Source organism: Streptomyces plumbidurans, assembly GCF_019857225.1.
In the GTDB taxonomy this organism is placed as follows: domain Bacteria; phylum Actinomycetota; class Actinomycetes; order Streptomycetales; family Streptomycetaceae; genus Streptomyces; species Streptomyces plumbidurans.
This window is the reverse complement of record NZ_JAFJSY010000009.1, coordinates 166,201-273,071: the sequence shown is the minus strand read 5'-3', so window position 1 is coordinate 273,071 and position 106,871 is coordinate 166,201. Positions and strand designations below refer to the sequence as shown.

The following is a 106,871-nucleotide window of genomic DNA, read 5'->3' as shown; positions in this document are numbered from 1 at the left end:
GAGAGTAGGACGCCGCCGAACAATCATTGAGAAAACCCCCGTATCGTAAATCGATACGGGGGTTTTCTGCGTTCGGCTACCGTAACTGGTATGACCTACAAGATCCGTCCCGTACGTGCCGACGAATGGCTGGCCGCGAAGGCGCTGCGGCTCGTCGCACTGCAGGATCCCATCGCGCATCTCGCCTACCTGGAGACCTACGCGGAGGCGCTGGAGCACCCGGACTCGTTCTGGCAGGAGCGTACGGCCGGCGCTGCCGAAGGGGCTCTGGGGGCGCAGCAGTTCATCGCCGAGGGGCCGGACGGGGAGTGGGTGGCGACCCTGACCGTGCTGATGGAGGAGCCAGGGACGACGGACTGGGCCGGTTATCCGATCGAGCGGATGCAGGGGCATGTCGTCGGGGTGTTCGTACGGCCCGAGCTGCGTGGGATCGGGCTGACCGAGGTGCTCTTCGACGCCGGACTTGAGTGGGCCTGGGGGCGTGGGGCCGAGCGGGTGCGGCTCATCGTGCATGAGGACAACGGTCGGGCCCAGGCCTTCTACCGCAGGGCGGGGTTCGTGCCCACCGGGCGGATCGTGCCGCTGTCCGACAAGCTCGACGAGAAGGAGCTGGAGTTCGCCCTGGAGCGCGACTGAGCGTTGGTCAGACCGGGATTCAGACCGGGAGTTCGTCGTGCGGCCAGCGTGAGCGGCCCTGTTCCCGGGAGCGGAGCAGGGCCAGGGTCGGCAGGCCCCGCTCCGCTCCGGTGGCCAGCAGCTCCGGTAGTTGGGGAAGCGGAGCCACTGCGGCGACGTCGTCGAGGACGAGGGTCAGTGGTGGGTCGAGGCGACCGGAGGATGACCGTTCGGCCATGTGCCGGCCGCGCTCGACCACGCTTGCGACGAGGGCCGTCAGGAGGGGCATGGCGCCCGGGTTCGTCCTGGGGTCCTCGATGGATTCCCCCACCACATAAAGCGTGCCCCCTTCATGGACGAAGGAATCCAAGGCGAGGGCATCGGTTCGGTTTGGAGTGCACGCCTCGCGGATGTTGACCGTGAAGAGAGCGGCGAGTGCTCTGCTGGTCAACTCCTGTGCCATGTCGCGGCGTTCGGGGTGCGCGGTGAGTGCCGCCTCGAGTTCGCCGGCGCAGCCGGGGGCCGCCTTGGGGCTGGTGCGGAGAATGCGGACCGCGTCCTGGATCTGGGCGCCCTGGGCCCAGCGGTGGACGTGGCGGGTGGTGCGGCCGTCGACGGCGGCGGCGTGCAGATAGCACCGCAGGAGCGTTTCGGCTGTGGCGGCCAGCGCCTGGTCGAGCTTGGCCGTGGGGCGGATCGGGGCCAGCAGCGCGGCGGCTCGGGCTGTCGCGGTCTGCTTGTCCTCGCATCCGGCGGTGGGGGCCCAGTGCAGACGGGCCGGGGTGTCGCAGATGTGGGCGGGGTCGTAGAGGAGGACGGGGCCCAGTTTCGCGCGGGCGTCCTTGGTGTCCGACCAGACGGCCGGGTTCGAGGTGATGACGACGGCCGGACCCTCGGCGTCCCGTACGGCCTGCGTCGCGGTCGCCTGGCGGCTGTCCCGCGGGCCCACGACGATCCTTTCCTGGCCGCCCGCGAAGGGCTCGCCGACGAGGGGGGTGGCCGGTTCGGCCGGCGGCGCGGCTTCCCGGTCGAAGGCCGTCGGCTCCGGTGGTGCCGTCCTGGGTGTCGGTACCTCGTGGTGCGTCGGCAGCGGCTCGGGCGTGGGCTCCGGGGCCGGCGTGGGCTTCTCCGGCGACGTGGGCTTCTCGTACGACGTGGGGGCCGTGCGTCGCTTGAGTCGGACCGCGCGCCAGCGGGCGAGGGTGCCCATCACGAAGATCGTCAGGACGACCAGCACCATCAGCTGGCCGATGAACAGGCCCCAGAACAGGCCGTATCCGGAGAGCTGTGTCTTCGGTGTGGCGGGCCAGGCGCCGGGGATGTCGTGCGGTTCGCCGATGAGGTGGCGCATCGCGACGGGCGTACGGGCGAAGGTGACGTCGTCCGGCCAGCCGCCCTGCGCGAACCAGCCGGCGAGGCCGGTGGCCGACCAGACCAGCAGGGTCATGCCGAGCAGGAAGGCGAGTATGCCGATCAGCAGGCCGTCCGGGATGCCGCCCTGGCCGTCCCGTCCGCGGTCGTCCGGTCTCACCACGTCCTGCCTCCCCCTACGCCACCGTCGACTCGGACGGGCCTTCGAAGTCGCTCAGCTGCTGTTCCACGAAGGCGGCCGCGCGCTCCTCGGCCTCCAGCTCGGCGGCGCGCAGGACGTCGTCGTTCAGCTCGCGATCGGCGGACGACTCCGTCATCGCGCGGTCGGTGAAGACCAGGGGGCGTTCCGTCTCCGTGATCAGGTGTTTGACGACCTGGACGTTGCCGTTGACGTCCCACACCGCGATACCCGGAGTGAGCGTGGGGATGATCTCCACCGCCCACCGGGGCAGGCCCAGCACGCGGCCCGTGGCCCGGGCTTCGTCGGCTTTCTGGGCGTAGATGGTGCGAGTGGAGGCCATCTTCAGGATGGCCGCGGCCTCTTTCGCCGCCGCGCCGTCGACGACGTCGGACAGGTGGTGGACGACCGCGACGAAGGACAGGCCGAGGCGGCGGCCGAACTTCAGCAGGCGCTGGAACAGCTGGGCCACGAAGGGGCTGTTGATGATGTGCCAGGCCTCCTCGACGAGGAAGATGCGCTTCTTCCGGTCGGGGCGGATCCAGGTGTGCTCCAGCCATACGCCGACGATCGCCATCAGGATCGGCATGGCGATGGAGTTGCGGTCGATGTGGGACAGGTCGAAGACGATCAGGGGCGCGTCGAGGTCGATGCCGACCGTGGTGGGGCCGTCGAACATGCCCCTGAGGTCACCGTCGACCAGGCGGTCCAGGACCAGCGCGACGTCCAGGCCCCAGGCGCGTACGTCGTCTATGGCGACGTTCATCGCCTCGGCGGACTCCGGCTCGGGGTGCCGTAGCTGCTCGACGATGTCGGTGAGGACCGGCTGCCGTTCGACGATGGTCTCGTTGACGTAGGCGTGCGCGACCTTGAGGGCGAAGCCGGAGCGCTCGTCGAGGCCGTGGCCCATCGCGACCTCGATGATGGTCCGCAGCAGCGCGAGCTGGCCGGTCGTCGTGATCGCCGGGTCGAGGGGGTTGAGGCGGATGCCGTGGTCGAGGGCGGCCGTCGGGTCGAGCCGGATGGGAGTTATGCCCAGCTCTTCCGCGATGAGGTTCCACTCGCCGACGCCGTCCTCGCCCTGGGCGTCCAGGACGACGACCTGGCGGTCGCGGAAGCGGAGCTGGCGCAGCACGTAGGTCTTCTCCAGGGCCGACTTGCCGTTGCCGGACTCGCCGAGGACCAGCCAGTGCGGGGCCGGCAGCTGCTGGCCGTAGAGCTGGAAGGGGTCGTAGATGTAGCCCTTTCCGGAGTAGACCTCGCGGCCGATGATGACGCCGGAGTCGCCGAGGCCGGGGGCTGCGGTGGGCAGGTAGACCGCCTGGGCCTGGCCCGTGGAGGTGCGCACCGGCAGACGGGTCGTCTCGACCTTCCCGAAGAGGAAGCCGGTGAAGGCGTCGGTGAGGACGGACAGCGGATCCCGCATCAGAGCTCAGCCCCTACCTTCGGATGCCGGTGGCGAACGGAAGTGTGTTCACGAAGGCGCGATGGTGTTCCCGGTCGCACCACTCCAGCTTCAGGTACGACTTTCCGGCCGATGCCCGGATGGTCCGCTTGTCGCGGGCCAGGGCCTCGGGGGAGCGGGAGGAGACGGTGATGTAGCCGACGAGGTTCACGCCGGCCGCGCCGCTGGCGAGGTCCTCGCCGCGCTGGTCGAGACGGTTGTGGGCGGCTACGTCACGCGGGTCCACGGTGCGGTTCATCTTGGCGGCGCGGGAGGCCTCCGCCTCGTCGTTGGTCTTTTCGGTCAGCATGCGTTCGATGGCTACCTCGGTGGGCTCGAGATCCATCGTCACGGCGACCGTTCGGATGACGTCCGGGGTGTGGACCAGCAGTGGCGCCAGGAAGTTGACGCCCACCGGGGTCATCGGCCACTCCTTCACCCAGGCCGTGGCGTGGCACCAGGGGGCGCGGGTGGAGGACTCGCGGGTCTTGGCCTGGAGGTAGGTCGGCTCCATGGCGTCCAGCTCGGCCGGCCAGGCGTTGCGCTTGGTCATCGCCTGGATGTGGTCGATCGGGTGGTCGGGGTCGTACATGGAGTGGATGAGCGAGGCGAGCCGGCCCTGGCCCAGCGGTTGCCGGACGCGGATGTCGGCCTCCTGCAGGCGCGAGCAGATGTCGGTGAGCTCGCGGGCCATGACGACCGCGAGACCGGCGTCCCGGTCCACCTTGCGGCCGTTCTGCGGCCGTGCGGCGCGCGCCATCGCGTTCGCCTCGGCGGCCAGTTCTCGGCTGAAGTGCATGCAGGCGACGAGGTAGGCGCGGTGCTGCTCGCTGCTCGTCGACACCATGGACTGCAGTTGGTCGTACGAGCCCTGCAGCCATCCCAGAGCCTTGTCGTCGCCGCGCAGGGCGACGTCCTTGGCGTGGGCGTCGGGGTCGGCGGGCAGGGTGCGGGCGAGCATCTGAAGGCGGGTGACGAAGCCGTCGCCGTTGGCGACGTGCTTGAGCAGGGTGCCGAAGCGGTCGACGAGGGCTTCCTGGTCCTCGGAGTCGCGCAGGCCGACGCCGGGGCCCTCGATCTCGATGGCGGCGGTGACCGTCCTGCGGTCGGCGTGCAGCAGTACGGCGATCTCGTCGGGTCCGAAGGGGGCGGCCAGCCAGGTGATGCGGCCGATGCCGGGCGGGGGCCCGATCTCGATCTCGCGGCCGTCCAGGCGGGTGCCGGCCTCCATGACCCCGGAGCGGTACAGGGTGCCCTGCTTGAGGGTGCGCTTGTAACTGCGGTTGATCTCGAACCACTTGTAGAACGTGCGGTGCTTGTAGGGCACGTAGACCGCTGCCAGCGCGAGCAGCGGGAAGCCCATCAGCAGCACGATGCGCAGGGAGAGGACGGGGACCAGGAGCCCGCACATCATGCCGAGGAACGCGCCCGCGATGATCAGGACGATCTCGCCGGACTCGCGGTTGCGGCCGACGATCGCGTTCGGCCGGGCGCGGCCGATGAGATATGTACGGCGGGGCGTGACCGGATGGGACAGGTGGGACTCGGTCGTCAACGCCCTTCACCTCCCGTGCGGTTGCTGCTGCTGCTGTTGCGGTTGTTGCCGGCGTGCGGGGTGTTCACCGGGCTGGGCGAACGGGGTGCGGGTGCGGCGGAGGGGACTGCTCCGCCGCCGCCACCGGTCGGGGTGCGGGTGGAGTGGGCGGCCACGCCGCCGCTGACCGGGTTGGCCGGGCGGGCGCCGCCGCCGGAGGACGACTGGCCGCCGCCTCCGCTGTCGTTGGCGCGGGCGCTGTGGGTCTTGATGCCCTGCGCGACCATGGTGGCCGGGGAGCTGATGACGGCGGCGGCCTTGCTCTCGGCGCCCTGCATGATGCGGTTGTTGCGGCCGCTGGCGATCTCGTCGCCGAAGCCGGGGACGAAGCGGTAGATCATCGCGCTGGCGAAGATGGCGAGCAGGATGATCGCGAGGCCGGAGACGACGGCGGAGAAGGAGTCGGGGCCGCCGTCGGTGGACAGGGCGCCCGCGAGGCCGAGCACGATCACGATGACCGGTTTCACCAGGATCACGGCGATCATGATGCCCGCCCAGCGGCGGACGTGACTCCACAGGTTCTTGTCGACCAGGCCGGCGTAGACGACGGTGCCGAGGAGGGCGCCGACATAGAGCAGGGCGGCGCGGATGACGAGCTCCAGCCACAGGACACCGGCGGCGAGGATGCTGACCAGGGAGACCACGATCAGCATGATGGGGCCGCCGCCGATGTCGTTGCCCTTGTCGAGGGCGCCGGAGAACGTGCCGAAGAACGTGTCGGTCTGGTCGCCGGTGGTCTTGGCGAGGACGTCGGTGATGCCGTCGGTGGCCGATACGACGGTGTAGAGGATCAGCGGGGTGAAGGCGGACGCGAGGACCGTCAGCCACAGGAAGCCGATCGCCTCCGAGATGGCCGTGGTGAGGGGGACACCTCGTACGGCCCGCTTGGCCACGGCGAGCAGCCACAGCAAAAGGGTGAGGACCGTGGACGCGGCGAAGACGACCGCGTACTGCTGCAGGAACTTGGTGTTGGTGAAGTCGACGTTGGCCGTGTCCTTCACCGCGTCGCTGAGCTTGTCGATGGTCCAGGAGGCGGCGTCGGCGCATCCCTTGGCGAGGGAGGAGAGCGGGTCGAGGGTGGAGGTGGGGTCGATGGAGGACCCGCCGCCGGAGGACCCGCCGCCGGAGTCGCCCTCGCAGATCTGCCTGGCCTGGCCGGACAGCAGGCCGCAGTTGTCGGCGGACTTGGTGGGGGACGGCGAGGGGTCGGCCGCGGCGCGGGTGGCCAGCAGGACGGCGGCGGTCTGTACGGCGGCCACCGCGGTGGTGAGCCTGAGTGCGAGGCGACGGCTACCGGGCATAAGTGAAGCCTCCGTACTCCTCGACGGCCTTTGCCATGTCGTCAGCGCCGGAGGCCTTTTCGTCGCCGGGGACGGGCGCGGGGCCTTCCTTCTGCGTCTGGGTCACGATCTTCCAGTCACCGCCGGTCCACTCGAGCTGCATCGTGGTGGTGAACCAGCTGTTGGTCACGGGGTTGGTCGAGTTCTCCCCGGCGACTCCGAGGAGGCCGCTGCACCACACCTCGACGGTCGCGTGGCTGTCGGTGGCCGCGGTGACCTTGGTGCCGATCGGGCTCGTACGCGAGACGAACGTGGATCCCGCCGGGGCCGTGCCGTCCTCGGTCAGGCCGACGTTCTTGTTGAACTGCGGGGTGTACGCCTTGTCCAGGCTCGACACGAAGTGCGCGACCCGCGAGGGGCTGATGACGGTCTGCAGGATGGCGTCGCGCCTGACCTTGTTGAACATGTCGGCCGAGCCCAGTGCCACCGCGTAGTTGGCCGCCGCGCTCTGTGCGCCCTGCTGGTCGTGCGCGTACCCGGTCGGGATCCCCGCCGCCTTCGTCTTCACGGGGGTCTTGCCGGTGGCCGATGTCGCGGAGGTCTTCGGGTCGTTGGCGGAGGACGTGGAAGAGGAATCGTCTCCTCCACGGTTCGCGAAGGCGATCGCTGCGATCAGCAGGACGACCACGCCGACCACGGTGACCAGGCCTCTGGAGGGGGTGCGGCCGCCGCGCCGCGCGCCGCCGTACACGTCGCCGCCGCTGTCGGGCAGCCTGGTCCGGGTCTGCCCCTCGTCTCCGAGACTCATACCGCGTACGCCCTCTCCACCTCGTATACATACGACGGTAGCCGTGCTGGTTCGCGCGCGTGCGCGCTGTGGTGACTCGACATCAGGGAAATGCAACCTCAGCCGGTGGGCACGACGGGCGGGTGGGGTGGAGGGGGGCCGGGCGTGCCCGGGGCGGACCGGAGGACGTCTGCCGCGAACGGACGTTAGACGGCCATGCCGTACACGATGGTGAACAGTGTGCCCAGGGAGCCGATGATGAAGACGCCGGTGAGGCCGGCGATGATGAGGCCCTTGCCCTGTTCCGCGCTGAAGGTGTCGCGCAGTGCCGTCGCGCCGATGCGCTGCTTGGCGGCGCCCCAGACGGCAAGACCGAGGCAGAGCAGGATGGCGACCGCCATCACGACCTCGATCATCACCTTGGCCTCGTTGCCCAGGCTGCCGAAGGGGCCCCAGTCCGGAGCGATCCCGCCGATGATGGTGTTGATGTCTCCCTTGTCGGCCGCAAAGAGCATGTAAGTCACCGCCCCTGGTGGGTAGTTCCGCAGTTCCTCTGCGGGCATGCAGAGGTCGGGCTCATTCTCGCCGACAATTCTGCCGTCGTATGTCGACTTGGCGTCATTGCTTGGCGGGTTTCGTACGAATAGCAGTTAGGTCACTCTGTGTATCACGGCAGGTTACGCCGGGCAATGAGGCCTGGGCCCGGAACCTGACGTACGAAGAGTATCCCGGCAGCGGGAACGGGCCACGACTGGTCGCCGCGGCCCGGCCGGTGACGGAGAGTCAGCCCGCGGGGGCAGTGTCGCCCGTCAGCGGCTCGACGGGGATGTTTGTGCAGAGGTGTGGCCGGGGTGGCCGCAGGGGAGGCGGGGAGCGCGGTTCGACAGTACGGTGGAAGTGGTTCCCGGGGGTTCGAGGGACGGAGGGCAGTGCGTGGTGGCCGTCTCGCGCATCGGCAGCCGGTTCACCGGCCCCGTGTACGCCGTAATCGTGCTCCTGGTCTCGGCCGTCACCTCGTCCTCGCTCGCGGCCGCCGACGACGGCCCGGGCCCCTTCGGCGTCACCGTGGTCGCGGCGGCGGGCCTGCAGAACGCGAGGGTCGGGGCGCTCTTCGACGCCGACCGCACAGCCTCGCTCGCCGGGGGGCACTTCTGCACCGCGTCCGTGGTGCACAGCCCGCACCGGGACCTCGTCGTCACCGCGGCCCACTGCCTGGACGGGGACGGCGACCTCGTGTTCGTGCCGGGATACCGCAACGGGCGGGCGCCGTACGGGACATGGGAGATACGGCGGACGTTCCTGCCCGACGGCTGGTCCGAGGGGCAGGACGAGGACAGCGACGTCGCCTTCGCCGTCCTCGGCGACCGGGACGGCAAGGGCGTCGAGGACGTGGTCGGCGCGAACCGCTTCGTGACCGGCATGGCGACCGGGGCCACCGCCGTCACCGTCACCGGCTATCCCGACTCCCGCGAGGCCCCCGTCAGCTGTACCAACAAGCCGACCCCGCACAGCCGCACCCAGCAGCGCATCGCGTGCCCCGGGCTCTCCGGAGGGACCAGCGGCAGCCCCTGGGTCAACGGGGACCGTCAGGTCGTCGGCGTCCTCGGCGGATACGAGCAGGGCGGGAAGACCGACGACGTCTCCTACAGCGTGGTGCTCGGGGCGCAGGCGGCCGAGTTGTACCGGGACGCGGCCGAAGAGTCGTAGCGAGCCCTGGCCGGAATAGTGCTGACTGGCTGTCACCTTCTGTGTGATCACCCCAGATCGCGGCAGTCGCCCCTACACTGACGTGGGCGAACGGACTCCCGGGCGGCGAGGGGCGGTTGACTGTGCGTAAGGCATGGATCCTGGCGACCGTGGCCGTCGGCTCGGCGCTGTCCTTCGTGATGCTGCTCGTCGTCGGGGTGTACATCGTCGCCGGGAACCTCATCAACGGCGTGGGCGGCGGGACCAAGGCCCTGGCGAAGGGAGCCGTGCCGGCGGCGTACTCGGCCGTCGTGCAGAAGTGGGGCAACCTCTGCCCCGCCCTCAACCCCGCACTGCTCGCCGCCCAGCTCTACCAGGAGAGCGGCTTCAACCCCAACGCCAAGAGCGCGGCGGCCGCGGAGGGGATAGCGCAGTTCATCCCGGGCACCTGGGCCACGCACGGCATCGACGGCAACGGCGACGGCGTCAAGAACGTCTGGGACCCGCAGGACGCGATCCCGTCCGCCGCGTCGTACGACTGCCAGCTGGCCTCGTACGTGAAGGACGTACCCGGGAATCTGACCGAAAACATGCTCGCCTCGTACAACGCGGGGTCCTACGCGGTGATCAAGTACGGGGGCGTGCCGCCGTACAAGGAGACGCGGAACTACGTCAAGACGATCACGACGCTCGAGGAGAGCTTCGCCGCGCCCGTCACCAGGGTCGATCCCTCCAAGCAGGCCGCGGGCGCCATCGACTACGCGCAGAAGAAGCTCGGCACCCCCTACCAGTGGGGCGGCAACGGCACGGCCCAGGACAACGGGCGGTTCGACTGCTCGGGGCTGACCAAGGCCGCGTACGAGAGCGTGGGGATCACGCTGCCGCGGGTCGCCAACGACCAGTACAACGCGGGGCCGCACCCGAAGCGCAACGAGCTGCTCCCCGGCGACCTGGTGTTCTTCTCCAACGACCCCACCGACTCCCGGGCCATCCACCACGTGGGGATCTACGTCGGCGGCGGGTACATGATCGACGCGCCGCGGACCGGTGCCGTGATCCGGTTCGACCCGATCGACACCGGGGACTACTTCGGTGCCACGAGGGTCACCGAAGATGGCGCGAAAGCATTGCCCACGACCGTGTGAGCGGAGCGTGAACCCACCCCCTGAGCTGCAAGGATGAGTCTCTCTTCGATAACGTCTGAGTGATCATTCGGTGGAGTGTGGAACGTAGTAAGCGGGAGCATGCGTTCCTGTTCCATGGAGGCGTGTGCGAACGCGCCGGGCACAAGACGACGAAGGGGCCGCAGCACCATGGCTGGACTCGCCGCATCCGGATCGAACCCCGACGTCGACCTGCTCTACGACATCAACGGCCTGGCCAAGGACGCACCGCACTGGTTCGACCGGGTCATGGAGTTCGTCGGGGAGTACGGCCTGCTGGTCGCCATGGCGCTGCTCGTGCTGTGGTGCTGGTGGTCGCTGCGGCGCCAGGGCGGGGTGGACGTCGCCTCGTCCATGGCCGCCGTGGTGTGGGCGCCGCTGGCGGCGGCGCTCGCGGTTCTGGTGAACGTGCCGATAAGGGGGTTCGTCGAACGTCCCCGGCCGTTCCGTGCGCATCAGGGGCTTGATGTTCTGGTGTCCGGCAAGAACGACTACTCGTTCGTGAGTGATCACGCGACGATCACCATGGCGCTGGGGGTCGGACTGTTCGTCGCCAGCCGGAAGCTGGGGCTGGTGGGGATCGGGCTGGCTCTGTTGGAAGGGTTCTGCCGGGTGTACATGGGGGTGCACTACCCGACGGATGTGGTGGGGGGGTTTGCGCTGGGGACGGCGGTGGCGTTGTTGTTGTCGCCGGTTGCCATGGCGCTGCTCACGCCGTTGGTCGGAGCGGTGGAGAGGTCTTCTTGGGGCGGGCGGCTGGTGAGGTCGCGGTCGCGGTCTGCGAAGGGCGCGATTGTTCCGGGGGCCCGGTCTGAGCTTGCTGGGGCTGCAGAGCGGGATCTCGCCGCCTGATCAGCCCGGCGGGGGTTGGTTGGCGGGTGCGGGTTCGTTGTGGTTTCTCGCGCAGTTCCCCGCGCCCCTGAAAACCCTGCAGTGGGGCCCTACAGGGACTGCGGGTAGGCGAAGAAACCCGTTGGGTCGTACTGCTTCTTCACTGTTGTCAGGCGGGCGGACGCTTCGCCGTAGTAGGCCTTGCGCCAGTTTTTGAGGGTGGGGTCCGTGTAGTTCTGGTAGGCGGCGCCGGAGGCGTGCGGGGTCATGGCGTTGTGGGCCGTGGTCAGCCAGGACTGGGCTGTGGTGCCGGGGCGCCAGGAGGCGATGTACTGGGCGAGCATCCGGGAGCGGCGGTGGACGAAGGCCGTGGCTGTGGGGGAGACGCGGTTGACGGCGCCGCCGAGGGCGGTCAGCGCGATGCTGCCGGAGCCGCCGCGCACCGAGCTGATCTGCTTGAGCAGGGTCTGGATGCCGGTGGCTGAGAGGGAGCGGTCGAAGAAGTCCGAGCGGGCCGCGTAGGTCTCGCGTTGGAGGGCGCCCTGGGCGGAGCGGCCGGGGGTGGTGCCGGGGAGGTGGCACTGCGCCTGGGAGGAGAACGAGGAGCAGCCGGCGTAGATCTCCATGGCCTCCTCGTAGCCGCGGCGGCGCAGCGAGACGCTGGTGGCGTTCGCGCCGACCTTGTCGGCCAGGCGGTCCACCGCGTTCTTCAGCTCGCCGTAGGTGCCGATGGAGAAGCAGGCGACGGAGACGGTCGGGGTGCCGCCCGCGGCGTTCTCCAGATGCAGGGAGGACCAGATCTCGTCCGGCTGGGACGGGCCCCACTCCTGCCAGGCCCTGAGCACCGCGGCCGCCTTGGACCAGGGCCAGGTGAGATAGCCGGTGACCGCCTGCGGGGCCGGGTGGGTCTTGAAGTGCAGTTCGGTCACGACGCCGAAGTTGCCGTTGCCGGCGCCGCGCAGGGCCCAGAACAGGTCCTTGTTCTCGGTGGCGTCGGCGACCACCTGCTTGCCGTCCGCCGTGATCAGCGTGGCCCGGGTGAGGCTGTCGCAGGTCAGGCCGTAGGCCCGGGAGACCACGCCGTGGCCGCCGCCCAGGACCAGTCCGGAGACGCCGACGGTGGGGCAGGAGCCGGCGGGTATGGTCACGCCCTTCGCGGCGAGGCCCCGGTAGACGTCGATCAGCTTGGCACCGGCGCCGACGACGGCCTGGCCGCCGCTGACCCGTATCTGCTTCAGCTTCGAGACGTCCACGATCAGCTTGCCGTTGCCGGAGGACCAGCCCGCGTAGGAGTGGCCGCCGTTGCGTATCGCGACCTGGAGGTGGTGGGCGCGGGCGTACGCCAGGGTGGTACGGATGTCGTCGGCGTGGGCGACGTAGGCGACGGCCGCCGGCTTGAGGTTGTCGAAGCGGGTGTTGTAGAGCTGGTGGGCCGCGGCCCAGATCGCGTCTCCCGGGCGTACCAGGCTGCCGTCGAGGTCGTGGGCGAGGGCCGTCCAGTTCGCGGGGGCGGCCAGGGCTCCGGTGGACCGGACCGACGTACCGGTGGACGATGAGGAGGACGCCGGACTGCTCGCGTCCGCGTCGGCGGATCCGCCCTTGCACGCGGCCGTGGCGACCGCGGCGATGACGGCCGCGCCGCCGCCCATGAACGTACGCCGTTCCATGCTGTGCCTCCCGATAGCTCTCGGGGAACGAGACGGCTCGCCGGTCCCAGGGGTTCCAGGGGGAGGTGTCACACCTGTGTCACCGTGAACCGGGATCCGAGTGTGCTCTGCCCGTGAGCGTTCCGTGACCTAACCACAAAGTCTGCAGGGGTTCACCCTGCGTTCATTTGCGGCCATCGGCGGCTTCACCTGATCTGCCTAATTTCGGCCTTACGCGATGCGGGTCGCCCTACGACGGAGGCGGCCCGGACTCGCCGTGGTATCTCGACTTCGCACGCCGCCGATTCAGGACGGCGGCTCCTGGAAGGAACTCTTTCAAGTGAAGCTTCAGCGCATGAATCGGCGGGCCATCGCCCTCGGTGCCATCGCCGCGTCGAGCGCCCTGGTCCTCACGGCGTGCGGCTCGGACGACACCAGCGGCGGCGACGGCGGCGGCAGCGCCTCGTCCACGGGCGCCGCCAGCTCGATCAAGTGCGACGACGCCAAGGGCCAGCTGCTCTCCGACGGCTCGTCCGCGCAGAAGAACGCCATCGACGCGTGGGTCGCGCAGTTCTCCAAGGCCTGTGGCGTTCAGATCAACTACAAGGCCGGCGGTTCCGGTGCGGGTGTCACCTCCTTCACCCAGGGTCAGCTGGCCTTCGCCGGCTCCGACTCGGCGCTGAAGCCCGAAGAGGTCACCGCCTCCAAGAAGGTCTGCTCCGGCGGCCAGGGCATCGACCTGCCGATGGTCGGCGGCCCGATCGCGGTCGGCTACAACCTCTCCGGCGTGGACAACCTGGTCCTGGACGCCCCGACCCTCGCGAAGATCTTCGACAGCAAGATCACCAACTGGAACGACGAGGCGATCAAGAAGCTGAACCCCGACGCGAAGCTTCCCGACCTCAAGATCCAGGCGTTCCACCGCTCGGACGAGTCCGGCACCACGGACAACTTCACCAAGTACCTCAAGGCCACCGACCCGACCGACTGGAAGTACTCGGGCGGCAAGGCCTGGCAGGCCAAGGGCGGTCAGTCCGCCGCGCAGTCCTCGGGCGTGGCCGCCCAGGTCAAGCAGACCAACGGCGCCATCGGCTACTTCGAGCTCTCCTACGTCGCCGACGGCATGAAGGCCGTCAGCATCAACACGGGCGCCAGCGCGCCGGTGGCCCCGAGCAGCGACGCCGCCTCCAAGGCGATCGCCGACGCCAAGATCGTGGGCACGGGCAAGGACCTGTCCCTCGAGCTGAACTACGCCACCAAGGCCGACGGCGCCTACCCGATCACCCTGGTCACCTACGAGATCGCCTGTGACAAGGGCAACAAGGCCGACACCCTCCCCGCGACCAAGGCGTTCCTGCGCTACATCGCCTCCGAGGACGGCCAGGGCATGCTCTCGGGTCTGAAGTACGCCCCGATGCCCGCCGACATCATCGCCAAGGTCCGCACCACCATCGAGGGCCTGAGCTGACTTGCGGGTGCGGTCCGGTCCCGGGATCGAAGCCGGGACCGGACCGCACCGTCCGGTGCACCGCCGCCATGAGCCGTATGACCTACGGCTTCGCAGAGCCGCGCCGAGCGCACGGTTCCGCAGACCGGAGAACCCGATGGAATCCTCAACGCAGATAGCCGACACCCCACCTCCCGCACCCCAGCCCTCCGCCACCGAACAAAAGCGCGCGTCGCGGGGTGCCACCCGGCCCGGTGACCGGATCTTCCTCGGTCTCTCCCGCGGGTCGGGCATCCTGCTGCTGGTGATCATGGCCGCGATCGCGGTCTTCCTCACCTATCGCGCGTATCTCGCGATCAGCAAGGACCACTCCAACTTCCTGACCACCTTCGAGTGGAACACCAACATCCACCCGGCGTCCTTCGGCATCGCGGTGCTGGCCTACGGCACGGTGATCTCCTCGATCATCGCCATGGTCATCGCGGTCCCGATCGCGGTGGCCATCGCGCTGTTCCTCACGCACTACGCGCCGCGCCGCCTGGCCGGCCCCATCGCGTACGTGATCGACCTGCTCGCCGCCGTGCCGTCCATCGTCTACGGCCTGTGGGGCGCGCTGATCCTCGTACCGCACATGAACGGCCTCTTCGGCTGGCTGAACGACTACTTCTCCTGGACCGGCCTGTTCTCCTGGGACGAGGGCGCCCCGCGCTCGATGCTCACCGTCGGCATCCTGCTCGCAATCATGATCCTGCCGGTCATCACCAATGTGAGCCGCGAGGTCTTCCGGCAGGCTCCGCGGATGATCGAGGAGGCGGCCCTGGCCCTCGGCGCCACGCGCTGGGAGGTCATCCGCATGGCCGTCCTGCCCTTCGGCCGTTCCGGCGTGATCTCCGCCTCGATGCTCGGCCTCGGCCGTGCGCTCGGCGAGACCATGGCCGTCGCGACCGTGCTCTCCCCGGACTTCCTGATCCACGCCAGCCTGCTCAACCCGGGCGGCGGCACCTTCGCCCAGAACATCGCCAGCAAGTTCGGCGAGGCGGACGAGTTCGGCCGTGACGCGCTGATCGCCTCCGGTCTGGTCCTGTTCGTCATCACCCTGCTGGTCAACGGCGCGGCCCGCATGATCATCGCCCGCCGCAAGGAGTACTCGGGGGCCAACGCATGAGCCACGCAGCAGCCGTCACCGAACAGCGCTCCAGCACCCTGCGCGGCGCCGCCCTGCCGAAGTGGTCGCCGTGGGCGATCGCCGCCGGGTCCGTGGCCGTGGCCGTGGGCATCGGCCTGGCCGCCGGTCTCGACAGCAAGATCCAGTGGGGTCTGATCGCCGCACTGCTCTTCCTCGTCGGCACCTACGTCATCGCCGCGAGCGTCGAGGGGCGCCGGCAGGCCAAGGACCGTATCGCGACCGGACTGGTCTGGACGGCCTTCCTGATCGCCGTCGTACCGCTGGTCTCCCTGATCTGGACGACCGTCGCCCGCGGTGTCAAGGTCCTCGACCTCTACTTCCTGACCCACTCGATGGGCATCGTCGCCGACTCCCAGCCGGGCGGTGGCATCTACCACGCCATCATCGGCAGCATCGAGCAGGTCGGACTCGCCACGGTCATCGCGGCGCCGATCGGTGTGCTCACGGCGATCTACCTCGTCGAGTACGGCCGCGGCGGGCTCGCCCGCTCGGTCACCTTCTTCGTCGACGTCATGACGGGCATCCCGTCGATCGTCGCGGGTCTGTTCATCCTGTCGCTGATGCTGATCTTCGACATGGAGCCGTTCGGCTTCGCGGGCTCGCTGGCCCTGGCCATCCTGATGATGCCGATCGTGGTCCGCTCCACCGAGGAGATGCTCAAGCTCGTCTCGAACGAGCTGCGCGAGGCGTCCCTCGCGCTCGGCGTCCCGAAGTGGCGCACCATCCTCAAGGTGGTCCTGCCGACCTCGATCGGCGGCATCACGACCGGCATCATGCTGGCCGTCGCCCGTATCGCGGGTGAGACCGCTCCGGTGCTGCTGCTCGTGTTCGGGAACCGGTTCATCAACAACAACCCGTTCGACGGCGCGCAGCAGTCGCTGCCGCTGTACATCTACCAGCAGTACGCGAACAGCGCTGGTGCGAACGCGGCGTACGACCGGGCGTGGGCGGCCTCGCTCACCCTGATCGCCTTCGTGATGATCCTGAACCTGGTGGCCCGGGCGATCGCCCGCTGGAAGGCCCCGAAGACCGGTCGCTGAGGCGACACTCCGCGGCTCCGCCGGGCGGGGCCGACCGGCGACTGAAGAATTCTGGATGTGAAGTAGTCATGGCCAAGCGAATCGACGTCAGCGGACTGACCGCCTACTACAGCTCCCACAAGGCGATCGAGGACATCTCGATGACCGTGGAGCCCCGCACGGTGACGGCCTTCATCGGCCCCTCCGGCTGCGGCAAGTCGACGTTCCTGCGCACCCTCAACCGCATGCACGAGGTCACCCCGGGCGGCCGGGTCGAGGGCAAGGTGCTGCTGGACGACGAGGACCTGTACGGCGCCGGGATCGACCCGGTGTCGGTGCGCCGCGAGATCGGCATGGTGTTCCAGCGCCCGAACCCGTTCCCCACCATGTCGATCTTCGACAACGTGGCGGCGGGGCTGCGCCTGAACGGCAGCTACAAGAAGAGCGAGCTCGCCGACGTCGTGGAGAAGTCCCTCAAGGGCGCGAACCTGTGGAACGAGGTCAAGGACCGCCTGAACAAGCCGGGCTCCGGTCTCTCGGGTGGTCAGCAGCAGCGGCTGTGCATCGCCCGCGCGATCGCGGTCGAGCCGAAGGTGCTGCTCATGGACGAGCCCTGCTCCGCCCTCGACCCGATCTCCACCCTCGCCATCGAGGACCTGATCGGTGAGCTGAAGGAGCGCTTCACGATCGTCATCGTGACGCACAACATGCAGCAGGCCGCGCGCGTCTCGGACCGTACGGCGTTCTTCAACCTGGCGGCCGTCGGCCAGCCCGGCAAGCTGATCGAGATCGACGACACGGAGCGGATCTTCTCCAACCCGTCGGTCCAGGCGACGGAGGACTACATCTCCGGGCGCTTCGGCTAGACCGCGCCGGTACGAACGCCTCGCGGTGCTGCATGGCGGTGCCACCGCGGGGACGAGAGGGGCCCGCCCCTGGCTCCCGGGGGCGGGCCCGTCGTCGTCTTTTCTCGGGTCCCGGACGGGCCGGGCTGCCGCGCTACAGGAACGCCAGGTCCACGATCGCGTACGACGCCGCCGCGACCAGGGCCGCCGCCGGCATGGTGATGAACCAGCCCATGACGATGTTCTTGGCGACGCCCCAGCGGACCGCGTTGACGCGCTTGGTGGCGCCGACGCCCATGATGGCGGAGGTGATGACGTGCGTCGTCGAGATCGGGGCCTTGAAGATGAAGGCCGTGGTGAACATGATCGACGCGCCGGTCGTCTCCGCGGCGAAGCCCTGCGGCGGGTCCAGCTCGATGATCTTGCGGCCCAGGGTGCGCATGATGCGCCAGCCGCCGGCGTAGGTGCCCAGGGACAGCATGATCGCGCAGACCAGCTTGACCCAGACCGGGATCGGGTCGCCGTAGGTCTCGTGGCCGGAGATCACCAGGGCCATCACCACGACACCCATCGTCTTCTGCGCGTCCTGCAGACCATGACCGAGCGCCATGCCCGCGGCCGAGACCGTCTGGGCGATACGGAAGCCGCGCTTGGCCTTGTGCGGGTTGGACCGGCGGAAGAGCCACATGATCGCCGTCATGACCAGATAGCCGACGACCAGGCCGACGATGGGCGAGATGAACATCGGGACGACGACCTTGTCGATCACCCCGTGCCAGATGACGTCCGTGCCGCCCGCCAGCGCCGCGCCCACCATGCCGCCGAACAGGGCGTGCGAGGACGAGGAGGGCAGGCCGAAGTACCAGGTGACCAGGTTCCAGACGATCGCGCCGACCAGGGCCGCGAAGAGGATGCCCATCCCCTTGGAGCCCTGCGGTGTATCGATCAGGCCCTCGCTGACGGTCTTGGCGACCCCGGAGCCCAGGAAGGCACCCGCGAGGTTCATCACGGCGGCCATCGCGAGCGCGGCCCGCGGGGTCAGCGCCCGGGTCGACACGGACGTCGCGATCGCGTTCGCGGAGTCGTGGAAGCCGTTGGTGTACGTGAAGAAGAGCGCGACCGCGACGGTCACGATCAGGGCGAAGGTGTCCATCGACGCCTCAGGACTCCTTGACGGCGATGGTCTCCACCGTGTTCGCCACGTGCTCGAAAGCGTCCGCGGCCTCTTCCAGCACATCCACGATCTGCTTGAGCTTGAGCACCTCGATGGCCTCGTACTTGCCGTTGAAGAGGTGTGCAAGAAGCTTTCTGTGGATCTGGTCGGCCTGGTTCTCGAGGCGGTTGACCTCGATCCAGTACTCGGTGAGGTTGTCCATGGTGCGCAGGTTCGGCATGGCCTCGGCGGTCAGCTCGGCCGCCCGCGCCAGCACCTCGATCTGCTGCTCGACGCCCTTGGGCAGCTCCTCGACGTTGTAGAGGACGACCAGGTCGACGGCCTCCTCCATGAAGTCCATGATGTCGTCGAGGGACGAGGCGAGGTTGTAGATGTCCTCGCGGTCGAACGGCGTGATGAAGGAGGAGTTCAGCTGGTGGAAGATCGCGTGCGTGGCGTCGTCACCTGCGTGTTCCGCGGCCCGCATACGCTCTGCGATCTCGGCCCGGGCAGGTGTGTCCGCCCCGAGCAGTTCCATCAGGAGCTTCGAGCCCGTGACGATGTTGTCCGCGGACGCGGCGAACATGTCGTAGAAGCTCGTCTCCCTGGGGGTCAGACGAAAGCGCACGTGGGGTCCTCTAGGTGCTTCGGTTTCGGTCAGGCTGATGCTAGGCGCATCATCCGGCCACGGCTAATGGGCCGTCCCCCAGTGTCGCCCATCGGGCAGAGTGCTCGGCACGGGGGCGGTACGAGGCTTCGGTCGCGGCGTCGGCCAAGGGCCCTATACCCAGCAAAGTTCGATACCATATACCCACCTGGGGTATATGTCCGCACGTCTTGTGGGAGGACGCGATGACGACCACCGAGGCCGGCGCGACGGCGCCCTCCGACAACAGCACACAGAACGTGACACACGGGTACCACAAGCAGAAGGACGAGCATCTCAAGCGGCTGCGCCGCATCGAGGGCCAGATCCGCGGGCTGCAGCGGATGGTCGACGAGGACATCTACTGCATCGACATACTCACCCAGGTGTCCGCCTCCACCAAGGCCCTGCAGTCCTTCGCGCTGCAGCTCCTGGAGGAGCACCTGCGGCACTGCGTCGCCGACGCGGCCGTCAAGGGCGGCGAGGAGATCGACGCGAAGGTCGAGGAGGCCACGAAGGCGATCGGCCGGCTGCTGCGGACCTGAACCGAGGCGCGGCGGGCAGCGGCCCGGCCGCGCCCTCCGCGCCGCCGGGGTCAGGCGTCCGCGCCCCCCGCGCGGGCCCGTTCCTCGGCCACTTTCAGCACCTCGTCGATGCTCTCCAGGCTGAGCCGCTCCTCCGCGGCCGAGGCCGCGATGATCAGTTCTCCGCACAGCTCGATCTCGGCGAGAGCCACGTGGTCCTGAACTGCCGTACCGCCGACCGGAGCCACGTGCATCACCTCATCTCTGCCGTTACCGACTTCCTAGAGTAGGGAGCGGCCTACGCACCGCGCATGGCACGGACGGGCTAGTTCTTGACGCCCGTCGGTCCCCCGCGGGGACGGTCCCCTACTCGGCGATCTTGCCTGCGTAGATGTCCTCGGACGCCGGCAACCTTACGTCGACCCGGGTGCCGAAGCCGTACAGCAGGGTCGTCGAGGCGACCGCGACGGTGCCCTTCTCCCGGTCGTTGACGAAGCTGAACCGGTTCCTGATCTTGCGGATCCGGCCCTGGTCGTCGAGGTAGACGTCGAACGGCACCTCGTCCTTGGCGAACCCTTTCGCCGCCGCGGCCAGCGGTTCCCGCACGTCCTTCGAGGCCGCCCCGGCCGCCGCCGAGAGATCCGCGGTGCCGCGGTAGTGCCGCACCTCGACGCCCGCGAGCCGGGCCCGGCCCAGATAGCTCGCGGTGCGCGTGCCGAGCAGCAGCTCCGCCGCGGTGTACGGGTCGGTGGCGCCGCCGGTCACCAGGTTGCCGTCGGAGAGGGTGGCCGTGTCGACCCGAACCCATTTGTCGGCGGGCACTCCGGCGCCCCGGTTCTTCATGAACAGGGCGCCGGGCGCGAGGAGTTCGGTGATCGGGCGGTGCTCGGGGGCGCCGGTCGGGGTCTGCGGGAGCTGCACCCGCAGCCGGCCGATCCGTCTGCGGTAGTCGTAGTCGCCCTGGCCGCGGATGGTGACGCGGGTGCCGCCCGCGGCCATCTCCATCGACGTGCTGGCCTTCGAGGTGCCCGCGTCCACCAGGGCGGCCGCGGCGCGGTGCAGGGTCCCGACGGGATCGGAGGCGCGGGCGTCCTCGGCGGCGGACCCGGTGCCGGAGCAGCCGCCGGTGCCCATGCAGACGCAGACCATCACTCCTGCCGCGACGGTCCTGCGCCTGTGCTGCCCTTGAGCCATCGCTGCCCCCAGCCGGTCCGTCCGTCGCGGGTCCCCTTCGGTTCGCTTAACGACGGGTGGAGGGGGCCGTCACGCGCAGAGCCTGCCTTTACCCGGGGCTGGGTAACGTTGTCGGTGTGGCGCAGCAGGAGCATCGCACGACGACCGTCGAACAGGGTCCGTTCTGTATCGCACGATGCAGCTGCGGCTGGCGCGGTCCGGCGCGCAGAGCCCGCAGCCAGGCCAGGACGGACGCCGCGGGGCACGCGTCGACGGCGGACTGAACGGCTTCAGCCGACTCCGGCCGAGGGCTGGGGCGGGGTCCGCAGCGGCAGCAGCTCGTCGATCAGGGTGCGGTCGCGGAACTGGGTCAGCCGGCTGCGGGCCGCGGCCGGGGAGAGCCACAGGATGCGGTCCACCTCGTCGTTCGGCGTGAAGCGGCCCTCGCGCGCCTCGGCCGCCCAGTAACGCACCTGCTTGGGGCGGCCGTTGACCATGTAGCGCACGGTCGGCAGCTCGACTCCGGGGGCGGCGGCGTACCCCGTCTCCTCCTCGACCTCGCGCAGCGCGGCGGCGAGGGGGTCCTCGTCGCGCTTGAGCTTGCCCTTGGGGTGGGACCAGTCGTCGTACTTCGGCCGGTGGACCAGGCAGACCTCCAGCGCGCCGTCGACCGGGGAGTGGCGCCACAGGACGCAGCCGGCGGCCTGGATGAGGGTGTCGTCGGTGTGGGTCACCGGCTCACCGCCTCCTTCGGCAGGGTTCACATCGTCAGGACGTGCGCACCGTCTGCTTCTGCCAGCACTGCTGGAAGGCGAAGCGGGCGGCCTCCACTTCGTGCCGCTGGTCGGCGTGGAGCACCCCGAGCGCGTACGCGGTGGCCGGGGCGATACGGGGGGTGCGGGCCGAGGCGGCGGCTGCCGCCGCTGCCTCCGAGGCGTCGCGGTGGCGGTCGAGGGCCTGGCCCGCGGTCAGCAGGCGTACGTCGACCGGGCCGCCCGGGCCGCCGGTGCCGTGCAGCGCCTCGCGGGCGTAGCGGTGCAGGCGCAGCAGCAGCCGGACCTGGTGCCAGGGGGCGTCCTGCGGGTGCGGGGCAGGGTCCGGGGAGAGGCCGTGGACGAGGGCCTCGGCGTTGTACGGGCTGCCCGCGGTGACCAGGGGCAGTGCGGCCACGGCGTCGGTGAGCCGTTCCTCGGCCGCGGCGGCCAGCGGGCGCAGGTCGGTGGTGGGGGCGGCGCCGGTGAGCGGGACCTCGCTGGCCAGGACGGCGACCTTGTCGGCGACGGCGTGGAAGCGGCTCGAACCGAGGGCCTGCAGGGCGGTGCTGTGGGCGCGGGTCCGGGCGAGCGTGAGCTGACGCTCCAGCAGGGCGCCCGCCTTGGCCGCGCCGACGGTCAGATTGCCGCGGTCCGCCGCGGCCGCGTCGGAGGGTCCGGAGGCGCCGTGGGCCGTGTGCAGCGCGGCGGCGTCCAGTACGGAGGCGCGACCGCTCCCGACGGTGGCCGGTGGTGCGGAGGCGGCGGCCGTCTGGGCGGGGAGTCCCGAGGCGCCCGACAGCCGGTGCAGCGCCAGCAGCAGCCGCTCGAGCCGGGCCTCGTAGGCGTGCTCCATCGTCAACGTCCCCGACAGCCAGGCCAGTTCGGGGCGCAGGGCCTCCGACCAGTCCGTCTCCAGCAGGGGACGGAATGTGTGCAGGCTGCCGCTGATGCGGCGGACCGAGCGGCGCAGGGCGCGCGCCGCGTCGACGGAACCCTCCGTGCCGCCCTGGGCGGTGGCGCCGGTTTCCCGGTGCTGCCGCAGGGCGCGCAGGAACTCCGTGGCCTGGGCCCGGAGGTAACCCGCGAGGGCCTCCCCGGTCACGGGCGTGGCCGTGGGGTCCGTCGGGTCAAGGTGTTGCTGTGCCACGCCGGCGCCTCCGGGCGTCTATGAGCATCTCCTGGACATTCCGCAGGGGTTGGCCGTCCGCGTCCGTGGCGTGCCGGACCCAGTCGCCGTCCGGACCGAGGTGCCAGGAGGAGGTGGTGTCGGACATGCCCGTCTCCAGCAGCCGGTTCAGGGCTGCGCGGTGGGCCGGGTCGGTGACCCTGACCAGGGCCTCGATCCGTCGGTCGAGGTTGCGGTGCATCATGTCGGCGCTGCCGATCCACACCTCGGGCTCGCCGCCGTTGCCGAAGGCGAAGACCCGGGAGTGTTCGAGGAAGCGGCCGAGGATCGAGCGGACCCGGATGTTCTCCGACAGGCCCGCGACGCCCGGGCGGATCGCGCAGATCCCGCGCACCCAGATGTCGACCGGGACGCCCGCCTGCGAGGCCCGGTACAGCGAGTCGATGACGGCCTCGTCGACCATCGAGTTGACCTTGATACGGATGAAGGCCGGGCGGCCCGCGCGGTGGTGCTGGGCCTCCTTGTTGATGCGTGAGATCAGGCCGTCGCGCAGGGACTTGGGGGCGACCAGGAGACGGCGGTAGGTCTCGCGGCGGGAGTATCCGGACAGCCGGTTGAAGAGGTCGGAGAGGTCGGCGCCGACCTGCGGGTCCGCCGTCAGCAGGCCCAGGTCCTCGTAGAGGCGGGCCGTCTTCGGGTGGTAGTTGCCGGTGCCGACGTGGCTGTAGCGCCGTAGTGTGTCGCCCTCCTGACGCACCACCAGGGACAGCTTGCAGTGCGTCTTGAGGCCGACCAGGCCGTAGACGACGTGGCAGCCGGCCTCCTCCAGCTTGCGCGCCCACTTGATGTTGGCGTGCTCGTCGAAGCGGGCCTTGATCTCGACCAGCACGAGGACCTGCTTGCCGGCCTCGGCGGCGTCGATGAGCGCGTCGACTATCGGGGAGTCGCCCGAAGTGCGGTACAGGGTCTGCTTGATGGCGAGGACGTCCGGGTCGTTGGCCGCCTGCTCCAGGAACGCCTGCACGGAGGTGGAGAAGGAGTCGTAGGGGTGGTGCAGCAGGACGTCCCGGCTGCGCAGCGCGGCGAAGATGTCGGGCGCGGACGCCGACTCGACCTCGGCCAGGTCGCGGTGGACGCCGGCGATGAACTTCTTGTACTTGAGTTCCGGGCGGTCCAGGGAGGCGATTCGGAAGAGGCCGGTGAGGTCCAGGGGGCCGGGCAGCGGGTAGACCTCGGCCTCGCTGACCTTCAGCTCGCGCACCAGCAGGTCCAGCACCTCGCGGTCGATGGACTCCTCGACCTCCAGGCGCACCGGCGGCCCGAAGCGGCGCCGCATCAGCTCCTTCTCCAGGGCCTGCAGCAGGTTCTCGGCGTCGTCCTCCTCGACCTCCAGGTCCTCGTTGCGGGTGAGCCGGAAGGCGTGGTGCTCCAGGACCTCCATGCCCGGGAACAGCTCCTCCAGGTGGGCGGCGATGACGTCCTCGACGGGGACGTAGCGGCCCGGGGAGCTCTCCAGGAAGCGCGACAGCAGCGGCGGCACCTTCACCCGCGCGAAGTGGCGGTGGCCGGTGACGGGGTTGCGTACGACGACCGCGAGGTTGAGCGAGAGACCCGAGATGTACGGGAAGGGGTGCGCGGGGTCGACGGCCAGCGGGGTCAGCACCGGGAAGATGCGGTGCCGGAAGAGGGTGAACAGGCTGGCCTGTTCCTTCTCCGTCAGCTCGCCCCAGCGGACCAGGTGGATGCCCTCCTCCGCGAGGGCGGGGGCGACGTCCTCGTGGTAGCAGGCGGCGTGCCGCGCCATGATCTCGCGCGAGCGGGCCCAGATCATCTCCAGCACCTCGCGCGGCTGCAGGCCGGACGCGGAGCGGGTGGCCACGCCGGTGGCTATGCGGCGCTTGAGTCCTGCCACCCGGACCATGAAGAACTCGTCCAGGTTGCTGGCGAAGATCGCGAGGAAGTTGGCCCGTTCCAGCAGGGGCGTGTTCGGGTCCTCGGCGAGCTCCAGGACCCGCTCGTTGAACGCGAGCCAGCTGCGCTCCCGGTCCAGGAAACGGCCCTGCGGCAGCTGGGGCCCGTCGTACGGCGACTCCTCGTACGCGTCGAGGTCCGCGTCGAGGTCGGGTTCCAGGTCGGACACCGCGGCGGCCACCGTGTGCGGGCGGTGCGCGGCGATGGAGCCGACGGAGGGCTGCGCGTTCGCGTCACTGCCGCGGCCCACGGGACCGCCACCGAGGGCGGTGGCGGGAGACGGGTGTGCCTGTGCCTGGGCTACTTGCTGACTCATGAACCCATTCTTCCGCGCCGACGGCGATACGGGCGCGTCGGAAACCCCGGAAGGCAGCGCATTCACGGGGCGAGCGGCGCTGAGGGCGTCCCCGTTCCCCGCGGTCCCCTCGGGGGGCGGCAAAGGCTTCGGCACGGAGGGCGTCATTGGCCGAGCGTCGCAAGTCCGTCTGAACCGTTGGTTACGGCGACATGGCGTGCGGGATATCTGGGGGCGGCTCCCGGGGGGTTCGCGTGCGCGGCTTTGGGGGGTGCGGGCGTCTTTGCCCTGCGCGGAAGGGTTGGGGAGGGGGGTGCGGGGGTTTGGATGTGTCGCGGGGTGTGGGGGCGTAGCGGGGGTGGGGGCGGCGGATGTTGCGGGAGCGGGAGTGGGCGGAGGGTCCCGGTGGTGGGCGGGGCGTCGTCGAATCGCGCGGCGTGGGGCGAGGACGTGCGGGTCGGGACGGGGTGGCTTCGGGAGTGCGGGCGTCTTTGCCCTGCGCGGAAGGGTTGGGGAGGGGGTGCGGGGGTTTGGATGTGTCGCGGGGTGTGGGGGCGTAGCGGGGGTGGGGGCGGCGGATGTTGCGGGAGCGGGAGTGGGCGGAGGGTCCCGGTGGTGGGCGGGGCGTCGTCGAATCGCGCGGCGTGGGGCGAGGACGTGCGGGTCGGGACGGGGTGGCTTCGGGAGTGCGGGCGTCCCTCTCCCGCGCGGAAGGGTCGGGGAGGGGGGTGCGGGGATTGGGTGTGGCACGGGGTGTGGCGGCGCACCGGGGGTGGTGGTGGCGGATGTCGCGGGGGCGGGAGTGGGCGGAGGGTCCCGGTGGTGGGCGGGGCGCCGTCGAGTCGCGTGGCGTGGGGCGAGGACGTGCGGGTCGGGACGGGGTGGCTTCGGGAGTGCGGGCGTCCCTCTCCCGCGCGGAAGGGTCGGGGAGGGGGGTGCGGGGATTGGGTGTGGCACGGGGTGTGGCGGCGCACCGGGGGTGGTGGTGGCGGATGTCGCGGGGGCGGGAGTGGGCGGAGGGTCCCGGTGGTGGGCGGGGCGCCGTCGAGTCGCGTGGCGTGGGGCGAGGACGTGCGGGTCGGGGCGGGGCGGCTTCGGGAGTACGGGCGTCCCTCCCCTGCGCGGAAGGCCGGGGAGGGACGGGGGCGGAACCGGGTGGGTCAGGCGGCGCGGTGGCGTACCACCGTGAAGGCGGCGGTGATGGTGAGTGCGGTCAGGGTCAGTAGGACGCCGGTTTCCAGGAGCTGGCGGGGCCAGTAGTCGGGGGAGGGGAGGTACTCGCGGGCGAAGCGGGCGATGTGGTGACTGGCCAGGCAGCCGCGGTCGAGGTAGCAGTCCGGGTCCGGGACCTTGGCGCCGGTGGTGTCGATCGCCCAGCTGTTGGAGGTCGGGACCGGCTGTGTGTAGCGGCCCTGGAAGGGCCAGTGGTTGCCGCGGAACGCGTAGACGAGGAAGTACACGAACCCGCTGAGGGCGAGCGCGGGCAGCGTGCGGCGCACCGTGAGGCCGATGAGCGCGCCCAGGGCCAGGCCCAGCAGGGGTGCGGCGACCGTGGCCGGGCCGAGGGAGAAGTACAGGGCGCGGGGGGTGATGCCGGCCACCAGCAGATTGCTGTGGGCGCTCCACAGGTGGTGGTAGAGCGCGGCCAGCAGGCCGTTGCCGAGGACCAGGAAGCAGGCGGGTACGGCGAGTTTGGCGGCGAGCCAGCGGGCGGGGGAGACGGACTGCGTCCAGGCGAGCTGTGCGGTGCCGTTCTCCAGTTCGCGGCCGATGAGCGGCCCGGCCGCGAACAGCGCCACGGCGAAGCCGCCGAGCGTGATCAGGTTGTCGGGGTCGTAGAAGAGGTCGTTGTAGGCGCCCGAGGTGAAGGAGAAGAGCGTCGCCGAGGACGAGGCCGCCTCGAGGACCCCGGCGTAGCCGTACGTCTCCAGCTGGTGCTGGGCGTCGTGGGCGGCGGGACCGGTCAGCCACAGCAGGAAGCCGGCGGTGGCGACGACGAAGGCGAGCCAGACCCACAGGGCGGTCCGGTGCAGGCGCAGCACCGACCAGACCAGGCCGTGGGGGCGGGTGGCCGTACGGCGGGACGGGGCGGGGGCGGTGAGGGTGGTGGTGCTCATGCCCGTACCTCCAGGGGTGCCGCGGTGGTGGCCGGCGTGAGCAGGGCCGGGGCGTCGGGGGAGCGCAGATGGGCGAGCAGGAGTTCCTCCAGGGACGGTTCCTCGGTCTGCCAGGCGGGGTCGACCGGGCCTTCGCGGCGGATCAGCGCGGTCAGGCCGCGGCCCGCCGTGCGGGACTCGACGACCGTGTGCGGGGCGAGGTCGGCGGCGGTGCCACGGCCGGTGACCAGGGTGTGCGCGGCGAGCAGGTCGTCGATGCCGCCGCCGAGCCGTATCCGGCCGCCGCCCAGGAGCAGCAGGTGGTCGCAGACGTCGGCGAGCTCGCTGACGATGTGCGAGGACATCAGGACGGTGGTGCCGCGCTCGGCGGCGTCCGCCATCAGCGTGCCCATGAGTTCGTGGCGGGCGAGCGGGTCGAGGTCGGCCATCGGCTCGTCGAGCAGCATCAGGTCGGGCCGCTTGCCGAGCGCGAGGGCGAGGGCGACGCGGGTGCGCTGGCCGCCGGAGAGCCCGCGGATCCTCTGCCCGGGCCGCAGCGCGCCCTCCTCGACGATGCGGGCCGCGTACGCCGCGTCCCAGCGGGCCGGGTTCAGCTCGGCGCCCATGCGCAGGGTGTCCGCGATGGTCAGCTGCGGGTAGAGCGGCTTGTTCTGGCCGAGGTAGGCCACGCGGTCGCGGAGGGCGCCCGGTGCCGCGCCGAGCACGGTGAGGGTGCCCGCGGTGGGCTGCAGCAGCCCGGCGGCCAGGGCCAGCAGGGTCGACTTGCCCGCGCCGTTGGGGCCGACCAGTGCGCTGATGCGGCCCGCGGGCAGCCGGAAGGAGCAGTCCTCCAGGGCCGGGGCGGCCCTCCTGCCGTACCGCTTGCCGAGCCCGGTCGCCGCCAGGGCGACGGCCGGGGTGGTGCTCGTGGAACTCACTGGTCCCCCTCAGGGAAGAGCTCGTCGGATGTCGGGAAGTGCTGGTCGAGGACGGAGCCGAACAGGGCGTCGACGTCCTCGCGGTCGAGTCCGGCCGCCCGCGCGCGCCGCGCCCACGACTCCAGTTCGGCCCGCAGGGGCGAGTCGGCGGGCTGCGCGCCGAGGGTTCTGCGCACGAAGGTGCCCAGGCCCCGGCGGGCCTCGACCAGGCCCTCGCGCTCCAGTTCGCGGTAGGCCTTCAGGACCGTGTTGGGGTTGATGGCGGTGGCCTCGACCACCTCGCGTGCGGTGGGCAGCCGGTCTCCCGGTTCCAGCAGGCCCAGCCGGAGGGCCTGCTTGGTCTGCTGGACGATCTGGACGTAGGTGGCGACGCCGGAGCGCCGGTCGATGCGGTACTCGACCACTCGTACAACCACCCTTTCACTAATTGAGTAGTGAAAGGGTGGTGGCAGGGGTGCGGCAAAGTCAAGCGGCGATCCTGTGAACCGGATCGGCCCGGCCGAGCGATGAGGTGATGTGAGCGAAACGAGAAGCGACGGGGAGCTGCTGCGCGCCGTCGCGGCGGACGCCGACCGCGGCGCCTTCGAGGAGCTGTACCGGCGCTACGCCCCCTGGCTGACCGCCCGGCTGCGCGGCCGCTGCGCCGACCCCGGGGTGGTCGACGACGTCGTACAGGAGACCTTCCTCGCGATCTGGCGGGGCAAGGCCCGCTACCACCAGGACATCGACGTGGCCGGGTGGCTGTGGCGGATCGGGTCGCGGCGGCTGATCGACGCGCTGCGCGGCGACGGGGCACGCGGGCGGCTGCGGCAGGCGCTGGCCCGGCTGCGCCACCGGGACGAGGCGTCCGCGGAGGAACGCGTGCTCGCGGGGGTGGAGCACGGAGACCTCGCGGGCGCCCTCGTCCGGCTCTCACCGGAGCTGCGGGCGGTGTTGCAGGCCACCGTCATCGACGGGCTCACCACCCGTGAGGCGGCCGTGCTGCTCGGGATACCGCCGGGGACGGTCAAGACACGGGCGATGCGGGCCCGTAAGCAACTGCGGGAGGCGCTGGCATGAGCGATCAGGAACGCGATCGGGGCACCTGGCACGTGGCCGCCGAGGACCTCGCCGCCTACGCCCGCGGCCAGCTGGCGCCGCCCGCCCTCTGGTCCGCCGACAGCCATCTGCTCGCCTGCGCCGTGTGCCGCACCCGGCTCGCGGAGGCCGGCGACCCCGTCGGCCTGGAGGCGGGCTGGGCGCGGCTGGACGCCGAACTGGACGCGCCCCGGCCGGGGTTGTTCGAGTCGCTGCTGCTGCGGCTCGGGGTCGCCGACCACACCGCACGGCTGCTCGCGGCCACCTCGGTGCTGCGCCGCTCCTGGCTCGCGGCGGTGGTGTTCCTGCTGGTGACGACCGTCGGGGCGGTGTACTCGTCCGGCTCGCCCACCCTCTTCCTCGCCCTCGCGCCGCTGCTGCCGCTGGCCGGGGTCGCCCTGGCGTACGGGCCCGCCGTCGACCCGACGTACGAAATGGCGGTCGTCTCGCCCGTGCACGGGTTCCGGCTGCTGATGATCCGTACGGTCGCCGTGCTCGTCGCCGGCATCGGCCTCAACGGCCTGGCGACGCTCGCCCTGCCGTCCTACGGGCTGCGCGCCCTGGCCTGGCTGCTGCCCGCCCTCGCCCTCACCGCGACCGGGCTCGCCCTGATCCCGCGGCTCGGGCCGGTGCTCGCGCCCTCGCTGGTCGGCGGGGCCTGGCTCGCGCTACTGCTCGCCGAGGCGGGCGACCACGGCCCGCTCGTGCCGTTCACCGCCGCCGGGCAGGGGGCCGCCGCCGCGCTGGCCGCCCTCGCCATGGGGCTGCTCTACCTCGTACGTGACCGCTTCGACGTCTTCTCCGGGAGTGCCGCATGATCCCCACCGTCTCCGCCTCGGGGCTGAGCCTGCGCTACGGCCGGGCCCAGGCACTCGACGACGTGTCGCTGCGGCTGACACAGGGCGTGACCGGGCTGCTCGGCCCCAACGGGGCAGGAAAAACCACCCTGTTGAGGGTGCTGGCGACGGCCGTGCCCGCCGACCGCGGCGCCTTCACCGTGCTCGGGCACGACCCCGCCGCACCGGCCGGCCGGCAGGAACTGCGGCGCGGGCTCGGCTATCTGCCGCAGACGCCCGGCTTCCACCCCGACTTCACCGCCTTCGAGTTCGTCGACTATGTGGCGATCCTCAAGGAGCTGACCGACCGGACCGCACGCCACCGCGAGGTGCGCCGGGTCCTGGACCAGGTCGACCTCGCCGAGGTGCGCGGCAAGCGCATCAAGAAGCTGTCCGGCGGGATGCGGCAGCGCGTCGCGCTGGCCGCCGCGCTCGTCGGCGACCCGGGCTTTCTGGTGCTGGACGAGCCGACCGTCGGACTCGACCCCGAACAGCGCATGCGCTTCCGGGAGTTGATCGCGCAGGCGGGCGAGGGCCGCACGGTCCTGCTGTCCACCCACCAGACCGAGGACGTGGCGATGCTCTGCCACCGCGTGCTGGTGATGGCGGGCGGCCGCATCCGCTTCGACGGCACCCCGGCCGAACTGACCGCACGCGCCGCCGGACGGGTGTGGAGCAGCACCGAACGGGACCCGGCCGCCAAGGCGGGCTGGCGCACCGGCACCGGTTCCTTCCGCAACGTCGGCAGCCCGCCCGACGGCGCCGACCTGCTCGAACCCACTCTGGAGGACGGCTACCTGCTCACCCTGGACGGCGCGGACGCGGAGGTGGCGGCATGACCGCGGTACTGGACGAGACGCCCGTCGCGACGCACGGTACGGGACGCCGCAGCTCCTGGTCGGCCGCCCTCGCGCTGGCCCTGTTCGAGGCGCGCCGCCTGCTGCTGAGCCTGCCCGTGCTGCTCGCCTTCGCGGTCTACGTCGCCTGGATCGTGTGGCAGACCCCGGACTTCGAGGACGGCTACCCCGCCCTCCAGGACGCCGACCGGGCCGGTCAGAGCACCCTGCTGCTGGTCGGTCTCGCGGTGCTGGTGTGCGTCAACCAGGCCGTGCTGCGCGCCAAGCGGCGGGACACGGAGCGGCACTTCGCCGTTCTGGTGCTGCCGGGGCCGTGGCGCACGGGGGCCCACGCGCTGTCCCTGGTCCCGGTGGTCGTGCTCACCGCCGTCTGTACGCTCGCCCAGTTCGGCTGGTCGGCGCTGCGCTCCGGCGCGGTCGGCAGCGGTTCGCCCGGCGAGCTGCTCGTGGGACCGCTGACGGTGCTGCTGTTCGGCGCGCTGGGCGTGCTGCTCGCCCGGCTGGTGGCGTCACCGATCGCGGCGCCGCTGATCACCGTGGTGCTGATTCTGATGTTCTTCGTCGCCGGAGGGTTCCCCGCGGGCGACGGCGAGCGCGGCCTGCGCTGGCTCACGCCCGTCGTGACCGAGGCGAGTTCGCAGACGCTGCCCGCCTCACTGCTGGACCGGCCCGCCGCCTGGCACGCCCTCTATCTCGCCGGGCTCGCCCTGACCCTGGCGCTGCTCGCGGTGCTGGCGGGAGGCGGCCGCGGCTGGATGCTGACGGCCGCCACGGCGGGCGCGGTGGCGCTCGCCGTCACCGGAGGCGTCCTGCAGTGCGCGCCGGTCGGCGCGGACACCAGGGCGGCGCGCGAACGGGCCTCGGTGTCCCCGGAGAAGCTTCAGACGTGCGTGCGGCACGGGTCCTCCACCTACTGCGCCTTCCCGGACTGGACGGCACGGACGGACAGCTGGGCCGACGTGGTGCACGACGTGCAGTCCTCGGCCGGCGGCACCGCCCGCACCCAGCCCCTCCTCGTACGGCAGCGCATCGACGCCCGCTACGGCCTGACCGCGGACGCGGCCATCGAGCCGTCCTCGACCCCGCACCAGGTGACGGTCGGCACCGCCTGGGGCGGCAACCGCGTCCCCGAGTTCTCGGCCGCCGTCGCCGCCGTGCTGGTCGCGGGCGACGAGAAGGCGGCGGGCTCGTTGTGCGACGGGCGGATGGTCACCGTCATGTGGCTCGCCCTGAACCGGCTGCCCCACCCCATGACCTCACTGCGCAACGTCCGACTCGACGACAGCGTGACCGGCTCCGCGATCGTCCTGTCGCCCACGAACCCGATGTCGATGACCGCGGGCCAGACCGATGTCGTACGCGAGCTGCTCGGCAGGCCGGCCGGTGAGATCACCCCGCGGGTCAGGGCGCACTGGGCGGAGCTGACGGCACCGAAGGTGACGACCGCGCACGTGGCGGAGCTGCTCGGGGTGGCCGCGCCGAAGGCGGCGGACAAGTGCGAGTGAGCGGACAGGTGCGAGTGGGCGGACAGGTGCGAGTGGGCGGACAGGTGCGAGTGGCACGGGAGTTGCTGCTTCCCGCCGGGCGTGCGCTGCCGTGGCGCTCGCCCGCCGCGGGAGCCGGCCTGGGGCTGCTGATCCTCGCCGTGCCCCGGCTCACGGACACCGAGCCCGCCCCCTGGCTCGCCCTCGTCCTGCTGCGCTGCGCGATCCTCGCCCATGCCGTGGGCCTGGCCTTCCTGATGGACGACCCGGCCCGCCACACCACGGCCACGGTGCCGACCCGGCGAGCCCTGCGCACCGCTGTCCGGCTCGCTCTCATCACCCCCGTCACCGCCCTGTGGTGGACGGCCGCGCTGCTGCTCGTCCCCTCGCACATACGACCCCCCACGGGCGACCTCACCCTGGAGGCGGCCGCGGTCTGCGTCCTGGCCCTCGCGGCGGGAGCGGCGGCCGTCCGTCTGACGGACGCCCCCGCGCCGGGAGTGTCGGTGGCGGCGGCGCTCCTCTTCACGGCCGTCGTGGCCCCCCTGCTCCTGCCGGATCAGTGGGCCCTGTTCGTCCCGCCGGGTGACCAGCGGTGGGGGGTAGCCCATGAGCGGTGGGCGGGAGTGCTGGCGGGGGCCGTGGTGCTGTGGGGGATCTGCCTGCCGGAACCCCTGCGGCGTGGGCCGGGGGCGCTGCGGCTCAGGTCTCCGTGCGGTACATCAGATCCGTCTCGTACGTAGCGAACCCCAGCCGCTCGTACACCGACACCGCCGCCTTGTTGTCGCCGTCGACGTACAGCATCGCCGTCGGCAGCCCCTGCGCCTCCAGATGGCGCAGCCCGATCGTCGTCAGGGCCTTGCCCAGGCCGCCGCCCTGGACCCCCGGCCGCACCCCGAGGACGTACACCTCGCCGAGCCGCTCGGTCGCGTGGACCTTCGTCCAGTGGAAGCCGACGAGCTCCCCGTCGCGGAAGGCGAGGAAGAAACCGGCCGGGTCGAACCACGGCTCGGCCTTGCGGTCGTCCAGGTCGCGCTGGGTGAGGGAGCCCTGCTCGGGGTGGTGGGCGAAGGCGGCGGCGTTCACCTCCAGCCAGGCGGCGTCGTCGGTGCCGGGCTCGAAGGCGCGGACGCTCACCCCGGCCGGGAGCACCGGCTCGGGCAGGTTCAGGTCCGTCAACGACCGCCGCATCTGGCGCAGTTCACGAAAGAGCGTGAGGCCCAGCACCTGCGCGAGATGCCGCGCCGCGGCGTGTCCGCCGTGCGCCCAGACCCGCAGCCGCCTGCCGGACGCGGCGAGCAGGGCCGAGCCCAGCGCCCGCCCGTGCCCGTGCCCGCGGTACGAGGGGTGGACGACCAGCTCGGCGGCCGGTGCCTCCACCGGGTCGGTGTCCTCCAGCTGGGCGTAGCCGACCAGCTGTTCGCCGACGGTGAGCAGCAGATGGGAGACGCCCTCGCGGGGCCCGCCGCGCAGCTGCAGCCGCCCCTGTTCGGACACCGCCTGCTGCCCGTCCTCACGGGCGGCGTCGGCGAGCAGGGAGAGCACGGCCTCGGTCTGCTCCGGGGTCAGCTCGGCATGGGTCTCGATGGACCGGATCCGGCCGGGCCGGGCGGTGTCGTCGCTGGTCATGCGTACGAGAGTAAAGGGAGCCGGCCGCAAAGTGGGGGTCACAGGAGGGGCAATGGGGAACCCGGATGCCACCGCCGGGAGCCGGCCGGATCCTGAGGGTGAGGTAGATCGCACCGGTGGGGTAGAGGTTGCGTGTGGGGCCGGTGCGCATGGTCGGATGGTTCGATGCGTACCCCCCACATATCGACGCATCCCGGCTTGACCATCTTTGACACCTTCGACGGTTTTGTCGCCAACGACGGTGCGGACGAAGAGGAGCCCTGGACCCCGCCCAACCACCGCCGCGGTAACCGACGCCGCAAACGCGGCCGCTTCGCGGGACTGCCGCTCGCGCTGAAGGCGGTGGTGGGCGTCTGCGTCCTCACCGCCTTCCTCACCCTCGCCGACCGCTGGGCGCTGCTGTACGCCGAGCACCGCGCGGCGAACGTCCTGGAGCACCGGCTGAAGCTGAACGCGGCGCCCGAGGTCGAGATCGAGGGCTTTCCCTTCCTCACCCAGCTCGCCGACGACCGGCTGGACTCGGTGCGGGTGACCGTGCCGGACGTCGCGGCCGACCGGGTCACCCTGGCCAAGGTCACCGCGACCGCGCACGACGTACGGCTGGACGACCCCGACGGGCCGACCTCCGTGCGGGGCGCGGGAATTCCCCGGCTCGACGGCGACGTACTGCTCTCCTTCGACGACCTGGACCGCGAACTCGGCGCCTCCCAGGTCAGGTTCAGCGGGCGCGGCCACGACCGGGTGCTGGCCCGCGGCACCTTCCCGGTCGCCGGACACGACCTGCGGCTGCGCGCCGACGCCCGGATCGGCCGGGACGGCGAGCACGGCATCGCCACGCAGATCGGCGGAATGCGGCTGGACATCGGCGACCTGGCGACCTACCGGCCCGGCGTCCGCGCCAGCGAAGGGCTGCATCTGACCCGCAGGTCGGCCGCGCGGCTGTCGCACGAGACGCGCAAGGCGAAGGCCCTGTTCTCCGTGCCCGCGGTGATACGGCGGCTCGGCGTGCCCGACCCCGTCGTACGCCAGGCGCTGCGCTCCGACGACAAGCTGGCGCAGGTGACCGGCTCACCGCGCTTCGTCCACCGCGCCATGCGGCTGAACCTGATCGACCTGGCGCTGGAGCACCCCGCCCTGCTCAAGCGCCTCGGCTTCGACCCGGCCCTGCTGGATGCCCTGCCCCGGCTCACCCGCCCCGTCCTCGCCGACCGCCTCTCCCTCGGCTTCCGCCTGCCCGCACCGCACCACGGGGCGCTGCGGGTGCGGGACGTACGGGTGGAGAAGGACGGGATCAGGATGCGGATCGAGGGGGCGGGGCTGGCCGTCGGCTGAGAGCCGGCCCCGCACAGCGGCAAGCGGTCCGCCCTCCTCCCCAGCGGGAGGGCGGACCGCTTGCCTCGCGGGCGGATCAGTAGGTGGTGGGCAGGTACTTGTAGCAGTAGCTCGAGTAGCTGTTGTCCGCCCACAGGTGGCTGCCGGTCTGCGGGCCGACGATCCCGTCCTTGCGGATGTGCTCGGCGGCCTGGTACTTCTTCACGGCCGCCTTGGTCTTCGAGCCGAACTTGCCGTCGGTCGCCACGACCTTCTTGTGGAAGTGCGCGTTGATGCCGGCCTGGACGCACCACACGCCGTGGTGGTTGCCGGAGCCCACGCCGATGTTGCCGACGTGCGTCGACGCCGAGGCCGAGGGGGCGATGGCGAGGCCCGTACCGATGACCGCGGTCGCGGCGACCAGAGCGGCGCGCTTGTGGATCTGCATGGTGGTTCTTCCCTCCGTTTGAGTCGCGGGGCGGCACGGGGTGGACCGTGCCGCCCGGCTTGCCCCACCGACGATGCTGGCCAATTCACCAGTGGGGCCAGTGGGTTCGGCCCGGACGGGCCATCGTGGGACGCCGTACGCGCTGACCTGCGGGGACGGCAGCACGGCTGAGGCATCCCTGGGACGCCTCAGCCGCTCTCGTACGGTGCTCGGGTGGCCGAAATGACGGGGGCTCACCTTGCTGCGCATGGCGCGCGGGGAACCATGCGGGGGGAGACGTGCCTCCCTGATGGAGACACGGAGCACCGGACATGGGGTGGAACATGTCGCGTTGGAAGGAGTTACCGGCCGAGCTCGACCAGCAGATGTGGCAACTCGTCGTACAGATGCGGCGGTTGAAGGACCACGCCGGTCTGAGCCTGAGCGCGCTCGCCTCGAAGACGACCTTCAGCAAGTCGTCCTGGGAGCGCTATCTCAACGGCCGGACACTGCCGCCGCGCACCGCCGTCGAGGAACTGGCGAGCGTCAGCGGCACCGATCCCGAACGGCTGCTGGCCCTGCACGAGATCGCCGAGGCGGAGTGGGCGGCCTCGGCGGCGAGCCGCAACGACGGCGACGGCGAGGCGGGCGAGGCGACGGAGCCCGGGCCGCCACCCACCGCGGTACCGCCGGGCCCGCACCGGCTGCGGCTGGCCCTGGGCGGCCTGGCCTGCGCCCTCGTGGGCGGTGTCATCGGCGCCCTGCTGGTCTCGGCGCCCTGGGACGACGACGGCACGGACACCGGCAAGGCGACCCCGTCCGCGTCGGCCACCGCCTCCGCCGCTGCCTTCACCTACGGCGGCACCTACCGCTGCCACTTCGAGCGGCGGGGCGGCGTTCTCTACGCCGGCCACAGCACGGACCACACCTCGGTGATCGGCCTCAACGTGCAGGGCTGGCCGGTGGTCGAGGCCCAGTGTCTGCTGCAGCACGCGGGGTTCCCGTCGGGACGGATCGACGGCCGCTTCGGCCCGGACACCGAGATCGCCGTCAAGCGGTTCCAGGACAAGAAGAAGCTGGACGTCGACGGCCTGGTCGGACCGCAGACCTGGGGGGCACTCGGCAAATGACCGGGCAGGCGCCGGAATGCGCACGGCTCGCCGAGGCCCTGCGCGAACTGCGCGGACGTACGGAACTGAGCCTGGCCGCGCTCGCCGCGAAGACGGCGTACAGCAAGTCGTCCTGGGAGCGGTACCTCAACGGCCGCAAGCTGCCGCCGCGTTCGGCGGTGCAGGCGCTGTGCCGGGTGGCGGGGGTGCCGCCCGCACGGTACGTGGCGCTGTGGGAGCTGGCGGAGGTGGCCTGGAGCGGGCGCGGCGCCCGCCCCGGCCCCGCCGCGACCGAGCCGGAACCCGCCGAGGCGCCCCCGGAGGACACCCCGGCCCCACCGTGGTGGCGCCGCCCTGTCCTGATCGCGGCCGCGACGGCGGCGTGCACCCTGGCGATCGTGCTGACGGTGGTGCTGCGCCCGTCCGACGACCCGCGGTCCACCCCCGTTTCCGGCACGCAGAGCACCGTCCGCCAGGTCCTGTGCCACGGCGCGGGCTGCACCGGCCGGCCGCCCCTGTCCTCGGGCTGCGGGGACGTGGAGGTGCAGGGCGTGCCCCAGGTCCTGCGCACGGTCAGGCGATCGGGTGTCGAGATGCAGATCCGCTACAAGCCCGAGTGCGGCGCCGCGTGGGTACGCGTCAGCGGACAGCACGTCGGCGACCGCTTCGAGGTCTCCGCACCGGGTTCGGCCGCACAGCGCCTGGTGATCGCGGACCGGTACGCCACCGGAATCCTGCGCTCCTCACCGATGGTCGCGGTGCGCGCCGGGAACACGAAGGCGATCAAGGCGTGCGCCGAGCTCGCGGGGAGCGGCGGCTGGGAGTGCTTCCGGCCGTGACGGCCGCTACGGCACCTCGGGTGGTGGCGTGGGCGCACCCGGCAGCCGTACGGTCGCGACCGTGCCGCCGCCCTCCGCCGGTTCCAGGGTGATCTCGCCGCCCGCCTCCTGGACCGTGCGGGCCACTATGGACAGGCCGAGGCCCGAGCCGGGCAGGGCGCGGGCGCTGGGGGAGCGCCAGAAGCGGTCGAAGACGTGCGGGAGTTCCTCGGCGTCGATGCCGGGGCCGTGGTCGCGGACGGTCAGGATGCCGCTGCCGAGCTGCACCTCGATCGTGCCGTGCTCCGGGCTGAACTTCACCGCGTTGTCGAGGATGTTGACGAACGCCCGCTCCAGCGCGGAGGGCTCCGCCCGTACGTACCAGGGCTGCAGGTCCGCCGTGATCGTCAGCTCCGGTCCGCGCAGCCGTGCGCGCCGCAGCGCCGCCTCGACGGTGTCCTCCAGCGACACGACCTGCACGCGCTCGCCCCGCTGCCCCTCCGACCGCGACAGCTCCTGCAAGTCGCCGATCAGCGCCGCCAGCTCGGTCATCTGCGCCTTCACGGACGCGAGGAGCGCCTTGCGGTCGGCCGGGGGGATCGGGCGGCCGGTGTCCTCACTGCGAGTGAGGAGTTCGATGTTGGTGCGCAGGGAGGTCAGCGGCGTACGCAGCTCGTGACCGGCGTCCGCGATCAACTGTTGCTGCAGGTCACGGGAGCTGGCCAGGGCGGACGTCATCGAGTTGAACGACCGCGACAGCCGCGCCACCTCGTCCTCGGCGTCGTCCTCCACGGGGATGCGCACACTCAGATCCTCGGTACGCGCGACGGTCTCGACGGCCTCGGTGAGCCGGTCCACGGGGCGGAGCCCGGCACGCGCGACGGCAAGCCCGGCGGCACCGGCGCCGAGGACCCCGATGCCGCTCACGAGGAGGAGGATCAGGGCGAGTTCGTTGAGGGTGGACCGGGTGCTCTTGAGAGGGGTCGCAAGGATCACGGCGACGCCCTGCGAGTCGCTCGGGTCGACTCCCAGGTACAGGGTCAGCACCCGTACGGGGTTGCCGTCGTCGTCCGTGCCGTCGCGGAACATCCCCTCATAGGGCTTCGCGTTCTTGATGACCTGTTTGTCGGTGCCGGTGACCTTGACCGTGCTGGGCGACGTCGTATCGACGCAGGGCGGGCCTTCCTCCTTGATCGCCTGGACGTACTCGTCCCGGCCGTGGAACGGCTGGGTGTTCTCCTCCGGGGTCTGCGTGCACCCCCGCAGCAGCCCCTGGACGGTACCGGGCCGCCGGGCCATGTCCTTCAGGTCGCTGTCGACCTGGTCGTACAACTTCCCCTGCACGATGAACCAGCACGTCACCGAGACCGCCGCCACAGCGAACGCCACCGCCGCGGCCACCAGCATCGCCAGCCGCGACCGGATCGGCAGCGTCTGGAAGCGCCGTAGAACCTTCCTCACTCGGCGCCGCCCTGGCGCAGGACGTACCCGACCCCCCGCACCGTGTGCACGAGGCGCGGCTCGCCGCCCGCCTCGGTCTTGCGGCGCAGGTACATCACGTACACGTCCAGCGAGTTGGACGACGGCTCGAAGTCGAAGCCCCAGACCGCCTTCAGGATCTGCTCACGGGTGAGGACCTGGCGCGGGTGCGCCATGAACATCTCCAGGAGCGTGAACTCGGTGCGCGTCAGCTCCACCGGACGCCCGCCCCGCGTCACCTCCCGGGTCGCCAGATCCATCTTCAGGTCCGCGAAGGCCAGCGCCTCGTTCTCCTGGTCGGTGCCGGCGACGGCCGCGGCGGCGTAGGAGCTGCGGCGCAGCAGCGCGCGGACGCGGGCGAAGAGTTCGTCCAGTTCGAAGGGCTTGACCAGGTAGTCGTCCGCTCCGGCGTCAAGGCCGGTCACCCGGTCCCCGACCGTGTCCCGCGCCGTCAGCATCAGGATCGGCGTCGTCGTACCCGCCCCGCGCATCCGCCGCGCGGCGGTCAGCCCGTCCATGCGCGGCATCTGGATGTCGAGGACGACCAGGTCGGGCTGGTACGCGGTGGCCTTCTCCAGCGCGTCCGCGCCGTCCACGGCGACCTCGGTGGCGTACCCCTCGAAGGCGAGGCTGCGCTGGAGTGCTTCGCGCACCGCCGGCTCGTCGTCGACGATCAGGATGCGCTGGGGGTCACGGTCGCCATCGGCGGGGCTCATGGGCTCTGGTTCCTCGGGTGCGGTGGGACGACAGGGGGCTGAAGGTAGGTGAACCTGCTCGAACCTGCGGAATGCCTTCAGCCTCGCATGTTTCCCTGCGGACGCGTACGCAGTGGTGGGGCCGCGGTCAGGCGCGCATCGTCGCCAGCCTGTTCAGCGGCACCTTGCGGCGGTGCGGGCGGGCGGTGGTGGTGTGCAGACCCATCAGCTGCGGGGCCGGTACCACCTCGGGCGCGCGGGTCACCGGCGCGTGCAGCTCGTGCGCCACCTCCAGGGCCAGGGCGAGTGCGGCCGGACCGGTGCCGGCGGCCGGGTGGGAAACCTGCTTGATCATGACGTACTCCCTGCTGGTGCGGTGGGAAGTCAGCTGTCGCTGCCGCCCGCCCGGAGGTTGGCCAGGTCGGACTTGACGGTGTTGATCGGGATGGCGAAGCCGAGGCCGACGTTGCCGGCGTCGGAGGAGCCGGAGGACTGGGAACTGGCGCTGTACATCGCGGAGTTGATGCCGATGATGTTGCCCGCGGCATCGATCAGCGCGCCGCCGGAGTTGCCCGGGTTGAGCGAGGCGTCGGTCTGGATCGCCTTGTACGTCGTCGTCGAGTTGCCGGTGTCGCCGTTGAACTGCTGCCCGCCGAAGGAGAACGGCCACTGGCCGTCGCAGCCACCCTGACCCTGACCCTGGCCCTGGTTCTCGTCGGTGGAGACGGTCACGTCACGGTTGAGCGAGGAGACGATGCCGCTGGTGACGGTGCCGCTCAGGCCCTCGGGGGAGCCGATGGCCACGACCGTGTCGCCGACCTGGACCCCGTCGGAGTTGCCGAGGGTGGCCGGCTTGAGGCCGGAGGCGCCCTCCAGCTTGATCAGCGCGAGGTCCTTCTTGCTGTCGGTGCCGACGACCTTCGCGGTGTAGCTCTTGCCGCTGTTGGTCGTCACCTTGATCGACGAGGCGCCGGAGATGACGTGGTTGTTGGTGACGATCTGGCCGTCGCTGGTGACGATGACGCCGGAGCCGGTGGACTCGCCGACGTTCGAGGTGGCCTTGATCTCGACCACGCTGGGGCTCACGGCCGCGGCGATGGTGGCGACGTCGCCCTTTTTGCTGGAGGGCACCACGCTGGTGCTGGTGCTGCTGGAGGCGGCGGTGTCGCTGCCGGTCAGCTGCTGGAAGGCGTAGGCGGTGCCCCCGCCGACGGCCGCGGCGACGATCGCCACGGCGGCCAGCAGGGCGACCGGGCCCCGGGTCCGCTTCCTCGGCGCCGGAGCGACCGGCTGCGCCGGATCGGCCGGCTGCATCGGAGCGGAGTGCTGCATCGGAGCGGGCTGCTGCGCCGGCGGCTGTCCCGGCGGGGGCGGCCACTCGGGGTTCACCGGGGCGGAGGCATGCTGCGGAGCGCCCTGGTACGGGTTCTCGTAACTCTCGTACTCGCCGCTGCGGCGGAAGCTCTCGGTCATGTCTACGAGCTTGTCCCGCGTCCATGAGAGTCGGCTGAGTGCTTGCTGAGAAGCCCGGCAGAACCTCGTTTGCCCGATATAAAGACGCGGCGGGCTCGGGCCAAAGGGAAACGGAACGTTGCCGTGGAGTGAGATCACGGCGGGCCGCGGACGAACACTTATCCGGTTTGTGTGAGACCTGTGTAAAGAGTGATCGCCGGGGCGCAATCTTGGTGGGTTCACGTTCCTTGACTCATCAACCAGCTCAGGAGACCTAGGTGATACGTGCCCTGCGCGGCCGCCTCAGACGCCCCGTCACGGCGTTTCCCGCGGCCGCCCTCGCGCTCGCCCTCAGCTGCGCCGGCCTGCTCGCCGCCCAGCCGGCGAGCGCGGCGGACGGACTGCCCGACCCTGGAGTGAAGGCCCAGCAGCAGACCGCCCCGAAGCCCGCGGCCACCGACAAGGTGCTGCACTCCCGCGTGATCGAGGCCGCGCAGAAGGCGGCCACACCGCGGACGGCCAAGGCGAGCCCGTTCATCATCGGCGGCAGCGAGACCACGATCTCCAGCGCGCCGTGGATGGTCCAGCTCGCCTACTACGACGACACCACCGGCGACGGTTACTTCTGCGGCGGCACCCTCGTCGCCCCGAACAAGGTCCTCACCGCCGCCCACTGCGTCGCGGGCCTGGACTGGGCGAAGAACGGCGCCGTGCTCGCCGGGACGACCGACCTGTACGACTCGACGAACGGCACCGTGGCCGGCGTCTGGCGCCAGTGGAACCACCCCAAGTACAACGCGGCGACCATCCAGAACGACGTCGCGGTCCTCACCCTGGACCGCCCGCTGGACACGCCCACCCTGCGGTCGGCCTCCTCGACGGACGACGCGCTGTACACGGCAGGCCGCGACTCCGTGGTCTACGGCTGGGGCCTGACCTCCGGCGCCGACGGCGCGGACCTGTCGGCGAAGCTGAAGAGCGCGCCGCTGTCCCTGGTCGCCGACTCGACCTGCGACAGCGCCATGCGGAGCGTCCTCGGTGAGGACGACTTCGCCGAGGGCTCGATGCTCTGCGCGGGCACCCCGGCCACCGGCGGCGACGCCGGCACCACCACCCCCTGCAACGGTGACTCCGGCGGCCCCCTGGTCTCCGGCGGCAAGATCATCGGCATCGTGTCCTGGGGCGTCGAGGGCTGCACCGCGCAGGGCGCCTACCCCGTCTTCACCAAGGTGAAGTCGTACGCCTGGGCCGCCCAGCCACGCATCGACGACACCGACCTGTCCTTCGACGGCAAGGCCGACCTGCTGGAGCGCGCCCCGTCCGGCAACCTCTTCGAGCAGGACAGCAAGGGCACGTCCCTCGCCCAGCGCGCCTACACCGGCAACGGCTGGGAGTACATCAGCTGGGGCCTGCAGGCCGACCTGGACCGGGACTTCTACCAGGACCTGATCATCCGCGACAAGACCGACGGCAAGCTGCACCGCAGCTACTTCGACCACGCCTCGGGCGAGTTCACCTGGATGACGATCACCTCGGTCTGGGGCGGCTACAAGTCCTACGCCATCCCCGGCGACCTGACCGGCGACGCCCGCCCCGACCTGGTCGCGGTGGACGCCGACGGCTCGGTCTACCTCTACCCGGGCAAGGGCACCGGCGAGTTCTACGGCCGCGTCAAGGTCGTCGACAAGGCATGGAAGGGCGTGAAGATCTTCGGTCACGGCGACCTGTCCGGCGACGGCAAGGCCGACCTGCTGGTCCGCAACAGCTCGGGCGTGCTCTACCTGTACCGCGGCACCCAGCAGGAGCACACCCCGTGGTCGGCCCGCATCCAGGCCCGTACCGGCTGGAACTTCACGTCCGACGTGGCCAATGGCGACGTGACCGGCGACGGTATCGCCGACGTGATGGCCCGCGACTCGGGCGGCACGCTGTGGCTCTACCCCGGTACCAACAAGGCGTCGAGCAGCCTGTTCGGCTCGCGCGTCAAGCTGGGGACCGGATTCAACCAGTACAACCTGCTCTTCTGAGACCGCCTGAAGAGGTCTGAAGAGGCCTTGAAGAGGTGTGAGGAGTTCTGAAGGTGTGCGGCGGTGCTGCTCAGCCCTTGCAGCCGCAGGACCGCCGTACCACCAGGTTCGACGGGAAGATCTTCAGCCGCTCGCGGCGGGACCCCGCCACCCGCAGTCCGTCGTCGAGCACGAGGTCGACGGCGGCGCGGGCCATCGCGGAGCGGTCGGAGGCGACCGTGGTCAGCGGCGGGTCGGTGAGCCCCGCCTCCTTGATGTCGTCGAAGCCGGCCACCCCCAGCTCGCCCGGCACGTCGATGCGCAGCTCGCGCGCCGCCCGCAGGACGCCGATGGCCTGGTCGTCGGTGGAGCAGAAGATCGCGGGCGGCCGCCGCGGCCCGGCGAGGATCTCCAGCGCTATCCGGTACGCGTCGTAGCGGTTGTAGGGCGCCTCGAAAAGCCGGTCCTCGGTGGGGATGCCGGCCTCCTCCATCGCGCGCCGCCAGCCCTCGACGTGGTCGGAGACCGGGTCGCCGACGACGGGGGTCTCGGCGGTGCCGCCCATACAGGCGACGTACTCGTAGCCGTGCCCGAGCAGATGGCTGACGGCCTGCCGGGCGCCGTCGAGGTCGTCGATGACCACGGCGACGTCGTCGATGGCCTCGGGCCGCTCGTGCAGCAGCACCACCCGGGCGTCCCAGGCGTCTATCTCGGCGGCCGCCAGGTCGTTGAGCGCGTGGGAGACGAGGATCAGCCCGGAGACCCGCATGCCGAGGAAGGCGCGCAGGTAGTGCACCTCGCGCTCGGCCACGTAGTCGGTGTTGCCGACCAGCACCATCTTGCCGCGCTCGGAGGCGGCCTGTTCGACCGCGTGCGCCATCTCTCCGAAGAAGGGCTGGCGCGCGTCCGGGATGATCAGTCCTATGAGGTCGGTGCGCCGGGAGGCCATCGCCTGGGCGACCCGGTCGGGCCGGTACCCCAGTTCCTTGATGGCGGCGAGAACACGCTCGCGCGTGGCCGGGGCGACCGGCCGGGGTCCGTTGTTGATGACATAGCTGACAACGGCGGTGGAGGTACCCGCCAGTCGTGCCACGTCATCCCGAGTCACCTTGGCCACGCGCGGAGTCTACGCGGATATACCGGCTCCGGGCAGGGCGAAAGCTGCTTCCCGCGGGACTGCCTGTGCCCAAGCAATGCCCCGTTCGCGGCCCGCTATGCCTCCGCCGTCACCTCGGCACCGCCACGGGCGGTCGCCTCGTCCGCACTGTCCGGCTTTGCCCGGTCCGTCTTGGCCTTGGACTCCTCGGAGGAACGTTCGCCCTTCTCGGGCGTAACGAATCGATAACCGACGTTGCGGACGGTTCCGATCAGCGACTCGTGCTCGGGCCCGAGCTTGGCGCGCAGACGCCGTACATGGACATCGACCGTGCGGGTGCCGCCGAAGTAGTCGTAGCCCCAGACCTCCTGCAGCAGCTGCGCGCGCGTGAAGACGCGGCCCGGGTGCTGCGCGAGGTACTTCAGCAGCTCGAACTCCTTGAAGGTGAGGTCCAGGACGCGGCCCTTGAGCTTGGCCGAGTAGGTCGCCTCGTCCACCGAGAGGTCGCCGTTGCGGATCTCCATCGGGGAGTCGTCGCCCGCGATCTGCAGCCGTCCCATGGACAGCCGCAGCCGTGCCTCCACCTCCGCGGGCCCGGCCGTGTCGAGCAGTACGTCGTCGATGCCCCAGTCGGCGGTGACGGCGGCGAGACCGCCCTCGGTGACGACCAGGACGAGCGGACAGCCGGGGCCGGTGGAGCGCAGCAGCTGGCACAGGCTGCGGACCTGCGGGAGATCGCGGCGGCCGTCGACGAGGATCACGTCGGCACCGGGGGTGTCGACGAGCGCGGGTCCTTCCGCGGGTGCCACTCGCACGTTGTGCAGCAGCAGGCCGAGCGCCGGAAGCACCTCCGTGGACGGCTGGAGGGCATTGGTCAGGAGCAGCAGAGAACTCATATGTCTGGTTCCTCCTCGGTCCCTGCCAGGACGTGTGCGGTAGGTCACCTGCTCTGCGATCCCGGGGCCCGTACACCCGCGGCCACCTGGAGTTTCCCGGCGGTTCCCGCTTCGTATACAACGCTTCCGAAAGCACAAAAGGACCCGGGGGCGTCGCTGCCCGAGTCCTCTGCCCAGCAGAATAGCCCACATGAGCAGCACTCCGGCAGGTCATGTGGCGCGTTCCACCGGCCGTCCGCATGTCGAGACGCGCCGTCGGGCCCCTTCCCGGACGTTCCTGACCACGCGGGACGGCGTCTCGATCGATGCCGTGTACGACCCGCCGGCCGTGGTGCGCGACGCCTCCGCGCCACCCTCCCGCGACCTGGTGTTCGTGATCGCGCACGGCTTCACGGGCGACGCGGACAAGCCGCACGTGCGCCGGGTGGTCGAGGCGTTCGCGCAGTACGGAGCCGTGGTCTCGTTCTCCTTCCGGGGACACGGCGCCTCCGGCGGGCACTCCACGGTCGGCGACCGGGAGGTGCTCGATCTGGCGGCCGCGGTGGAGTGGGCGCGGGGTTTCGGGCACGGCCGCGTGGTGACCGTCGGCTTCTCGATGGGCGGCTCGGTGGTGCTGCGGCACGCGGCGCTCCACGGTCCGGAAGGTCCGGGCGATCCGGGCGGTCCGGGGCGCGAGGGGCGCACGGAGGCGTCCACGGACGTGGTGGTTTCGGTGAGTGCACCGGCCCGCTGGTACTACCGGGGCACCGCCCCCATGCGGAAGCTGCACTGGCTGGTGACCCGTCCCGCGGGGCGGCTGGTCGGCCGCTACGGATTCAATACGCGGATCCACCACAGGGAGTGGGACCCGGTGCCGCTGTCCCCCGTGGAGGCCGTGCCGCGCATCGCCCCCGCACCCCTGCTGATCGTGCACGGCGACCGCGACGGCTACTTCCCCCTCGACCATCCCCGCATGCTCGCCGCCGCGGCCGGGGAGCAGGGCGAACTGTGGATCGAGGGCGGCATGGGCCACGCCGAACACGCGGCCACGGACGAGCTGCTGGCCCGCATCGGGCGCTGGGCGGCCTCGCGGGCGGGCTAGCCTAACGAGGTACAGAGCCGACCGACCGCCCATTGACCGCTGATTGAGGAACCGGATGCCAAAGGTCACGGTGCGCTACTGGGCCGCCGCGAAGGCCGCGGCCGGGGTCGCCGAGGAGCCCTTCGACGCGGACAGCCTCGCCGAGGCGCTCGACGCCGTGCGGGCGCGACACCCCGGTGAACTGACGCGCGTCCTGCAGCGATGCTCGTTCCTCGTCGACGGTGCCCCCGTGGGCACCCGCGGACATGAGACGGTACGGCTGGCCGACGGCGGCACGGTCGAGGTGCTCCCGCCGTTCGCAGGAGGGTGAGGATGACCGATCAGCCGTACGACCCGTATCAGCAGCCGCAGCAGCAGGGGTGGCCTGCGCAGCCGCAGCAGCCCCACCCCGCGCAGCAGCCGCACCAGGCCTACGACGGGTACGAGGGGTACGACGACCCTTACGCCGCCCAGCAGTACACCCAGCAGTGGCACGGGCAGACCTGGGAGACACAGGTCCAGCCGCAGGGGCCGACGCCCATGTCGACCGCGGAGACGGCGTATCTGCAGGCGCAGACGCCCTACCCGCAGACTCCTCAGCCACAGACCCCCCAGCCGCACGCTCCTCACCCGCAGCCGCAGCCGCAGCCGCACCCGCAGGCCCCCCAGCCCGTGGCGCAGCAGTGGCAGCAGCCGCAGGCGGCCGCGCCGACCGCCGTCGCGGGTGAGACACCGGACCCCGGCTACGGCCCGGCCACCCTCGCCGGCAACACCCGTGTGACGGACGCCCAGCGGGCCCGTCTGGAGGGCCGGTCCCCGATCATCGAGCCCGGCATGCAGCCGGCCGCGCTCACGGCCCTGCTGGGGCTGCTGCTGGCGGGCACGGCGGCGATCGGCTCGTACGCCCTGCTCGTCCCGCTCGTCGTGCTGCAGGCGGTCACCGCTGCGGGCTGGTTCCGGCTCAACGGCATGTGGCCTGCCCGGCAGGGCATCGCGCTCGCGTTCCTCGGCGCGCTCGTCGCGGACGCCGCGCTGCTGGCCGCGGGCCGGGAGAACGGCCCGGCGGCGATCCTCGGCACCCTCGGCGTGTGGGTCCTGCTCTCGCTCGTCCTCCAGCTGCGCTCGCACGCCGACCCGGACGAGCGGATGTACGGCCTGATGGCGGGCGTCGCCTCGGCGGCGCTGGCAATCGTCGCGGCCGGATACCTCGCGGCCTCGGCCGACGCGGCGACCGTCGGCGCGGCCGCCGTGGCCGTCGCCGTACTGGCCCGTGCCCTGCCGCTGCCCACCCCGGCGTCGGTTGTCGTCTCGCTGCTCGCCGCGGCGGGCGCGGGCATCGCGGTCGGCTCGATGACCGGCTTCGGCACGAGCGGCGCGCTGCTGGGCGCGGGCGCGGCGGTGTGCGCGCTGATCGGGCATCGGGTGGCGAGCTACGACTACCCGTCGCGGTTCGTGCACTTCACGGCCGGAGTCGCCCTGCCGCTGACGGCCGCGGCACCGGTGGTGTACGTGCTGGGACGGGCGCTCGGGTAGGACGCTCGGCCAGGACTCGGGTAAGGCGCTCGGTTAAGAGCCGTACAAGGAACGGCAGTTCCTGTCACAGATGATCGACAATTCCGGGGTCGGGGTCGGGCCCAGGGTTACGCTCACGCTGGACGGCCGCCCGGTCGTCGGCAACTGTGGTCATGGTCCGGCCAGGTGGGGGAAGACCCGATGCGCGCGCTGCGAATACTTCTGATCGTCGTCGTGATCCTCGGCGGCCTGTTCGTGGTGGCGGACCGGGTCGCGGTCTACTTCGCCGAGGACGAGGCCGCCTCCAAGCTGAAGAACACCGAGAACCTCGCGGCCACCCCGGACGTCTCCATCAAGGGCTTCCCCTTCCTCACCCAGGTCGCCTCCGGAGAGCTGGACGACGTCGAGGTCGGCATCAAGGACTACGAGGCGGACACCGGCAACAGCGGCAGCAGCGGACCGTCGACGATCCGGATCGACGACCTGAAGGCGCACATGAGGGGCGTCACCTTCTCCGGTGACTACAGCTCCGCGACCGCGAACAGCGCCACGGGCACCGCCACCATCGCCTACGACGAGCTGCTGAAAGCGGCCAAGTCCCAGCCCACGCAGGTCTTCACGGGCGTCACCGCCCAGGTCGTCGGCCTCTCCGACGGCGGCAACGGCAAGATCAAGGTCGACGTCAAGATCTCGGCGGCGGGCCGCTCGCAGACGTATCCCGTCCTCAGCACGGTGACCGTCCAGGGCGACGACGTGAAGGTGCACGCCGACAACCTGCCCAAGCTGGTCGTCGACATCGCCGACTCCCGTATCCGCTCGATCACCGACTTCCAGCAGACGATCGACGAGCTGCCGGGCGGCGTGAAGCTGGACACCGTGCAGGCCGCGCAGGACGGTGTGGAGATCACGGTGAAGGGTTCGAACGTCAAGCTGGCGGGGTAGTACGAGGCCGGGCGGCACGCGGGCTCGACTCCCGACCGACTCGACTCCCGACCGACCAGAGGCTGTCCGGAAGGTGAGACGTCCGCGTCCGTACCGTAGATGTGATGACCGATACATCCACCCGGAGGCCGTGCGCGGACGGCCCGGACGTAGATCGATTCCCACATCGCGGACAATCGCGTCTCACGATACGACACACCGGTGACACGCCAGGCTGTCCGTCCCTACGATCGAGGCCATGAAGCGACAGGCGGATCTCACGAAGCGGCGGGCAGTCGACCTGTGCCGCGTCGCCGCCATGCTCTGTCGCCCCTTCTGAGCGGAAGCCCCGACTCCCGCATCCCCGCCGCCCTGACCAGGGCACCTCTGCGCGCCGCCGCCTGCGCGCGCAAACCTCGCACTCGCACGCCCCGCCGCAACTGCCCCGGAGGAGAGAAGAGCATGAGCCGCAGCGACGTCCTCGTCGATGCCGACTGGGTCCAGGAGAACCTGGACAACCCCAGCATCGCGATCGTGGAGGTGGACGAAGACACGTCCGCCTACGACAAGAACCACATCAAGAACGCGATCCGGATCGACTGGACCAAGGACCTGCAGGACCCGGTCCGCCGCGACTTCATCGACCAGGAGGGCTTCGAAAAGCTCCTGTCGGCGAAGGGCATCGCCAACGACACGCTGGTGATCCTCTACGGCGGCAACAACAACTGGTTCGCGTCGTACGCCTACTGGTACTTCAAGCTCTACGGCCACGACAACGTCAAGCTGCTCGACGGTGGCCGCAAGAAGTGGGAGCTGGATGCCCGCGAGCTGGTCGAGGAGGTCCCGGAGCGGGCCACCACGAACTACAAGGCCAAGCCGCAGAACACCGCCATCCGCGCCTTCCGCGACGACGTCGTGGCGGCCATCGGTTCGCAGAACCTCGTCGACGTGCGTTCCCCCGACGAGTTCTCGGGCAAGCTGCTCGCCCCGGCGCACCTGCCGCAGGAGCAGTCGCAGCGTCCGGGCCACGTCCCGTCCGCCCGCAACATCCCCTGGTCGAAGAACGCCAACGACGACGGCACCTTCAAGTCGGACGACGAGCTCAAGGAGCTCTACGCCGAGGAGCAGGTCGACCTGGCCAAGGACACCATCGCCTACTGCCGCATCGGTGAGCGCTCCGCGCTGACCTGGTTCGTGCTGCACGAGCTGCTCGGTGTCGAGAACGTCAAGAACTACGACGGTTCCTGGACCGAGTACGGCAGCCTGGTCGGCGTCCCGATCGAGCTCGGCGCCGCCAAGTAGTCCACCAGCCCCGTAAACCCGACCGGCCTTCCTTCCGGTCAGACCCCTTCTGGAGAAAGACATGTGTGGAGCGAAGGCCGGCGGCCCGGACGCCTCGACGATCAAGCCCGGTGAGACCACGATCCAGGGCCAGGTGACCCGCGACGGCGAGCCGGTGACGGGCTACGTCCGCCTCCTGGACTCGACCGGCGAGTTCACCGCGGAGGTCCCCACCTCCGCCACCGGACAGTTCCGTTTCTACGCGGCCGAGGGCACCTGGACCGTCCGCGCCCTCATCCCCGGCGCCACCGCCGACCGCACGGTCGTCGCCCAGCCCGGGGGCCTGGCGGAGGTAGCGATCGCGGTCTGAGCCCAGGACCAAGCACGCTAAGGGCACGCGAAGGGCCGCACCATCTCGGTGCGGCCCCTTCGCGTGCGGTGCCGGTGCCGGTGCCGCCCCTGGAGTGGTGTCCCGGTGCGGCGGCCCTTTGGCAGGCTCGGGCCTACCCTGGAGACATGTACGCACGGCGACGGCGCATGTACTTCGTCATGATGGGCATCTGTATCGGGCTGTTCGTCCTGGCGTGGGGGGTCGTACGTATCTGGTCGATTCCGGCCGCGGTCGGGATGTGTGTCGTGGCGATGCTGATCCCTCCGGTCGCCGCCATGGTCGCCAACCGGCGCGGCCCCGACGACCGCTGGTGGGACGACCCGTCCGGCGACCCCAAGTCCGACGAGTGGTGGGACGAGCTGGACGGCAAGAAACGCCGCCAGCAGTGACCCCCTCGGCGCTCAGTAGACGAGCGCCTGCGTCTCCTCGCCCAGGGCCTCCTGCACGAACACCTGCGCCCCCGCGATCCGTACGCCCTCGATGACGTCCTTCTCCGTGATGTCCCGCCGGGCCGCGCACTGCGTGCACAGGGTGACCCGGCCCGCCGCGAGGACGGAGTCCAGCAGGTCCGGCAGCGGAGCGGCATGCGGCAGCTCGAACTCGGCGGCCCGCCCCGGCAGCGCGAACCACGCGGACTCGCCGGTCAGCCACAGGGAGACGTCGACCCCACTGGCCACGGCCACCGCCGCCACCGTGAACGCCTGCGAGCACCGCTCGGGCGCATCGGCCCCCGCCGTCACCTTGATCACGAGCTTCTTCGCCATGTCCGAATCGTAATCAACGCTGCTACAACTCCGTCCCCCGGCCATGAGTCTCCTGTGAGCGCGCATACGTCATGCACGCTTCATGTTCGTGGGGGGACATGTTGGAAGTACCCGAAAACGCGGCTGACGCCCCGGTCGTACAGGTTGCGCGGGAAGAGCCCGCAGCACCCGTACGCCGTCGCGGCCGCACCGCTCTGCTCATCGCCGGCGCCGCACTGCTCGGCCTGGTCGGCGGCACCTGCACCGGCTATCTCATCCAGGCCGACCGCAGCCCGACGGCGCTGCCTCCGCTGTCCCAGCCCAAGCTGGCGCAGGCGAAGGGCAAGGCTCCCGAACCGCTGTCCGCCGCCCGGGACCGGCAGGTGAAAACCGACGGTGACCTGCGCAAACTGCTGCTGAAGAAGCCGGGCGGCGCCAAGACGGCGGATTGGGTGCCCGGCGACGGCTGGATGGACCTGTACGCATACGCCGAGACCTACGAAGAGCCTCGCAACATGTTCGGCCGCCTCATCACGGACGAGTTCCGCCGCGCGGCCGTCACCGGCTGGCAGAGCGGCGCCCAGACCGCGGAGATCCGGCTGATCCAGTTCCGCCAGCAGGAGTCCCTGGAGGCCTCCGACTCCACCGACAGCAGCCAGTACTGGGCGGACCGGGAGCCCGAGACCGACAGCTGGTCCATCCCCGGCACCGGGAACGGCATGGCGTACGTCCATCACCGACCGGATGCCAAGCCCGGCTATGTGCCGCTGTACAGCGCCGAGGCGCACGCCTACCGCGGTGACGTCGCCATGGAGGTCTGGATCTACGACAGCAAGCCGATCACCAAGGCCCGCATCATGGACCTGGCCAAGCGGCAGATGGAGCGGCTGTGAGCGAGAACGTGAGTGAGCCGTCCGCCGAGCCGAGCGAGCCGACCGTCGAGTCTTCCGTTGAGCCGAGCGAACCGGTTGCCGAGCCGAGCGAGCCGGTCAACGAATCTGCCGCCGACCCTGCCGTCGAGCCCACCGCCCCCGCGAAAAAGCACCGCCGACGCGGCCGTATCGCCGCCGTCGCGGGATCCGCCCTGCTCGTCGCGGCCGTGATCGCCGGCGTCGGCTGGACCGTCGTCACCGTGCACGGCGCCGACCGCGACGCCGGTGCGGCCAAGTGGCAGTTCCCGCAGAAGAAGAGTGCTCCCGCCGAGAAGGCGGCCTCCCCGAGCGGGCTCCACGGGATGCTGCAGGCGTACGGCGACGGCTGGAAGCCCGGCCCCGACCTCGGCCAGTTCGCCGCCGACACCGAGCTCAGCGGCGCCCAGGCCACCGCCATGCGCAAGGAGGCGATACGGAACCTGCCGCGCACCGAGCGCAGGCAGCTGGAAAAGCTGATCGACAAGCAGCACATCGAGGGCATGGCGATGCGCAGCTACGTCCGGGAGACCGGCGGCTCCTTCGCCACGGATACGGCCGTGTCCGTGGACGTCGAGCTGTCCCGGATGAAGAACCGGGCCGCCGTCCGCAACATCTCGACGTCCCAGAACGCGCTCTTGAGAGGGCTCGGAGTCTTCCGCAAAGGCCCGAAGATCAAGGGCTACAAGGACGCCGCGTGCTTCCTCCCGCCCAAGACGTCCGGCGGGGGCCTCGAGTCGATGCTCTGCTCCGCCTACCGGGGAGACGTCCTGGTCACCGTCGTCGCGGACGGCATCAAGCCGTTCAACGCCCAGTCGGTCGCGGACCTGCTCAAGGACCAGCTCGACCGCATCGCCGAGCCGGGAGAGGCCGTATGACCGAGCAGACCCAACAGCCGGAGCAGACAGCACAGCCCGAACCCGTAGTGCAGGACGCTCCACCTGACGCACCCCAGGACGTCCTCGCATCGCCGCTCCAGGACTCCACCCAGCCCCCCGCCCCCGCGAAAAAGCGCCGCCCCCTCCTGCGCGCCGCCCTGCGCTGGACCGCGGCCGTCGTGGTGTTCGCCGCGGTCGGTGCGGGGACGGCGTACGGCATCACGGGGATGGACCGGACCGACGTACCGGGACTGGCGACGCACTCGGACGGGCGCTGGGACTACCCGACGCTGGTGAAGCCGCCGCTGCCGTCCGGCAGCCCGGCCCCCTTCGACGAGCGCAACACGGCTGGCGCCCACTACGCCGACCTGCGCAAGCTCGTCCTGCCCGAGCCCAAAGGCGCGGTGGAAAACAAGAAACTGCGCGGCACGGACGGCTGGCTGGAGACCAAGGACTTCCTGGCCGAGTACGCGGACAAGGACGCCCGCAACGAACTCGGCCGGACCCTCGTCGACGACGGTCTGCGGCATGTCGCGGCCCGCGGCTGGACCACCCCTGACGGCACGCACACCCGCGTCTACCTGCTCCAGTTCAACACGGCGGCCGTCACGGACGAGCTGTTCCAGGACCTCGCCCCGGCCTCCGCCCCTCACCAGCAGCTGCGCGGCGCCGGCACGTCCGTCTTCGACGTGGACCACCCGATCCGGGCCCACGACCCCGACATGCTGTGCACCGTGTACGTCGAGTCCAAGCCGTACGGCGCCGAGCAGGTCCGGCAGGGTTACCTGTCGGCCGGTGACGTCCTCGCCGTGATCGTGCAGTCCAGGAAGGGCGGCGCGAGGGCCGTTCCCTTCCGTCAGACGGTGGCCCTGCAGAGCGAGCTGCTCGGCTGACGTCGGCGTGTGACTCCCGCGTGGGCGCACCTCGCGCAGAAGGGCCGGCCAAGGCCGCGTAAGCTTAGGTCGGCCTGTGTACCGCCCATTCGCTCATCCGAGGAGCACCCCGTGCTTGAGGCATTCTTCGAAGCCCTGCTGGTCCTGGTCTGCGTCGGCGTCCTCGCCTTCGCCGGTCTGACCGTGAAGAAGCTGTACCAGGGCCAGCGCTGACCCCCATCAAGGAACTGCCGACCCCATGATCGAGATCCCGTCCGACCTCCACAAGGACCTCGTCCCGCTCGCCTTCCTGCTCGGCGACTGGGCCGGCGCCGGCGTGCACGACTTCCCCGGCGCCGAGAAGTGCAACTTCGGGCAGGAGGTCACCTTCTCCCACGACGGCCGGGACTTCCTGGAGTACCACTCCCACACCTGGGTCCTGGACGGTGACGGGAACAAGGTGCGGCCCCTGGAGTCCGAGTCCGGCTTCTGGCGCATCGACGCCGACCGCAAGGTCGAGGTGACGATGACCCGCGACGACGGCGTCATCGAGATCTGGTACGGCGAACTGGCCCACCAGAAGCCCCAGATCGACCTGGTCACGGACGCTGTGGCGCGCACGGCCGCCTCCGCCCCGTACACCGGCGGCAAGCGTCTGTACGGCTACGTCAAGAGCGACCTGATGTGGGTCGGCGAGAAGCAGACCCCCGAGGTCGAGCTGCGCCCCTACATGTCGGCGCACCTGAAGAAGGTCGTCACCCCGGAGGACGTAGAGCGCTGGGCCAAGGCCCTCCCCGACGACATGCCCGACGACGGGATCGCCTTCTTCAAGTAGTCCGGGAGCGCCTTCTGCGAGTAGCTCTAGACTCGTCGGTGTGGTGAGCACCGACTGGAAGAGCGACCTCAGGCAGCGCGGCTACCGGCTGACGCCGCAGCGACAGCTTGTCCTCGAAGCCGTGGACACCCTTGAGCACGCGACCCCCGACGACATCCTCGTGGAAGTGAGGAAGACGGCGTCGGGGGTCAACATTTCCACCGTGTACCGCACCCTGGAGCTCCTGGAGGAGCTCGACCTGGTCAGCCACGCCCACCTGGGGCACGGTGCGCCGACGTACCACCTCGCGGACCGCCACCACCACATCCACCTGGTCTGCAGGGACTGCCAGAACGTGATCGAGGCCGATGTGTCGGTCGCCGCGGAGTTCACCGCGAAGCTGCGCCGGGAGTTCGGCTTCGAGACGGACATGAAGCACTTCGCGATCTTCGGCAGATGCCGGGACTGTTCCCTGCAGGGTTCAACTACCGAGTCGTAGGCTTGTGCCCATGAAGAGCCCTCTGCTGTCCCTTCCCGGCGCCGTCCCCGCCGAGGGCGTGGACGAAGGCGTAGCCGCCCACTACGGCGATCTGTTCCGTGAGCAGCGCGCCCTCGCCGACGGCACCGGTTTCGTCGACCTCTCCCACCGGGGCGTCGTCACCGTGACCGGCGAGGACCGGCTGAGCTGGCTGCACCTGCTGCTCACCCAGCACGTCAGCGATCTGCCGACCGGCCAGGCCACCGAGGCGCTGATCCTCTCCGCGCACGGCCACATCGAGCACGCGCTCTATCTGGTCGACGACGGCGAGACGGTCTGGGTCCATGTCGAGCCCGGCACCCAGGACGCGCTCATCGCGTACCTGGAGTCGATGAAGTTCTTCTACCGCGTCGAAGTCGCCGACCGCACGGCCGAGTTCGCGGTGGTGCACCTGCCCGCCGGTTCGATCGCCGAGGTCCCGGAAGGCGTCGCCGTACGGGAGACCCCGTACGGCCGCGATCTCTTCCTGCCGCGCGCCGACCTGGAGTTCTACGCCGAGAAGGCCGGGCCGCCCGCCGGGATCCTGGCCCATGAGGCCCTGCGCGTCGAGCAGCACCGTCCGCGCCTCGGCTTCGAGACCGACCACCGCACCATCCCGCACGAACTGGGCTGGATCGACTCGGCGGTCCATCTGCAGAAGGGCTGCTACCGCGGCCAGGAGACGGTCGCCCGCGTCCAGAACCTGGGCAAGCCGCCCCGCCGCCTGGTCTTTCTGCACCTGGACGGGAGCGAGGTCCATCTGCCCGCGCCCGGCACCGAGATCCGCCTCGCTGACGACGAACCCGACGGCCGCAAGATCGGCTTCATCACGACGTCCGTACGCCACCACGAGCTGGGCCCGGTCGCGCTGGCCCTGGTGAAGCGGAACGTCCCGGTCGACGCGCGGCTGCTGGCCGGGGATACGGCGGCGGCGCAGGAAGCGGTCGTCGAGCCGTAGTGCCGTAAGGCCCTGGGGTTCACATCTCCAGGAGCACCGTGAACGGGCCGTCGTTCGTGAGCGAGACGCGCATCTGCGCGCCGAACCGGCCCGTCGCCACGGTCGCGCCGAGCGCCCGCAGCTGAGCCACGACCTCCTCGACGAGGGGCTCGGCGACATCGCCCGGGGCGGCCGCGTTCCAGGTGGGCCGGCGGCCCTTGCGGGCGTCGCCGTAGAGCGTGAACTGGCTGATGACGAGCAGCGGGGCGTCGATGTCGCTGCACGACCGCTCGTCCTGCAGCATGCGGATCGACCAGAGTTTGCGGGCGAGTTGGGCCGCCTTCTCCTTGGTGTCCTCGTGCGTCACCCCCACCAGGACGCACAGTCCCTCTCCGGTGATCTCCCCGACCGTCTCGCCGTCCACGACGACGCTCGCGCCGTCCACCCTCTGCACCACTGCACGCATACGACCATCATGCCGGTCCGTTCGGGGGAGACCACACCGGCATTCTTTTTGCTCCTTAACCCCCCATCTGGGGCCGATCGGGGGCACTCGGTCACATAGCGGCCACTTGGGGTGGCACGATGCTTCCACACGCCGGTCGAGGGGACGGTAGAGGCACATGAGCACACCGAGTACCGGGCAGCAGCCCGGGGTTTTCTCGTTGATCAGAACGGGGGAGCGGATGGCCCTGCGGCCGCCCGTGCAACGCACCGACAGCCCGGAGGATGGTTCGGCAGGTGGTCCGGCAGACGGTCCTGCCGACGGCCCGGCCGACAGTCCAACCAACGGCTCGGGCCCGCAGCTGCCCGCCGCTTCGCCCGAGCACGACCTGACCGCGCTGAGCCTGCCCGAACTGCGCACCCTGCGCCGGGACGCCCAGCGCGACGAGGCCGACCTCAGCTATGTACGGCGCCTGCTGCAGGGCCGTATCGACATCCTGCGGGCGGAGCAGGCACGCCGGTCGCCGGCGGGTGCCGGTTCGGTGGTCGACCGCCTCCCCGAGATCCTCACGGACGCGCCGGCCCGCCAGCGCTCCTCCGCCCGCCATGTCACCCTGGGCACCCCGCTCAACGAGGAGTACCGCCGCCTGGCCGCCGACATGCTCGCCGAGGTCGAGCTCTCCGACCTCGCCGCCCGCACCGACCTGGAGCTGACCACGGCGATGGCTCGCCTCGTCCGCTACGAACAGCAGGTCTCCCAACGGCGCCAGCACCTGCAGCGCACGGCGGACGACTGCAGCGCGGAGATCGCCCGCCGGTACCGGGAAGGGGAGGCGCAGGTCGACGACCTGCTGACGTGACGGTGCGCGGGCGGGGCGCGGGTGGGGCTTGATCGGACCGTGGATGGCGGGGGCGGCGCGGGAAATCCGGGCGACACTCCCCTCACGTAGACCTACCGTGATCCCATGACCCGCGCGCACATCGACATCGACGTACGACCGATCACCCAGGCCGAGCACCGCGAGTGGCTCCGCGCCGTGAAGACCGGGTTCCTGCAGGACCCGGTCATCAGCGAGGAGGAGTTCGAGGCCCGGCGCGAACGCTTCGACGTCTGCCGCTATCTCGGGGCGTTCGAGGGGGACCGCTGCGTGGCGACCTTCCGTTCGTTCGACCAGGAGGTCACCGCGGTCGGCGGCGCTCCCGTCGCCGCCGACGCCGTGTCCAGCGTGACGGTCACCGCCACCCACCGCCGCCGCGGCCTGCTCACCCGCATGATGAACCAGGATCTGGCGGCCGCGAAGGAGCGCGGCGACACCGTGGCCACGCTGATCGCCGCCGAGTACCCGATCTACGGCCGCTACGGCTTCGGTCCCGCCACCTCGGCCGCCGAGTGGACCGTCGACATCCCGCGCGCGGGCCTGGACCCCCGCTGGTCCGGCCCGGACGACGGCGGCCGTATCGACATCGTGGACGCCGAGGACGTACGCAAGTTCGGACCCGAACTGCACGACCGCGTCCGCCGCCTCATACCCGGCGTCGTCGACCGCGACGACTGGTGGTGGCGGATGAACACGGGCGCCGTGCGCATCGACCCGAAGTGGAAGGAGCCGTTCTACGCCCTCTACCGCGCGGCGGACGGCGAGGTCCAGGGCCTGGTCGCCTACGAGGTCGACGACAAGTGGGGCGACGCCAAGCAGCCGCAGGACACGGCGACCGTACGGGACCTGCTCGCCGCGACGCCGGCCGCCGAGCGCGCCCTGTGGAGCTACCTCTGCTCCATCGACTGGGTCACCCGGATCAAGAGCGGCCAGCGGGCCCCCGACGACCTGCTCCCGCTTCTCCTGCCGGACGCCAGGGCCGCACAGCTCACCTCGACAGCGGACTGGCTGTGGGTGCGGATCCTGGATGTCGTACGAGCGCTGGAGTCGCGTACGTACGAGGGGACGGGCTCCCTGGTCCTCGAGATCGCCGACCGGGCCGGACTGGCGGGCGGCCGCTTCCGGCTGGAGGCGTCGGCGCAGGGCGCGTCCTGCACGCCGACCACCGAGTCCGCCGAACTCACCCTGGACACCGGTGACTTGGCGCGGCTGTGGCTGGGCGACGAGTCGGTCGCTCGGCTGGTGGCGCTCGGCCGGGTGCAGGAAGAACGAGCGGGCGCCGCCCGGTCGGCCGACGCCCTGCTGCGTACGTCCAGGCGGCCTTGGTGCCCGGACATGTTCTGAGACTCCTTCCGCGAGACGACTGATGACTCATCCGTAGCTGTGCTGTTCGGTTGTGGTGCGTATTCAGTTGTGACGGTGCTCTTCAGTTGTGACTGTGCAGGTGGAGCTCTTCACTTGTGCTGTTGAGTTGTCGTTGTTCAGTTGTGGCTGTGCTTTGTGCTGGCTGGACGGGCTCCCGGCTCCCCTCCGGAAGGGAGCCCGGCCAGCCGGATTCTGGGCCGGCGAGCGGTTCTGGCTCAGCCGGACTGGGCGAGCAGCATGATGAGGATGACCGCACCGAAGCCGCTGATCGCGGTGTTCCTGGCCTTGAGCCCCGCGGTGAGCGCGATGAAGGCGATGATGCCGAGGGGCCCGTACTTCCACTGGATGAGCTGCTCGAATCCGATGGCGAGGGCGGCGGCGGCGAGGGCGATGAGCGGCATGACGGTCCCTCCTTCGGGACGGGGAGGCGGACCCCGTGGTTGCGGCCAACCATCCTGAAGTTTGACCATGTTGCTGAAGTTGGTGACCAACTCCACAGTACTTATCTCCGCTTGGAAGAGGCCTATAACCACCTTCCCAGGAACTGCCCAAAGATGGCGGGAAGTTGTAGTGTTTGGTCGTGGACCCGAAACACGTCTCCGCCAATGGACGGAAGAGGTCGCAGCGGCCACGTACGTCACTGACGTCACATCAGGACGTGGCCGACGAGCTGCGTGCCCGTATCAGGTCCGGCGAGCTGCGACCGGGTCAACGCATGCCCACGCAGGCCACCCTGGCCGACGAGTTCGGCGTCGAGCGCGGCGCCGTCCGCCAGGCGCTGCGCATTCTGCAGTCGGAGCACCTGCTGACCAACGTATCCAAGGGCAGCCCCGCTACGGTGGCCCCTGACCTGGGCCTCGGCAAGGCGCTGGCGGGTCCCGGAGCGCCGCCGCTGCCGACGATGGTGGCGCTGGCGCCGCGTATAGAGGACGCCTTCGCGGCCACCCACGTCGAGATAGACGCCCTGTGTCTGACCTCGGTGTCGTTGACACTCGCCATCGGCGAACCGCTGCGCCGGATCCACGAGGGGCGACTGAAACCGGCCAAGGTCGACGTGCGGATCCTGCTACCCAGCCGGGACATCGACCTCGCGTTCCCGACGCCGGTGGGCGCGTCGGCGGACGACCGGCTGCAGCGCCGCTGGCTGACCCATCGCAACGCCCAGGGGCAGGTGCTGCGGCACAACCTGCTGGCGCTGCGCGCCACGCACGGCATCGATGTGAACGTCACCTTCCGCGCCCTGCCCTTCACCCCGCCCGTGAAGTTGTACCTGCTCAACGGCATGGAGGCGCTCTTCGCGTACTACACCCTCACGCGGCGCGAGGAGGAGATCGACCACGAGCCGCTGGAGATGTACGACGCCGAGGGCACCCAGTCGATGCTGTTCGCCTTCGCGCAGGGCGCCGGGCTTAGGGACACCACCTTCGTCGAGCAGTCCCACCTGTGGTTCAACGCGCTGTGGGAGACGATCAGTTCGGAGCTGGTGCTCACGAGCTGAGCTCTCCCACAGTGACTGACCAGGCCGTTTCCCTGCTCATAGAGCGGGCCCCGCGACCAGCAGGGCGAGCACGACGGCCCCCATGGAGCTGACTGCCGGGTTCTTGGCCTTGATGCCTATGGCGAGCAGCAGCAGGCCGATGATGCCGGCGGTGCCGTACCGCCAGCTGACGAACTGTTCGAAGCCGACGACGAAGACGGCGGAGAGGAGTGCGAGAGCAGGCACGATGTTTCCCCCTTCAGGCTGCGCGGGCGGGACGGTGCGGTGGGGGGTTGTGCGAGGGGAGCGGAGGCGGACTCAGACAGGAAGCAAACCTTCCGCCAACTCTTGCAAGTTGGCAACCAACTCTGTTTTAGTTGTCCCCACTTGGCACCTACTCATAAACAAGTCGCGTACAACTCCCTGCAGATGGATCTGAGTTGTAGCGTTTGGTTGTGACCCAGGAGAACGTGGCTGTGAACGGCAGCAGCAGAAGACTCTCGCCCCAGGAGATCGCCGACATCCTGCGGGAACGCATCCGCACCGGAGACCTCAAGGCAGGAGACCGCCTGCCCACCCAGGCCGAACTGGCCGACGAGTTCGGAGTGGAACGAGGCACCGTCCGCCAGGCCCTGCGCGCTCTCCAGGAAGACGGCTTGCTGAGCAACGTCAGCAAGGGCAGCCCACCACGCATCGCGGAACCACCGGCGCCGACGCTGGAGGAACCTCAGCCGACGATGGTGGGGTTGGCTCCGCGGCTGACGGAGGCGTTCGAGGCCCAGCGCGTACGCGTGGACGTGGTCTGCCACACCTCCGAGACCCTCCTGCTCGCCCTCAGCGAACCGCTCCGCCGCATCCACGAGGGCCGTATCCGCCCGGACTCCATCACCTTCCGCATCCTGCTGCCGAGCCGCGACATCAATCTGGCCTTCCCCGTGGCTGTAGAGGGGAGCGGCGACGAGGACACGGTCCACCGCAGGTGGCTGTCGATGCGCGACGCACAGGCGCAGGTACTCCGACACAACCTGCAGGCCATCCGCTTCACACACGGAATCGACGTGGACATCGCCTTCCGCGCCCTGCCCTTCACCCCGCCGGTCAAGCTGTACATGCTCAACGGCGAGGAAGCCCTGCTCGGTTACTACATCCCGACCAAGCGGGCCGAGGAGTGGCAGAGCCAGACCCTGGAGATGTACGACATCCTCGGCTCCAAATCCGTCCTGTTCTCCTTCCTCAAACGGGCCGGTCAGCGCGACGAGGCGTTTGTGGAGGAATCCCAGAAGTGGTTCAACGCCCTCTGGGAAACCATCACCACGGACCTGACACTCTCTTAGTGACTTCTGATACGGCACAGACTGAACAGATGGCGGAACAAGCGGAACGACTGGGGGAGTTGGTCGAGCGCACCCGTGTGGTGCTCTGGGACTTCGACGGGCCGATCTGTCGACTGTTCGCCGGCTACTCCGCGAAACGTGTGGCGAGCGACCTGGTGGAGTGGCTCGAAGCGCGGGGTCTGCGCAGTCTGCTGACGGAGGACGAGCAGGGCTTGGAAGACCCTCATGTGGTCCTGCGTGCTGTCGACCGCAGGCACCCGGACAGTGACCTCGTCGCGGAGCTGGAGGAACGTCTCACCAAGGAAGAGCTGCGCGCGGTTCCGTCGGCTCTGCCGACCGCGTTCGCCGATCCGCTGATCCGCACCTGGAAGGCCGTGGGCGCGCGGCTGGCGATAGCCACGAACAACTCCCCAGAAGTCGTCCGCACCTACTTGGCCGGCCGCGACCTGTGGGAGTGCTTTCGGCCGCACATCTACGGACGCAGTCGAGACCTCCAGTACCTGAAGCCCCACCCCCACTACCTCAACCGAGCCCTGACGGCCATGGGCGCCGCCCCCGGCGACGCGCTGTTCATCGGAGACACCCCTACCGATTGGCAGGCCGCTCGCCAGGCCGGTGTTCCCTTCCTCGGCTACGCGCGTAACGAGCACAAGGCGGAGCTGCTTCAGGTGGCGGGTGCCAAGGACATCGTGGGGTCGCTGCTGCCGTTGCTGGAAACGTTGCGGGCTCAGAACTGAAGTCACGCCTGGACCATCAGCAGTACGAAGAAGATTGCTGCCGAGTAGGTCAGCGCCGCGTTTTTGGCCTTGAGCCCCACTGTTGCCAGGGCCAGCAGCACCAGACCCACCCGGCCGAGCTCCGATTGCACCAGCCGTGCCACTGCGTACTGGACCACGGCACCCACCAGTTCGAAGAGAAGCATCTGTCCACCCCCGTCCATGTCAGCGAATCGATCAACTTGCCTTCCAATTGGACTGCTTGCCTCATATTGGATGTCCCCTGGCTGATTGATCCCTTAACCCTTGGACTGCTTCTAATCCAGTCAACCTTCAAGTTCGACTGGTGATTTGACCGGATGCGGTTTGCCGGACGGCTGGACGAGGTACGGTCGCGGTGTGAACGCGGAACGGGTCGAAGGGGGCGGCAAGGAGTTCGAACGTGTCCTTGAGGAGTTGCGCGCCCGCATCGCCAACGGCACGTACGCGCTCAACGCCTTGCTGCCACCGCAGCGTGAACTTGCGGACGAGTTCGAGGTATCGCGCGACACAGTGCAGCGCGCACTTCGAGAGCTGAAGAGCGAGGGGTGGATCGAGTCCCGCCAGGGCAGCGGCTCCCGGGTGGTGAAGAGGCCCATACACTCTGCGACGCATCAGCAGGCCGCACCTCGCCAGCGTGCCGCTCTGGGCCCCTTCATGGCTCGGGCTTTTGCCCAGCAGAGCGTCCGATTGGACGTGTTCACCCTCACCTCCGAGAGCCTCGACGCCCACATTCGACTGCAGGCCGAGCGCATCCGCCTGGGCCAGCCCCACCCTCAAAAGGGCGAGGTGTACCCCGAGAGCATCGAGCTGCGCCTGCTGCTGCCCTCCGAGTCGCTGACGCTGCCGTATCCCCGCGTGAAGCGGACAGGGGAGAATCAGGGCGGCGAGCCGACGGACGAACTGCAGGTTCAGTTGCAGGAGCGGCTCTGGGGCATCACCCGGCGGCACACCAGCTCGCTGCGGGCTGCCCTGCGCGATCTGCAGACCGAGGGACTCGTGCCGTCGGTGAAGGTCCAGGTCCGTCACGTTCCGCTGGCCCCGGCATTCAAGATCTATCTGCGCCGGGACACCGAAGCACTTTTCGGGCCGTACGAAGTGGTCGAGCGCCCCATCCTGCTGGAGGACGGCACCGAGGTTGAAGCCCAGGACGTGCTAGGGCTGGGGTCCACGCTCACCCGCTTCGTCAACGACGAGGGCGACCCGGACTCCCCGGGTTCGGTGTTCATCGAAAGCATGCAGGCATGGTTCGACTCCTGCTGGAACATGCTGGCGGAGACCGCCTGACCTCGTTCGGCACTTCGGGACGCCTGTGCGCCCATTGAGGCGCAGTCAGGTGGCAGGGGTAGTTCAGTTCTGTATCGAATGACGGTGGACGACCACACGACTGCGCAGGATGCCCTATGGTTTGGCCCACCCTCGCTCGCCGCATGGGTATCGCGCAGTCGCACAGCTATTCAGGAGCCACCGTTGGGCAGTCTGGCAGTGCCTCGCCGTCGTGCACTGGAGCAGGCAGCGAACAGCGAGTTCAGTAGGTTCATGGACTACGCCCGCTCCTTCGGATCGATCGGCCGAGGCCACCACAACCTGAACTACATGGTCCGGCCGCGCACCGCGCACGATTCCCGATTCTTAGCGAGCGAGGTCGGGGCATCTGTCACCGTGCGTCAGCGGATCGCCTCAGCTTTGCCGGTGGTCATCAGGACATGGGAGGACGAGGCCGAACTCCTCAATGCGATCTGCGGTGTGCTGCCACATGTTCCACGATGCCTGGCCAAGCATGAGGACGTCCTCGTTCTCAGCTATGTGGAGGGCGCACCGCTGTCGAGTATCTGTCCCAACGGCACACCGTTGGACTCCGGCATCATCTCTGCCCTTGCCGGGCTGCTCGCGGACATGACCCAGGTCCCCAAGCAGATCCTTCCGCCGCTGCCCCAGTCCTGGCCCCGCTCGAGCCGGGACAGCAGAGCGTTCCTGCGGGCGCTGGCGTATGCGGCGGAGGAGCAGATCAGGCGTCGGAACTGGGACAAGTTCGGTGGTCTGTTCGCGATGCTCGGCATCCCCGACGACGCCATGATCCGGTTTGCGGATCGGGTCCCTGCCTTGGTCAAACGTCCCTTCAGCCTGCTGCACACGGACCTGCACCGGGACAACGTCATCGTCTCCTACCACGGTGACCCGCCGCTGATCTGCGTCGACTGGGAACTGGCGACGTACGGTGATCCGCTGCACGACCTCGCCACCCATCTGGTGCGCATGCAGTACCCCGACCATCAGTGGACCGAGGCCATCGAGACCTGGTGCAAGGTCATGGGGGAGCGGCGTAGCAACGCCGTGGACGGTGTGGACCGGGACCTGAAGCACTATCTGGCCTTCGAGCGCGCCCAGTCGGTCTATCCGGATGTGATGCGCGCGGCTGATTCGCTCGGAGACTCGTTTGACCAGCGGGACCTTGACACCGCGACGCAGACGGTGCACCGGGCGTTGCTCGCCGCCGAGGAACCACTCTGCCTCAAGCGGGTACCGGACGAGCGGGAGATCGAGCGCATCCTCTTCCGCTGGAACGAGTCGTACGGCTTCAGGCCCAGCAGCGATCGAACCATGTTCGAGATCTACTGGCAGCGGGACAGGCGGGTGCGGATCCGTGAGGACTTTCCCCTCCGGGCAGTGAGCCGGGCCCTGTTCGAGGAGGGCGCCGCCTCGTCGAACAGGGTGTTCAAAGGAACGGCGCACCTCAACACCGCCGTCGAGGTGGAGGGACTCGACTTTCCGGTCATGGTCCGCCGCAAGGTCGGCTCCGAGAACCCTCTGGAGCGCCGTTTCCTCAACGAGCACGTCGTCCTGGGAGCCATTGAGCGGTCAGGGGTCCGGGTGCGGGCACCACGTGTACTGGCCCTTGGCACCAGCGGACTGTCGGAACAGTTCACCATCCACACCTACGAGGGTCCGACGGGCGGAATCCGCCGACCCGACCATCCCTCGGACGGACTGCTTCCGCACGAGGCGGACGACCTCGTGGACCAACTGTCAGAGCTGACCAAGGTCCCCTGCGACGAAGCCGACCCGGAGTTCCAAGGCGGAGGGGATTTCTATCCCTGGCTGCGGGCAGAGCTGGTTCGCATGGTGAGTGAACTGCCCGAAAGCACCCGGGATCTGGCGAGGGAGCTCGGACTTCCGAGCAGTGACCGACTCGACGCGATCCTTGCGCGCCACACCCTCGCTCCTCGTCGGCCCGTACTGCTGCACGGCGACCTCAACCCATGGAACTTGGTGCGCAGGCAGGGCGGTCTGACGCTCATCGACTGGGAAATGGCGATGGTCGGAGACCCGCTGTACGACCTGGTCCGCCATGTGCACCTGACACCCACTCGGACCGATATCCGTCGTCGGCTGTTGAACCGCTGGTTCCAGCAGTTGCCCGACGACTGCACGAAGGGCTGGCGGGACGACTGGCCGGTGTACCAGCGGATCGAGGTGATTCGCTCCGCGTATGTGGACCTCGACCGATTGGTGGCCGGCGACAGCCTGGAGGCCCCGAACGTGCGCCGGGCCGTAGAGACGTACGCCATGACCCTGGCCCTGGCCACCGCCGCCTTGGGCCTGCCCGACCGTTCGACCGTGAACCCCTATCTTGCCCGCGCGCTGCCGCACGGAGACCATGAAAACCGACGTACGGCCGGGCTCACGGTGGAGGTCTGACCTTCCGTCCGGAGCGCGGCTCGGGGGAGGGGCTGTACATGTCCGGCGGGGATGGGTTAGACGGCGACACCATGGGTGCACGTCTGAAACGGTTTCAGGCGCGCTATGAATCGGCTTTCACCAGGATTCTGCTGCTCGGCATCTTCGCCACCGGTTTGACGGCGCAGTTCGTCAAACCACTCGGAGACGCGCTTGAGGGCAAAGCCTCTCTCGGCGGAGCATTGCTCAGTCTGGTTGCTTACGTCCTCTATGACACGGTGAAGGACCTGAAGGCATCGCTCCGATTGCTCACCCGACCACAGTTGAAGTCGCCCGAGCTGGGTCGCTTCGTGAGCGAGGCGTTCCACTCGCGGACGGTGGAGATCGCCTTCCTCGGCTACACCGGAGAGACCCTCTACAACGAGCTCTATCACCGGCTTGAAGACATCCTCGAAGATCCCGGGCCGACAAGGCGGGTCGTCATACGGGTCCTCGTCCCCGACTTCGGGTTACCCATGAGGGTGCCGTCGAAGGTCGGTGCCGGGGGCGAGCCGGTAGACGATCCCGATTACCGCAAGCGGCTGGAGACCAAGTGCCGGGAGTACGACCGGACACTCTCCGGGCTCGCGGAGCGGCTGACGGCGCTGGGGAGGGTGACGGCCCAGTGCGAGTACCGCCTGTATCCGGGCATCCCCAGGGACAAGATCTGCATCTTCAACCGGAAACTGGTTCTGCACGGTCTTTACGACGTGACGGCCCGCACAGTGATGCGCAGCTCGGACCCGGAGTTCTACGACCCCAAGGGCTACCGCATGGACCTCAATGTCTGGTCCCTGGAGGGGTCGGAGGACGCCAAGGCGGTAGTTGCCACGTGGAACAGGCATCTCGACGGTTTGTGGAACCTCGCGGAGACTCCGTCCTGGCGCAGATGATGACAGCCGCTGTACGAGGGCCCCGTAGGCTCAAACCCATGAGCAAGCCCATGAGCGAGCCCGGCCTGCGCGAGCGCAAGAAACAGCGGATGTACGAGCACATCTCCGAGGTCGCCATTCGGCTCTTCCTGGAGAAGGGATTCGACGCCGTCTCCGTCGCCGAGGTCGCCGCGGCTGCCGAGATCTCCAAGCCCACCCTCTTTCGGTACTTTCCGGCCAAGGAAGATCTCGTGCTGTATCGGATCGCTGATCATGAGGGTGAGGCGGCGCGGGTCGTCAGTGAGCAGGCGCATCCCATTGATGCTCTGCGCCGGCACTTCATCGAGGGGATGGAGAAGGGGGATCCTGTCACCGGGCTGAGCGACCATCCGCAGGTGCTCGCGTTTCACCGGCTGCTGTATGGGTCGCCCTCGCTCGTCGCCCGGGCCCATGCTCACATCGAGCGGTCCGAGGTCGCCCTTGCCGAGGCGCTTGGTGGTGGGTTGGACGGGCGGCTTGCTGCTGGGCAGATCCTCGCCGTGCAGCGGATTCTGGCTATGGAGAACTGGCGGCGGATCTCCGAGGGAGAGTCGGTGGCGGAGGTGAGGCCGGAGGCCGTGGCTGCCGCTGAGCGGGCGTTTGCGCAGCTTGCTGCCGGGTTGCCCACCCTCGCGTAAGCGATACCCGGTAAGAAATTTAACTCGGTAATGTTATCCGGTATCCTCGTCGGAATGACAGCCGACCCCGACACCTCGCGCACCACGCGCGCCGCCCTCACCGAGTCCCTACGCCGCGAACGCGCCCACCACGACCGCTGCCGCGTAGCCCTCGCCGCCATGGTCGACGGGGCGCGGGAGCATGTCGTCACGGGGGAGAACGTCTCCGCCTCCGGGGCCGACGCCGAGGTGCTCGGGTACGAGTTGCGCAGTCGGGCCAAGGCGATGGGGGAACTGCCTCAAGGGCCTTTGTTCTTCGGGCGGTTGGACTTCACCGAGGGTGCGGGGCACCACTCCGGGCAGAGCTACCACATCGGCCGACTGCGGATCAGCGAGGCGCCCACCGTCCCGCCGCTCGTCGTCGACTGGCGCGCCCCCGTCTCCCGCGCCTTCTACCAGGCCGGCGCCCGCGATCCGCAGGGCGTCGCCGTGCGCCGGCGGTTCGGCTGGGCGCCCGGGAGCCTCGGTGACTCCACCGACCTCACCGGCCTGGAGGACGAGCACTTCCAGGACGCGTACGTCGAGGATCAGCACCGCAGCCAAGGGCAATCGCCGGTCAGCGCCTTCGTCGCCCGCGAGATCGAGCGCCCCCGCGTCGGCCCCATGCGGGACATCGCGGCCACCATCCAGCCCGACCAGGACGATCTCGTACGAGGAGACATCGGGGTCTCCCTCTGCGTTCAGGGCGCGCCCGGTACCGGCAAGACCGCCGTCGGGCTGCACAGAGCCGCCTATCTCCTCTATACGCACCCGCAGCGCATCCGGCGCGGCGGACTGCTCATCCTCGGACCCAACCGCACCTTCCTGTCGTACATCTCCGAGGTGCTGCCCGCGCTCGGCGAGACCGGTGTGCGGCAGTCCACGCTGCAGGAGGAGATCGCGCGGCACCCGGTCACGGGTAGCGACAGCGAGCGGGCCGCCGTCGTCAAGCACGATGCCCGGATGGCCGTCGTGCTGCGCCAGGCCCTCTACGCCCGCGTCTCCAGCGCCGGTGTCAACTCCCTTGCCGTCAAGGACGGTTCGTACCACTGGCGGGTCCGTGCCGACGAGTTGGTGCGGATCGTCGAGGACGTGCTGGCCGAGCAGCCGCCCTACGGCATCGGCCGGGAGCGCGTGCGGACGCGGGTCGTGCGGGCGATGCAACTGCAGGCCGAGCGGCGGGCCGGGCCGCAGAACGCCGCCTGGGTGCAGAAGATTTCGCGGGCGCGGGCCGTCACGGCGTACGTGAACGCCGTGTGGCCTCGGGTGCGGCCCGAGGAGGTTGTTGCCGAACTCCTCAGCGACAGCGCTTCGTTGGAGGTGGCAGCAGGAGGGGTGCTCGACGCCGAGGAGCAGCAGGCGCTGCTGTGGGCGAAGTTGCCGCGGTCCTGGAAGTCGGCGCGCTGGTCGGCCGCGGACCTCGTGCTGCTCGACGAGGTCGCCGGGCTCGTCGAACATCCCGAGGGCTACGGCCATGTCGTCGTCGACGAGGCGCAGGACCTCTCCCCGATGGAGTGCCGGGCCATCGCCCGCCGGGCGCCTTTCGGATCCCTCACCGTCCTCGGCGACCTGGCGCAGGCGACCACACCCTGGGCGGCACAGTCGTGGCAGACGGCCCTCGGGCACCTCGGGAAACCGGACGCGGCCGTCGTGCCGCTCACGACCGGGTTCCGCGTGCCGGAGGCCGTCGTCACGCTCGCGAACCGGCTGCTACGGCGTCTCGACGTGGATGTTCCGGCCGGTCGTTCCCTGCGCAGGGACGGGGAGTTGAGGGTGCGGGAGGTGCCGGTGGGCGAGGTGCCGGATGCCGTCGTGGACGCCGTACGGGATGCGCTCGATCGGGAGGGGTCGGTCGGGGTGGTCGCCGCCGACGGCCAGGTGGGGCAGGTGGCCGAGGCGCTCGGCGCGGCCGGGATCGCGACCGCGGGACCGGACGACCTGCGCGCCCGCGTGGCCGTGGTCCCGGCGACGCTGGTCAAGGGACTCGAGTACGACAACGTCGTCGCCGTCGAGCCCGCGGCCATCGCGGAGGCGGAGGCGCGCGGGCTGCACCGGCTGTATGTCGTGCTGACCCGGGCGGTGTCGCGGCTGGACGTGGTGCACGGGCGGCCGCTGCCGTTCTGAGAGGCATCGGCTCCAGGCGGCAGCGGCCGCCCGCGGGGGCACGTTCGGGGGCACGTCAGCCGGCGGCAGGGTCCAGGAGTGGGATCAACTCCTGCTCCTCGTAGGCGAGATGAGCCTCCAGGTCGAGTGTCAGACGCTCGACCTCCGCACGTGCCGCCGCCGGATCGGCGTTCTCGGCTGCCACTGCCTGGCGTAGTTTCGCGACGAGTTCGGCTATCCGCTCGTGTTCCTCGCGCAGGCGCCCGAGCGCGGGGGACGCCGACGGGTGGTGGGCGTCGACGTAGGGGAAGAGGGCCATGTCCTCGCCGGTGTGGTGGTTGTGCAAGCCCTGGCAGAAGGTGAGGCAGTTGACGCGCAGCTGGGCGCCCAGGGTGCCGTTGCCGTTCGTCATCTCCGCGCGGATCAGGGCGAGATCGCGGCGGAAGGCGTCGTGCACGACCTTGATCGCCTCGCCGGGGGAGGCGGCGTTGACGTTCGGGGGGCCGCCCTGGGCGACCTCGTACAGGGCGACCACCGGGATGACGCGAGTGGTCTTGCTCTGGTACGCCGCCCAGCCCGGGTCGGCCTCCACGGCCCGCTTCCAGGCCTGTTCGCGCTCCTCGCCCTCCAGTACGACGGCCCGCGCCTCGTAGGTGAACGCGCCGCTCTCCACGGTGGCGTGGGGGTCGGCGAGGAGGTTGCGGTACCAGTCGGGGTGCTTGGGGGAGCCCCCCGCCGAGGCGATGACCAGGACGCGTTCGCCGCCGTCGGGGAGATAGCCGACGGGGGTGGTGTGCCGGGTGCCGGTGCGGGCGCCGGTGGTGGTCAGCAGGAGCAGCCGGGCGTTTGCGAAATAGCCGGTCAGGCGGCCCTTTGCGGAGCGGAACTCGTCGATGACGGATTGATTGAAGTCGTTGGGCATTCTGTTCTTTCTCTGTCGCTGAAGTCTTGAGAGGTGAAGTCCTGAGAGGTTCTGGGACGCTCTGGAAACGTTCTCGAAGGCAACGCAGAGAAACTGGCGGGCTCCTGGCCCGCCGTGGCCTCACTCAGAGGCCGGGCACCCAACTCGCTCACGGCACACGGCCGACCCGGCAGTCATAAAAAGGGACGGTAGCGTCCGGGGCATGACCGACGCCACCGAGTTCCAGTCCGTCCCCACGACCACCCTCGCCGACCTGCTCGGCCGGGAGCAGGTCATGGACATCGGAATCCGCCCGCTGTGGGGGCCGGCCGGGCGCGTGGCCGGGCCGGCCTTCACCGTCAGCTGTCCGCCCGGCGACAACCTGATGCTGCACGCTGCCATCCATCGCGCCGGGCCCGGATCGGTCGTCGTGGTGGAGTCCGGGGACCTGGACTGGGCGCTCGCGGGCGGCAACGTGTCCGCCGTCGCCCAGCGACGCGGCATCGCGGCCTTCGTCCTGGACGGGTTGATCCGCGACCTCGCGGAGGTGCGGGAGCTGCGGTTCCCGGTGTTCGCCCGGGGCGTCGTCCCGATCCCGGGCGCCAAGTCGGCCGTACGGCCGCTGGGCGGACCGGTGACCTGCGGCGGCGTACGGATCGAGGCAGGGGACGTCGTCGTGGCCGACGAGGAGGGCGTCGTCGCCGTGCCCGCCGCCCGCCGCGACGAGGTGCTCACGGCGGCCCGGGCCAGGCTCACGAAGGAGGCCGGCGAGTCGCTGGACGCGTGGGAGGCGGCGCACCGGGCGCGGATCGACAAGATCCTGGCGGAGCACGGGTTCGAGGACTGACCGGTTTCGCGGCGGGCCCCGTTCGCCGATCCTGGGGCTGATGCTTCTCTTCCTCGATGTCGACGGCACGCTGCTCCCGTTCGGGGCGGCGGGGCCGTACGCGACGTACGACGCCCGCTTCGACCTGCCGGCGGCAGCCGCCGGCCATCCGCTGCTCAGCCGCGTCGATCCGGCGCTCGGTGCGCGGCTCGCTGCGCTGGGCTGCGAACTGGTGTGGGCGACGACCTGGATGGACGAGGCGAACGAGTGCCTGGCGCCCTGGCTCGGCCTGCCCACGCTGCCCCTTGTGGACTGGCCCGACGAGGACGACCCGGCGGCGCCGCTGCACTGGAAGACCCGGCCCCTGGTGGACTGGGCGGACGGCCGCCCCTTCGTCTGGGTCGACGACGAGATCACCGGCGCCGACCGCGACTGGGTGGCCGAGCACCATCCGGCGCCCGCGCTGCTGCATCGCGTCGACCACCGGTCGGGGCTCACCCAGGCGGATTTCGCGGCGGTGGGGGAGTGGCTCGGTGCTCGGCGGGACGGGCGGTGAGCCGATTGTGTCGGCGGATGTCACATCCGTGGCGCAGGCGGTGTCTTCATGCCGACAAGGCACGCCCACGGCGTGCGTAAGGCAGCCACAAGGCACGAACCCGTCGACGTACCGGGAGATCATCATGACGCTACGAGTTCCCAAGGCCGAGATTCCGGCCGAGCTGCGAACGGCTCTGACCGAGCAGCTCGGTGCCGTGCCCGAGCCCGTCGAAGTGCTGTGGAACAATCCGAGGATCGCTGAGGCGAGCCAGTACCACTCGGCCCAGGTGGCGCAGTGGGACGCGGTCGACGCGAGCCTCAAGAGCTTCGCGCACATGGCCGTGGCGGCACAGATCGGCTGCAGCTGGTGCCTCGACATCAACTTCTTCCTCGCCATCAACCAGAAGCTGGACCCTGCCAAGGCCGGTCAGGTGCCGCGCTGGCGGGAGTCGGACCTGTTCACGCCGCTGGAGCGGGACGTCCTGGAGTACGCCGAGGCCATGACGAACACCCCGACGACCGTCACGGACGAGCTGGCGGCCCGGCTGCTGGAGCAGCTCGGCGCGCCGGGGCTGGTCGAGCTCAACTCCTACATCGGCTTCGCCAACATGGCGGCCCGCTGCAACACGGCCCACGGGATCACCTCGCAGGGCTACTCCGACGCCTGCGACATTCCCCCCGCCGAGCGTCCCGCGGTCACCGGCGCGGCCCCCGCGGCATGACCGAGGACCCCTACGTCACCCACCGCAGCCTGCTGTTCACTGTCGCCTACGAGATGCTCGGCTCCGCCGCCGACGCCGAGGACGTACTGCAGGAGTCGTGGCTGCGGTGGGCCGGCGTCGACCGCGAGCAGGTGCGCGACCCGCGTGCCTACCTCGTGCGGACCGTCACCCGCCAGGCGCTCAACCGGCTGCGGACGAGGTCGCGCAGCCGCGAGGACTACGTCGGTGAATGGCTGCCCGAACCACTGCTGACCAGCCCCGATGTGGCCGAGGACGTCGAGCTCGCGGAGAGCGTCTCGATCGCCATGCTGACCGTTTTGGAGACGCTCGGACCCACGGAGCGGGCGGTGTTCGTGCTCCACGAGGTCTTCGAGATGCCGTACGGCGAGATCGCCGAGGCCGTCGGGAAGTCGGCGGCCGCGGTGCGGCAGATCGCGCGGCGGGCACGCGAGCACGTGGCGGCCCGGCGGCCACGGATGCGGGTGAGCCCGTCGGAGCAGCAGGCCGTGGTGGAGCGGTTCCTGTCCGCGCTGCGCACCGGCCGGCTGCAGGATCTGCTCGACGTCATGGCACCGGACGTGGTCCTGATCGCCGACGGCGGCGGGTTCGCGGCCGCCGCGCCCACTCCGGTCCACGGGGCCGAACCGGTGGCGAGGCTGCTGGCCCGCCCGGGCCGGGCGGTGTCGGTGGTGTGGCTCAACGGCGCGCCCGCGGGCCGGGTCGAGATCGACGGTCGGCTGTCCGCGGTCAGCCTCGTCGTGGAGAACGGGAAGGTCACCAGGATCCACGCGGTGGCGAACCCGCAGAAGCTGACGCGGCTGGCGGAGCCTACGGAACTCGCGAGGTAGAGGGGGAGGGCGGGCAGGCAGGACGCAAGGCGGGCGGCTTCACCGCTGGATGTGGTCGGCGGCGGGGGAGCCGTGCGCCCGAGACCCGTCGGAACTGGCGGGACCGGCGGGACCGTCGGCACCGGCTGCACCGGCGGAACCGGTGGACCTCCCGCCCATGACCGACGCCGTCTGCTGTTTGCCGTTCAGGGTCAGGAAGAGCAGGAAGAACGCGATCAGCCCGGCCAGCAGGCCGATGGCGTACCAGCCGAAGGCATCGCCCTGCTGGGGATCGAACAGGCCGGTCACGGCCCCGCCGCCGACGGCGCCCACGACGGTGGTGAGGTCCGTGACGGCCGACTTCTCGGTGCGCACCAGGGTGCGATAGGTGAGGTAACCGATCACCACGCCGAAGCAGCAGGCGCCTACGGACATGACGGCGTGCGAAGCCACATTCACTCCTCGTTGGTCGGGGACGGAGACGGGGACGGAGACGGGGTTGGGGTCGGTCGTAGGGCGAGGTTGGCGAGGCAGTACGCGGTGTAGGCGAGGCCCATCACATTGCCGCGCCGCAGCATGGCCCAGCGGACACTGCGCAGTGCGTCGGCCGCGGAGTCGCCGGCGAGGAGGCGGGCGAGAAGCAGCTCCATGACCCAGCCGGCCAGGCCCTGTTCGACGGCGACCTCGGTGCCCACGACACCGGAGGCACCGGCCCACTGGGTGAAGGCGGGGACGAAACGGTTGAGGGTGCCGCTGTTGGCCTCAGAGGTGTGACAGCCGTTGAGGACGACCAGCGGACGGCGCCTTTGCCAGTGCGGGAACTCCCAGTCCCGGCTGCGCGCCCACCGGGTGACGTCGAGGGGCTTGACGGTGAAGCCGCCGAAGTCGAGATAGCGGTCGGCGGCGGCGAGGGGAGAGCGCCGGTCGTATCCGCAATGACAGTAGAAGTAGACGACGTCCATGGCCTCCGGCTGCAGCGCGGCCACGAGTTCGCTCTCGGTGGCGATCGAGGGCCTGTCGAGCAGACATGTGGGCGGGCCCTCGCGCAGCCGGTCCACATGCAGCCCGGCGAGCCGCGCGTCTAGGCCGGAGCCCACGGCGGCCAGCAGGGCGACGCCGTCCGTGCCGTCGTGCACGACCGTCTCCAGGTCGCGGCCGACGGTCGGGGGCTGTTCCAGCAGGCAGGACAGTCCCCAGAAGCCGTAGGGGCACAGGATGTTGTCGGTGTGCGTGTCCTCGTAGGGGCATACGGGCGGTACCGGGCCGGTGTGATCGCCCTCGGGGCCGAAGCGCCGAACGGACGGGCAGACGTCGTGCCGGTCGGGGTCGCCGCTCACGGGCAGGTCGTAGACGGCCGACCAGAGCATGGCGTGTTCGTCGGTCCGGGTGTCGACGATCTGTACGAGCGGCGGTCTCGCGCGGATACGGGCCTCGTGGCGGAGCAGATCCGGCAGGGTGTAGGCGCTCGTGCTGTCCATGCCCGGTGGGCAGAACAGTCCCAGATACAGCTCCGATCCCTCCACGGCCAGTCGGCGCAGATCGCGCTCGTACTCGGCATGGCTCTTGGCGAACCGCTCGTCGTAGCGCGACCGCAGCCCGGACTGCCGCCGGCCCGACCAGGCCCCGGTCTCCTCGAACGCGCTGAAGTGGCTGTCGAACAGGGCCGTACGGACATTGGCGGCGGAGGTGTCCGCGGCGTTGGCGCCGATCGCGAAGGGGCTGTCGAGGAATCCGGTGCCGTTGACCACCACGCGCTCGCCACGCTCCAGGGTCACGACCGAGGCGGTGCGCCGCGCGAGCTTGCCCAGGTCCCCGAACGACCTCGTCAGCTTGTTGACGACCGGCAGGTGCGGGACCGCTCCCGGTGTGCCGGCCGGCAGCTCGACCCGCATGGCCACAACGGCGGCGGCCTCGTAGTAGACGAGCAGTTCTCCGCGCAGTACGCCCGGACGGTCGGGCGTGCGGACCGGTAACCGCACCCAGGTCCGCGGCGCGCACACCGCCGTGTGCGGCAGCCCCGCCTCGCAGTCGCACACGAAGCTCTCGCCCGTCGCGGGCAGATGGAACGGCACCGTCACCGCCTCCTGCCGGCCCTCCAGCAGCAGCGCCGCCCGCAGCCAGTGTCCGCCGCCGGGAAGCAGCTCCCAGGGCCACCGCGCATGCGCCGCCGACAACAGGCTGGCGGTGTGCAACCGGCCGATGTTCAGGAGGAGTTCGTAGTCGGTGGACAGGTCGAGAGCGGTGACGGCTTCCTCTTCGCCGGGGTGGGCCACGAAGGTGTTGATGTAGCGGGTGGGCGCGTCCATGGGCCACTGCACGTTTACGGCTGCCAGGTGACCGGTGGCGCGGAGGTAGACCTCGTCTTCGTCCTCGTCTTCGCGGAGTTCGGGGATGGAGTTGGACGTGAAGGGGATGGGCGGTTCATGGTCGCGCGTAGGGAGGTCATCCGCGGAAGGCTCGAGCCACTTGTCCCGGGGCGTAGCGGTAGCGGTGTCGGGGGGCACGGCCCCGTCGGGCTGCGGCCGGGTCTGCTCGTCCGGGATGGCTTCAGCTTCAGCGCTTTCGCTCCGCGGGTTCTTGCGCAACTTCGCCTGCCACGATCGCATCTCGAGCCGTGATGACCTCGACTGCTGGAACGGCACCACGTAGAGCACGCATAGCGCACCGACCGCGATCAGGACGGCAGCCATCGGGAACCGCCCGTGAACGACCAGCCAGATCCCGTACGCCACACCGGCGAGCCACACAAGCCCGCCCAGCACGACGACGAACCGTCTCCACCAGAGCCCCCGCATCGGCATCACGCCATCGATGATGGACCGCCACGGTGGGTGATGTGGCGGGTGTCCGTTTTGTGGTCAGGGGTGGTGCGTGGCGCCGCGTGGCGCCGCGTGGCGCCGCGTGGCGCCACATGGTGCCACTCTGATGTCTACGTGCGGGCCGCGAGCGCATATGGCGCCGTGGTGGCACCCTGTGCGTCAACTTCGTATGGCCAGGTCAGAGGCGTGTTTGCGTGCTTGGCGTCACGTTCGGCGCCGCAGCAGCTTGCGCATGGCGCCATAGTGGTGCCATGATGACGCCATGGACCTCACCCCGTATGTCGACAACCTCCGCCGTGAACTCGCGGTGGCCGCCGAAGCCGGCGGGGAAGATGCTCGCGAGTTGGCCGACCGGCTCACCGCTCCGTTGGAGTCGGCGACCCGGCTGACCATGCTCAACGTGCTCTCCGCGGCGATGGACGAGATCACCCGCGAACTCGCCCCCGGCTCGGTGGACGTACGGCTGCGCGGCCTTGACCCCGACTTCGTGGTGACGCTGCCGCCCGGCTGCGGTCCCGCGGAGGTGGCCGTTCCGACCGGTGAACCGTTCAGGGCGCAGATGCCCGCCGACGCCGACGAGGGCGGCACCGCCCGCGTCAACCTGCGTCTGCCGGCCCAGCTCAAGGCGCGCGCCGAGGAGGCGGCGAGCCGTGAGGGGCTCTCGGTCAACGCCTGGCTCGTACGGGCCGTTTCGGCCGCGGTCGACGGCGGCGGGCAGCCGCGTACGACGGAGAGGGCCCGCAACGTCGGACAGAGCTTCACGGGCTGGGTGCGCTGACCGCGCCCGCTCCTCGCCGCAAGGCACTCCAGCCGAACCACACCCGCACCACACCCACACCCACACCACGTCCCACCTGCGGGGACGCCCCAAGGACCCAATAGGACGGTACAGCCATGCCTTCTTACGACACTCCCGAACCGATTTCGGTCACCGCTCATGTGGGTGCCGGTTCCCTCCGGTTCACCGCGAGCGACCGACTCGACACCGTCGTCGACGTACGGCCCGCCAGTTCGAAGCGGGACAAGGACGTACGGGCCGCCGAGCAGACCGAAGTCTCGTACGCGAGCGGTGTCTTGACCGTGCGGACCAAGGAACGCCGGCTCATCGGGCCGACCGGCGCCGTCGACGTGACGGTCGAGTTGCCCGCGGGCTCGCGCGTCGACGTGACCGGCTCCTGGACCCAGGTGCTCGGCGAGGGCCGGCTCGGCGAGGCCCGGGTGAAGACCTCGGGCGGCGACGTCCGCCTCGACGCCACCGGACCGCTTCATCTGACCGCCTCCCACGGCTCGATCACCGTCGACCGGGTGGAGGGCATGGCCGAGATCACCACCAGCTCCGGCAGCCTGCGCGTCGGCACCGTCGACGGTCCGGCCGTACTGAAGAACTCGCACGGCACCACCACTGTCGGCGCGGCGGTCGGCGACCTGCGGGTCAGCGGGGCCAACGGCGACATCGACATCACGCGCGCCGAGGGCTCGGTCGTCGCCACCACCGCGCACGGCACCCTGCGCGTGGCCGAAGTGGCGCGAGGCAACCTCCAGTTGGAGACCTCCTACGGCGCCATCGAGGTCGGCATCCGCGAGGGCACCGCCGCCTGGCTCGACGTCAGCTCCGAACACGGCCAGGTGCGCAACTCGCTCGCCGCCTCCGACGCCCCGGAGCAGACCGAGGACACCGTCAAGATCCACGCCCGCACCCGCTGGGGCAACATCGACGTGCGCCGCGCCCGGCCTTGAGCAGGGGGGTTCCGGCTTCCCCTCCCCGGCCTTTCGTACCCCCAGTTCCCCAGCTCCCCCTAACTTCCCAACCCCCCTGATTTCCCACCTCACCCTTCGAACGGGAGGGCGCCATGCCTGCCTCTGTCATGCCCACGTCCAGTCGCGGTGACGGCTCGCAGTCGTCCGCCGCCGTCTCCGCGGTCGGACTGCGCAAGTCCTACGGCGACAAGACCGTGCTCGACGGGATCGATCTGCGTATCCCCGCGGGTTCCGTGTTCGCGCTGCTCGGTCCGAACGGCGCCGGCAAGACCACCACCGTGCAGATCCTCTCCACGCTCATCTCCGCCGACGGCGGGCAGGCCCAGGTCGCGGGGCACGATCTGTCCGCCGACCCGCAGGCGGTACGCGCCGCGATCGGTGTCACCGGCCAGTTCTCCGCCGTGGACGGGCTGATCACCGGGGAGGAGAACATGCTGCTGATGGCCGACCTGCACCACCTGCCCCGGCGCGAGGGGCGACGGGTCGCCGCCGAACTCCTGGAGCGCTTCGACCTCACCGAGGCGGCGAAGAAGCCCGCCGCCACCTACTCCGGTGGTATGAAGCGCCGCCTGGACATCGCGATGACCCTGGTCGGCGACCCGCGGATCATCTTCCTGGACGAGCCGACCACCGGCCTCGACCCGCGGGCCCGGCACAACATGTGGCAGATCATCCGCGACCTCGTCACCGGTGGCGTCACCGTGTTCCTGACCACCCAGTACCTGGAGGAGGCGGACGAACTCGCCGACCGTATCGCGGTGTTGCACGACGGCAGGATCGCCGCCGAAGGCAGCGCCGAGGAGCTGAAACGGCTCATCCCCGGCGGCCACATCCGGCTCCGCTTCACCGACCCGGCCGCCTACCGGAGCGCGGCGACCGAACTGACCGAGGCCACCCGCGACGACGAGGCCCTCGCCCTGCACATCCCCAGCGACGGCAGCCAGCGCGAACTGCGCTCGATCCTCGACTGGTTGGAGGCGGCGGGCATCGAGGCGGACGAGCTGACCGTGCACACCCCCGACCTCGACGACGTCTTCTTCGCCCTCACCAGCAGCAGCTCCAACGAGTCCAGCCGTGGCGTCACCGAGCCCGGCAGCAGCGTCAACGAGCCCAAGGAGAAAGCCCGATGAGCACCCAAACCGCCCCCGCCCGTCCGGCCCCAGCCCGTCCGGCCGCCGGCCTCCCCCTCGCCGTACGCGACTCGACGACGATGCTGCGCCGCAACCTGCTGCACGCCCGGCGCTACCCGTCCTTGACGCTGAACCTGCTGCTCACACCGGTCATGCTGTTGCTGCTCTTCGTCTACATCTTCGGCGACACCATGAGCGCGGGCATGGGGGGCGGTGCCGACCGGTCGGCGTACATCGCGTACCTCGTCCCCGGTCTCCTGCTGATGACCATCGGCAGCACCACGATCGGCAGCGCGGTCTCCGTGGCCACGGACATGACCGAGGGGATCATCGCCCGCTTCCGCACCATGGCGATCCACCGCGGGTCGGTGCTCATCGGGCACGTCGTCGGCAGTGTGCTGCAGTGCGTGATGAGCGTGATCCTGGTGGGAGTCGTGGCGGTGGCCATCGGTTTCCGCTCCACGGACGCCACCGCCCTGGAATGGCTCGCGGCGTTCGGCCTGCTGGTGCTCTTCGCCACCGCCCTGACCTGGATCGCCGTCGGCATGGGCCTGTCCAGCCCCAACGCCGAGGCGGCCAGCAACTCCGCGATGCCGCTGATCTTCCTGCCCCTCATCTCCAGCGCCTTCGTACCGGTCCACGCGATGCCGGGGTGGTTCCAGCCCATCGCCGAGTACCAGCCCTTCACCCCGGCCATCGAAACCCTCCGCGGCCTGCTCCTCGGCACCGAGATCGGCCACAACGGCTGGCTCGCCGTCACCTGGTCCCTGGCACTGGCCGCACTCGGCTACTTCTGGTCCAAGTCACTGTTCGACAGGGCCGCAGATCGCCGATGACCGGCGGACTTCAACGAGGTCCCGCGGATGCCGCGGAGTCCGGCACCCCCGCGTAGCCCGGAACCCCCTCGTAGCCCGGCACCCCCTTGAAGCCCGGCACCCCCGCGTACTCGGGCAGCTCGACGCCGTTGATCGCACGCCCGACCAACTCGGTGAACCATTCGCCGGTGAAGTCGGGGACGGGTTCGGCGTCGGGCCCGGGGACGGCGCGGCTTCGGGCGTTCAAGCGGCCGATCTCCTGGTTGGCCTCGACGAACGAGCGCATCCGGGCCTCGTAGCGGGCGAACCCGGTGGCGGGGTCCCATCCGGCGGCGGCCAGTTCACCGGCCAGTACGTAGGCGCCGACCAGGGCGAGCCCGGTGCCCTGCCCGGACATCGGCGAGGAGCTGAAGGCCGCGTCCCCGAGGAGCCCCACCCGGCCACTCGACCAGCGGTCCATCACCACCTGGGCGACCTGGTCGAGATAGAAGTCCGGGGTGTCGTCCAGGTGCGCGAGGATGTCCGGGGTCAACCAGCCCAGGCCGGCCATCCGTTCACGCAGCAGGTCCTTCTGGGCCGCTACGTCACGGTAGTCGACGCCGAAGTCGGACGAGGCGAGGTAGAACATGGCCATCGCCCGGGTGGCGTCCTGGATGGGGCGCAGGAGGGCGGAGCGCCCGGACTCCTGGTCCTGGTACTCCAACAGCCATCGGTCCAGCCCGAACTCGTTGGGCACGCTGTAGAAGGCCAGCACGTGCCCGAGGTGGCGGAGGAATCGCTCGGGCGGCCCGAAGACCATCGCCCGCAGCTCCGAGTGCAGCCCGTCGGCCCCGACCACCAGGTCGAAGCGCCGCCGGTCGCCGCCCGCGAAGGTCACGTCGACCCCGTCCGCGTCCTGGGCGAGTTCGGCGATCCGGTCGCCGAAGACGTACTCGACGTGGTCGCGGGTGTCGTCGTAGAGCACCCGAGCCAGGTCCCCGCGCAGGATCTCGATGTCCGCGATGAACCCGTCGCCACCGTCGTCGTCGGCACGGAAGGTCTCCAGCACGTGCCCGTCCGCGTCCACGGTGTGCGCGCCGGCGGTATCGGTGCACGCCGCGCGCACCGCCGCGTCCAGCCCCATCCGCGCGATGACCTCCCTGGCCACCCCGCGCGCGTCCACCGCCTGCCCACCGGGACGCAACTCGGGCGCCCGCTCCACCACGGTCACCTCGGCTCCCCACCGACGCAGCCAGTGAGCCAGCGCGGGCCCGGCGACGCTCGCCCCCGCCACCAGCACCCGGGGCCCGCCCGGCCCGCCACCCGAGCTGGTCCGTTCCTGCCTGAAGCCATCGACGCCCATCACTGCCTCCCTGCGCCCTCCAGCACTGGAACGCTCCAGCGCAGGCCCACCGCCGTCGGTGTGTCCAGCCGTATCGACCCCGGATGCACCCAAAACTCATCGCTACGACCGACATCGCGTCCACGCCACGTGGCGATGCGCCGTCACTGTGGCCGGCGGCGAGCGCGCCAGACGCGTCGCAGGGCTTCGAGTTCGGTTCGGGGGAAGTGCTCGCCCCACTTGCCTCGGTAGCCGCTCTCGCCGTAGATCTGCACGACCTCGTCGAAGCAGCGGACGACAGCCCGGGCGAGGGCATCGATGGGGAGTCGGGACGACCAGATTGCGGTGCCCTTGTCGTCGTGGTCGCTGCCGCGACGTAGTTCCAGCAAGCGGATCCGGACAGTCGCAGCCGCAGCTTCGCGGTAGAAGATCCACCGGTAAGCGGTCGGCTCGGCCTCGAACTGGGCCCGGGTCTCCATCTCGCCCGCGACGAGCCGGGCCACCGCCGTCAGGAACTCTTCGGGCGCGTTGCTGATGTAGGACGCGCTCAGCTCCGCCTTCGCCTGATGGTCCTCAACGACACAGTCGGCCCACCCATGTGCCCCCAGCGTCCAGGTGATGCGTATGCCGGCTGTCACCGTGGTGCCCCGGAGAGGAAGGCCCGCACATCGGCAGCCAAGGAAGCCATCTGCTCGCCGGCCTCCAGCCAGGTGGTCACCGAGGCGCCCCAGCCGCCGGCGGCCTGCGGCCACGGCCGCACGGCCCACGTCACCCCGACGTGGCCGCCGGACCGGTGGACCGCCGACACCATCAGGTCTCGGTCGTTGTTCCGCCAGCTCCGTTCGCCGTCCCAGCCCCGGTAGTCGGCTGCAAGCTCTTCCAGGAACGGGGCCAGATCGCTGTCCCAGACCCAGGCGACGACCTCGTCGACACGAGCGGTCAGACCGGGGGCCCGCAGCTCAACGGCGTAGTGCACGGAGTCAGCGTCGAAGCTGAACCGGTCGCAGAACGTCACGCCGACGGACGCGTTCTCCTGGCAGCGGATGGTCACTCTGGCCTCATCGTCAGTGCCGGGGTCTGGTGTGGTCATGGCGGAACGCTAGGTCAACAGCCCCCGTAAGAGTGGCGTGGCGCACTTTTGCAAGCGGGTGCTTGCAATAGTTAGCGAGGGTGGGGCATGGTGGAGGCATGGCATCGCTCAACGTCGGCAATCTTGGTGAATACCTGCGCGAGCAGCGGCGCACCGCGCAGCTGTCGCTCAGGCAGCTCGCCGATGCCGCCGGGGTGTCCAATCCGTATCTGAGCCAGATCGAGCGCGGGCTGCGCAAGCCGAGCGCGGAGGTGCTGCAGCAGGTCGCCAAGGCGCTGCGGATCTCCGCCGAGACGCTGTACGTGCGCGCCGGCATCCTCGACGCCGAGCGGGACCGGGACGAGGTCGAGACCCGCGCCGTCATCCTCGCCGACCCCACGCTGAACGAGCGGCAGAAGCAGGTGCTGCTCCAGATCTACGAGTCCTTCCGCAAGGAGAACGGATTCGGCAGCGGCGCCCAGGACGACGCGACCGATCAGGCCCCGGAGGCCGACGCGGTGGTTCTGGCCGCCGAGCCCGGCCCGGCTCCCGCCGCGGCTCAGGACACCGAAGTCGCCGGCGACACCGAGGACGACGACACCGCCATACGCCGCGCCCGCAAGGGCGCCGGCGAGGCAACCGGCGAGCGCCGCCCCCGCAAGACCCGCACGGCCGGCGGACGCAAGCCCGCCACGCGCCGCACCCGTACGTCCGACGGCGACGATGCCGCACCGCACGACCCGCAGCAGCCCACCGGTTGAGCAGACCGGCCGAGCCGCCCGCGGAACCCAAAACCCTCAGCTCAAAGCAACCGGGAGGACCATCACCATGGCCATCACCGACGACCTCCGCAAGACCCTCAGCGACCCGACGCCGCTCTACTTCGCCGCCGGCACCGCCGACCTGGCCCTCCAGCAGGCCAAGAAGGTGCCCGGCCTCGTGGAGCAGCTGCGCGCCGAGGCCCCGGCCCGTTTCGAGGCGGTCCGCAACACCGACACGAAGGCCGTCCAGGAGAAGGCCCAGGCCCGCGTCAGGGAGACGCAGGCGCGTGTCAAGGAGACGCAGGAGACCCTGCAGGCCAAGGTCACCGACTTCCTCGCCGCCCTCGACGGCGACATCAAGAAGCTCGGCTCCACCCTCGACGCCGACCTGAAGAAGTTCGGCGAGTCGGCCCAGGACTTCGCGCTGCGCGGTGTCGGCGTCGCCGCCGAGTACGCCGTCAAGGCCCGCGAGACCTACGAGAAGGTCGCCGAACACGGCGAGCAGGCCGTGCGGACCTGGCGCGGCGAGGCCGCCGAGGACATCGAGGACCTCGCGGTCGCCGTCGAGCCCAAGGCCGAGCCGGTCCAGGTCAAGACGGAGACCAAGCCCGCCCAGGCCAAGCCCGCCGCCCAGGCGAAGCCCACTGCCGAGGCCAAGGTCGAGCCGGCTCCGGTGAAGAAGCCCGTCGCCAAGAAGGCGCCGGCCCGCAAGACCACCACCGCGAAGAAGACCACGCCGCCCGCGAAGTAACACCAACGGGTGATCGGTAACGGGTCGGGCACTCCTTGGGAGCCCGGCCCGTTCTCCGTGTAACGGTCTGGTGGGAACGGGTACGGTGACCGCGTAGGAACAAGCCGAGTCTGGTGGTGGACGTAGTGCTGATGCAGGGGTTCGCAGGGTTCATGTGGCTGCTGAGCGTGGCCCTGATCCTTTTCAGCGGCTTCGCGCTGATCGACGCCGCCACGCGCCGCGAGGACGCCTATCGCGCGGCCGACAAGAAGACGAAGCCGTTCTGGCTGATCGTCCTCGGGCTCGCCTTCGTGGTGAACCTGATATTCAACATTCTGTCGTTCCTGCCGGTCATCGGCCTCGTCGCCACGATCGTGTACATGGTCGACGTCCGTCCGGCCCTGCGCAGCCTCCCGGGCGGCGGCCGCAGTCGCCGCGGCTCCAGCAGCGACGGCCCGTACGGCCCGTACAACGGCGGCCGCTGAAGTCGAAGCCCACGCGCCCCGCTCAAACGCCCCGACTCAGCATCAACACCGCCACGTCATCCGCCAGCTCGCCCCCATTGAGCTCACGCACCTCGTTCACGGCCTCCCGCAGCAGCCCTTCCCCGCTCAGGCCGGCGGCCATCTGGCGCCGCACCATCTCCGCCATGCCGTCCTGGCCGAGCCGCTCCTTGCCCGGGCCGATCCGGCCCTCGATCAGACCGTCGGTGTAGAGCATCAGGCTCCACTCCCGCCCCAGGTCCACCTGCATCCGCGGCCAGCGAGTGCCCGGCAGCATGCCGAGCGCGGGGCCGTTGTTGTCGTACGGAAGCAGCTGGGCGGGACGGCCCGGTCCGGCGAGCAGCGGGGAGGGGTGCCCGGCCAGGCACAGGCCGGCGCGGCGCCCGTCGGGGGAGATGTCCACCGTGCACAGGGTCGCGAAGATCTCCTCGTCGGAGCGCTCGTGCTCCAGCACCTGCTGCAGCGTGCCCAGCAGCTGGTCGCCGCACAGGCCCGCCAGGGTCAGGGCGCGCCAGGCGATGCGCAGCTCCACGCCGAGTGCCGCCTCGTCCGGGCCGTGCCCGGAGACGTCGCCGATCATGGCGTGGACGGTTCCGTCGGGGGTGCGTACGACGTCGTAGAAGTCCCCGCCGAGCAGTGCGCGCGAGCGGCCGGGGCGGTACTTGGCGGCGAACCGCAGGGACGAGCCCTCCAGCAGCGGCGTCGGCAGCAGCCCGCGCTCCAGGCGGCGGTTCTCCTGGGCGCGTACCCGGCCCTCGGCGAGTCGCCGCTCCGCCGAGTCGGAACGTTTCCTCTCCACCGCGTAGCGGATCGCACGGCTCAGCAGCCGGGCGTCGAGTTCGTCGCGGTGGAGGTAGTCCTGGGCGCCGACCCGTACCGCCTCTGCGCCGCGCTCGGCATCGCCGGACGCGGTGAGCGCGAGCACGGCGTGCCGGGGCGCGAGCTCCAGCACGTGCCGGAGCACGGCGAGCTCGTCCTCGTCGGCGCCGCGGCCCGGAGCCGGCAGCGCGAGGTCCAGCAGGATGCAGTGGACGTCGTCGGTCAGCAGCCGCTCGGCCTCGGTGAGGTTGCGGGCGGTGCGGACGCGGATCGGCCGCCCGGCCGCGTCCTGCAGCTCGGGTACGACCGCTGAGCCGCCGGGATCGTCCTCGATCAGCAGCAGCGTCAGATTGGGGTTGGCGGGGTTGTTGTCGACCTTTGCTTCCTTGCGCGGGGTGTCGTCCTTGGAGGTGCCGCTGGTGGGCGCGACCGGAGCCTGACCACTTTCCGCGGCCGGAATCGCTCTCTGCCGCGGTATGGGTGCGGGCATGGTGTTGAGTTCCTTCCCTCCCCCCGAGGGCATGGCGGACGAGAGATCTCGATCCACCGACGGGGACCATAGCGGGTGCCGGTGCCGTAAAGGAATGGTGTGAGACACGCCGCTTGGAGAGGCGCCAGCGTCATATGCCGCGATCCGTACCGCAGTTGGACACCGGAGGCCGTCAGCGGGAATGACGAAGGTCACGTCCGCCGGGCGTTTGCCGCGGTGTTCGGCGTGCGCCAGGTCACGTGACCTGGCTCTCAGGCGTCGGGGCGCACCACCCCGAGGATCGGCATGGACCCGGCACCGGTGATGGTCACGGTCCGTCCGGGCCGCGGAGCGTGCACGATCGCGCCGTCGCCGATGTACATCCCGACATGGGTGGCGTCATGAAAGTAAATGATCAGATCGCCGGGCCGCATGTCCTTGACGTCCACATGCTTGAGCTGCTTCCACTGCTCCTGCGAGGTCCGCGGAATGGGACGACCGGCATCGGCCCACGCCTGTGAGGTGAGCCCGGAGCAGTCGTACGTCTTCGGTCCCTCCGCGCCCCATTCGTACGGCTTGCCGATCTGGGCGGTGGCGTACGCGACGGCCTTCTTGCCGTCCGCGGAGGCCTTCCCCTTGATCTCGTCGAGGACCCCGGAATCCAGCCAGGCGGTCTGCGCCTTGAGAGCGGCCGCCTCCTCCAGCGCGGCGAGGCGCTCCTTCTCCTTCTTCTCCAGCCGGTCCTGCAGCTTCTCGGCGGCAGCGATCTGCTTCTTGATCCGCTTGCGGGCGGTGTCCTTGGCCTTGCGGTTGGCGTCCAGCTGCTTCCACTGGGCCGAGGCGTCCTTGGCGTACTGCTCCAAGTCCTGCTGGGTGCGGGTCATTTCACCGATCAGCCCTCTTATGGCCCGCTCGCCCTGCAGGGTCCGGCCGGCGCCGTCGAGAAACTGCTGCGGGTTGTCGCTCAGCAGCAGTTGGGCGTCGTCGGGCATCCCGCCCGTCCGATACTGCGCGGCGGCCGCGGACCCGGCCCGCTTCTTCAGCTCGGCCAGCTTCTTCTGCCCTTTGACGATCTTCTTCGCCAACTCGACGATCGCCGCGGACTGCTTCTGGGCCTTCTCCTCAGCCGCGTTGTACGAATCAGTCGCGACGGCGGCGTCGTGGTACAGCCTGTCCAGCTTCTTCCGTACGGCGTCAAGGTCCTTGTCCGGCACGGGAGCGGCGGAAACCGACGGCGAGGGCTCGGGGCTGGCGAACGCCGTGCCCGGGGCCGCCAGCAGGGTGACCGCGCAGACCACGGTCACGGCTGTCGCGATCAGCCCGCGCTTGCCCGCACCCATCCCGTTTCCCCCAACCTGATTTACCGTCAGTAACTTACGGGGGATAGTGCCACGGCGAAGCGCAAAACGACAGAGCACCTAGCAAGTCGGATTTCCCCCACCATGAAGATCACCCCACCCCTGTGACGAACAGCTCGCAGAGATCGTTCCCTCGCAGGTCACCCCGCCGCTGCCCACCCACAAGGCGCCAACGCTCCCCACTCCACCGTCACTTCCCCCTGCCGCCACCGCACCGGCCCATCGACCACCGGCCAGTCCTTCCCCAATTCCCCCACGGCCCGCACCCACCGCTGCCGAGCTCCGTACGAGGCGTACGGCGCCGCCGCAGCCCACGCCCGATCGAAGTCACGTAGAAACGCATGCACGGCTTCCCCGGGCACATTGCGATGGATCAACGCCTTGGGCAGCCGCTCCGCAAGATCGGACGGTCGCTCAAGCGACCCCAACCGCGCCGCGAACGTAACGGTCCGGGGCCCCTCCGCCCCGAGCGCCACCCACACATGCCGCCGCCCGACCTCATCACAGGTCCCCTCAACAACCATCCCCCCAGGCGCAAGCCGCGAGCACAGACGCGACCAAACCCCAGCAACGGCACCTTCCTCATACTGCCGAAGCACATTGGCAGCCCGCACCAACATCAAGGCCCCGCCCACAGGCACCTCAAACCCCCCGTGCACAAACGAAAGCCCGTCCCGCTCATACACCTTGGCGGCAGCCACGCGCTCGGGCTCGATCTCCACCCCCACCACCCGCACCCCGGGCGCCACCCCCCGAAGCCGCCCCAGCAACTCCACAGCAGTCCAAGGCGCAGCCCCAAACCCAAGATCGACAGCCACACAAGAACCCGCCCGCCGCAAAGCAGCCCCATGCGTAGCCACGATCCACCGATCCATCCGCCGCAACCGATTCGGATTGGTGGTCCCACGAGTGACCGCACCCACGGGACGAGCAGCACGGGAGGTCATACGCACGAGGATATGGGGGGTCGCACCTGCGCAACGGCGAGCAGGGGACGTACCGGGGGGTGTCCGCCCGCAGCGGCGGGCGTCCGCCCACAGCACTCCACAAGCAAACAGAACCGCCCGACCGAGGACGGATACCCCCCGGGGCGGCCCCGACCCACGACGAACGAGACAGCGCAACGCGCACCCCCACACACCCGCACAGGCCGCCGCAGGCATTCTGTGCGCACTCCCACAAACCGTTCAGGCCGCCGCAGGCATCGCGCACCCCCACACACCCGCACAGGCCGCCGCAGGCAGCCGCCGCAAGGCAATCCACAACCCGCGCAGGCCGCCGCAGGCACCCCGCCCAAAAACCACCCCCCACGCACCACACCCCCGAACAGTTGACCGACCCCCAGTAATACCTAGGCAAAATCCCCCCACCCCGGAATGGGAACCCACCCCTCCGCTGTTCCTCCCTTGGAGGGCCCCCACCCTCCCCCAGGCATGCCCGCACAAGGAGGACCGCCACGTGAGCCAGTACGTCAGCAGGCTCGGGCGACGCTCCCAGGCAACGCCCCCGCGACTCAGGCTCCACCGCCGCCCCCGCCGCGTAGCCATGCTGTCCGTGCACACCTCCCCCCTGCACCAGCCCGGCACAGGCGACGCCGGCGGCATGAACGTCTACATCGTCGAGCTCGCGCAGCGCCTCGCCGCCATCAACATCGAGGTGGAGATCTTCACCCGCGCCACCGCCGCCGCCCTCCCCCCGACCGTGGAGCTGGCCCCCGGCGTCCTCGTCCGCCACATCGACGCGGGCCCCTACGAGGGCCTCGCCAAGGAGGACCTCCCGGCCCAGCTCTGCGCCTTCACCCACGGCGTGATGCAGGCCTGGGCAGGCCACCGCCCCGGCTACTACGACCTCGTCCACTCCCACTACTGGCTCTCCGGCCACGTGGGCTGGCTCGCCGCCCAGCGCTGGGGCGTCCCCCTCGTGCACGCCATGCACACCATGGCCAAGGTCAAGAACGCCAACCTCGCCGACGGCGACACCCCGGAGCCCGCCGCCCGCGTCATCGGCGAGACCCAGATCGTGGACGCCGCCGACCGCCTCATCGCCAACACCGCCGAAGAGGCCGACGAACTCGTACGCCACTACAGCGCCGACCCCGCCAAGGTCGCCGTCGTCCACCCCGGCGTGAACCTCGGCCGCTTCCGCCCCGCCGACGGCCGCGCGGCGGCCCGCGCCCGCCTCGACCTCCCGCAGGATGCCCTCGTCCCCCTCTTCGCGGGCCGCATCCAGCCCCTCAAGGCCCCCGACATCCTCCTTCGCGCGGTGGCGGCACTCCTCGACGAGCGCCCCGAACTGCGCTCGCGCATCGTGGTCCCCATCGTCGGCGGCCCCAGCGGCAGCGGCCTCGCCAAGCCCGAGGGCCTGCAGAAACTCGCTGCCCGCCTCGGCATCGCCGACGTCGTACGCTTCCGCCCGCCCGTGAACCAGGAGCAGCTTGCGGACTGGTTCCGGGCGGCCTCCGTCCTGGTCATGCCGTCGTACAGCGAGTCCTTCGGCCTCGTCGCCATAGAGGCGCAGGCCGCCGGCACGCCCGTACTGGCGGCGTCCGTCGGCGGGCTCCCGGTGGCCGTCCGCGACGGACGGACCGGAGTCCTCGTACGCGGCCACAACCCCGCCGACTACGCGCGCGCACTCGGCGATTTCGCCGACGATCCGGCCCTCCTCACGCGCATGGGCGGAGAGGCCGCCCGGCATGCGCAGTGCTTCGGCTGGGACACCGCGGCCGCCGCGACGGCGGACGTCTACACGGCCGCGATGCAGGCGCACCGCCGTCGCGTACGCTCCCACCATGGCTGATGCACAGAATGCGGCCCAGGTGATCGAGGGCGTCCTCAAGGACGCCGAGCTCGAATGGGAGAGCCCCGCAGAGGGCAACTACGTCGTGCAGCTCCCGGGAACCCGCAAGCTGAAGACGACCCTCTCCCTCCTCGTCGGCCGCCACTCCCTCTCCTTGAACGCCTTCGTCATCCGCCACCCCGACGAGAACGAACCCGGCGTCCACCGCTGGCTCCTGGAGCGCAACCTCAAGCTGTACGGCGTGAGTTACGCCGTCGACCGGCTCGGCGACATCTACGTCACCGGCAAGCTGCCCCTGTCAGCCATCACCCCCGAAGAGCTCGACCGCCTCCTCGGCCAGGTCCTGGAAGCGGCGGACGGCAGCTTCAACACCCTCCTGGAACTCGGCTTCGCGTCCGCGATCCGCAAGGAGTACGAGTGGCGGGTGTCGCGCGGCGAATCGACCCGCAACCTCGACGCGTTCACGCACCTGACCCAGCGGCCGACTGACTGACGCGACTGTCCCGCCCGATCAACCCCTGCAGGGCTCTTCCCTGCCCCAGGGGCTCCATGCCATGCTCACGACCAACGCACATATGAACGTCGTTCACATCCATGAAAAGCAGCGTGAAGAGCCGCATGGAAAGGGCGTACGGAATGAGCACGGCGCACCACGGCATCACCAGGCGCAGCCTCCTCGTCACCGCCACGGCGGTGGCCGCCGCCGCGGCGACCGGCACGCCCGCACTCGCCACCCCGCGGCACGGCGGCCAAGTCCCCACCCTCTGGCGGGAGTTCACCCGCACGCCGTACACCCACCCGCAGATCCCGTACGTCGGCCGGGCCGGCTTCCGCGGCGGAGCCACCCGCTTCCCCCGGCGCCCCGTCGTGGCGGACGTACGCGACTACGGAGCCGTGGCGGACGGCAGCACCGACTCCGCGCCCGCGATCAACCGTGCCATCGCCGCCGCCGGAAGGGCCGGCGGTGGCACGGTCACCATCCCGCCCGGCACCTTCCGCATCGACGACCTGATCCGGATCGGCTACGACAACGTGGTGCTGCGCGGCGCCGGAAGCGGCCGCACGACCCTCTACGCCACGAAGAACCTCACCGAACTCATCGGCCCCTACGGCTCCCGCTACGGCGGCACCAAGTCGTCCTGGTCCTGGGCGGGCGGTCTCATCTGGCTTGCGCCGAAGGCCCGTTGGGACTCCCTGGTCGCCGCCATCAAGGCGCAGGCCTGGCCCTTCGAGGGCTGGACCGGCAACAAGCGGGACGAGTGGCAGGCGCTGACGGCGATCGAACCGGCCCGCCAGGGCTCCTGGACCATCGAGGTCGCCGACCCCTCCCGCCTGCGCCCAGGCGCCCTGGTCCTGCTCCGCCTCGTCGACGACGCCACTCACACACTCCTGCAGCACATGGCGGGCGGCGGCCCCGGCCCGGCGGCGTACTACTGGGAGGACAAGACCAAGCTCCTGAGCTACGTCCCCCACGAGTGGCCCGTGCGCATCGCCCGCGTCCACGGCCGCACCGTCACCCTGGAGCGCCCGCTCCCGCTGGACGTGCGTCCTGAATGGAACCCTCAACTCACCACCCACGTACGTGAGCTGACGGGCTCCGGCGTGGAGGGCCTCACCCTGCAGGCGATCCCGACCCCGCAGTCCCCGCACCTGCTCGACAAGGGCTACAACGGCGTCGTGCTGCAGTGCACGTACGACTGCTGGGTGGACGACGTCACCGTCCGCGACGTGGACAACGGCTTCGGTCTGGTGGCCGCGTCCGCGTGCACGTTGCGCCGGACCCGGGTCGGCGGACGCGGCGAGCACCACCCGTACTTCTGCCGCGAGGGCTCGCACGACAACCTGATCGAGGACTTCACCATTGAGCAGCGCACGGTCCCGGCGCCCGCCGACACCCAGCTGCACGGCATCAACGTCGAGGGCCTCTCCTCCCACAACGTCTGGTCGCGCGGCGACATGCAGATGGGCACCTTCGACAGCCACCGCGGTCTGCCCTTCGCCAACGTCCGCACCGACATCACGGTGAACAACAACGGCCGCCACGGCGGCGACGCGAGCGCCGGTCCGCTCTTCGGCGCCCGGTTCACGCACTGGAACGTGCGCGTGACCAACGGCAGGGCGGGGCTGGTGAAGATCGACGACCTGGCCCCGTACTCCGCCACCGTCGGCGTCGACGAGGTAAGGGAGTTCGACCAGATCGACGTACCCGACTTCACGGGCGATCTGCACGCACGGCTGGAGCTGTATCCCACGACGGACGCGGTCAGGCCGCGCAACTTGTACGAGGCACAACGGGAGTTGTAGGCCGCCGGGACGCCGGTGGGTGGGGTCAGCCGCGCGCCGTCCGGGAGTAGTGGCCCGGCGTGACCCCCACCAACTTCCGGAAGTGCCGGGTCAGATGGGACTGGTCGAAGAACCCGGTCGCGGAGGCGACCTCGCCCGCGGGCAGGCCGTCGAGCAGCAGGCGGCGGGCGCGGCCGACGCGCCGGGAGTTCAGGTACTGGTGCGGCGCGATGCCGTAGGCGGTGCTGAACGCCCGTACCAGATGGGCGGGATGGGCGTGCACGAGAGCCGCGGCCTCGTCCAGGGTGAGGCCGTCGACGACGTGCTCGTCGAGGAGTTCGCGCAGCCGGCGGGCGAGCGCGGGGTCGGAGCGGGGCGCGTCGGCGACGTCGCGCGGCCGCAGATGGGTGCGCAGCCGCTCCCCGATGAGCGTCAGCCGGCTCTCGGCCTCCAGTTCGTCCCCGGCGTGCGCCAGGGCCGCGTGCAACTGGCCGACGCGGGTCCGCAGCACGGGATCGCGCAGGTCGGGCTGGTCGACGGCGGCGCCGATGAGGTCGTCGGGGATGCGGGTGTCGTCGAGATACAGGACCCGCTTGCGGAAGCCGTGCGGGGTGGCGGGGGAGCCGTTGTGCGGGACGTGCGGCGGTAGCAGCGAGACCGTGTCGTGCGGAGTGCCGTGCTGGTGCCGCTCCAGGTCGTACCGTACGGCCCCGTCGTCCACGATCAGCAGGGTCCACGCCTCGTGGACGTGCATCGGGTAGGCGTACTCGGTGAAGTGGGCGTGGAAGACCTCGACGACGCCGGGTACACGGGGCCGCCAGGCGGAGACTTCCGGCTGCGGGGCCATGCAAAGAACGTACAAGACGCGCGCGGGGTCCGGTCGGCAGTCTCGGTGTATGAGCGACGACACACCCATCCGTTTCGACACCAAGATCGCCGTCCTGCTGCGCGAGGACCTGGAGCCCTGGCAGCGCCTGAACGTCACCGCGTTCCTGGTCAGCGGCCTGGGCTCGCAGATCCCCGAGGTGATCGGCGAGCCCTACGTGGACGCGGACGACGTCCAGTACCTGCCGATGTTCCGCCAGCCCGTGCTGGTCTTCGAGGGCACCAAGGAGACCCTGACGGCGGCCCACCGCCGGGCGCTGTCCCGGGCCCTGCCGCGCTCGCTCTTCACCTCCGACCTGTTCACCACGGGCAACGACCGCGACAACCGGGCGGCGGTGCGGGCCGTCGGCACGGACGACCTGGACCTGGTGGGGCTGGCGGTGTACGGGCCGAAGAACGCGGTGGACAAGGTGATCAAGGGGGCGCGGATGCATCCGTGAGATTTCGGTTCGAGGGTGCACCCGTGAGGCTGCAGTTCGAGGGTGCATCCATGGGGTCTCAGCCCGCGGTGACCTCCGCCGCCCCGGTGGTGGTGGCGGGCACCGCGGTGGCCGTCGGCGCCGCGGGCAGGCGCCGCATCAGGACGCCGTACCCGGCCGCCGCCACCGTGCCGACCACCGCGCACAGCCCCCACAGCCACTCGGCCCCGAAGCGGTCGATGACGAGGCCGGACATCAGGGGAGCGATCAGCGCGGCGAGGGACCAGGACAGGGTGTACATGCCCTGGTAGCGGCCGCGTCCGTGCACCGGGGAGAGCCGGACGACCAGGCTCGTCTGCGTCGGCGCGTTGACGATCTCGGCGAGTGTCCACACGCACACGGTGAGCGCGAAGAGGCCGACCGACCCGGCGAAGGCGGTGAGCCCGAAGCCGTAGCCCGCCAGGACCGACGAGACGACGAGGAGCCGTCGCGGGTCCCGCTTCTCGATGAACCGGGTGACGGGGATCTGCAGCGCGACGATGAGGACGCCGTTGACGGCGATCGCCATGCCGTAGTCGGCGGGGGTGAACCCGGCCTTGCCCATCGCGACCGGAAGCCCGACCGCGCCCTGCTGGAAGACGACGGCGACGAGGAAGGACAGGCCGACGACGCCCATGTAGCGCCCGTCGCGCAGCACGGTCCCGAGCCCGACCTCGTCCGCGGCCTTGTCGGTCGCCGTCCGCTGCGGCCGCGACTCGGGCAGCTTCAGGAACACCACGACGGCGCACAGGGTCGTCATGCCGGCCTCGATCAGGAACCCGGCGCGATAGCTGACCTCGGCGATGAAGCCGGCGGCCGTGGAGGAGACGGCGAAGCCGAGGTTGATGGCCCAGTAGTTCAGGGAGAAGGCGCGCACCCGGTCCTCGGGCCGCACGATGTCGGCCATCATCGCCTGCACGGCGGGCCGCGAGGCGTTCGACGCCATGCCCACCAGGAACGCGACCGCGGCGATGGCGACCGGGCCCTGCATGAAGCCGAGCAGTGCGACCGAGGCGGCGGTGGAGGACTGGGCGATCAGCAGGGTGGGCCGTCTGCCGAGCCGGTCGGTCATCACGCCGCCCCCCAGCGAGGAGACGACGCCGCCGAGGCCGTAGAGGGAGGCGACGAGGCCGGCGTAGGAGGCGGAGTATCCGCGGTCGACCGTCAGATACAGGGCCATGAAGGTGGCGACGAAGGCGCCGAGCCGGTTGACGAGGGTGCTCGTCCACAGCCACCAGAACGCGCGGGGGAGCCCCGAGACGCTCTCCCGGGCGGCACGTCTCAGACCGGCGATGGCCATGTATCTCCCCCACGACGAAGAACGCACGCACGCGCGCATGTAAGTGCCCTACTGGGCACGCACACCTTACGAATTCGTCGCCGCCGTCGGCCACTCAATTAACGGATCCAGTCAACTGTCCGGCTGATGGGCGGGCCTGCTGTGGGGCCGAATGCGTGGATTACGCTCTGAGGCATGGCCGACGCACCGTACAAGCTGATTTTGCTCCGCCACGGCGAGAGCGAGTGGAACGCGAAGAACCTGTTCACCGGCTGGGTGGACGTCAACCTCAACGAGAAGGGCGAGAAGGAGGCGGTCCGCGGCGGTGAGCTGCTCAAGGACGCCGGCCTGCTGCCCGACGTGGTCCACACCTCCCTCCAGAAGCGCGCCATCCGCACGGCGCAGCTCGGTCTGGAGGCAGCCGACCGCCACTGGATCCCGGTCCACCGCAGCTGGCGCCTGAACGAGCGCCACTACGGCGCCCTCCAGGGCAAGGACAAGGCGCAGACCCTCGCGGAGTTCGGCGAGGAGCAGTTCATGCTGTGGCGCCGCTCGTACGACACCCCGCCGCCCCCGCTCGAGGACGGCGCGGAGTTCTCCCAGTCGGACGACCCGCGCTACGCCTCCATCCCGCCGGAGCTGCGCCCGCGCACGGAGTGCCTCAAGGACGTGGTGCACCGCATGCTCCCGTACTGGTACGACGGCATCGTCCCCGACCTGCTGGCCGGCCGCACGGTCCTGGTCGCCGCCCACGGCAACAGCCTCCGCGCCCTGGTCAAGCACCTGGACGGCATCTCGGACGCCGACATCGCGGGCCTGAACATCCCGACCGGCATCCCCCTGTACTACGAGCTCAACGCCGACTTCAAGCCGGTCACCCCGGGCGGCAAGTACCTCGATCCGGATGCGGCAGCGGCGGCGATCGAGGCGGTCAAGAACCAAGGGAAGAAGAAGTAGCGTTCCGCGCCCGCCGTGACCGAGGGACCCCGGTGTCGCCACCGGAGCCCCTCGGTCACGTAAGCGGTCCAGCTCGGTCAGCCGCACTGGCACGGGTTGCCCGACTGGCAGCCGCAGCCGCAGCCCGAGCCGCAGCCGCAGGCGCCGAAGAGCGGGAGGCTCTTGGTCTCGGCGGGCTGGTCCGTCTCGCGCTGCTGCGTCGGGTCGGGCGGGGTGGGGGCTTCGGCCATGGGTCCTCCTGGAGACCTAGAGGCTGGCGCCAGACCTGGGGACTGGTGCCTTCGCCCATTGCATGCCCGTTCCGCTGGGCGCATCAACGGCGCACTGTGGCGCCCACACGCCCGGGCCCCTGGGTTTACGCCCCCTCGCCCCCGGCCACCGCCTGGATCTCGGGCTGGACGTCGGCCTGCAGTTCGTCCGCGTGCTCACCCGTCACCAGGAACACCACGCGCTTGGCGACGGCCACCGCGTGGTCGGCGTACCGCTCGTAGTAGCGGCCGAGCAGGGTGACGTCCACCGCCGTCTCGATGCCGTGCTGCCAGCGGTCGTCCAGCAGGTGCTGGAAGAGGGTGCGGTGCAGCAGGTCCATGTCGTCGTCGTCCTGCTCCAGCTGCATCGCCAGGTCGACGTCCTTGGTGACGATCACCTCGGCCGCCTTCGCCATCAGACGCTGCGCGAGCTGCCCCATCTCCAGGATGGTGGCGTGCAGGTCGTGCGGGATCGCGCGCTCCGGGAAGCGCAGCCGCGCGAGCTTCGCCACGTGCTGGGCCAGGTCGCCCGAGCGCTCCAGGTCGGCCGACATCCGCAGCGAGGTGACGACGATACGCAGATCGGTGGCCACCGGCTGCTGGCGGGCCAGCAGGGCTATGGCCCGCGCCTCCAGGTCGTGCTGCAGTTCGTCGACCTTCTTGTCGGCCTCGATGACGCTCTCGGCCAGCTTCAGGTCGGAGTCGAGGATGGCGGTCGTGGCGCGTCCGATCGCCGACCCGACGAGCCGGGCCATGTCCACCAGACCGTCGCCGATCGAGTCCAGTTCCTCGTGGTACGCGTCCCGCATCAGGGTTCCCTCTCTTACGTGTTCTTCGGGGCTGCCGGGGGCAGGGAGCCTGCGTCCGTCGTCGTCCAAAAGCCGGCGCTTCGCACCCAACGCTCCCACGGTCCGGCTTGTACGCGTCGTTTTCCGCCACCCCAAATGAACCAATACTGGCTCCAAGGTGAACTCTGGGCGACGAGTGTTCGAGGTCGCACCTCGACGGCTGTGGGGATGTCGTAGGCCATGCCTAACCTGGAGCCATGGACGTGAACGCGGCGGTCGCCGCAGCGGCAGCGATCGCCGGGGTGCTCACCGGCGTGATCGCCATGCTGGCGTTCCGCTGGAGCGAGCGGGAGCAGAAGCGCCCCACTCGTACCTCCCTGCACACGGACCCGGTGCTTCCGCCGGGTGTGGACACCGTCCTGTCCGTGCTCCGCTCCTCGGCCGTGGTCCTCGACGAGGCGGACACGGTCGTCAAGGCCAGCTCGGCGGCGTACGCCCTCGGACTGGTCCGCGGCGGCCGGCTCTCGGTCGAGCCGATGCTGCAGATGGCCAGGGACACCCGGCGGGACGGAGAGATACGACAGGTCGAGCTGGACCTGCCGCGGCGGGGGACCGGGCGGGGCGAGGCACTCGCCGTCTCCGCGCGGGTCGCCCCCCTCGGCTCCCGGCTGGTGCTCCTGCTGGTCGAGGACCTCACCGAGGCCCGCCGCATCGAGGCGGTCCGGCGCGACTTCGTCGCGAACGTGAGCCATGAGCTGAAGACACCGGTCGGCGCCCTCTCCCTGCTGTCCGAGGCCGTCATGGACGCCTCCGACGACCCGGAGGCGGTGGAGCGCTTCGCCGGCCGTATGCAGATCGAGGCCACCCGGCTGACCAACCTGGTGCAGGAGCTGATCGACCTCTCCAGGGTGCAGAACGACGACCCGCTGGAGGACGCCGAACCCGTCCGCGTGGACGAACTGGTCGCCGAGGCGATCGACCGCTGCCGCCACCAGGCCGGCACCAAGCAGATCACCATGGCCGCCGGCGGCACCGCCGACCTGCATGTCTGGGGCAACAGGGGCCAGCTGGCCGCCGCCCTCGGCAATCTCGTCGAGAACGCCGTCAACTACAGCCCGGCCCGCACCCGCGTCGGCATAGCCGCCCGCCGGGTGAGCGCCCCGGGCGGAGACCACATCGAGGTCGCCGTGACCGATCAGGGCATCGGCATCTCGGAGAAGGACAAGGAGCGCGTCTTCGAGCGCTTCTACCGCGTCGACCCCGCCCGTTCCCGCGCCACCGGCGGAACGGGCCTGGGGCTGGCGATCGTCAAGCACGTGGCCGCCTCGCACGGCGGGGAGGTCACGGTGTGGAGCTCAGAGGGTCAGGGCTCCACGTTCACCCTGAGGCTGCCGGAGGCGGGAGCTGCCCGCGACCGCGCGCACCAGCATCCCGACCCGGACGATCTCGACGACGAGGCCGGCCGCGACACCCCCCAGTCATCCACGTACGAATCGTTTCCCGCCCCGGAGGTCCTTCCGTGACCCGAGTGCTTGTCGTCGAGGACGAGGAGTCCTTCTCCGACGCCCTGTCGTACATGCTCCGCAAGGAGGGCTTCGAGGTCGCCATCGCGGCCACGGGCCCCGACGGCCTCGACGAGTTCGAGCGCAACGGCGCCGACCTCGTCCTGCTCGACCTGATGCTGCCGGGGCTGCCCGGCACAGAGGTGTGCCGCCAGCTGCGCGGCCGCTCCAACGTCCCCGTGATCATGGTGACGGCCAAGGACAGCGAGATCGACAAGGTTGTCGGCCTGGAAATAGGAGCCGACGACTATGTCACCAAGCCCTTCTCGTCGCGTGAGCTGGTCGCCCGCATCCGGGCCGTCCTGCGCCGCCGCGGCGAGCCCGAAGAGGTCACCCCGGCCGCCCTGGAGGCCGGCCCGGTCCGCATGGACGTGGACCGCCATGTGGTCACGGTCTCCGGCTCCAAGGTCGACCTGCCCCTCAAGGAGTTCGACCTGCTCGAGATGCTGCTGCGCAACGCGGGCCGCGTACTGACCCGTATGCAGCTCATCGACCGGGTCTGGGGCGCCGACTACGTGGGCGACACCAAGACCCTCGACGTCCACGTCAAGCGCCTGCGCGCCAAGATCGAGCCGGACCCGGGCGCCCCGCGCTACCTGGTCACGGTCCGCGGCCTGGGATACAAGTTCGAGCCGTAGAGAAACCAGCCGTGGAGAAACCACGGCAGCATGGCAGTGGAAAGGGGCGGGACCTCACGCAGAGGTCCCGCCCCTTTCCACTGCCTGACGGCGTCCTACCGCCCGGACGGCGTCGCGCTCGCGGACGTCGCGTCCGTCGGGGTGGCCGAGGAGTTGGGGGTGTTCGCCGAGGAGCCCGTGCCGGTCGCCGTGCCCGTCGGCGTGCCCGTCGGCGTGGCGGTCCCCGTCGCGCTCTTGCCCGGCTTGGGCGTCTTGGACGCGGTGTTCGTCGGGGTGGACGTCGGGATCGAGCTCGGGCCCCACTTGGAGAAGTAGTTGTCGGCCGGGACGACGAAGGCCTGCAGGCTCACGGCACCGCTGCTGCTGAGGGTGAACGTCACCTTGCGCACGCTGCCGTCCTGGACCGCCTCGCGCCCGTTGGGCAGTACGGCGCTGGCGTTGCCCTTGCCGCCGATCACCAGGGAGCCGTGCGCCGGGACGACGAGCTTGCTCTTGCCCTTGGCCGGCTTGAGCTGGGCGGACTGGTTGTTCGGGAGGGTGATCGAATCCACGGTCTGCGGGGAGGCACCGTTGTTGAAGATGGCGGCCGCGACCACGGCCGGGCCGGTCGCGTGGATGTCGGGCTGGGTGATCACCAGGGCGTTCTGCACCTTGATGTCACCGACCTTGGTCTCCGCGTTGTCGGGCTTGACCTCAAGCGTCTGGGCGTTGCTGCCGGCACCGCAGGCGGCGAGGGAGGCGAGCGGGAACGCGATGGCGACGGCGGCGAGGGCGCCGCGTCGAAGGCTGCTGCTCACGGCGGCGGCAACTCCTTGACTCGAGCGTGGCGACCGATAAAGCCGCCCTAAGTGTCTGTCAGCGGCCTTAGGTTACCGAGCCGTTCCCGAGTCGCCGCACCCGACCCTCCCTCCGGTCCCCGCGCATCGCCCGGCAGGGGGTAGCGCAGCCAGTCGTCCGCCATTCACATAAGTACCTCCGGCATACCGCCCGGCATACCTCGCAGAGCGGCGCGCAAAATTTCCGTGAAGGAATTTGCGATCATCCCGGAATTGATCACGCCCCGGAACAGCCGACCACGTCGACACGCCTCCGTGATCAATTCCGGATTCGACGCGGAACAGACTCATGGCACCGAACGGAGTAGCGGAAGTCGCACACCTGGAACCGGACATATGAGGACGTTCGTCCCCTTGGGGAGGGCTCCGGATGCGTGTAACGTACGCGTTTCCCCTCCCCCGAACAGCCGCTCCGACCTGCGAATACCTTCTTCCGCCAGGGCCGCGCAGCACGTTCCTGTTGCTGTTGTCAAGCCCCGAGATATGCCCTGACCTGCGAAAACGCCATTCAGAACCCGCCGTTTCCGTGTTACCCTGGATAGCCACGGAAGGGGTACCTGTCACATGACGTTCAAGGTTGGCGACACCGTGGTCTATCCCCATCACGGGGCCGCGCTGATCGAGGCTATCGAAACTCGCCAGATCAAAGGCGTGGACAAGACCTACTTGGTGCTGAAGGTCGCCCAGGGTGACCTGACGGTACGTGTGCCAGCGGACAATGCGGAGTTCGTCGGCGTACGTGATGTGGTCGGTCAGGACGGGCTGGACCGGGTCTTCGAGGTGCTGCGCGCGCCGTACGCCGAGGAGCCCACGAACTGGTCGCGTCGATACAAGGCAAACCTGGAGAAGCTTGCCTCCGGTGATGTCATCAAGGTCGCAGAGGTGGTGCGTGACCTGTGGCGTCGTGAGCGTGAGCGCGGACTGTCCGCCGGTGAGAAGCGCATGCTCGCCAAGGCCCGCCAGATCCTGGTGAGCGAGCTCGCCCTCGCGGAGAACACGAACGAGGACAAGGCCGAGGCCCTGCTCGACGAGGTTCTCGCGTCCTGAATCTGACGCAGGCGCAAGCCCGCTTCAGCACTTCAGTACATCGAAATGCCGCGGTGCCCGATGACGTATTTTTGTCGCCGGGCGCTGCGGCATGTTCGCACTCTGACGCCGTTCATAAAGTTACGGTCGAAGGGTGGGGCCCCCTTGATGGCGTGCCGGGCCCGGGCTGCAGGCTCGACCGGGGTCACGGAAGGGTCCGGTCAAGGCGTCGCGCCCGGCACTTCCCAGGCCATACCCACCCAGGCCGAGCACACAAACCTGACAGGAACCGATGTCTGACGATTCGCGCCCTTCGCCTGCGGGAGCCCGTACAGCTGCCGTGATTCCGGCCGCCGGACGGGGCGTACGCCTTGGTCCGGGCGCCCCCAAGGCACTCCGCGCGCTGGGCGGAACCCCCATGCTGATCCACGCGGTGCGCGCGATGGCCGCGTCCCGCTCGGTCTCCCTGGTCGTCGTCGTGGCGCCGCCCGACGGCGCCCCCGAGGTCAAGTCGCTCCTGGACGCCCACGCGCTGCCCGAGCGCACCGACTTCCTGGTCGTCCCCGGCGGCGAGACCCGCCAGGAGTCCGTGAAGCTCGGCCTCGACGCCCTGCCGCCCGACTACGACATCGTGCTGGTGCACGACGCCGCCCGGCCGCTGGTGCCGGTGGACACGGTGGACGCCGTCATCGAGGCCGTACGGTCGGGCGCGCCGGCCGTCGTGCCCGCGCTGCCGCTCGCCGACACCGTCAAGGAAGTCGAACCGGCGGCGACCGCCGGCGAGCCGGAGCCCGTCGTGGCCACCCCGGTGCGCGCCCGGCTGCGCGCGGTGCAGACCCCGCAGGGCTTCGACCGGGCCACGCTGATCCACGCCCACGAGGAGATCACCGAGGACGTCACCGACGACGCGGGCATGGTCGAGAAGCTGGGCCGGACGGTGCTGCTCGTCCCCGGTCACGAGGAGGCCTTCAAGGTCACCCGCCCGCTGGACCTGGTCCTGGCCGAGGCGGTCCTCGCACGCAGGAGGCTCAACGATGGCTTCTGACGGACTGCCGCAGACGCCCCTGGTCCTTCCCCAGGTCGGCATCGGCACCGACATCCATGCCTTCGAGGAGGGCCGCGAGCTGTGGTGCGCGGGCCTGAAGTGGGAGGGCGAGGGCCCGGGGCTGGCCGGTCACTCCGACGCGGACGTCGTCGCGCACGCCGCGTGCAACGCGCTCTTCTCGGCCGCCGGGCTCGGTGACCTGGGGCAGCACTTCGGCACCGGGCGCCCCGAGTGGTCCGGCGCGTCCGGGACCACGCTGCTCACGGAGGCCGCCCGGATCGTCCGCGAGGCCGGTTTTCGCATCGGCAACATCGCCGTACAGGTCGTCGGCCCCCGTCCGAAGATCGGCAAGCGCCGCGACGAGGCGCAGAAGCTGCTGTCGGAGGCGGCGGGAGCGCCGGTCTCCGTCTCGGGCGCGACGACGGACGGGCTGGGCTTCCCGGGCCGCGACGAGGGCCTGATGGCGGTGGCCACGGCGCTGGTCGTGCGCGTGGGGTGAGGCCTGGGGCGGGACGCGGGCGGGGGCATGGGGTGAGGCGCGAAGCCAGGCGCCGCACGCCGCAACGGCCAAACCGGCGGAAGGCGCAACGCACTACCCGCCGCCCACTACCCTTGGACACGTGACGATTCGCCTGTACGACACCAACGCCCGGCAGATCCGTGATTTCGCCCCGCTCACACCGGGTTGTGTCTCGATCTACCTCTGTGGTGCCACCGTGCAGGCGGCCCCGCACATCGGGCACATCCGCTCCGGGCTCAACTTCGACATCATGCGCCGCTGGTTCGAGTACCGCGGCTACGACGTGACGTTCATCAGGAACGTCACCGACATCGACGACAAGATCATCGCCAAGGCGGCGGAGCAGAACCGCCCCTGGTGGTCGATCGGTTACGACAACGAGCGCGCCTTCAACGACGGTTACACCGCGCTCGGCTGCCTCCCGCCGACGTACGAGCCGCGGGCCACCGGCCATGTGACCGAGATGGTCGAGATGATGCAGGGCCTGATCGAGCGCGGCCACGCCTACGAGGCGGAGGGCAACGTCTACTTCGACGTGCGCTCCTTCCCGGGCTACCTGGAGCTGTCGCGCCAGGAGCTCGACAACCTCCAGCAGCCCTCCGGCACCGGCGAGACCGGCAAGCGCGACCCGCGCGACTTCGCCATGTGGAAGGCCGCCAAGCCCGGCGAGCCGACCTGGGCGACCCCGTGGGGCCGTGGCCGTCCCGGCTGGCACCTGGAGTGCTCGGCGATGGCGCACAAGTACCTCGGCTCCGCCTTCGACATCCACGGCGGCGGCCTGGACCTGATCTTCCCGCACCACGAGAACGAGATCGCCCAGGCCAAGGCCTACGGCGACGAGTTCGCCCGGTACTGGGTGCACAACGCCTGGGTCACCATGGCCGGCGACAAGATGTCCAAGTCGCTCGGCAACAGCGTCCTCGTCTCCGAGATGGTCAAGCAGTGGCGCCCGATCGTGCTGCGCTACTACCTCGGCACCCCGCACTACCGCTCGATGATCGAGTACAGCGAGGAGTCGCTGCGCGAGGCCGAGTCGGCGTTCGCGCGCATCGAGGGCTTCGTGCAGCGCGTGGTGGAGAAGGCCGGCGTCGTCGAGCCGTCCCCCGAGGTGCCGCCCGCCTTCGCCGAGGCGATGGACGACGACCTGGGCGTGCCGCAGGCCCTCGCGATCGTGCACACCACGGTCCGGCAGGGCAACAGCGCGCTGGCCGCCGACGACAAGGAAGCCGCCGTGGCCCGCCTCGCCGAGGTGCGCGCCATGCTCGGCGTCCTCGGACTCGACCCGCTCGACGCCCACTGGGCCGGTGAGACCGACCGCGGCGAGGACCTGCACGGCGTGGTCGACAGCCTCGTACGCCTGGTCCTCGACCAGCGCGAGGCGGCCCGCGCCCGCAAGGACTGGGCCACCGCGGATGCCATCCGCGACCAGCTCGGCCAGTCCGGGCTGACCATCGAGGACAGTCCGCAGGGTCCGCGCTGGAGCCTCGGCCCGCGCTGAGCCCGGCCGCCGAGCGGAAGATCGATTGTGCCGTCCGGGCCCCCGGGCGGCACACTTCATAGACGTACGCACACACGCCTCACGACAGACAGGTAGGTCATGGCCACCAACAACCGCCGCATGTCCGGCAAGAAGGGCGCGCAGGTCGGCAGTGGCGGCCAGCGGCGCAAGGGCCTGGAGGGCAAGGGCCCGACCCCGCCCGCCGAGATGCGCAAGGGCCACAAGAAGAACCGCGTCGCCAACGCCAAGGCCAAGCAGACGGTACGGCGTCCCGCGCCGCGCGGCCGCGGCGGCAAGTCGTCGTCCGAACTGGTCGTCGGCCGCAACCCGGTCGTCGAGGCGCTGCGCGAGGGCGTGCCCGCGTCGACGCTGTACGTCCAGCAGTTCATCGACAACGACGAGCGGGTGCGCGAGGCGCTGCAGCTCGCGGCCGACCGCGGCGGCATCAACCTCATGGAGGCCCCGCGCCCCGAGCTCGACCGCATGACCAACGGCCTCAACCACCAGGGGCTCGTCCTCCAGGTCCCGCCGTACGAGTACGCCCACCCCGAGGACCTCGCGGCCGCGGCGTACGACGAGGGCGCGGACCCGCTGATCGTCGCGCTCGACGGCGTGACCGACCCACGCAACCTCGGCGCCGTCGTCCGCTCCGTCTCCGCCTTCGGCGGCCACGGCGTCGTCGTGCCCGAGCGCCGCGCGGCCGGCATGACCGCCGGTGCCTGGAAGACGTCCGCCGGTACGGCCGCCCGTACGCCCGTCGCCCGCGCCACCAACCTGACGCGCGCCCTGGAGGCGTACAAGAAGGAGGGCATCGCGATCGTCGGCCTGGCCGCCGACGGGGAGGCCGAGATCGGCCAACTCGCGGCGCTGGACGGCCCGGTCGTCATCGTCGTCGGCAGCGAGGGCAAGGGCCTGTCCCGACTCGTGGGTGAGACCTGCGACTTCCGGGTCCGGATCCCGATGCCGGGCGGCGCGGAATCGCTCAACGCCGGTGTGGCCGCGGGCATCGTCCTCTACGAGGCCGCACGCCGACGCGGCTGAACACCTGTCCGCACTCTCACCCGTGCGGGTCAATCTGGGCGTCACGGACAAGATTGACGCGGTCCGGACACATCCGGCACGAGTCAAAGCAGTGTCCTATCCGCACGTCACTCGGTTAGATGAGTGTGGACACCAGAACACCCCGCACACCCTCGGGGGACGGCCCGTCGGGATTCGATGACGCTCCGGCGCTGACCATGGTGAAGGTGCCGAGCGATCCGGCGCAGGTCATCGTCAGTCATGCGAGCTTCCGCGTGATGCTGGGCGCCTCGACCCGTACGCAATCGCCGCGGATCGCACGGCACTTGAGCGCCTCCCAGGACGGCGCCCGGGGCCCCGTCGTCGGCACCGCCGCAGGCGGAGCGGGGGCGGGTGCCCGGCGCCGGCCCGTCGTGTGGAGCGGCAGATCGGCCCCCGACGACACGGGCGCGCACCGCCTGCTCCAGGCCGTCCGCGGCGGCAGCGTCCGGCACGCCGACGAGCCCTCCGCCGACGCCGGAGCGACCCAGGTCATCCCGCGCGTCGGACCCGGCGACTACGACCAAATCTACGACGAGCTGGACGCCACCGTCGAAACCCCGGTCGTCGGCCCCCAGCGCAGCCACCGCGACGACCCCCCGGGCACCCGCCTGCTGCCCGCGATGCGCACCGTCGGCAGCGCGTACGACGAGGAACCCGCCTACGGCGACGGGGAGTTCGAGGACTTCGACGAGTCCGGCGACCCGGACGACAGCGAGCGGCAGACCAGGCGCCACGGCGACGACCCCGCCCGGCACGCCTACTACCCCGGCCGCCGGATGAACCTCGGCGTCGTCCTGCTCCCGCTGCGCATCTTCCTCGGCTTCATCTCCATCTACGCCGGCATGGGCAAGCTGTGCGACCCCGTCTACTTCGACGGCGGCAAGCGCGGCTCGATGGTCAAGTGGCTCAACACCCTGCACCCCTGGGAAGTCGCCGAGCCGCTGCGCCAGTTCGCCCTGCACCACCCCGTCGGCTCGGGCCTGGTCATCGCCTTCGCGCAGGTCGTCGTCGGCGTGCTCACGGTGCTCGGCTGCTGGCAGCGGGTCGCCGCCGTCTTCGGCGCGCTGCTGTCGGCCGCGCTGATCGTCACCGTCAGCTGGAAGACCGTCCCGGCCTACGACGCCCCCGACATCATCCAACTCGCCGCCTGGTCCCCGCTGATCATCGCCGGCGCCCCCGTCTACTCCGTCGACGGCCGCCTCGCGGGCAACGCCTGGCGGCGCCTCGGCCCCTCCTCGGACATCTGGGACCTGCGCCGCTACGTCCTGCGCCGCGGCGCCCTCGTCACGGCCATCGTGACCGGCGTGACGCTGCTGCTGGGCTCACTGCTCGGCGGCGCGGTCCGCGACTCCGACCGTGTGACCGTTCCGGGCCCCGGCGAGGCCCCGCGCAACGAGCTGCCGGGCTCCCCGCTCCCGCACCAGCCGGGCAAGCGGCACAGCCAGTCGCCGTCGGCCTCCCACTCGCCCACGCAGGGCACCACCGCCGGTTCCACGCCCTCCGGCGCGGCGACCACGCCGGGCGCCACCGCCACCGGCGGTGCGCCCAGCCAGGCCCAGAGCACGGCAGGCCAGGCACCGCCCCAGCAGTCCTCACCGACCGGAGGCGCCCCCAGCACCAGCTCCGGACCCACCTCCGGCGGCGGCACGGGCGGCACCGGATCGAGCGGCGGCACCGGCTCCGGAGGCTCCACCTCCGGCGAACCGGGCCTGGTGGGCGGCCTGTTGGGGTAGCCGGGCCGGTGGGCGGAATCCTCACCCCACCCACCGGCTGACACCCAGAGGGCCCCGCACGAGAGACGTGCGGGGCCCTGCTCGTTTTTAGGGGCGCGGGGAACGGCGCGAGCAACCCCCACGAGCCCGCACCCGAAAAACGACGGCCCTCACCGTCCGAGAGCGGCCAACTCCTTAGCGGCCTCCCGCAGATCCTTGGCAGTGTCGATGGCACGCCAATACGCCCCCTGCGGAATCGGAAACCCGGCCAGCCGGTTCTCCCGGGCGAGATGCGGGAAGGTCGTACGCTCATGATCGCCGCGCTCAGGGAGCAGCCCGGCGAAATCCGCGGAGAAGACGTAAACCCCGGCGTTGATCTCGAACGTCGACGGCGGGGCCTCTATGAAGTCCGTGATGTGCCCGAAGCCGTCCGTCTGCACCGCGCCCCAGGGCAGGCGCGGGCGGGCCAGGGCGAGCGTGGCCGTCGCGTCGCGCTCG

The 106,871-nt window shown here is 70.3% G+C and carries 111 protein-coding genes (1 of these 111 running past the window's edge); 66 read left to right on the top strand and 45 right to left on the bottom strand.

The window, feature by feature from the left end:
- Window positions 1-90 precede the first annotated feature (90 nt).
- Window positions 91-636 carry a GNAT family N-acetyltransferase gene (locus tag JYK17_RS08575; protein WP_222810124.1) on the top strand — a complete coding sequence of 182 codons (546 nt, stop codon included), beginning with the start codon at window positions 91-93 and terminating at the stop codon, window positions 634-636.
- Window positions 637-655: 19 nt separating this feature from the next.
- On the opposite strand, the gene JYK17_RS08570 is transcribed toward JYK17_RS08575, so the two are convergent.
- The 6 genes from JYK17_RS08570 to JYK17_RS08545 all read right to left on the bottom strand — a co-directional run bounded on the left by JYK17_RS08570 (window position 656) and on the right by JYK17_RS08545 (window position 7,784).
- Window positions 656-2,146, bottom strand: coding sequence for a TraM recognition domain-containing protein (locus tag JYK17_RS08570; protein ID WP_222810128.1), 1,491 nt, complete (start codon window positions 2,144-2,146; stop codon window positions 656-658).
- Between the two features lie 16 nt (window positions 2,147-2,162).
- Complete coding sequence (locus JYK17_RS08565; protein ID WP_108009086.1) at window positions 2,163-3,590, bottom strand: ATP-binding protein; 1,428 nt, start codon at window positions 3,588-3,590, stop codon at window positions 2,163-2,165.
- Between the two features lie 13 nt (window positions 3,591-3,603).
- On the bottom strand, window positions 3,604-5,163 hold the full coding sequence (locus JYK17_RS08560; protein ID WP_108009084.1) for an SCO6880 family protein: 1,560 nt from the start codon (window positions 5,161-5,163) through the stop codon (window positions 3,604-3,606).
- Window positions 5,160-6,503 (bottom strand): hypothetical protein, encoded by a 1,344-nt coding sequence (locus tag JYK17_RS08555; protein WP_108009082.1) that lies wholly within the window; start codon window positions 6,501-6,503, stop codon window positions 5,160-5,162. The genes JYK17_RS08560 and JYK17_RS08555 overlap by 4 nt, the downstream gene beginning before the upstream one ends.
- Entirely contained in the window at window positions 6,493-7,290 is a 798-nt protein-coding gene (locus JYK17_RS08550) for a DUF8175 domain-containg protein (RefSeq protein WP_108009080.1), read from the bottom strand. Before JYK17_RS08550 ends, JYK17_RS08555 begins: the two co-directional genes overlap by 11 nt.
- Window positions 7,291-7,475: 185 nt before the next feature.
- Window positions 7,476-7,784: a DUF8827 family protein gene (locus JYK17_RS08545; protein ID WP_016436843.1), complete on the bottom strand. Its 309-nt coding sequence runs from the start codon at window positions 7,782-7,784 to the stop codon at window positions 7,476-7,478.
- 418 nt (window positions 7,785-8,202) lie between these two features.
- On the opposite strand from JYK17_RS08545, the gene JYK17_RS08540 reads away from it, so the two are divergent.
- The 3 genes from JYK17_RS08540 to JYK17_RS08530 all read left to right on the top strand — a co-directional run bounded on the left by JYK17_RS08540 (window position 8,203) and on the right by JYK17_RS08530 (window position 10,970).
- On the top strand, window positions 8,203-8,976 hold the full coding sequence (locus JYK17_RS08540) for a trypsin-like serine peptidase (protein WP_372465003.1): 774 nt from the start codon (window positions 8,203-8,205) through the stop codon (window positions 8,974-8,976).
- Window positions 8,977-9,092: 116 nt separating this feature from the next.
- Complete coding sequence (locus tag JYK17_RS08535) at window positions 9,093-10,100, top strand: C40 family peptidase (RefSeq protein ID WP_181362391.1); 1,008 nt, start codon at window positions 9,093-9,095, stop codon at window positions 10,098-10,100.
- 168 nt (window positions 10,101-10,268) lie between these two features.
- Entirely contained in the window at window positions 10,269-10,970 is a 702-nt protein-coding gene (locus JYK17_RS08530; protein WP_128802305.1) for a phosphatase PAP2 family protein, read from the top strand.
- Between the two features lie 89 nt (window positions 10,971-11,059).
- Here JYK17_RS08530 and JYK17_RS08525 read toward each other — a convergent pair whose 3' ends face one another.
- Window positions 11,060-12,616 (bottom strand): FAD-binding oxidoreductase, encoded by a 1,557-nt coding sequence (locus JYK17_RS08525; protein ID WP_222810123.1) that lies wholly within the window; start codon window positions 12,614-12,616, stop codon window positions 11,060-11,062.
- Window positions 12,617-12,935: 319 nt separating this feature from the next.
- Here JYK17_RS08525 and pstS point away from each other — a divergent pair, with 319 nt between their 5' ends.
- The 4 genes from pstS to pstB all read left to right on the top strand — a co-directional run bounded on the left by pstS (window position 12,936) and on the right by pstB (window position 17,113).
- Window positions 12,936-14,063, top strand: coding sequence for a phosphate ABC transporter substrate-binding protein PstS (pstS, locus tag JYK17_RS08520; protein ID WP_108009072.1), 1,128 nt, complete (start codon window positions 12,936-12,938; stop codon window positions 14,061-14,063).
- Between the two features lie 136 nt (window positions 14,064-14,199).
- Window positions 14,200-15,207, top strand: a complete 1,008-nt coding sequence (pstC, locus tag JYK17_RS08515; protein WP_108009070.1) for a phosphate ABC transporter permease subunit PstC — start codon at window positions 14,200-14,202, stop codon at window positions 15,205-15,207.
- Complete coding sequence (gene pstA, locus JYK17_RS08510) at window positions 15,204-16,268, top strand: phosphate ABC transporter permease PstA (protein ID WP_108009068.1); 1,065 nt, start codon at window positions 15,204-15,206, stop codon at window positions 16,266-16,268. The genes pstC and pstA overlap by 4 nt, the downstream gene beginning before the upstream one ends.
- 68 nt (window positions 16,269-16,336) lie before the next feature.
- Entirely contained in the window at window positions 16,337-17,113 is a 777-nt protein-coding gene (pstB, locus tag JYK17_RS08505; protein ID WP_108009066.1) for a phosphate ABC transporter ATP-binding protein PstB, read from the top strand.
- A 133-nt stretch (window positions 17,114-17,246) separates the two neighbouring features.
- Here pstB and JYK17_RS08500 read toward each other — a convergent pair whose 3' ends face one another.
- Both JYK17_RS08500 and JYK17_RS08495 read right to left on the bottom strand, forming a co-directional pair.
- Window positions 17,247-18,245: an inorganic phosphate transporter gene (locus JYK17_RS08500; RefSeq protein ID WP_108009064.1), complete on the bottom strand. Its 999-nt coding sequence runs from the start codon at window positions 18,243-18,245 to the stop codon at window positions 17,247-17,249.
- A gap of 7 nt (window positions 18,246-18,252) precedes the next feature.
- Complete coding sequence (locus JYK17_RS08495) at window positions 18,253-18,873, bottom strand: DUF47 domain-containing protein (protein WP_108009062.1); 621 nt, start codon at window positions 18,871-18,873, stop codon at window positions 18,253-18,255.
- Window positions 18,874-19,097: 224 nt separating this feature from the next.
- On the opposite strand from JYK17_RS08495, the gene JYK17_RS08490 reads away from it, so the two are divergent.
- The gene (locus tag JYK17_RS08490) at window positions 19,098-19,436 is read left to right on the top strand and encodes a metal-sensitive transcriptional regulator (RefSeq protein ID WP_016436831.1); all 339 of its coding nucleotides are present in this window, start codon (window positions 19,098-19,100) and stop codon (window positions 19,434-19,436) included.
- A 50-nt stretch (window positions 19,437-19,486) separates the two neighbouring features.
- On the opposite strand, the gene JYK17_RS08485 is transcribed toward JYK17_RS08490, so the two are convergent.
- The 8 genes from JYK17_RS08485 to JYK17_RS08450 form a co-directional block, all read right to left on the bottom strand.
- The gene (locus JYK17_RS08485; RefSeq protein ID WP_108009060.1) at window positions 19,487-19,669 is read right to left on the bottom strand and encodes a hypothetical protein; all 183 of its coding nucleotides are present in this window, start codon (window positions 19,667-19,669) and stop codon (window positions 19,487-19,489) included.
- A 112-nt stretch (window positions 19,670-19,781) separates the two neighbouring features.
- Window positions 19,782-20,609: an SCO4651 family lipoprotein gene (locus tag JYK17_RS08480; RefSeq protein WP_222810122.1), complete on the bottom strand. Its 828-nt coding sequence runs from the start codon at window positions 20,607-20,609 to the stop codon at window positions 19,782-19,784.
- 269 nt (window positions 20,610-20,878) lie between these two features.
- A complete protein-coding gene (locus tag JYK17_RS08475; RefSeq protein WP_108009052.1) occupies window positions 20,879-21,322 on the bottom strand; it encodes an NUDIX hydrolase in 444 nt (147 codons plus the stop codon).
- Between the two features lie 34 nt (window positions 21,323-21,356).
- Window positions 21,357-22,490 carry a CHAD domain-containing protein gene (locus tag JYK17_RS08470; RefSeq protein ID WP_128802304.1) on the bottom strand — a complete coding sequence of 378 codons (1,134 nt, stop codon included), beginning with the start codon at window positions 22,488-22,490 and terminating at the stop codon, window positions 21,357-21,359.
- Window positions 22,471-24,903, bottom strand: coding sequence for an RNA degradosome polyphosphate kinase (locus JYK17_RS08465; RefSeq protein ID WP_222810121.1), 2,433 nt, complete (start codon window positions 24,901-24,903; stop codon window positions 22,471-22,473). Before JYK17_RS08465 ends, JYK17_RS08470 begins: the two co-directional genes overlap by 20 nt.
- 992 nt (window positions 24,904-25,895) lie before the next feature.
- Window positions 25,896-26,852, bottom strand: a complete 957-nt coding sequence (locus tag JYK17_RS08460) for an ABC-2 membrane transporter-related protein (protein WP_222810120.1) — start codon at window positions 26,850-26,852, stop codon at window positions 25,896-25,898.
- Window positions 26,849-27,769, bottom strand: a complete 921-nt coding sequence (locus tag JYK17_RS08455) for an ABC transporter ATP-binding protein (RefSeq protein WP_222810119.1) — start codon at window positions 27,767-27,769, stop codon at window positions 26,849-26,851. Before JYK17_RS08455 ends, JYK17_RS08460 begins: the two co-directional genes overlap by 4 nt.
- Window positions 27,766-28,173: a GntR family transcriptional regulator gene (locus JYK17_RS08450; RefSeq protein ID WP_108009042.1), complete on the bottom strand. Its 408-nt coding sequence runs from the start codon at window positions 28,171-28,173 to the stop codon at window positions 27,766-27,768. The genes JYK17_RS08455 and JYK17_RS08450 overlap by 4 nt, the downstream gene beginning before the upstream one ends.
- Before the next feature lie 112 nt (window positions 28,174-28,285).
- Between JYK17_RS08450 and JYK17_RS08445 the strand changes: the two genes are divergently transcribed.
- Genes JYK17_RS08445 through JYK17_RS08425 form a run of 5 tightly spaced genes read left to right on the top strand, consistent with a single transcriptional unit; the run spans window position 28,286 to window position 32,766 of the window.
- A complete protein-coding gene (locus JYK17_RS08445) occupies window positions 28,286-28,828 on the top strand; it encodes an RNA polymerase sigma factor (RefSeq protein WP_108009039.1) in 543 nt (180 codons plus the stop codon).
- Entirely contained in the window at window positions 28,825-29,664 is an 840-nt protein-coding gene (locus tag JYK17_RS08440; protein WP_108009037.1) for a cupin domain-containing protein, read from the top strand. Before JYK17_RS08445 ends, JYK17_RS08440 begins: the two co-directional genes overlap by 4 nt.
- On the top strand, window positions 29,661-30,521 hold the full coding sequence (locus JYK17_RS08435; RefSeq protein WP_108009035.1) for an ABC transporter ATP-binding protein: 861 nt from the start codon (window positions 29,661-29,663) through the stop codon (window positions 30,519-30,521). The genes JYK17_RS08440 and JYK17_RS08435 overlap by 4 nt, the downstream gene beginning before the upstream one ends.
- The gene (locus JYK17_RS08430; protein ID WP_108009033.1) at window positions 30,518-32,044 is read left to right on the top strand and encodes an ABC transporter permease; all 1,527 of its coding nucleotides are present in this window, start codon (window positions 30,518-30,520) and stop codon (window positions 32,042-32,044) included. The genes JYK17_RS08435 and JYK17_RS08430 overlap by 4 nt, the downstream gene beginning before the upstream one ends.
- A gap of 26 nt (window positions 32,045-32,070) precedes the next feature.
- A complete protein-coding gene (locus JYK17_RS08425) occupies window positions 32,071-32,766 on the top strand; it encodes an ABC transporter (protein ID WP_108009195.1) in 696 nt (231 codons plus the stop codon).
- Here JYK17_RS08425 and mshD read toward each other — a convergent pair.
- Entirely contained in the window at window positions 32,726-33,652 is a 927-nt protein-coding gene (gene mshD, locus JYK17_RS08420) for a mycothiol synthase (protein ID WP_108009031.1), read from the bottom strand. The genes JYK17_RS08425 and mshD overlap by 41 nt on opposite strands.
- 165 nt (window positions 33,653-33,817) lie before the next feature.
- Here mshD and JYK17_RS08415 point away from each other — a divergent pair, with 165 nt between their 5' ends.
- Window positions 33,818-34,984: an LmeA family phospholipid-binding protein gene (locus JYK17_RS08415; protein WP_108009029.1), complete on the top strand. Its 1,167-nt coding sequence runs from the start codon at window positions 33,818-33,820 to the stop codon at window positions 34,982-34,984.
- Window positions 34,985-35,060: 76 nt separating this feature from the next.
- Here the strand turns inward: JYK17_RS08415 and JYK17_RS08410 are convergent, their stop codons facing one another.
- Window positions 35,061-35,411 (bottom strand): peptidoglycan-binding domain-containing protein, encoded by a 351-nt coding sequence (locus JYK17_RS08410; RefSeq protein WP_164932195.1) that lies wholly within the window; start codon window positions 35,409-35,411, stop codon window positions 35,061-35,063.
- A 323-nt stretch (window positions 35,412-35,734) separates the two neighbouring features.
- On the opposite strand from JYK17_RS08410, the gene JYK17_RS08405 reads away from it, so the two are divergent.
- Both JYK17_RS08405 and JYK17_RS08400 read left to right on the top strand, forming a co-directional pair.
- On the top strand, window positions 35,735-36,520 hold the full coding sequence (locus JYK17_RS08405; RefSeq protein WP_234548044.1) for a peptidoglycan-binding protein: 786 nt from the start codon (window positions 35,735-35,737) through the stop codon (window positions 36,518-36,520).
- Window positions 36,517-37,338, top strand: coding sequence for a helix-turn-helix domain-containing protein (locus JYK17_RS08400; RefSeq protein WP_128802298.1), 822 nt, complete (start codon window positions 36,517-36,519; stop codon window positions 37,336-37,338). Before JYK17_RS08405 ends, JYK17_RS08400 begins: the two co-directional genes overlap by 4 nt.
- 6 nt (window positions 37,339-37,344) lie before the next feature.
- On the opposite strand, the gene JYK17_RS08395 is transcribed toward JYK17_RS08400, so the two are convergent.
- The 4 genes from JYK17_RS08395 to JYK17_RS08380 form a co-directional block, all read right to left on the bottom strand.
- Window positions 37,345-38,778, bottom strand: a complete 1,434-nt coding sequence (locus JYK17_RS08395; RefSeq protein ID WP_108009021.1) for a HAMP domain-containing sensor histidine kinase — start codon at window positions 38,776-38,778, stop codon at window positions 37,345-37,347.
- Complete coding sequence (locus tag JYK17_RS08390) at window positions 38,775-39,512, bottom strand: response regulator transcription factor (RefSeq protein ID WP_108009019.1); 738 nt, start codon at window positions 39,510-39,512, stop codon at window positions 38,775-38,777. Before JYK17_RS08390 ends, JYK17_RS08395 begins: the two co-directional genes overlap by 4 nt.
- 127 nt (window positions 39,513-39,639) lie before the next feature.
- Entirely contained in the window at window positions 39,640-39,846 is a 207-nt protein-coding gene (locus JYK17_RS08385; RefSeq protein ID WP_108009017.1) for a hypothetical protein, read from the bottom strand.
- 29 nt (window positions 39,847-39,875) lie between these two features.
- Window positions 39,876-40,964 (bottom strand): S1C family serine protease, encoded by a 1,089-nt coding sequence (locus JYK17_RS08380; RefSeq protein ID WP_222810118.1) that lies wholly within the window; start codon window positions 40,962-40,964, stop codon window positions 39,876-39,878.
- 257 nt (window positions 40,965-41,221) lie between these two features.
- On the opposite strand from JYK17_RS08380, the gene JYK17_RS08375 reads away from it, so the two are divergent.
- Complete coding sequence (locus tag JYK17_RS08375) at window positions 41,222-42,970, top strand: trypsin-like serine protease (protein WP_222810117.1); 1,749 nt, start codon at window positions 41,222-41,224, stop codon at window positions 42,968-42,970.
- Window positions 42,971-43,040: 70 nt separating this feature from the next.
- Here JYK17_RS08375 and JYK17_RS08370 read toward each other — a convergent pair whose 3' ends face one another.
- Both JYK17_RS08370 and JYK17_RS08365 read right to left on the bottom strand, forming a co-directional pair.
- On the bottom strand, window positions 43,041-44,066 hold the full coding sequence (locus tag JYK17_RS08370) for a LacI family DNA-binding transcriptional regulator (protein ID WP_108009011.1): 1,026 nt from the start codon (window positions 44,064-44,066) through the stop codon (window positions 43,041-43,043).
- A gap of 95 nt (window positions 44,067-44,161) precedes the next feature.
- On the bottom strand, window positions 44,162-44,941 hold the full coding sequence (locus tag JYK17_RS08365) for a winged helix-turn-helix transcriptional regulator (RefSeq protein WP_128802295.1): 780 nt from the start codon (window positions 44,939-44,941) through the stop codon (window positions 44,162-44,164).
- Window positions 44,942-45,131: 190 nt separating this feature from the next.
- On the opposite strand from JYK17_RS08365, the gene JYK17_RS08360 reads away from it, so the two are divergent.
- From JYK17_RS08360 to JYK17_RS08330, 8 genes are all read left to right on the top strand, one after another.
- Window positions 45,132-46,022, top strand: a complete 891-nt coding sequence (locus JYK17_RS08360; protein WP_108009007.1) for an alpha/beta hydrolase — start codon at window positions 45,132-45,134, stop codon at window positions 46,020-46,022.
- A gap of 55 nt (window positions 46,023-46,077) precedes the next feature.
- Window positions 46,078-46,332, top strand: coding sequence for a MoaD/ThiS family protein (locus JYK17_RS08355; protein ID WP_108009005.1), 255 nt, complete (start codon window positions 46,078-46,080; stop codon window positions 46,330-46,332).
- 2 nt (window positions 46,333-46,334) lie between these two features.
- Complete coding sequence (locus tag JYK17_RS08350) at window positions 46,335-47,534, top strand: hypothetical protein (protein WP_108009003.1); 1,200 nt, start codon at window positions 46,335-46,337, stop codon at window positions 47,532-47,534.
- A 180-nt stretch (window positions 47,535-47,714) separates the two neighbouring features.
- A complete protein-coding gene (locus JYK17_RS08345) occupies window positions 47,715-48,455 on the top strand; it encodes an LmeA family phospholipid-binding protein (RefSeq protein WP_108009001.1) in 741 nt (246 codons plus the stop codon).
- A gap of 238 nt (window positions 48,456-48,693) precedes the next feature.
- Complete coding sequence (locus JYK17_RS41150; protein WP_350751515.1) at window positions 48,694-48,774, top strand: Ms5788A family Cys-rich leader peptide; 81 nt, start codon at window positions 48,694-48,696, stop codon at window positions 48,772-48,774.
- Between the two features lie 122 nt (window positions 48,775-48,896).
- Window positions 48,897-49,736, top strand: coding sequence for a sulfurtransferase (locus tag JYK17_RS08340; RefSeq protein ID WP_108008999.1), 840 nt, complete (start codon window positions 48,897-48,899; stop codon window positions 49,734-49,736).
- A gap of 61 nt (window positions 49,737-49,797) precedes the next feature.
- A complete protein-coding gene (locus JYK17_RS08335) occupies window positions 49,798-50,085 on the top strand; it encodes a DUF1416 domain-containing protein (RefSeq protein ID WP_108008997.1) in 288 nt (95 codons plus the stop codon).
- A 146-nt stretch (window positions 50,086-50,231) separates the two neighbouring features.
- Window positions 50,232-50,495, top strand: a complete 264-nt coding sequence (locus JYK17_RS08330; RefSeq protein WP_108008995.1) for a DUF3099 domain-containing protein — start codon at window positions 50,232-50,234, stop codon at window positions 50,493-50,495.
- A gap of 12 nt (window positions 50,496-50,507) precedes the next feature.
- On the opposite strand, the gene JYK17_RS08325 is transcribed toward JYK17_RS08330, so the two are convergent.
- Entirely contained in the window at window positions 50,508-50,870 is a 363-nt protein-coding gene (locus tag JYK17_RS08325; protein ID WP_108008993.1) for a DsrE family protein, read from the bottom strand.
- 98 nt (window positions 50,871-50,968) lie between these two features.
- Here JYK17_RS08325 and JYK17_RS08320 point away from each other — a divergent pair, with 98 nt between their 5' ends.
- From JYK17_RS08320 to ygfZ, 6 genes are all read left to right on the top strand, one after another.
- Window positions 50,969-51,742, top strand: a complete 774-nt coding sequence (locus tag JYK17_RS08320) for a hypothetical protein (protein ID WP_108008991.1) — start codon at window positions 50,969-50,971, stop codon at window positions 51,740-51,742.
- Window positions 51,739-52,635 carry a hypothetical protein gene (locus JYK17_RS08315; RefSeq protein ID WP_222810116.1) on the top strand — a complete coding sequence of 299 codons (897 nt, stop codon included), beginning with the start codon at window positions 51,739-51,741 and terminating at the stop codon, window positions 52,633-52,635. Before JYK17_RS08320 ends, JYK17_RS08315 begins: the two co-directional genes overlap by 4 nt.
- Window positions 52,632-53,528, top strand: a complete 897-nt coding sequence (locus tag JYK17_RS08310) for a hypothetical protein (RefSeq protein WP_222810115.1) — start codon at window positions 52,632-52,634, stop codon at window positions 53,526-53,528. The genes JYK17_RS08315 and JYK17_RS08310 overlap by 4 nt, the downstream gene beginning before the upstream one ends.
- Window positions 53,529-53,766: 238 nt before the next feature.
- Window positions 53,767-54,342: a heme-binding beta-barrel domain-containing protein gene (locus JYK17_RS08305; protein ID WP_108008987.1), complete on the top strand. Its 576-nt coding sequence runs from the start codon at window positions 53,767-53,769 to the stop codon at window positions 54,340-54,342.
- Between the two features lie 40 nt (window positions 54,343-54,382).
- Complete coding sequence (locus tag JYK17_RS08300; RefSeq protein WP_037783180.1) at window positions 54,383-54,820, top strand: Fur family transcriptional regulator; 438 nt, start codon at window positions 54,383-54,385, stop codon at window positions 54,818-54,820.
- Between the two features lie 10 nt (window positions 54,821-54,830).
- The gene (ygfZ, locus tag JYK17_RS08295; RefSeq protein WP_222810114.1) at window positions 54,831-55,796 is read left to right on the top strand and encodes a CAF17-like 4Fe-4S cluster assembly/insertion protein YgfZ; all 966 of its coding nucleotides are present in this window, start codon (window positions 54,831-54,833) and stop codon (window positions 55,794-55,796) included.
- A 19-nt stretch (window positions 55,797-55,815) separates the two neighbouring features.
- Here the strand turns inward: ygfZ and dtd are convergent, their stop codons facing one another.
- On the bottom strand, window positions 55,816-56,241 hold the full coding sequence (dtd, locus tag JYK17_RS08290) for a D-aminoacyl-tRNA deacylase (RefSeq protein ID WP_016436789.1): 426 nt from the start codon (window positions 56,239-56,241) through the stop codon (window positions 55,816-55,818).
- A 157-nt stretch (window positions 56,242-56,398) separates the two neighbouring features.
- On the opposite strand from dtd, the gene JYK17_RS08285 reads away from it, so the two are divergent.
- Entirely contained in the window at window positions 56,399-57,079 is a 681-nt protein-coding gene (locus JYK17_RS08285) for an RsiG family protein (RefSeq protein WP_222810113.1), read from the top strand.
- 105 nt (window positions 57,080-57,184) lie between these two features.
- The gene (locus JYK17_RS08280; RefSeq protein WP_108008981.1) at window positions 57,185-58,441 is read left to right on the top strand and encodes a GNAT family N-acetyltransferase; all 1,257 of its coding nucleotides are present in this window, start codon (window positions 57,185-57,187) and stop codon (window positions 58,439-58,441) included.
- A 236-nt stretch (window positions 58,442-58,677) separates the two neighbouring features.
- Here JYK17_RS08280 and JYK17_RS08275 read toward each other — a convergent pair whose 3' ends face one another.
- Complete coding sequence (locus JYK17_RS08275; RefSeq protein ID WP_108008979.1) at window positions 58,678-58,863, bottom strand: hypothetical protein; 186 nt, start codon at window positions 58,861-58,863, stop codon at window positions 58,678-58,680.
- A gap of 257 nt (window positions 58,864-59,120) precedes the next feature.
- Between JYK17_RS08275 and JYK17_RS08270 the strand changes: the two genes are divergently transcribed.
- Complete coding sequence (locus JYK17_RS08270; RefSeq protein WP_372464993.1) at window positions 59,121-59,960, top strand: winged helix-turn-helix domain-containing protein; 840 nt, start codon at window positions 59,121-59,123, stop codon at window positions 59,958-59,960.
- Window positions 59,961-59,996: 36 nt separating this feature from the next.
- Here JYK17_RS08270 and JYK17_RS08265 read toward each other — a convergent pair whose 3' ends face one another.
- Window positions 59,997-60,185, bottom strand: a complete 189-nt coding sequence (locus JYK17_RS08265; RefSeq protein ID WP_108008975.1) for a hypothetical protein — start codon at window positions 60,183-60,185, stop codon at window positions 59,997-59,999.
- 203 nt (window positions 60,186-60,388) lie between these two features.
- On the opposite strand from JYK17_RS08265, the gene JYK17_RS08260 reads away from it, so the two are divergent.
- Both JYK17_RS08260 and JYK17_RS08255 read left to right on the top strand, forming a co-directional pair.
- Entirely contained in the window at window positions 60,389-61,273 is an 885-nt protein-coding gene (locus JYK17_RS08260; RefSeq protein ID WP_128802291.1) for a FadR/GntR family transcriptional regulator, read from the top strand.
- A gap of 29 nt (window positions 61,274-61,302) precedes the next feature.
- On the top strand, window positions 61,303-62,010 hold the full coding sequence (locus JYK17_RS08255) for an HAD family hydrolase (RefSeq protein WP_222810112.1): 708 nt from the start codon (window positions 61,303-61,305) through the stop codon (window positions 62,008-62,010).
- 2 nt (window positions 62,011-62,012) lie between these two features.
- Here the strand turns inward: JYK17_RS08255 and JYK17_RS08250 are convergent, their stop codons facing one another.
- Window positions 62,013-62,195: a hypothetical protein gene (locus JYK17_RS08250; protein WP_128802289.1), complete on the bottom strand. Its 183-nt coding sequence runs from the start codon at window positions 62,193-62,195 to the stop codon at window positions 62,013-62,015.
- A gap of 193 nt (window positions 62,196-62,388) precedes the next feature.
- On the opposite strand from JYK17_RS08250, the gene JYK17_RS08245 reads away from it, so the two are divergent.
- The 5 genes from JYK17_RS08245 to JYK17_RS08225 all read left to right on the top strand — a co-directional run bounded on the left by JYK17_RS08245 (window position 62,389) and on the right by JYK17_RS08225 (window position 69,436).
- On the top strand, window positions 62,389-63,315 hold the full coding sequence (locus tag JYK17_RS08245; RefSeq protein ID WP_222810111.1) for a GntR family transcriptional regulator: 927 nt from the start codon (window positions 62,389-62,391) through the stop codon (window positions 63,313-63,315).
- Window positions 63,316-63,567: 252 nt separating this feature from the next.
- Window positions 63,568-65,727, top strand: a complete 2,160-nt coding sequence (locus JYK17_RS08240; RefSeq protein WP_222810110.1) for a phosphotransferase family protein — start codon at window positions 63,568-63,570, stop codon at window positions 65,725-65,727.
- A 38-nt stretch (window positions 65,728-65,765) separates the two neighbouring features.
- Window positions 65,766-66,638: a hypothetical protein gene (locus tag JYK17_RS08235; protein ID WP_222810109.1), complete on the top strand. Its 873-nt coding sequence runs from the start codon at window positions 65,766-65,768 to the stop codon at window positions 66,636-66,638.
- 50 nt (window positions 66,639-66,688) lie between these two features.
- On the top strand, window positions 66,689-67,294 hold the full coding sequence (locus tag JYK17_RS08230; protein WP_108008965.1) for a TetR/AcrR family transcriptional regulator: 606 nt from the start codon (window positions 66,689-66,691) through the stop codon (window positions 67,292-67,294).
- Window positions 67,295-67,348: 54 nt separating this feature from the next.
- Window positions 67,349-69,436 carry a HelD family protein gene (locus JYK17_RS08225; RefSeq protein ID WP_222810108.1) on the top strand — a complete coding sequence of 696 codons (2,088 nt, stop codon included), beginning with the start codon at window positions 67,349-67,351 and terminating at the stop codon, window positions 69,434-69,436.
- A gap of 55 nt (window positions 69,437-69,491) precedes the next feature.
- Here the strand turns inward: JYK17_RS08225 and JYK17_RS08220 are convergent, their stop codons facing one another.
- Complete coding sequence (locus tag JYK17_RS08220; protein ID WP_222810107.1) at window positions 69,492-70,337, bottom strand: nitroreductase/quinone reductase family protein; 846 nt, start codon at window positions 70,335-70,337, stop codon at window positions 69,492-69,494.
- Between the two features lie 202 nt (window positions 70,338-70,539).
- Between JYK17_RS08220 and JYK17_RS08215 the strand changes: the two genes are divergently transcribed.
- The 4 genes from JYK17_RS08215 to JYK17_RS08200 all read left to right on the top strand — a co-directional run bounded on the left by JYK17_RS08215 (window position 70,540) and on the right by JYK17_RS08200 (window position 73,249).
- Window positions 70,540-71,163 (top strand): RraA family protein, encoded by a 624-nt coding sequence (locus JYK17_RS08215; RefSeq protein ID WP_222810106.1) that lies wholly within the window; start codon window positions 70,540-70,542, stop codon window positions 71,161-71,163.
- 40 nt (window positions 71,164-71,203) lie between these two features.
- On the top strand, window positions 71,204-71,698 hold the full coding sequence (locus JYK17_RS08210; protein WP_108008956.1) for an HAD domain-containing protein: 495 nt from the start codon (window positions 71,204-71,206) through the stop codon (window positions 71,696-71,698).
- 124 nt (window positions 71,699-71,822) lie between these two features.
- The gene (locus JYK17_RS08205) at window positions 71,823-72,401 is read left to right on the top strand and encodes a carboxymuconolactone decarboxylase family protein (RefSeq protein WP_108008954.1); all 579 of its coding nucleotides are present in this window, start codon (window positions 71,823-71,825) and stop codon (window positions 72,399-72,401) included.
- On the top strand, window positions 72,398-73,249 hold the full coding sequence (locus JYK17_RS08200; protein ID WP_108008952.1) for an RNA polymerase sigma-70 factor: 852 nt from the start codon (window positions 72,398-72,400) through the stop codon (window positions 73,247-73,249). The genes JYK17_RS08205 and JYK17_RS08200 overlap by 4 nt, the downstream gene beginning before the upstream one ends.
- 39 nt (window positions 73,250-73,288) lie before the next feature.
- Here JYK17_RS08200 and JYK17_RS08195 read toward each other — a convergent pair whose 3' ends face one another.
- Together JYK17_RS08195 and JYK17_RS08190 are read right to left on the bottom strand one after the other, a co-directional pair.
- Entirely contained in the window at window positions 73,289-73,681 is a 393-nt protein-coding gene (locus JYK17_RS08195; protein ID WP_222810105.1) for a hypothetical protein, read from the bottom strand.
- A 2-nt stretch (window positions 73,682-73,683) separates the two neighbouring features.
- Window positions 73,684-76,029, bottom strand: a complete 2,346-nt coding sequence (locus tag JYK17_RS08190; protein WP_234548482.1) for a CHAT domain-containing protein — start codon at window positions 76,027-76,029, stop codon at window positions 73,684-73,686.
- A gap of 280 nt (window positions 76,030-76,309) precedes the next feature.
- On the opposite strand from JYK17_RS08190, the gene JYK17_RS08185 reads away from it, so the two are divergent.
- The 4 genes from JYK17_RS08185 to JYK17_RS08170 all read left to right on the top strand — a co-directional run bounded on the left by JYK17_RS08185 (window position 76,310) and on the right by JYK17_RS08170 (window position 79,771).
- Window positions 76,310-76,825, top strand: coding sequence for a toxin-antitoxin system HicB family antitoxin (locus JYK17_RS08185; protein WP_222810104.1), 516 nt, complete (start codon window positions 76,310-76,312; stop codon window positions 76,823-76,825).
- A 116-nt stretch (window positions 76,826-76,941) separates the two neighbouring features.
- A complete protein-coding gene (locus JYK17_RS08180) occupies window positions 76,942-77,784 on the top strand; it encodes a DUF4097 family beta strand repeat-containing protein (protein WP_108008943.1) in 843 nt (280 codons plus the stop codon).
- Window positions 77,785-77,897: 113 nt separating this feature from the next.
- Window positions 77,898-78,935: an ATP-binding cassette domain-containing protein gene (locus JYK17_RS08175; RefSeq protein ID WP_181362388.1), complete on the top strand. Its 1,038-nt coding sequence runs from the start codon at window positions 77,898-77,900 to the stop codon at window positions 78,933-78,935.
- Entirely contained in the window at window positions 78,932-79,771 is an 840-nt protein-coding gene (locus JYK17_RS08170) for an ABC transporter permease (RefSeq protein ID WP_108008939.1), read from the top strand. The genes JYK17_RS08175 and JYK17_RS08170 overlap by 4 nt, the downstream gene beginning before the upstream one ends.
- A 10-nt stretch (window positions 79,772-79,781) precedes the next feature.
- On the opposite strand, the gene JYK17_RS08165 is transcribed toward JYK17_RS08170, so the two are convergent.
- The 3 genes from JYK17_RS08165 to JYK17_RS08155 all read right to left on the bottom strand — a co-directional run bounded on the left by JYK17_RS08165 (window position 79,782) and on the right by JYK17_RS08155 (window position 82,161).
- Window positions 79,782-81,092: an FAD-dependent monooxygenase gene (locus JYK17_RS08165; RefSeq protein WP_234548045.1), complete on the bottom strand. Its 1,311-nt coding sequence runs from the start codon at window positions 81,090-81,092 to the stop codon at window positions 79,782-79,784.
- A gap of 143 nt (window positions 81,093-81,235) precedes the next feature.
- Window positions 81,236-81,709, bottom strand: a complete 474-nt coding sequence (locus tag JYK17_RS08160; protein ID WP_181362387.1) for a hypothetical protein — start codon at window positions 81,707-81,709, stop codon at window positions 81,236-81,238.
- Window positions 81,706-82,161 carry a DUF6228 family protein gene (locus JYK17_RS08155; RefSeq protein WP_164932192.1) on the bottom strand — a complete coding sequence of 152 codons (456 nt, stop codon included), beginning with the start codon at window positions 82,159-82,161 and terminating at the stop codon, window positions 81,706-81,708. The genes JYK17_RS08160 and JYK17_RS08155 overlap by 4 nt, the downstream gene beginning before the upstream one ends.
- Window positions 82,162-82,259: 98 nt before the next feature.
- On the opposite strand from JYK17_RS08155, the gene JYK17_RS08150 reads away from it, so the two are divergent.
- The 3 genes from JYK17_RS08150 to JYK17_RS08140 all read left to right on the top strand — a co-directional run bounded on the left by JYK17_RS08150 (window position 82,260) and on the right by JYK17_RS08140 (window position 84,116).
- The gene (locus JYK17_RS08150; RefSeq protein ID WP_222810103.1) at window positions 82,260-82,901 is read left to right on the top strand and encodes a helix-turn-helix domain-containing protein; all 642 of its coding nucleotides are present in this window, start codon (window positions 82,260-82,262) and stop codon (window positions 82,899-82,901) included.
- Window positions 82,902-82,968: 67 nt separating this feature from the next.
- A complete protein-coding gene (locus JYK17_RS08145) occupies window positions 82,969-83,652 on the top strand; it encodes a hypothetical protein (protein WP_108008935.1) in 684 nt (227 codons plus the stop codon).
- Window positions 83,653-83,783: 131 nt separating this feature from the next.
- A complete protein-coding gene (locus JYK17_RS08140) occupies window positions 83,784-84,116 on the top strand; it encodes a DUF2516 family protein (RefSeq protein ID WP_181362397.1) in 333 nt (110 codons plus the stop codon).
- Window positions 84,117-84,138: 22 nt separating this feature from the next.
- Here the strand turns inward: JYK17_RS08140 and JYK17_RS08135 are convergent, their stop codons facing one another.
- The 3 genes from JYK17_RS08135 to JYK17_RS40435 all read right to left on the bottom strand — a co-directional run bounded on the left by JYK17_RS08135 (window position 84,139) and on the right by JYK17_RS40435 (window position 87,727).
- Window positions 84,139-85,443 carry a PP2C family protein-serine/threonine phosphatase gene (locus tag JYK17_RS08135; protein ID WP_108008933.1) on the bottom strand — a complete coding sequence of 435 codons (1,305 nt, stop codon included), beginning with the start codon at window positions 85,441-85,443 and terminating at the stop codon, window positions 84,139-84,141.
- A 251-nt stretch (window positions 85,444-85,694) separates the two neighbouring features.
- Window positions 85,695-86,762 (bottom strand): C40 family peptidase, encoded by a 1,068-nt coding sequence (locus JYK17_RS08130; RefSeq protein WP_222810102.1) that lies wholly within the window; start codon window positions 86,760-86,762, stop codon window positions 85,695-85,697.
- Between the two features lie 158 nt (window positions 86,763-86,920).
- Window positions 86,921-87,727 carry a class I SAM-dependent methyltransferase gene (locus tag JYK17_RS40435; RefSeq protein ID WP_234548046.1) on the bottom strand — a complete coding sequence of 269 codons (807 nt, stop codon included), beginning with the start codon at window positions 87,725-87,727 and terminating at the stop codon, window positions 86,921-86,923.
- 511 nt (window positions 87,728-88,238) lie between these two features.
- Here JYK17_RS40435 and mshA point away from each other — a divergent pair.
- The 3 genes from mshA to JYK17_RS08115 all read left to right on the top strand — a co-directional run bounded on the left by mshA (window position 88,239) and on the right by JYK17_RS08115 (window position 91,880).
- Window positions 88,239-89,576 (top strand): D-inositol-3-phosphate glycosyltransferase, encoded by a 1,338-nt coding sequence (gene mshA, locus JYK17_RS08125; protein ID WP_222810101.1) that lies wholly within the window; start codon window positions 88,239-88,241, stop codon window positions 89,574-89,576.
- Window positions 89,569-90,069 carry a type III secretion system chaperone family protein gene (locus tag JYK17_RS08120; protein ID WP_108008929.1) on the top strand — a complete coding sequence of 167 codons (501 nt, stop codon included), beginning with the start codon at window positions 89,569-89,571 and terminating at the stop codon, window positions 90,067-90,069. The genes mshA and JYK17_RS08120 overlap by 8 nt, the downstream gene beginning before the upstream one ends.
- A 143-nt stretch (window positions 90,070-90,212) precedes the next feature.
- Entirely contained in the window at window positions 90,213-91,880 is a 1,668-nt protein-coding gene (locus JYK17_RS08115; protein WP_108008925.1) for a glycosyl hydrolase family 28-related protein, read from the top strand.
- Between the two features lie 25 nt (window positions 91,881-91,905).
- On the opposite strand, the gene JYK17_RS08110 is transcribed toward JYK17_RS08115, so the two are convergent.
- Window positions 91,906-92,706, bottom strand: coding sequence for a helix-turn-helix transcriptional regulator (locus tag JYK17_RS08110; RefSeq protein WP_108008923.1), 801 nt, complete (start codon window positions 92,704-92,706; stop codon window positions 91,906-91,908).
- Window positions 92,707-92,755: 49 nt separating this feature from the next.
- On the opposite strand from JYK17_RS08110, the gene JYK17_RS08105 reads away from it, so the two are divergent.
- A complete protein-coding gene (locus JYK17_RS08105) occupies window positions 92,756-93,184 on the top strand; it encodes a DUF2000 family protein (protein WP_372464988.1) in 429 nt (142 codons plus the stop codon).
- Between the two features lie 58 nt (window positions 93,185-93,242).
- Here JYK17_RS08105 and JYK17_RS08100 read toward each other — a convergent pair whose 3' ends face one another.
- Window positions 93,243-94,502, bottom strand: a complete 1,260-nt coding sequence (locus JYK17_RS08100; protein ID WP_222810099.1) for an MDR family MFS transporter — start codon at window positions 94,500-94,502, stop codon at window positions 93,243-93,245.
- 174 nt (window positions 94,503-94,676) lie between these two features.
- Between JYK17_RS08100 and JYK17_RS08095 the strand changes: the two genes are divergently transcribed.
- Window positions 94,677-95,438, top strand: coding sequence for a phosphoglyceromutase (locus JYK17_RS08095; protein WP_108008917.1), 762 nt, complete (start codon window positions 94,677-94,679; stop codon window positions 95,436-95,438).
- A 77-nt stretch (window positions 95,439-95,515) separates the two neighbouring features.
- Here the strand turns inward: JYK17_RS08095 and JYK17_RS08090 are convergent, their stop codons facing one another.
- Window positions 95,516-95,668, bottom strand: coding sequence for a hypothetical protein (locus tag JYK17_RS08090; protein ID WP_222810098.1), 153 nt, complete (start codon window positions 95,666-95,668; stop codon window positions 95,516-95,518).
- A gap of 125 nt (window positions 95,669-95,793) precedes the next feature.
- A complete protein-coding gene (gene phoU / locus JYK17_RS08085; RefSeq protein ID WP_108008915.1) occupies window positions 95,794-96,495 on the bottom strand; it encodes a phosphate signaling complex protein PhoU in 702 nt (233 codons plus the stop codon).
- Window positions 96,496-96,731: 236 nt separating this feature from the next.
- On the opposite strand from phoU, the gene phoR reads away from it, so the two are divergent.
- Together phoR and phoP are read left to right on the top strand one after the other, a co-directional pair.
- On the top strand, window positions 96,732-97,997 hold the full coding sequence (gene phoR, locus JYK17_RS08080) for a two-component system sensor histidine kinase PhoR (RefSeq protein WP_108008913.1): 1,266 nt from the start codon (window positions 96,732-96,734) through the stop codon (window positions 97,995-97,997).
- Window positions 97,998-98,002: 5 nt separating this feature from the next.
- On the top strand, window positions 98,003-98,674 hold the full coding sequence (gene phoP, locus JYK17_RS08075) for a two-component system response regulator PhoP (RefSeq protein WP_005476807.1): 672 nt from the start codon (window positions 98,003-98,005) through the stop codon (window positions 98,672-98,674).
- A gap of 95 nt (window positions 98,675-98,769) precedes the next feature.
- On the opposite strand, the gene JYK17_RS08070 is transcribed toward phoP, so the two are convergent.
- The gene (locus JYK17_RS08070) at window positions 98,770-99,471 is read right to left on the bottom strand and encodes a DUF461 domain-containing protein (RefSeq protein ID WP_108008911.1); all 702 of its coding nucleotides are present in this window, start codon (window positions 99,469-99,471) and stop codon (window positions 98,770-98,772) included.
- 603 nt (window positions 99,472-100,074) lie between these two features.
- Here JYK17_RS08070 and JYK17_RS08065 point away from each other — a divergent pair.
- The 6 genes from JYK17_RS08065 (at window position 100,075) to JYK17_RS08040 (ending at window position 106,394) form a co-directional block, all read left to right on the top strand.
- Window positions 100,075-100,557, top strand: a complete 483-nt coding sequence (locus JYK17_RS08065) for a CarD family transcriptional regulator (protein WP_003953493.1) — start codon at window positions 100,075-100,077, stop codon at window positions 100,555-100,557.
- A 271-nt stretch (window positions 100,558-100,828) separates the two neighbouring features.
- The gene (gene ispD, locus JYK17_RS08060; RefSeq protein ID WP_128802273.1) at window positions 100,829-101,581 is read left to right on the top strand and encodes a 2-C-methyl-D-erythritol 4-phosphate cytidylyltransferase; all 753 of its coding nucleotides are present in this window, start codon (window positions 100,829-100,831) and stop codon (window positions 101,579-101,581) included.
- Entirely contained in the window at window positions 101,571-102,080 is a 510-nt protein-coding gene (gene ispF, locus JYK17_RS08055; protein WP_108008905.1) for a 2-C-methyl-D-erythritol 2,4-cyclodiphosphate synthase, read from the top strand. The genes ispD and ispF overlap by 11 nt, the downstream gene beginning before the upstream one ends.
- A 121-nt stretch (window positions 102,081-102,201) precedes the next feature.
- Window positions 102,202-103,599 (top strand): cysteine--tRNA ligase, encoded by a 1,398-nt coding sequence (cysS, locus tag JYK17_RS08050; RefSeq protein WP_108008903.1) that lies wholly within the window; start codon window positions 102,202-102,204, stop codon window positions 103,597-103,599.
- 99 nt (window positions 103,600-103,698) lie between these two features.
- Window positions 103,699-104,640, top strand: coding sequence for a 23S rRNA (guanosine(2251)-2'-O)-methyltransferase RlmB (gene rlmB / locus JYK17_RS08045; protein ID WP_108008900.1), 942 nt, complete (start codon window positions 103,699-103,701; stop codon window positions 104,638-104,640).
- A 119-nt stretch (window positions 104,641-104,759) separates the two neighbouring features.
- Window positions 104,760-106,394, top strand: coding sequence for a DoxX family membrane protein (locus JYK17_RS08040; RefSeq protein ID WP_222810097.1), 1,635 nt, complete (start codon window positions 104,760-104,762; stop codon window positions 106,392-106,394).
- A gap of 149 nt (window positions 106,395-106,543) precedes the next feature.
- Here the strand turns inward: JYK17_RS08040 and JYK17_RS08035 are convergent, their stop codons facing one another.
- On the bottom strand, window positions 106,544-106,871 hold the 3' portion of the coding sequence (locus JYK17_RS08035) for a nucleotidyltransferase family protein (RefSeq protein WP_108008896.1). The gene runs 404 nt beyond the window's last position; the window shows 328 of its 732 coding nt (coding positions 405-732); its start codon lies beyond the right edge, outside the window — the gene reads right to left on this strand; the stop codon is at window positions 106,544-106,546.

What these genes read in the sequence shown, in the direction of transcription:
- JYK17_RS08305 (WP_108008987.1), top strand. Translation starts at nt 53,767, where the DNA reads ATGATCGAGATCCCGTCCGACCTCCACAAGGACCTCGTCCCGCTCGCC.
- JYK17_RS08165 (WP_234548045.1), bottom strand. Translation starts at nt 81,092, where the DNA reads ATGGGCGTCGATGGCTTCAGGCAGGAACGGACCAGCTCGGGTGGCGGG.
- phoR (WP_108008913.1), top strand. Translation starts at nt 96,732, where the DNA reads ATGGACGTGAACGCGGCGGTCGCCGCAGCGGCAGCGATCGCCGGGGTG.
- JYK17_RS08185 (WP_222810104.1), top strand. Translation starts at nt 76,310, where the DNA reads ATGGACCTCACCCCGTATGTCGACAACCTCCGCCGTGAACTCGCGGTG.
- JYK17_RS08170 (WP_108008939.1), top strand. Translation starts at nt 78,932, where the DNA reads ATGAGCACCCAAACCGCCCCCGCCCGTCCGGCCCCAGCCCGTCCGGCC.
- JYK17_RS08145 (WP_108008935.1), top strand. Translation starts at nt 82,969, where the DNA reads ATGGCCATCACCGACGACCTCCGCAAGACCCTCAGCGACCCGACGCCG.
- JYK17_RS08485 (WP_108009060.1), bottom strand. Translation starts at nt 19,669, where the DNA reads ATGCACGTGGCTCCGGTCGGCGGTACGGCAGTTCAGGACCACGTGGCT.
- JYK17_RS08575 (WP_222810124.1), top strand. Translation starts at nt 91, where the DNA reads ATGACCTACAAGATCCGTCCCGTACGTGCCGACGAATGGCTGGCCGCG.
- JYK17_RS08490 (WP_016436831.1), top strand. Translation starts at nt 19,098, where the DNA reads ATGACGACCACCGAGGCCGGCGCGACGGCGCCCTCCGACAACAGCACA.
- JYK17_RS08335 (WP_108008997.1), top strand. Translation starts at nt 49,798, where the DNA reads ATGTGTGGAGCGAAGGCCGGCGGCCCGGACGCCTCGACGATCAAGCCC.
- JYK17_RS08350 (WP_108009003.1), top strand. Translation starts at nt 46,335, where the DNA reads ATGACCGATCAGCCGTACGACCCGTATCAGCAGCCGCAGCAGCAGGGG.
- JYK17_RS08285 (WP_222810113.1), top strand. Translation starts at nt 56,399, where the DNA reads ATGAGCACACCGAGTACCGGGCAGCAGCCCGGGGTTTTCTCGTTGATC.
- ispD (WP_128802273.1), top strand. Translation starts at nt 100,829, where the DNA reads ATGTCTGACGATTCGCGCCCTTCGCCTGCGGGAGCCCGTACAGCTGCC.
- JYK17_RS08530 (WP_128802305.1), top strand. Translation starts at nt 10,269, where the DNA reads ATGGCTGGACTCGCCGCATCCGGATCGAACCCCGACGTCGACCTGCTC.
- JYK17_RS08275 (WP_108008979.1), bottom strand. Translation starts at nt 58,863, where the DNA reads ATGCCGCTCATCGCCCTCGCCGCCGCCGCCCTCGCCATCGGATTCGAG.
- JYK17_RS08215 (WP_222810106.1), top strand. Translation starts at nt 70,540, where the DNA reads ATGACCGACGCCACCGAGTTCCAGTCCGTCCCCACGACCACCCTCGCC.
- JYK17_RS08310 (WP_222810115.1), top strand. Translation starts at nt 52,632, where the DNA reads ATGACCGAGCAGACCCAACAGCCGGAGCAGACAGCACAGCCCGAACCC.
- pstA (WP_108009068.1), top strand. Translation starts at nt 15,204, where the DNA reads ATGAGCCACGCAGCAGCCGTCACCGAACAGCGCTCCAGCACCCTGCGC.
- JYK17_RS08355 (WP_108009005.1), top strand. Translation starts at nt 46,078, where the DNA reads ATGCCAAAGGTCACGGTGCGCTACTGGGCCGCCGCGAAGGCCGCGGCC.
- JYK17_RS08225 (WP_222810108.1), top strand. Translation starts at nt 67,349, where the DNA reads ATGACAGCCGACCCCGACACCTCGCGCACCACGCGCGCCGCCCTCACC.
- JYK17_RS08390 (WP_108009019.1), bottom strand. Translation starts at nt 39,512, where the DNA reads ATGAGCCCCGCCGATGGCGACCGTGACCCCCAGCGCATCCTGATCGTC.
- JYK17_RS08230 (WP_108008965.1), top strand. Translation starts at nt 66,689, where the DNA reads ATGAGCGAGCCCGGCCTGCGCGAGCGCAAGAAACAGCGGATGTACGAG.
- JYK17_RS08385 (WP_108009017.1), bottom strand. Translation starts at nt 39,846, where the DNA reads ATGATCAAGCAGGTTTCCCACCCGGCCGCCGGCACCGGTCCGGCCGCA.
- JYK17_RS08415 (WP_108009029.1), top strand. Translation starts at nt 33,818, where the DNA reads ATGCGTACCCCCCACATATCGACGCATCCCGGCTTGACCATCTTTGAC.
- mshD (WP_108009031.1), bottom strand. Translation starts at nt 33,652, where the DNA reads ATGACCAGCGACGACACCGCCCGGCCCGGCCGGATCCGGTCCATCGAG.
- JYK17_RS08235 (WP_222810109.1), top strand. Translation starts at nt 65,766, where the DNA reads ATGTCCGGCGGGGATGGGTTAGACGGCGACACCATGGGTGCACGTCTG.
- JYK17_RS08240 (WP_222810110.1), top strand. Translation starts at nt 63,568, where the DNA reads ATGGACTACGCCCGCTCCTTCGGATCGATCGGCCGAGGCCACCACAAC.
- JYK17_RS08430 (WP_108009033.1), top strand. Translation starts at nt 30,518, where the DNA reads ATGACCGCGGTACTGGACGAGACGCCCGTCGCGACGCACGGTACGGGA.
- JYK17_RS08555 (WP_108009082.1), bottom strand. Translation starts at nt 6,503, where the DNA reads ATGCCCGGTAGCCGTCGCCTCGCACTCAGGCTCACCACCGCGGTGGCC.
- JYK17_RS08175 (WP_181362388.1), top strand. Translation starts at nt 77,898, where the DNA reads ATGCCTGCCTCTGTCATGCCCACGTCCAGTCGCGGTGACGGCTCGCAG.
- JYK17_RS40435 (WP_234548046.1), bottom strand. Translation starts at nt 87,727, where the DNA reads ATGACCTCCCGTGCTGCTCGTCCCGTGGGTGCGGTCACTCGTGGGACC.
- JYK17_RS08065 (WP_003953493.1), top strand. Translation starts at nt 100,075, where the DNA reads ATGACGTTCAAGGTTGGCGACACCGTGGTCTATCCCCATCACGGGGCC.
- JYK17_RS08095 (WP_108008917.1), top strand. Translation starts at nt 94,677, where the DNA reads ATGGCCGACGCACCGTACAAGCTGATTTTGCTCCGCCACGGCGAGAGC.
- ispF (WP_108008905.1), top strand. Translation starts at nt 101,571, where the DNA reads ATGGCTTCTGACGGACTGCCGCAGACGCCCCTGGTCCTTCCCCAGGTC.
- JYK17_RS08480 (WP_222810122.1), bottom strand. Translation starts at nt 20,609, where the DNA reads ATGGCTCAAGGGCAGCACAGGCGCAGGACCGTCGCGGCAGGAGTGATG.
- JYK17_RS08250 (WP_128802289.1), bottom strand. Translation starts at nt 62,195, where the DNA reads ATGCTTCTCTTCGAACTGGTGGGTGCCGTGGTCCAGTACGCAGTGGCA.
- JYK17_RS08200 (WP_108008952.1), top strand. Translation starts at nt 72,398, where the DNA reads ATGACCGAGGACCCCTACGTCACCCACCGCAGCCTGCTGTTCACTGTC.
- JYK17_RS08345 (WP_108009001.1), top strand. Translation starts at nt 47,715, where the DNA reads ATGCGCGCGCTGCGAATACTTCTGATCGTCGTCGTGATCCTCGGCGGC.
- JYK17_RS08410 (WP_164932195.1), bottom strand. Translation starts at nt 35,411, where the DNA reads ATGCAGATCCACAAGCGCGCCGCTCTGGTCGCCGCGACCGCGGTCATC.
- JYK17_RS08210 (WP_108008956.1), top strand. Translation starts at nt 71,204, where the DNA reads ATGCTTCTCTTCCTCGATGTCGACGGCACGCTGCTCCCGTTCGGGGCG.
- JYK17_RS08565 (WP_108009086.1), bottom strand. Translation starts at nt 3,590, where the DNA reads ATGCGGGATCCGCTGTCCGTCCTCACCGACGCCTTCACCGGCTTCCTC.
- rlmB (WP_108008900.1), top strand. Translation starts at nt 103,699, where the DNA reads ATGGCCACCAACAACCGCCGCATGTCCGGCAAGAAGGGCGCGCAGGTC.
- JYK17_RS08255 (WP_222810112.1), top strand. Translation starts at nt 61,303, where the DNA reads ATGGCGGAACAAGCGGAACGACTGGGGGAGTTGGTCGAGCGCACCCGT.
- JYK17_RS08460 (WP_222810120.1), bottom strand. Translation starts at nt 26,852, where the DNA reads ATGAGCACCACCACCCTCACCGCCCCCGCCCCGTCCCGCCGTACGGCC.
- JYK17_RS08110 (WP_108008923.1), bottom strand. Translation starts at nt 92,706, where the DNA reads ATGGCCCCGCAGCCGGAAGTCTCCGCCTGGCGGCCCCGTGTACCCGGC.
- JYK17_RS08150 (WP_222810103.1), top strand. Translation starts at nt 82,260, where the DNA reads ATGGCATCGCTCAACGTCGGCAATCTTGGTGAATACCTGCGCGAGCAG.
- JYK17_RS08115 (WP_108008925.1), top strand. Translation starts at nt 90,213, where the DNA reads ATGAGCACGGCGCACCACGGCATCACCAGGCGCAGCCTCCTCGTCACC.
- ygfZ (WP_222810114.1), top strand. Translation starts at nt 54,831, where the DNA reads ATGAAGAGCCCTCTGCTGTCCCTTCCCGGCGCCGTCCCCGCCGAGGGC.
- JYK17_RS08090 (WP_222810098.1), bottom strand. Translation starts at nt 95,668, where the DNA reads ATGGCCGAAGCCCCCACCCCGCCCGACCCGACGCAGCAGCGCGAGACG.
- JYK17_RS08405 (WP_234548044.1), top strand. Translation starts at nt 35,735, where the DNA reads ATGTCGCGTTGGAAGGAGTTACCGGCCGAGCTCGACCAGCAGATGTGG.
- JYK17_RS08545 (WP_016436843.1), bottom strand. Translation starts at nt 7,784, where the DNA reads ATGCTCTTTGCGGCCGACAAGGGAGACATCAACACCATCATCGGCGGG.
- JYK17_RS41150 (WP_350751515.1), top strand. Translation starts at nt 48,694, where the DNA reads ATGAAGCGACAGGCGGATCTCACGAAGCGGCGGGCAGTCGACCTGTGC.
- JYK17_RS08550 (WP_108009080.1), bottom strand. Translation starts at nt 7,290, where the DNA reads ATGAGTCTCGGAGACGAGGGGCAGACCCGGACCAGGCTGCCCGACAGC.
- JYK17_RS08465 (WP_222810121.1), bottom strand. Translation starts at nt 24,903, where the DNA reads ATGACGCCCTCCGTGCCGAAGCCTTTGCCGCCCCCCGAGGGGACCGCG.
- JYK17_RS08205 (WP_108008954.1), top strand. Translation starts at nt 71,823, where the DNA reads ATGACGCTACGAGTTCCCAAGGCCGAGATTCCGGCCGAGCTGCGAACG.
- JYK17_RS08340 (WP_108008999.1), top strand. Translation starts at nt 48,897, where the DNA reads ATGAGCCGCAGCGACGTCCTCGTCGATGCCGACTGGGTCCAGGAGAAC.
- JYK17_RS08365 (WP_128802295.1), bottom strand. Translation starts at nt 44,941, where the DNA reads ATGAGTTCTCTGCTGCTCCTGACCAATGCCCTCCAGCCGTCCACGGAG.
- JYK17_RS08330 (WP_108008995.1), top strand. Translation starts at nt 50,232, where the DNA reads ATGTACGCACGGCGACGGCGCATGTACTTCGTCATGATGGGCATCTGT.
- JYK17_RS08155 (WP_164932192.1), bottom strand. Translation starts at nt 82,161, where the DNA reads ATGACCACACCAGACCCCGGCACTGACGATGAGGCCAGAGTGACCATC.
- JYK17_RS08105 (WP_372464988.1), top strand. Translation starts at nt 92,756, where the DNA reads ATGAGCGACGACACACCCATCCGTTTCGACACCAAGATCGCCGTCCTG.
- JYK17_RS08440 (WP_108009037.1), top strand. Translation starts at nt 28,825, where the DNA reads ATGAGCGATCAGGAACGCGATCGGGGCACCTGGCACGTGGCCGCCGAG.
- phoU (WP_108008915.1), bottom strand. Translation starts at nt 96,495, where the DNA reads ATGCGGGACGCGTACCACGAGGAACTGGACTCGATCGGCGACGGTCTG.
- JYK17_RS08360 (WP_108009007.1), top strand. Translation starts at nt 45,132, where the DNA reads ATGAGCAGCACTCCGGCAGGTCATGTGGCGCGTTCCACCGGCCGTCCG.
- JYK17_RS08325 (WP_108008993.1), bottom strand. Translation starts at nt 50,870, where the DNA reads ATGGCGAAGAAGCTCGTGATCAAGGTGACGGCGGGGGCCGATGCGCCC.
- dtd (WP_016436789.1), bottom strand. Translation starts at nt 56,241, where the DNA reads ATGCGTGCAGTGGTGCAGAGGGTGGACGGCGCGAGCGTCGTCGTGGAC.
- JYK17_RS08280 (WP_108008981.1), top strand. Translation starts at nt 57,185, where the DNA reads ATGACCCGCGCGCACATCGACATCGACGTACGACCGATCACCCAGGCC.
- JYK17_RS08140 (WP_181362397.1), top strand. Translation starts at nt 83,784, where the DNA reads ATGCAGGGGTTCGCAGGGTTCATGTGGCTGCTGAGCGTGGCCCTGATC.
- JYK17_RS08435 (WP_108009035.1), top strand. Translation starts at nt 29,661, where the DNA reads ATGATCCCCACCGTCTCCGCCTCGGGGCTGAGCCTGCGCTACGGCCGG.
- JYK17_RS08400 (WP_128802298.1), top strand. Translation starts at nt 36,517, where the DNA reads ATGACCGGGCAGGCGCCGGAATGCGCACGGCTCGCCGAGGCCCTGCGC.
- JYK17_RS08100 (WP_222810099.1), bottom strand. Translation starts at nt 94,502, where the DNA reads ATGGCCATCGCCGGTCTGAGACGTGCCGCCCGGGAGAGCGTCTCGGGG.
- pstB (WP_108009066.1), top strand. Translation starts at nt 16,337, where the DNA reads ATGGCCAAGCGAATCGACGTCAGCGGACTGACCGCCTACTACAGCTCC.
- pstC (WP_108009070.1), top strand. Translation starts at nt 14,200, where the DNA reads ATGGAATCCTCAACGCAGATAGCCGACACCCCACCTCCCGCACCCCAG.
- JYK17_RS08525 (WP_222810123.1), bottom strand. Translation starts at nt 12,616, where the DNA reads ATGGAACGGCGTACGTTCATGGGCGGCGGCGCGGCCGTCATCGCCGCG.
- JYK17_RS08040 (WP_222810097.1), top strand. Translation starts at nt 104,760, where the DNA reads ATGAGTGTGGACACCAGAACACCCCGCACACCCTCGGGGGACGGCCCG.
- JYK17_RS08120 (WP_108008929.1), top strand. Translation starts at nt 89,569, where the DNA reads ATGGCTGATGCACAGAATGCGGCCCAGGTGATCGAGGGCGTCCTCAAG.
- JYK17_RS08320 (WP_108008991.1), top strand. Translation starts at nt 50,969, where the DNA reads ATGTTGGAAGTACCCGAAAACGCGGCTGACGCCCCGGTCGTACAGGTT.
- JYK17_RS08130 (WP_222810102.1), bottom strand. Translation starts at nt 86,762, where the DNA reads ATGGGTGCGGGCAAGCGCGGGCTGATCGCGACAGCCGTGACCGTGGTC.
- JYK17_RS08190 (WP_234548482.1), bottom strand. Translation starts at nt 76,029, where the DNA reads ATGCCGATGCGGGGGCTCTGGTGGAGACGGTTCGTCGTCGTGCTGGGC.
- JYK17_RS08380 (WP_222810118.1), bottom strand. Translation starts at nt 40,964, where the DNA reads ATGACCGAGAGCTTCCGCCGCAGCGGCGAGTACGAGAGTTACGAGAAC.
- JYK17_RS08220 (WP_222810107.1), bottom strand. Translation starts at nt 70,337, where the DNA reads ATGCCCAACGACTTCAATCAATCCGTCATCGACGAGTTCCGCTCCGCA.
- JYK17_RS08180 (WP_108008943.1), top strand. Translation starts at nt 76,942, where the DNA reads ATGCCTTCTTACGACACTCCCGAACCGATTTCGGTCACCGCTCATGTG.
- JYK17_RS08135 (WP_108008933.1), bottom strand. Translation starts at nt 85,443, where the DNA reads ATGCCCGCACCCATACCGCGGCAGAGAGCGATTCCGGCCGCGGAAAGT.
- JYK17_RS08500 (WP_108009064.1), bottom strand. Translation starts at nt 18,245, where the DNA reads ATGGACACCTTCGCCCTGATCGTGACCGTCGCGGTCGCGCTCTTCTTC.